The following is a 115,343-nucleotide window of genomic DNA, read 5'->3' on the forward strand; positions in this document are numbered from 1 at the left end:
GATTTTAACATTTTCATAGCAGTTGCTCTGTTATCGTGTTGAGAACGAGAATTAGAACACTGAATTTGTATTCCTGTAGGTTTATGAGTTAACTGAACTTTGGTTTCTACTTTATTAACATTCTGACCTCCGGCTCCACTAGATCTTGCTGTTACAATTTCTATATCAGCTGGGTTAATATCAATTTCAATTGAGTCATCAGCCACAGGAAAAACATACACAGAACCAAATGTAGTATGCCTTTTTGCATTGCTATCAAAAGGTGAAATTCTAACCAATCTATGTACACCATTTTCTCCTTTTAACCATCCAAAAGCATAATCACCATCAATTTCTATAGTTATAGTTTTTATACCAACTACATCACCTGCTTGGTAATTGAGTGTTTTTAACTTAAAACCTTGTTTTTCTGCCCACATTGTGTACATTCTAGAAAGCATTTCTACCCAATCGCAACTTTCTGTTCCTCCTGCACCAGCAGTAATTTGTATAGTAGCAGATAAAGAATCTCCTTCATCTGAGAGCATATTTCTAAACTCAATATCTTCTAAAAAAGTACTTGTTTTTTCAAAATGTGCTTCAATTTCAATTTCATCAATTTCACCTTCTTTGTAAAACTCATAAAGAACAATTAAATCTTCATTTAAAGTGATTGCTTTCTGATAATCTTCTACCCATTTTTTTTGAATACGAAGCTCCTTCAATAATAATTCGGCTTCTTTTGGATTGTTCCAAAAATTAGGATCAACTGTTTTTTCTTCTTCATTTGCAATTTCGATCAGCTTTTTATCAATTTCTAAATAAGTTTTTAGTTTATCAATTCTTGTAGCTATATCTTTTAGTTGGTCTTGTGTTATCATAGTTTCTACAAAAATAAATGAAATTTTAATAAATCTTCTTTTAAAAGCTAATAGATATTTTATAGATTTATAGAAAATAAATAAACCATGAAAAAATTACTACTTATTGTTTTATTAATTTCTTTTTCAGTTGATGGATTTTCTCAATTTTTTAATGATAAATTACAAAAAGATGTTATCAAGTATGATGGATATTTTACTTTTTATTATGATGATTCTAAGGATAAAATATTTTTACAAATTGAAAAGTTAAATGAAGAATTTCTATATGTAAATTCACTTTCAGAAGGAATTGGATCCAACGATATTGGTTTAGACAGAGGGCAATTAGGAGATGGAGTTGTTGTTTATTTTAAAAAAGCTGGTAATAAACTATTATTAATTCAACCAAATCAAACTTATAGAGCAATAACAGATAATGTAGAAGAAAAGCAATCCGTAAAAGAAGCATTTGCAAAATCGGTGTTGCATGGTTTTATTATTGATAAAGAAGAAAATGGTGTTTATTTAGTAGATGCAACTTCTTTTTTTATGAGAGATGCTCATGGTGTTTCTAACTCTTTGGCAAGAAAAAAGCAAGGAAATTACAGTTTAGACAAAAGTAAATCTGCTTTTAATTTAGAACGCACAAAAGCGTTTCCAAAAAATATTGAGTTTGATGTAATGCTTACTTTTAAAGGAAGTCCTAAAGGATATAATATAAGAAGTGTAACTCCAGATGCAAGTTTGGTAACGGTTCATCAGCATCATTCTTTTGTAGAATTACCAGATGATAAATATAAACCTAGAAAATTTGACCCACGTTCTGGTGGCTATCCAATGTCTTATTTAGATTATGCGACACCAGTAAATCAATCTATTACTAAACGATTTGTTTATAGACATCGTTTAGAAAAAAAGAATCCAGAAGCAACAATTTCGGAAGCTAAAGAACCAATTATTTATTATTTAGATAGAGGAACTCCAGAACCAGTTAGAAGTGCTTTATTGGATGGTGGACGTTGGTGGAATCAAGCTTTTGATGCCATAGGCTACAAAGATGCATTTCAAGTAAAAATGTTGCCTGAAGGTGCCGATCCTATGGATATTAGATATAATATGATTCAATGGGTACATAGATCTACAAGAGGTTGGAGTTATGGAGGCAGTATTTCTGATCCTAGAACTGGCGAAATTATCAAAGGTCATGTTAGTTTAGGTAGTTTACGAATTCGTCAAGATTTTTTAATAGCACAAGCTTTACAAGCACCTTATAAAAATAATTTAGTAGACGATGATTTTGCTTTGCAAATGGCTTTGGCAAGAATTAGACAATTGTCTGCACATGAAATTGGGCACACTTTAGGTTTCGCCCATAATTTTGCTGCAAGTACTAATGGTAGAACTTCTGTGATGGATTATCCTCATCCTAAATTTACCTTAAAAAATGGTGAAATTGATTTTTCTGATGCTTATGACACCAAAATTGGGGATTGGGATAAAGTAACAGTAGCTTATTTTTATCAAGATTTTCCGAGCAATAAAAATGAAAATGAAGAGTTGAATATTATTTTAAAAGATGCTGCTTCTAAAGGCTTAAAATACTTGTCAGATTCAGATGCACGTTCTCAAGGAAGTGCAAGTATTTCTGCTCATTTATGGGATAATGGTGGTACTATTTATGATGAATTATACAATATTTTACAAATTAGAAAATTAGCAATTAAGAATTTTTCTACGGATAATATAAAAACAAATGAGCCTTATTCTGTTTTAGAAGACGTGTTTGTGCCCCTTTATTTTTTTCATAGATTTCAAACCGAAGCAGCTGTAAAATTAATTGGTGGATTAGATTATAGCTACGCGGTTAAAGGCGATAACCAAACGATTGTAAAAAGAGTTTCTGGTGTAACAGAACGTATTGCTTTACAGGCTGTTTTAAAAACAATTTCTGTGAATGAAATTGCAATTCCGAAAGAAAAATTATATTTATTTCCGCCAAGAGCAATTGGTTTTGGTAGAACTAGAGAATCTTTTAAAAGTAAATTAGGTGTTGCTTTTGATGCTTTTTCTGCAGTAGAAACTGCATCAGAAATGACTTTAGAATTACTTTTAAATCCGCAAAGATTATCAAGATTAATTGCATATAAAAGTTTAGATAATACGCAATTAGGTCTAGAAGAGTTATTGGATGAATTAATTATAAAATCGATTAAAAAAACGCATAAAGATTTTTATTATCAAGAGTTACAAAATGTAATAAATATGAAGGTTTTAGAACAGTTGTTTTTTGCGTCAACTTTAAAAAATCAATACAAACAAGTAAATGCAATTGTAGATTTTAAATTGAGTGAAATAGCATCTTTTTTAAAAGAAAAAAACTCAAATGGAGTGCAAAAAATCTATGATAAATCTATGATTGAAATGATTGAAGATTTTCAAAAAAATCCAATTTCATTTAAGAAAAACAGTGCGCCTAAAATTCCTGATGGATCTCCAATTGGAAATTAAAAATAAGACATTAACTTTCATTAATTTTTCAAATCAATATTGCTTTTATTCAATTTGTAAAATTTTTGTCATAAAAAAATAAAATGATAATTGATTTAATATCTGATACAGTAACAAAACCAACAAAAGGGATGTTGGATGCAATGATGAATGCAAAGGTAGGAGATGATGTTTTTAAAATGGATCCAACAGTAAATGCATTACAAGAAAAAGCGGCAAAGTTATTTGGAATGGAAGAGGCCTTATTTTTCCCTTCAGGAACAATGGCAAATCAAGCAGCTATCAAATTACACACGCAACCTGGAGATAAATTATTTTGCCATAAATATGCTCATGTGTATAATTATGAAGGAGGTGGTGCAGCATTTAATGCAGGTGTTACTTGTAAATTAATTGATGGAGCTAGAGGTATGTTTACAGCAACTCAGTTGCAAGAAGCAGTTGTTGGTCGTTCAGATATCCATGTTCCATATTCAAAATTAGTTTGTATTGAAAACACAACAAATAAAGGAGGTGGTGCCTGTTGGGATTTTTTTGAATTAAAAAAAATACAGAAAATTTCTAAAGAAAATAACTTGGCTTTTCATTTAGATGGAGCTAGGTTGTTTAATGCTTTAGTAGAAAAGAAAGAATCTCCTAAACACTATGGGCAATTATTTGACACTATTTCTATTTGTTTATCAAAAGGTTTAGGTGCACCAATTGGGTCTATTTTATTGGGCTCAAAAGAAGATATTGAAAAAGCATTAAGAATTAGAAAACTGTTTGGCGGAGCAATGAGGCAAGCTGGTTTTTTAGCTGCCGCCGGAATTTATGCTTTAGATAATCATATAGAAAGATTATCAGAAGATCATCAAAAGGCAAAAGAAATAGGAACTGTTTTAAAATCGGTTTCTTACGTTACCAAAGTAGAACAGATAGAAACGAATATTGTTATTTTTTATGTTGATGATAAAATTGGTGATGAAAATTTTATTAATAAGATGAAAGAAAAAAACATCTTATTAACTCCAATGGGAGAAGGTAAAATACGTATAGTTACACATTTAGATTTTACAGATCAAATGCATGAAGTTTTATTAAAAGATCTGAAAAATTTTTAAAAATAAAAACGAACAATAGGTGAAAATGGTGAAGCATACACACTTTTGTTTTCATCATATAAAACATCATATCTAAAACCAAAAGCAAAACGTCCTCTATTATAAGCTGCACCAAAATATAAAGCAGGAAAATTAGTATTTATGCTTCCAAAACTGTCTGTTTGTTTGGCGTAAGATTGTTCAAATTCACCTGAAAGTTGGACTCCTATATTGGGTATTTGATATAGTGAAACGATACTTCCACCATAAACATTTGTCGTAAAATCTCCAATTTCACTATAAATATAAGTTATACCAGTTCCTAAAGAAAAACCATTATTAAAATCATAAACAGCACTTGGAGAAATACCTACAGTTGTTTGGTTTCCAAAACTTAAAGAGAAACCACCACCATAACGAACATTTTTCCAAAAATCTGATTTTTGAGAAAAGCCAGTTAAAGTAATTGATAAGCAAAAAAATAAAAACATCTTTTTCATAAGAGCAAATTTAATTTAAATCATCTATTTTTTTTAATTCTTTATAATTTCTATTTAATTTTTTTAGCAAAATTCCATAAACTAATTTGTAAAATAACCAAAGTAAAGTTAATATGATAATTAAGGCAATTATTTGGCTTATTAAAGTTATAGTTATAAATTGACTCATATCCATAGATAAGTTTTTTGGATTCATAATTTTCATCAATTTATTTTCATCAGAAAAAATTATAGAATTAAAAACAACACTTATCAAGAAAAAGGTAGCTAAGTTATAAAAAACATAATATTTTACTGTTTTTCTTATTCCTAAAATATTTATAATTAATTTTTTTGTGTTATCAATGATTGATATTTTTTTGTAATTTTTATAAAATAAAAATAAGAATGCTAAAATTATAACATAATGTAGTATCAAAAAAACATTTAGTAAAGACATTAAATTTAAATCTTCATAAATTACATATATGCTATCTGGAACAAAGAAATTTATTCCGGACCAAAAAAGAAGCTCTAAAACACCTACAATAAAGATCCATTTTACAATAGATGATGACTTTGAATGTGCCATTTTGTAGATATCAATAGAAGAAACTTTATTTTTTTCTTCGGGTTGATTATCCCAAGCTTTTTTATATTTTTCTAATAAATCCATAATTATGGGTTTAATATATTTTTTAATTTTTCTTTTGCTCTGTTCATTTTTACTCTTGCATTTACAGAAGAAATTCCTAATGTTTCAGAAATTTCTTTATAAGGCTTGTCTTCCAAATACAAGAAAATCAATGCCTTTTCAATATCATTTAGTTTATGAACTGCTTTATATAATTCATTTAATTGCTTTTCTTCAGTATCATCATAATCAAATGAAGAAATTCTAAACTCAACTTCACTAATGTCTTGAGTTTTTACTTGCCTTGTTGATTTTCTGTATAAAGAAATTGCTGTATTCAAAGCAACTCTATACATCCATGTACTAAATTTAGAATCTCCTCTAAACTTTGGATAGTTTTTCCAAAGCTGAATGGTTATTTCTTGAAATAAATCGTTATGCGCATCTTGATTTGTAGTATAAAGCCTACAAATTTTATGAGCTATATTTTGATTTTGTTCAAAGTCCGATAAAAATTTAGTTTCTAAATCTTTTTGCACACTTAAAGTTGGGTTAGTTATTTATAAGTAGCGTAAAAGTATAAAAAGTTACATTTTTCTTCATTTTAATTTTAAATTAAATTAAAAGTTTAAATTTGTTGAGTGATAAATGATTAATGATGAACAGTATTAAGATTGACTTTACAATTAAGGACCTTGAAAATATTTCTGGAATAAAAGCTCATACTATTCGGATTTGGGAAAAACGATATAGTTTATTAAAGCCCAAAAGAACTGAGACTAATATTCGTTATTATTCTAATGAGCATCTTCAAAAATTATTAAATATTGTTCTTTTAAATAACAATCAGTTTAAAATATCTAAAATTGCTAAAATGTCAAATGAAGAGATTATTCTTCAATCAAGAGAATTGGCATTTAACATTGCAATTAATGATGAAGCAATTAATGCTTTTAAAGTTGCTATGTTTCAATTTGATAAAGTTTTATTTAATAATACTTATCATAAATTATTGCATAAGAAAAGCTTTAGAGAAGTTTTTAAAGATGTTTTTATTCCTTTTTTAGAGCAAATTGGTTTGCTTTGGCAAACTGACACTTTGTTACCTGCACACGAACATTTTATTTCAAATTTAATAGAACAAAAAATTCAATTAAATACTGAGAAGTTACAGTATAACATAGAAAACTTAAATAAAACATATGTGTTGTTTTTACCAGAAAATGAAATTCATGAGCTGGGAATTTTATACCTAAACTACGAACTAGTTTTAAGAGGGTTTCATACTATTTATTTAGGTCAGAGTTTACCATTAAGTAATCTTAATTATTTTTCTGAAAGTGATATGGAAATTTGTTTTATAACCTCGTTAACTATTCAACCATATGATGATAAAATTGAGAGTTATTTTAATGAGATTAAAGATTTAATGGTTGATAGTAAGGATAGTTTTTTTATAACTGGTAAAAAAGTAGATAAAATAAAACATTTACCTTCTAATGATAATATTAAATTATATAATTCAATTTCTGATTTGTTAAAAGCGTTATAAAATATTTTTAATTTTGTTTATTAAATTCGTATATTTGTTAAACAAAATTAAATATGAATAAAAACGTTTATATAATTGGCTCAGGGTTTTCTTCTTTGTCGGCATCTTGTTACTTGGCAAAAGAGGGTTATAATGTAACGGTTTTAGAAAAAAATTCAACATTAGGGGGAAGGGCAAGACAATACAAAAAAGAAGGTTTCACTTTTGATATTGGTCCTTCTTGGTATTGGATGCCTGATGTTTTTGAACGTTTTTTTTCAGATTTTGGAAAAAAACCTTCTGATTATTACACATTGGATAAATTAAATCCTGGTTACGAAGTTTATTTTGGAGAGAATTCATCAGTAAAGATTTCTAGTGAGTTGAATGAGATTTATAATTTGTTTGAATCTGAAGAAAAAGGTAGTGGAAAGCATTTAGCATCTTTTTTAAATTCTGCAAAAGAAAACTACGATACAGCTATAAAAGACTTGGTTTATAAACCAGGGGTTTCTCCATTAGAATTAGTTACCACAACAACAATTGCAAGAGTAACTCAATTTTTTTCTACGATAAGAAAACAAGTTCGTAAAAATATTAAAAGTCAAAAATTAATTCAAATTTTAGAATTTCCTGTATTATTTTTAGGCGCAAAACCCAGTAATACACCAGCTTTTTATAACTTTATGAATTATGCTGATTTTGGGCTTGGAACGTGGCATCCAAGAGGAGGAATGTATAAAGTTATAGAAGGAATAGTATCTTTAGGAGAGAGTTTAGGTGTTGACTTTAAAACGAACTCAAATGTTGAAAAAATATTAACTGACTCTACAAATAAAGTTTCAGGATTAATTGTTAACGGAGAAGAATTGAGGTCTGATTTGGTTTTAAGTGGTGCAGATTATCATCATACAGAAACTTTGTTAAATAAAAATTTGCATCAATATTCAGATTCTTATTGGGATAAGAAAATTTTTGCACCCTCTTCTTTATTATTTTATGTTGGGTTTGATAAAAAAATAAAAAATGTAAGTCATCATACATTGTTTTTTGATTCAGATTTTGATGCACATGCAGAAGAAATTTACGACAATCCAAAATGGCCCACAAATCCATTATTTTATGCTAACTTTACATCAATTACAGATAAAACGTCTGCTCCTGATGGAAAAGAAGCAGGTTTTTTCTTAATTCCTTTAGCGCCAGATTTAGAAGATACAGAAGATTTAAGAGAGCAATATTTTCATAAAATTATTGATAGATTTGAAAAGTTAACAAATCAATCGGTTAAAGAAAACATCATATTTAAAAAATCTTTTTGTGTAAATGATTTTAAAGAAGAATATAATTCTTATAAAGGTAATGCCTACGGAATGGCAAATACATTATTACAAACAGCATTTTTAAGACCTAATATAAAAAGTAGTAAAGTTGAAAATTTATTTTTTACAGGACAATTAACTGTTCCTGGACCTGGAGTTCCGCCTGCATTAATATCAGGAAAAATTGCATCAGAATTAATTATTAAAAATAAAAACAAATAATATGAAAGAATTATTTGATAGTGTTTCTAACAGTTGTAGTAAATTGGTAACAGAAAAGTATAGTACATCTTTTTCTTTAGCGGTTAATATGTTATCCCCAAAAATTAGAACAGATATTTATAATATTTATGGGTTTGTACGTTTTGCTGATGAAATTGTAGATACTTTTCATGATTATGACAAAGAACTATTAATGACAAACTTTGAACGTGATTATTATATGGCAAAAGAACAAGGTATTAGTTTAAACCCTATTTTAAATTCTTTTCAAAAAACAGTTAATAAATACAATATTCCTGATGCAATGATTGATGCTTTTTTAAAGAGTATGAAAGCAGATTTATATAAAACTGAATATGTAACCAAAGAAGAATATGATGAGTATATTTATGGTTCTGCAGATGTTGTGGGTTTAATGTGTTTAAAAGTTTTTGTAAATGGTGATGATAAAAAGTTTGAAGCTCTTAAAAATGCAGCAATGCGTTTAGGTTCTGCTTTCCAGAAAGTAAATTTTTTACGCGATTTAAAAGACGATTATGAAACTTTAAATCGCTCATATTTTCCTAATATAGACTTAGGAAATTTAGATACTGCTTCTAAAAAAGAAATTATAAATGAAATTGAAGAAGATTTTGATTATGCTTATAAAAACGGAATTTTAAAATTACCAGTTGAGGCTAAATTTGGGGTATATATGGCTTTTAGATATTACAAAAGATTATTAAAAAAACTGAATAAAGTTTCCTCAGAAAAAATTAAAGATACAAGAATTCGTATTTCTAATCCGATGAAAATAAACTTGTTAGCAAGAAGTTATGTTAAGTATAAATTGAATATCATATAATGATGTACGTATTAATTACACTAAGTGTTTTTTTATTTATGGAATGCGTAACTTGGTTTACCCACAAGTTTGTTATGCATGGTTTTGGCTGGTATTTACATGAAGATCATCATCAGCCAAAATACAAAGGAGTCTTCGAAAAAAATGATGCTTTCTTTGTTGTTTTTGCTGTGCCAAGTATTTTACTATTTTATTTTGGAACCTATACAGAACATACTTTTTTATTCTTTATTGGCTTAGGAATTTTGTTTTATGGAATTGCTTATTTTTTAGTACATGATGTTTTAATTCATCAGCGTTTTAAATGGTTTAAACACACAAATAATAGATATTTAAAAGGGTTAAGAAAGGCTCATAAAATACATCACAAGCATTTAGAAAAGGAAGATGGTGAGTGTTTTGGAATGTTGTTTGTGCCTTTAAAATATTTTAAAAAAGCTAAAATTTAGTATTTTCAATCTCTAGATTGAAGTATTATATATTGAAAAAGAATTTCTAGAGTATTTCTGCATAGATTTCTTTGATATTAATTGATTTTATAAAACTAATTTGTTTTATGACTAAATTTACCTCATTATAACCATAATGAATTATTACGACTATATAATTGTTGGAGGAGGGGCATCTGGTTTGATGATGGCTTACAGAATGTCAAAAGACACTTTTTTTGATGATAAATCTATTTTGATTTTAGATAAAAAAAAGAAAAAAATAAACGATAGAACTTGGTGTTATTGGCAAGATAAAAATGATGAATGGCAAGATATTGTAACCAAATCCTGGGGTACTATTATTTTTAAAAGTGATATTCATTCTGCAGAAGAAAGTATTGAACCTTACCAATATAAAATGATTCGTAGTGATGATTTTTACTCAAAAATATGGAAGCAATTAGAAACAAAATCAAATATTAATTTTCAAAAAGCTAGTGTACTTAGTTTTCAACAGTTAGAGGAGGGTGCTCTAGTTAAAACTACTGACAAAGTCTATAAAGCAAACATTATTTTAAATAGTATTTTGTTTTTTGACACTTATAAAAATCAATTTAAATATCCTGTTTTACAGCAACATTTTGTAGGTTTTTTTATAAAAACCAAACACGATTCTTTTAATGATTCTGCTGCCACTTTTATGGATTTTACAGTTGATCAAAAAGAAAATACTCGTTTTATGTATATTTTACCTTATTCTAAAAACGAAGCCTTATTTGAATATACCTTATTTTCAAAAACCTTGTTGGCTTATGATGAATACAAATTAGAAATTGAAAAATATTTAGTAAATAAAAACATTACCGATTATGAAATTGTAGAAAAGGAGAAAGGTTCTATACCTATGACTTCTTATAAGTTCTGGAAACACAATTCTAAAAACATAATTAATATTGGTACTGCAGGTGGTTGGAGTAAAGCTAGTACAGGTTTTACATTTAAAAAAACTTCTATAAAAACGGTAAAATTGATAAAACACATCAAACAAAATGAACCATTAACCGAGTTTCATAAAATTGATAAATTCTGGTTTTACGACTTATTGTTGTTAGATATTCTTTCTAAAAAGAACTATTTAGGTGGATCTATTTTTGCTAAAATGTTTCAAAAAAATCGTCCAAATAAAATATTAAAATTTTTAGATGAAGAAACTTCTTTAGTTGAAGATTTACAAATTACATTGAAAATGCCTCCTAAAAATTTTATAAAAGCACTTTTTCAAAGGATTTTCTAGTCGAAAAAAGCTAAATTTGTTAATATCGTATCTATGTCTATTTTGCAATACTATATTTACTTTAAGTGAATAATAATTTCAATTTTATGAATGAACTTTTAGATTATTTCAAAAAGAATGTTTCAATCCCTGCAGAAATAGAAAATAAACTGAATGAAATTATTGTAGAAAAAAAATTAGTAAAAGGAGAAATAATTCTTGCAGATAATTCTCTTAAAAAAGAACATATTTTTGTTGTAAGTGGTTGTTTACGTTCTTTTTACAAGACAGAAGAAGGTAAAGAATATACCATCCAATTTGCAATTAAAAACTGGTGGATTAGTGATTATATTACCTTGTATACAAATGCTAAATCTATTATAACTATTGAAAGTTTAACACATTCTAAAGTATTAATTCTTGATAAAAATAAGACTGATGAGCTTTATAAAGTATATCCTCCTTTTGAAGTTTTTCAACGTAAAAATTTTGAAAAAAGAACAGCTACACTTCAAAAAAGGATTTTAGGTTTATTAACACTTTCCGCAGCAGAAAAATATAATCAATTTATAAATGATTATGCTGATTTCGAAAAAATAATACCTAATTATCAAATAGCTTCATTTTTAGGAATAACTCCGCAAAGTTTAAGTAGAATTCGAAAAGAAAAATTTAAAAAGTAATTTATTACCATAGGTTCAGTTTTAAAATTAATTCATCAATTATTTTTGTTGCCTAAATAAAAATAAAAAATGAGTTTTTTAGATAAATTAAATGAACGTTATGCTACGAAAGCTATGAACGGCAAAGTAGTATCTCAAGAAAAAATTGACAGTATTTTAGAAGCTATTAGATTAGCACCAACATCAAGTGGATTGCAACCTTTTGAAGTTTTTGTGGTTACAAATGATGCAACAAAAGCTAGTATCAAAGAAATTGCATGGAATCAAACAACTGTAACAGATTGTTCTCATTTATTAGTATTTGCTGCTTGGGATACTTATACAGAAGATCGTATCAATCATATGTTCGATTTAACAAATGAGATTCGTGGATTTAAAAATGAGGGTTGGGAAAATTATCGTCAAATGTTATTGTCTTCTTATCCGCAAAAAGATGCAGAAACAAATTTTGAACATGCTGCAAGACAAACTTATATTGCATTTATGGCAGCAATTACACAAGCTGCATTTGAAGGTGTAGATAATACGCCAATGGAAGGTTTTGATCCAGCTGCTTTAGACAAAATTTTAGGTTTGCGTGAAAAAGGATTACGAAGCACATTATTATTACCATTAGGTTATAAGGATGTAGAAAAAGATTGGTTGGTAAATCTTGTAAAAGTTAGAAAACCAATAGCGCAATTAGTAACAGTTATATCATAAATATTAAAAACAAATAAGATGAAAAAAATATTAATAGCATTAGCAAGTATTATAGTATTAGTTATTATCGTTTTATACTTTACAACTAGGCCAAAATTAGAATCAGATGGCTCTTACAGTCCTTCTAAATTAGCGTTAGCATTAGCTACCGTTGACATAAGTGATTTTGAAAATGTTACTTATCAAAAATATCAAGGTAGCAAAAAAAAGATATTAGTAATTTTTACGGAACAGAAAAACATGACAATGCTAAATGGAAAAATGTTTTCTACAGGAAATCATCCTATAGAATCTTTAGTACCAATGTTGCATTTAAAAAATGCTGGTTTTGAGTTTGAAATTGCCACACAAACAGGAAAACCTGTAATCTTTGAAATGTGGGCGTTTCCAAATAAAGATGAAAATGTTAAAGCCATCTATAATGAATACAAATCTAACTTTGAAAATCCAATGAAATTATTAGATTTTATTGACACTTCATTTCATAAAATAGATTCTTATGCTGCCGTTTTTGTACCTGGAGGTCATGGAGCGATGTTAGGTATTCCTGAAGATAAAAATGTTGGAAAAATATTAAATTGGGCGCATCAAAATGATTTATTTACTATAAGTCTTTGTCATGGTCCAGGAGCATTTTTATCGACGACATTAAATAATCAGAAATTTATTTATGAAGGATATAATATGGCAGTTTTTCCAGATTCAGTTGATAAACAAACTCCAATGATTGGTTACTTACCAGGAAATATGCCTACAACTTTAAGTGAAAAGTTAAAAGGTTTGGGTGTTACAATTATGAATACAGAATCTGATAAAACAGTTTGTTTAGATAGAAAATTAATTACAGGTGCAAGTCCTTTAGCATCAAATGAACTTGGTAAATTGGCAGCCAATACTTTATTAAAAGAGTTTAAATAAAAAACGATAAAAGAATTTTTTAAGGTAATAGCGATTTGAAATTTAATTCAAATCGCTATTTTTATATGCTAAATCTATATAGACTAGTATCTGTTTTATTAATTTTATTGAGGGTATTTCTCGCGAATTTTATCTAAACTCAAATTATGAATACTACCAACATGAGAATGTTGTTTTCCTAAATCGGGCTTGTAATTTCCTGCTTGTACTTGTCCGCCAATTTTTTGATAGGCTTCTCTAAATGACATGCCTTCAACAACTAAATTATTGATGCTGTCAACAGTAAATAAATATTGATATTTTTCATCATTTAAATCGATATCTTTTACAATTACTTGTTGAATTGAGTAATTAAAAATATCTAAAATATCTTTTACATCTTCAAAAGCATTGATAATATTTTCTTTTAATAATTGAAAATCTCTATGATAACCTGTTGGTAAATTGTTGGTAATCATAACCATTTCAGTATGTAGTGCTTGAATTTTATTACATTTTCCACGGATTAATTCAAAAACATCTGGGTTTTTTTTGTGTGGCATAATGCTACTTCCGGTTGTTAATTCATCAGGAAAAGAAATAAAACTAAAATTTTGACTCATATACAAACAAACATCCATGGCAAAACGAGACAAGGTATTGCACAATCCACCTAAAGCAGAAGCAATTGAACGTTCACTTTTCCCTCTACTTAATTGAGCAGCAACAACATTGTATTTTAAAGTTGCAAATTCTAACTCTTTGGTGGTTAATTCTCTGTCAATAGGGAAGGAGCTACCATAACCAGCAGCAGAACCTAAAGGGTTTTGGTCTACAACTTTTGAAACTGCATTTAGCATAAATACATCATCAATTAACAATTCTGCATAGGCAGAAAACCATAATCCGAATGAAGATGGCATTGCAACTTGTAAATGTGTATAACCAGGTAAAAGGCTTTCTTTATGTGTTTCTGCTAAACCTAAAAGAGTATCAAAAAGCGTTTTTGTTTTATCATTGATAATGGATAAATTTTCTTTGTAATACAAATGTAAAGCCACTAAAACTTGATCGTTTCTAGAACGAGCTGTATGAATTTTTTTACCAACTTCACCTAACTTATTGGTTAATTCCCATTCGATTTTAGAATGTACATCTTCAAAAGATTCTTCTATAATAAATGTTCCGTTTTCAATATCATTTGCTAATTCTTGCAAACCTCTTTTTAAATCTTTTAATTCAGCAGCAGTAATGATATTTATAGATTTCAACATTATTGCATGGGCTAAAGAAGCCTGAATATCATATTTTGCAATATGCATGTCAATTTCTCTGTCATTCCCTACAGTAAAAAGTTCTATTTGTTTGTCTATTGAAAATCCTTTATCCCAAAGTTTCATAATTTCTATTTTTTGATGTCATTATGAGGTATGAAGCAATCTCTTTATTGATAGTGAGATAATTTTGTCATATTTCCTCGTTATGATGTTATATTATTTTTTAAACAATTACACGATTCAACAATTCGATGTATATCTTAATTCCTTCTTCAATTTCTGCAAGATAAATAAATTCATCAGCTGAATGTGAGCGTATACTGTCTCCAGGGCCTAATTTTAAAGATTGGCAAGTTAAACAAGCTTGATCTGATAATGTTGGAGAACCATAGGTTTTTCTTCCCATTGCTATTCCTGCTTTTACCAAATCGTGATTTGTTGAAATTGCCGAGGAGTTTAATCGTAAACTTCTTGGCGTTATTTTTGTACAAGGCGATTTTTCTTGTAAAATAGCTGCAATTTCTTGATTAGAATAGGCATCATTTACACGAACATCAATTACTAAATTTACATGTGCAGGAACTACATTGTGTTGTGAACCCGCATTTATTTGCGTTACTGTCATTTTTACATCGCCTAAAGCTTCTGAAGTTTTATCAAACTTAAAATCTTTAAACCACTGTAAAACATCAATTGTATTGTAAATTGAATTGTTATTATTTGGGTGTGCAGCATGACTAGGTGTACCTTCTATAACGGCATCAAAAACAACCAAACCTTTTTCTGCAACAGCTAAATTCATTAATGTTGGTTCGCCAACAATTGCCACATCAATATGCGGAATAATTGGTAACATACTATTTAAACCATTTGGGCCACTACTTTCTTCTTCAGCAGAAGCCACAATAACCAAGTTGTATTTTAGGTTTTCTTGTTCATAATAATGTGTAAAAGTTGCTAGTAATGAAACTAAACAACCACCAGCATCATTACTTCCTAAACCGTAAAGTTTTCCATCTTTTACAATGACTTCAAACGGATCGTTTGTGTAAGCAGAATTTGGTTTTACAGTATCATGATGAGAATTTAGCAATAAAGTTTGTTTGCTTTTATCAAAATATTTATTAGTTGCCCAAACATTATTTTTTGTTCTAGTAAACGGTATTTTATATTGATTAAACCATGCTTCAATAAGTACTGCGGTTTGTTCTTCTTCTGATGAAAATGACTGTGTTACAATCAATTTTTTTAAAAGAGAAATAGCGTTTTCTGTTAATTTTTCGATTGTCATTATATGGTTATAGTTGTAAAATTATCGTTTTCTTTTGTTAACATAGATGTATTTCCCATGTTTACTTTTAATACTCCGTTTTTTAAAGCATCAAAACAATTTTCTAATTTGGGAAGCATTCCGTCTGAAATAATTCCGTCTTTTAATAATTTTTTATAAGTTTCTGAATTAATATTTTTAATGACAGATTCTTTATCACTAAAATCTTGTAGAACACCATTTAACTCAAAACAATAATAGATAGATGTTTCGTAAATTTCACTCATTCCAACTGCAACTTGACTCGTAATCGTATCTGCATTTGTATTTAATAATTGCCCATTTCCATCATGAGTAATTGCACAAAAAACAGGTGTAAAATCAGCTTTTATTAATTTATCAATTGCAATATGATTCACTTTTGTTACATCACCTACAAAACCAAAATCAATTTCTTTTACTGGTCTTTTATCAGATTGAATACTGTTAATATCTGCCCCTGTTAAACCAATTGCATTTGTTTGTAATACTTGCAGTTTTGCCACTACATTTTTATTAACTAAACCTCCATAAACCATAGTAATTACCTCTAAAGTTTCAAGATCAGTAATACGCCTTCCATTAATCATTTTAGATTCAATACCTAATTTAGATGCAATATTTGTGGCACGTTTTCCGCCGCCATGCACTAAAATTTTCTTTCCTTCTAAATTTGAAAATAAGGTTAGAAATTCATTCAAAGAATTTTCATCTTCAATAATATTTCCGCCAATTTTTATGATAGATAATTTTTCCATTTGTTTAATATTCGTTATTGCTAGTTTATCAAGCAATCTCTTTGTTAATAGGCAGATTGCTTCGTGTCTCGCAATGACGTTAGTTGTTTTCTAATATTTTCTTTAAAACCAATTGTGCAGCAAAAGTTCTGTTATTTGCTTGTTCAATAACTAAAGAACTATCACTATCTAAAACAGCATCTTCTACCACAACATTTCTTCTTACTGGCAAACAATGCATAAATTTGGCATTTCCTATTTTTTCTTTTGTTATTGTCCAATTAGGATCTGTGTTTAAGATTTTTCCATAATCATCATAAGAACTCCAGTTTTTTGTGTAGACAAAATCGGCATCTTTAAAAGCTTCTTTTTGATTGTGTAAAATAGGTGTGTCTTTGGTAATTTCTTTACTTAAATTATATCCTTCAGGATTTGTAATTACAAATTCTACATCCATTTTTTGCATTGCTTGTACAAAACTATTTCCAACGGCATGTGGTAACGCCTTTATATGAGGTGCCCAACTTAATACTACTTTTGGCTTTTTCTTTGTTGAATTTTCTGAAACAGTAATTGCGTCCGTTAACCCTTGTAACGGATGACCAGTAGCACTTTCCATACTAATAACTGGTACAGAAGCAAATTTTACAAACGAATTTAAAACCTGCTCACTTTGGTCTTTTTCTTTATCTGTTAAAGTAGGGAAAGCTCTTACTGCAATTATATCACAATATTGAGAAACTACTGCCGCAGCTTCTTTAATGTGTTCTGCAGTATTGCCGTTCATCACAGTTCCATCGCCAAATTCAATTCCCCAAGCATCACCAGAAACATTCATCACAATCGGATTCATTCCTAAATTTAAAGCAGCTTTTTGTGTACTTAAACGTGTACGTAAGCTTGAATTAAAAAACAACATTCCTAATGTTTTGTTTTTTCCCAATTCAATATTTTTTAAAGGATTTGCCTTTATTTCTTTAGCTTCTTTAATCCAAGAGTTAATATTGTCAATGTCGTTTATGGATGTGTAATGTTTCATTTTATATTTTATTTTAACAAGAAATTTAAACCTCTTATAATTATTTTATTTTGGTAAACGGTATTTTGTTGCTAAAAGCATTTGTAATAAAATGATCTTCTAGTCCGTTTACAATCCAAGTTTCTATATTGGCTTTTTTTGCTAGTGATGCAGCTTCAATTTTAGATTCCATTCCGCCAGTTCCGTGTGAAGATTTAGAGCTTACAATTTCATGTTTTAAATCTTCAATATTTATAACTTCTTCAATGGTTATAGGTTTATTTTTTTTGATAGATTCTTTGGTGTAAATACCATGTGTATTGGTTGCTATAATTAACAAATCTACATCTAATAATACAGCTGTTAATGCTGCCAATTTATCATTGTCACCAAATTTAATTTCATCAGTAGCAACTGTGTCATTTTCATTGATTATTGGAATATAATTGTTGTTTACCAATACATTAATTGTATTTACAATATTGGTTTTGCTTTCTTGTTTTTCAAAATCTGAATAGGAGAGAAGGCATTGAGAACTTAACAAACCATATTCTCTAAAAATTTCTTGATAAATTCTAATTAAATGCGGCTGACCAATAGATGCTAAAGCTTGTTTTACAAAAACTTCTTCTTGTTTGCTTTCTAATTTTACAAATTGTTTTGCAACTGCAATTGCACCAGAACTAACAATAACAAATTCGTAAGTATCTTTTAGTTTTGCAATTTGATTTGCAATATCTTCAATTTTTCCTCTCGAAATATTATTGGTTTCTTTGGTTAAAGTATTGGATCCAATCTTTAATAAAATTCGTTTCTTTTTTTGCATTAAAATTCTAATTTAACAACTAACTTCTAATTTGCCCATTTCCAAAAACATACCATTTATTTGTAACTAAATGCTGTAAACCAATCGGTCCACGTTGATGTAATTTGTCCGTACTTATTGCCAATTCTCCACCTAAACCTAATTGACCTCCATCTGTAAAACGTGTAGATGCATTATGATACACAGCAGCAGTATCTACATTTTCCATAAACGTTTTTGCAACATCATTATTTGTTGTGATAATTGCAGATGAATGCCCACCAGAAAACTTATTAATCATTTCAATGGCTTTTTCTGTAGACAAAATTTCACCAACAACAATTTTATAATCTAAAAATTCCTCGGACCAAACTGTGTTAGATTCTATTTCTTTGATATTATGGTTTTTAGATGTTTTTTTATCCCCTAAAACTTGAATATTGAAATTGTTTAATTTTGATATTAAAGTTTGTATAAATTCTTCTTTATTCGGTAAATTTTCATCAATTAAAACTTTATCGACAGCATTACAAGCAGATATTTTTGATTTTCCATTTAAAATAACATCAAAAGCAATTTTAATATCAGCTTCTTTTTCAACATAAACAAAGTTGTTTCCACGACCGCTAATTATCACCGGGCAAGTTGCATGTTGTTTTACAAAAGCAATTAATTTTTCGCCACCTCTGGGTACAATTAAATCTACTTTTTGAGTTGGATTTTCTAAAAATGCTTGTGTTTCTATTCTGTTAAACTGTAAATATTCTACCCAATTTGTTGATGAATTATGTTGCTTTAAAGCTTTATGCCAAAGTTCAACAATTTTTAAGTTTGATTTTAAAGACTCTTTTCCGCCTTTTAAAAGTATTTTATTTCCAGATTTAAAAGCAATTCCTGCAGCTTCAACAGTAACATCTGGTCTTGATTCATAAATTATTAAAACAGAACCGAAAGAAGCTGTTTTATTATATACTTGCATACCATTGTCGTGTTTAAAACTAAAACGTTCTACACCAACAGGATCGTTTTGAGAAGCCAAATGTTTTGCAGCAGCAATCATTTCATCAACTTTTGCATCATCAACTTTTAAACGATCAAACATAGAAATATCATCACCTTTATAAGCCTCTAAATCTTCTTTGTTAATATTTATTATTTTGTTTCTTTCTTGATCCAAAAGTTCAGCCATTGTTAATAAAACAGCATTTCTAGTATCTATGGATAGTAAGGTATTCATGTGTTATTTTCTAATTGTGTATGGCATCAACTAATGCTTCAAAAAATTGATTGATATGATCTTTCTTTATGGTTAAAGGAGGTAAAATTCTTAATAATTTTTTATTAGCCGCACCACCAGTAAAAATATGATAATCGTAAATTAGTTTCTTGCGTAAATCGCCAACTTCAAAATCGAATTCTAAACCAAGCATTAAGCCTCTTCCTTTAATATTTTTAATTTCAGGAATCGTTTTTGCTATTTTGATAAAATACTCAGAAATAGTGTGAACATTATCGATTAAGGATTCATCTTGAATAACATTTAAAACTGATAAGCCAGCGGCACAAGCTAAATGATTTCCTCCAAAAGTAGTACCTAACATACCAAATTTTGCTTCTATACTTGGGTGAATTAAAACTCCACCAATTGGAAAACCATTTCCCATTCCTTTAGCAATAGAAATAACATCTGGAGTTACATTATAATGCTGAAAAGCAAAAAACTTACCAGAACGACCATAGCCAGATTGAACTTCATCTGCAATAAAAAATGTATTGTTTGCTTTACAAAGTACATCAACTTGCTCAAAAAACTCTGTAGTTGCTTGGTCTAAGCCACCAACTCCCTGAATAAACTCTACAATAACTGCACAAACATCACCTTTTTCAAGTTCAGTTTTTACGCCATTAATATCGTTTAAATCTAATATAGTAACTTGTTGTTGCGCGTTTATTGGTGCAATTATATTTTTATTATCAGTGGCAGCTACTGCAGCAGAAGTTCTTCCATGAAATCCGTTTTTAAAAGCTACAACTCTAGATTTATTGGTTTTAAAGGAAGCTAATTTTAATGCGTTTTCATTTGCTTCAGCTCCAGAATTACATAAAAATAATTCGTAGTCTTTACAGTCAGAAACAATTTCTAATTTATCTGCAAGTTGCTTTTGTAACGAGTTTTGAACGGCATTTGAATAAAAACCCAATTTTGCAACTTGATCAGAAATTGCTGTTACATATTTAGTGTGTGAGTGTCCAATTGAAATGACTGCATGACCACCATATAAATCTAAATATTCAGTATCATTTTCATCATATACAAATAGACCTTTTCCTGCAACAGGTGTTACATTATAAAGTGGATATACGTTAAATAGTGGCATTTTATGTTGTTTTAATTTGGTTAATTTTTTCAAAAGATGCGTTAATTCCTTTTATTAAGGAAGAACTTAACCCTTGATGTTCCATTTCATTTAATCCTTCAATAGTGCAACCTCCAGGAGTTGTTACTCTGTCTATTTCTGCTTCAGGATGATTGCCAGATTCTTTTAATAAGCTAGCTGCACCAAAACAAGTTTGCATTGCTAATTCATGAGCTTCATCAGCTTCAAAACCTAATTGAATAGCACCTTGTGTTGTTGCACGAATTAAGCGCATCCAAAAAGCAATTCCGCTTGCACAAATTACAGTTGCAGCTTGTAGCTGCTCTTCAGGAATTTCCATTGAACTTCCTAAACTATTAAAAATTGTTTTTGCTAAAGATATTTTTTCTTTTCCTTTTATATTTGGAGAAAGACAAGTCATAGACTGCCCAACAGCAGCAGCTGTATTTGGCATAGAGCGAATTATAAAACGATCAACCCCAACAATATCTTCAATTTTTGCTATAGAAAACCCTGTTATTACTGTGATTATAACATGATTTTCTTTTAAAAGGTGTTTGGTGTCTTTTAAAATTTTCTCTAAATGTCTTGGTTGAACAGCGAATATTAAAATATCAGAATTTTTAATAGCTTTTTCATTATCAGAAGTTAGTAAGACTTCGTCATAAGCATTAAAATCTGCAATTGAATTTATATTTCGTTTTGTTAAGTATAAAGAATTTACAACTTTATTATTCAATAAACCTTTTGCTATCGATTGTCCTAAACTTCCTGCTCCTATAATTGCTGCTTTCATAATTTATTTTCTTTTGAGCGTTAACCTAAAGGTTTCGCTTTACTTCTCTCTTTTTTATTTCTAAAAATAATTTGCTTTTAAATTTAAACCTAACGTTTCTTCAAAACCAAACATTAAATTTAGATTTTGAATTGCTGCTCCAGAAGCACCTTTTAAAAGATTATCAATTGTACTTGTAATTAATAATTTATTACCATGTTTTTCTAAACCAATGATGCATTTATTTGTATTTACTACTTGTTTCATATGTACTTTAGCATCAGAAACGAATGTAAAAGCAGCATCCTTGTAATATTCTTTATACATTTGTGTAGCTTCTTCAATAGAACCATCAAATTTTGTATACGTTGTAGCAAAAATTCCTCTAGAAAAATTCCCTCTATTTGGCATAAAGTTAATTTCAGAATTAAAATTACTTTGTAGTTGATTTACAGACTGGTGTATTTCTCCTAAATGTTGATGGTTAAATGCTTTGTAATGAGAAAAATTATTATCTCTCCATGTAAAATGTGTGGTTGCAGATAAAGAAGTACCAGCACCAGTTGCTCCAGTTACTGCGTTTATATGAACATCATTTTTTAACAATCCATTTGCGGCTAAAGGTAAAATTGCCAATTGCAAAGCAGTAGCAAAACAACCAGGATTTGCAATGTGTTTAGCCGATTTTATAGTTTCTTTTTGTAATTCTGGTAAACCATATACAAATTCTTTTCCGTCTAAATTTTTATCTGCAATTAATCTAAAATCGTTACTTAAATCAATAATTTTTGTGTTCTCAGAAAAACTGTTTGATTTTAGAAATGCCGTTGAATTTCCATGACCTAAACACAAAAAAAGTACATCAACTTCTGAATTAATTTCATTAGAAAAACTAATTTCTGTGCTGCCAATTAAATCTTGATGAACTTTATATAACTTATTGCCAGCATTAGATGTGCTATACACAAAATCGATATTTGTTTCTGGGTGATTTAACAGCAGTCTAATTAATTCTCCAGCTGTATAACCTGCACCCCCAATGATTCCTATTTGTAACATTATTTTATATTGTTTACCTGTTGATAAATTTTATTCTGATTTCCAATAATCTTTATAAACCCTTTTGCATCGTTTGCTGTCCAAGCTTTATTTTCTTCTCCATAGGTGCTAAATTTGCTAGACATTAAATCATGATCAGAAATAATTCCATCCAAAGAAAAATGATATGGTTTTAACGTAACTACAACATTACCAGAAACCATTTTTTGAGAACTTTGTAAAAAAGCTTCCGTGTCTCTCATCACGGGGTCTAAATATTGACCTTCATGTAAATGCATTCCGTAAAAACTAGACAAATATTCTTTGTGTTGTAGTTGCCATTTTGTTAAGGTGTGTTTTTCTAATAAATGATGCGCTTTTATTGTAATTAAAGCCGCAGCTGCTTCAAAACCAACTCTTCCTTTAGTACCAACAATAGTATCACCAACATGAATGTCTCTACCAATTGCAAATTTAGAAGCAGTATTATTTAGTTTTTCAATATTTACTTCAGGTTTATTTGCTTTACCATTTAAAGCAACAAATTCTCCATTTTTAAAAGTTAAGGTTACTTTTTCTTCCTCTTCTTTTTCTAGTTGTGAAGGATAAGCTTCGCTAGGTAAAGGTTTTTCAGATTTTAAAGTTTCTACACCACCAACGCTTGTTCCCCAAAGCCCTTTATTTACTGAGTATTTAGATTTTTCCCAAGGCATATCAACTCCTTCAGATTTTAAATAATCTATTTCTTCTTGTCTTGTTAATTTTTGATCTCTAATTGGCGTAATAATTTTAATACTAGGCGCCAATGTTTGAAAAATCATATCAAAACGAACTTGGTCGTTACCTGCACCAGTGCTACCATGAGCAATATATTCTGCATCAATACTTTTTGCGTATTCAATAATTTCTATAGCTTGTATAATTCTTTCTGCACTAACAGATAGAGGGTAGGTACTATTTTTTAAAACGTTACCAAAAATTAAATACTTTACAACTTTATTATAAAAGGTGGCAACGGCATCAATATTTTTATAAGTTGTAACTCCCATTTTATAGGCGTTACTTTCTATGTTTTTAATTTCTTCTGTATCAAAACCACCTGTATTAACACTTACAGCATGCACTTCATATTCCTTTGATAAACTTACGGCGCAATAAGAAGTATCTAAACCTCCACTATATGCAATTACTAATTTTTTCATTTTTTATCTTTTTTTAGAAACAAGTTCTGTTTTATATTTTTTAATCTTTTAAATACGTTTTCTTTTACTTCAGAAGTTTCTTCTGAGTTTTGCTTTTTAGGATCAAATAACATGCCTGTACACAAACACATTTTTCTTTCTGTTCTTGTTAAAACATCAAAATTTCTACATGTTTTACAACCATCCCAAAAAGATTGGTCATCTGTAAGTTCTGAAAAAGTTACTGGTTTATAACCTAAATCGCTATTTAATTTCATTACAGCTAAGCCTGTTGTAATACTAAATACTTTTGCTTCTGGAAACTTAGTTCTAGAATGCTTAAATATTACTTGTTTAATTTGTTTTGCAAGCCCTATATTTCTATAGTCTGGATGTACAATTAAACCAGAATTTGCAACAAACTTTCCATGTCCCCATTTTTCTATATAACAAAATCCTGCAAATTTATTGCCATCTAAAGCAATTACAGCGTTACCATTTTCCATTTTTTCAGACACATAAGCTGGTTGACGTTTTGCAATACCAGTACCTCTTACTTTTGCAGCTTCTGCTATGGTGTCGCAAATTATATTTGCGTAAACGGTATGTGACTTGTTAGCAATTACAATTTCCATTGCATTGTATTTTAATTTTATAAAGTTGTTATTTGTTTTTCTTTTTGTGTAGAATTGGACTCACCTGAATTCTTTAAATAAAATATTACCCCAAAGGGCGACGTAAAAAATAACGTCGTACATATTTATTGTTATTATTTAAAATAACTAAAGGTTGTGTATAAGTTTTGTAAGAAAGATTCACGATGAAAAAAATAAATGATTAAATACTGTAATAGATTGGTTTGTTGCTAAAGTAGAATATTAGCAACGTCGGTTGCGCAAGCGCAAGCTGGGAACTATTGTAGTACAAAATTTATTTCTTTTTGAAGTAATCATGATGCTAAAATATATATTTTTTAAAAACTATTATTAAAAAAGTATTTCTTTTTTATCAGTTTTATGAATTTTAAACAAAATTAGCATATGAATTAAAAATTAATCAAAATATAAGTAGAATAATCGTTTTTTGATAATTTAGATTGATGTAAAAATTGCTAAAATTTAATTTTTTGTGTAATAAATACAATTCATCCTAAAAAAAATACAGTTGAGAAACTATTAGTTTTTGAAACTGTATTTCTGTTGCAAATTTGTAGTGTAATTATTAATCTATAAAATAAAAAACATGAAATTATTAGTCTCAATTTTAGTAACAGTAGTTATATTTATTTCAAGTACATTAACTGCTCAAGAAAAAACATCTATTAAAGTAACAGTTGTAAATGCAACTTCTGATAAAGGAAAGGTAAGTTTCGCTTTGTATAATAAAGCAGGTTTTTTGCGAAAACCAATTGATGCTAAAAGAGCAGAAATTGTTAATGGAAAAAGCACTGTAACATTTAATAATGTAGTTGCTGGAGAATATTCCGTTGTTTGTTCTCATGATAAAAATGGAAATGGAAAAATGGATTTTCATGAAAACGGAATGCCAATGGAAGATTATGGTTCATCTAATAATGTAATGAGTTATGGACCACCAAATTTTTATGATTCTAAGTTTACTATTTCTGATAAAAATGTATCTTTAGATATCAAATTTTAATTTACCTTATCAATAAAAAAGGATGGATAATAGAAGTAGTTTTTCAAAAAATAGTTTTAGAGAAGGTTTTTTAATAAGTCTTAAGATAACCATAATTTTTGCTGTTGTTTGTGTAGTAATAAATCAAAATTTCTCTATGAGAGCAATTGGTTATACTTTCTTAATATCTTTTATGTATTCTTTTGGATTAGGTTTTGTACAAGGTTTAATTAATGATCTTTTAAGTAAAAAATGGGATTGGATTAATTACACAAACACTAGAGTTTGGTTAGGTATTATAACTACAGTCTTATATACAATACCGGCTGTTTTAGTTATAAATTATGTTACTTATATTATTATTCCTAATAATAACCCCAATAACTTTTTTACAGGAAGTTTTATTTGGATACATCTTTTTTATATAGTTCTATCCTTTGGAGTTTCTGCTTTTTTGCATGCTAGAGGTTTTATGATTGCTTGGAAAAACTCTTTAAAACAAGAAACTACAAAACAAGAAATAGTAGCTAAAACTGAAACAGCAAAGTTTGAATCTTTAAAAAGTCAGATAGATCCACACTTTTTGTTTAATAGCTTAAATGTGTTAACGAGTTTAATTGGCGAAAATCCTGCGCAAGCAGAAAAATTTACCACCAAATTATCTAAAATATATAGGTATGTTTTAGAGCAAAGAAATAAAGATTTAGTGCCCGTTGCTGAAGAATTAAAATTTGCCAAAACCTATATGGAATTGTTAACAATGCGTTTTGAAGATGCAATTAAATTTACAATACCAGAGAAAATAAGTAATGATGAGTTAAAGATTGTACCACTTTCCTTACAACTGTTATTAGAAAATGCTGTAAAACATAATGTGGTTTCATCATCAAAACCATTAATAATTAACATTTATGAAGAAAATAACAATTTAATAATTGAGAACAATATAAATCCAAAAGAAGCAATAGGTAAAAGTACCAAAATTGGTTTGCAAAATATTGCTGATAGGTATGGATTAATTACAGATAAAAATGTTCTTATAGAAAATGACAATAAAACTTTTAAGGTGAGTTTACCTCTCTTAATTAAAATGAATAATATTATGTATAAAGACAATTTAGAAAACAGTAAATATATACGAGCAGTTGAGCGCGTAGAAAAATTAAAAGAATTTTATCAAAATATAGCATCTTATGTTTTAGTAATTCCTTTTTTAATATTTATCAACTTAAAATTTTCATCAAACTTTCATTGGTTTTGGTTTCCAATGATTGGATGGGGAATAGGTGTTATTTTTCACGGATTAGAAGTTTATAATTACAATCCTATTTTAGGCCATGATTGGGAGGAACGTAAGATTAAAGAAATTATGGATAAAGAAAAAAACTATTAATTATGAAAACAAAATATACTGAAGACAAAAGGTATTTAAAAGCTAAAAAAAAGGTAGAAGCTATAAAGGGTTTATATATTCACTTTTTTTTTAACATATTAATATTGCCAGTTCTAATTTATATCAATCTAAAATTTGTACCAGATTTTCATTGGTTTTGGTTTCCTTTGATAGGGATGAATGTAGGGTTATTAATTCATTGGTTTAATGTTATAGGGTTTGAAAAGTTAGAGTTTACTAAAAACTGGGAAGAAAATAAAATTAAAGAATTGATGGATAAATAAGATATGGAAGATAATTATATAAATGAGCAAAAGTATCTAAGAGCTAAAAAAAGAGTAAAAGCAATTAAAGGTTTTTATGGGCACTTAATAAGTTATGTTTTAGTAAACATTTTTATTAGTGCCATAATAATTTTTGGAATTACAAGAGAAGAAAATGTTAGTATTTTAGATGCACTATCAAATTTTGGAGTTTATTCTACTTGGTTTTTTTGGGGTATAGGAATGTTTTTTCATTGGTTGGGTGTTTTTGGTTTTAGTTCTTTAGGATTTACTAAAAATTGGGAAGACAAGAAAATAAAAGAGTTAATGGAGCAAGATAGAAGAAAAAGCACATCACTTTTAAAAAAATAATTAAAGAGATTATGGATAACAAATTAAGTTCAGAAAAATATTTAAGAGCCAAAAAAAGAGTAGAGGAGATAAAACAATTTTACAAGCATTTATCAGTATATTTAGTCATTAATTTTGTTTTTATTGGAAGAAGAATTTATAAAGATATTGTTTATGGAGATTCTGTTATAGAAGCTTTTTTAGATATGGATAATTATCATTTTTTCTTTTGGTGGGGTATTGGTTTAATAATTCATGGAATTTTAGTTTTTGCAAAACCAAACATTTTTAGTAAAAATTGGGAAAAAAGAAAGATTAACGAACTCATGAAAAAAGATTAATTTAAATGAATGTATTAATTATTGAAGACGAAAAACCAGCTGCAAGAAGATTAAGTAGAATGTTGGCAGTATTAAATATTGAAGCACAACAAATGTTACATTCTGTAGAAGAATCTTTAAACTGGCTGCAAAATAATGAACACCCAGATTTAATATTTTTAGACATTCAATTATCAGACGGATTATCGTTTGAAATTTTTGAAGAAATTGAAGTCAAATCTGCTATTATTTTTACTACTGCTTATGATGAATATGCATTAAAAGCCTTTAAATTAAATAGTATCGATTATCTTTTAAAACCTTTGGATGAAGATGAATTAAAAGTTGCAGTAAATAAATTTAAAGAACATCAACCAAAACAATCTAATGTACAGGTAAATATTGATGCAATTAGAAAACTATTGATAAACCCTATTGATAGAAAATTCAAAAAACGTATTACAATTAAGATTGGTCAGCACATAAAAATGATTCCAATAGATGAAATAGAGTGTTTTTTTAGTGAAAATAAATCAACCTATATTCATACAATTGAAAAGCGTAATCATTTATTAGATAATTCTCTAGAATATTGGCAAGAACAATTAAATCCTGAACATTTTTTTAGAGTAAATAGAACTTTTATTGTGCACATTAATGCTATAAAAGATATTATTTCTTACACAAATTCGCGATTAAAATTGATATTACATTCTTATGCCGAACAAGAAATTATTGTAAGTAGAGAGCGTGTAAAAGATTTTAAAAATTGGATTGACTAGTATTTAGTTTTAAAGTTTATTGCTTCAGTTTTTTTCTAAAGTATGTATAATAAAGGAGTCAGAACTTTTTAGCTTTTTTTGAATTAAAAAGTTATAATTTAAAACTGTACTTTTATGTGAAAATGTGTTCAAAAGTTTCTAAATTAATATATCTAATTTATTTCCTAACTCTTAAACTTTGATTATTTTTATCAAAATTTATTTTAATGAGTCAGCAACAAGAATTCTTTGATTATATAAACGAAGGTTATAAAACCAAAGGCGAGTTTATTGAGTTAGGAGCAGCAATGTTAGGTGAGGAAACAGTTACAAATGCCATTGTAAAAGTTCCTTTAAAAACCTTAAACAGGCATGGTTTAATTGCAGGTGCAACAGGTACTGGAAAAACAAAAACGTTACAAGTTTTAGCTGAAAACTTATCAGAAAAAGGAATTCCTGTTTTGTTAATGGACATTAAAGGAGATTTATCTGGTTTGGCGCAACCAAGTCCTGGGCATGCTAAAATTGATGAACGTCATGAAAAAATTGGGTTTCCTTTTGAAGCTAAAAAATTTCCAGTAGAAATTCTTTCAATTTCTGAACAAGATGGAACAAAAATGCGTGCAACAGTGTCAGAATTTGGTCCTGTTTTATTATCAAGAATTTTAGATTTAACAGAAACTCAAAGCGGAATTGTTGCCATCATTTTTAAATATTGTGATGATAATAAATTACCTTTATTAGATATTAAAGATTTTAAAAAAATATTACAATTTGCAACATCAGAAGGTAAAGAAGACTTTCAAGCTGAATATGGTAGAATATCTACAGCAAGTACAGGTGCTATTTTGCGTAAAGTTGTAGAAATAGAGCAACAAGGCGGAGATTTGTTTTTTGGTGAAAAGTCTTTTGAAGTTGAAGATTTAACCAGAATTGATGAAAACGGAAGAGGAATAATATCAGTTTTAAGATTAACCGATATTCAAGATAAACCGAAGCTTTTTTCTACTTTTATGTTGCAATTATTAGCAGAAGTTTATGAAACTTTTCCAGAGCAAGGAGATTCTGGTAGACCAGAATTAATCATCTTTATAGATGAAGCACATTTGGTTTTTGAAGAGGCTTCCAAAGCGTTATTAAATCAAATAGAAAGCATTGTAAAATTAATTCGTTCTAAAGGTATTGGTTTGTATTTTGTAACTCAAAACCCTAAAGATGTGCCAGAAGATATTTTAGCGCAATTAGGTTTAAAAGTACAACATGCATTAAGAGCTTTTACAGCCAAAGATAGAAAAGCCATTAAGTTAGCAGCAGAAAATTATCCTAGTTCAGAATATTATGATACTAAAGAAGTATTAACTCAATTAGGAATTGGAGAAGCATTTGTTTCTGTTTTAAACGAAAAAGGAATTCCAACGCCATTGGCAAGAACCATGCTAAGAGCTCCAATGAGTAGAATGGATATTTTAACAGAAAAAGAACTAAATACAGTTATTGGTAACTCTAGATTAATACATAAGTACAATCAAGAAATTGATAGAGAAAGTGCTTACGAAATGTTAAATAGCAAAATTGAAAAAATAAACGAAGCTGAACAAGAAGCTATAAAAAAGGCTCAAGAAAAGAAAGAAAAAGAAAGATTAGCAAAAGAAAAAGAGAAAAAAGCTGCTTCTAGAAGTTATTCAAGAAGAAGTACCAGACAAAACCCAATTGTAAAGGTTTTAACAAGTGCCACTTTTATAAGAGCCGTTTTTGGAATCTTAAAAAAAGTAATTAAATAAGAAAACAAAATATAACACGTTGTACTAATAAATAACAAAACTATTAAAATGATTAAAAAAAACGCTTTAAACTTAGTTATACTGGCAATTATAGTATTAATGATGAGTTGTAGTAGTAATGATAAATTTACTATAGAAAAAGGAAAAGTAGGTTTATTAACCACCAAAACAACAGTTAAAGATTTCGAAAATATTTTCAAAAACGATTCTATTGTTAAAAATTTAAGCGAAGGTGCTCAAGGTGATAATTATTTTCAAGATGATGATGAGTATTTAGTTTTTGAAAAAGGAGGTAAGCATTTACTAACAATTGTACCAAAAGATCAGTTAGATTCTACTTCAACTATTAAGAGTATAAAAATTCATGATAAACGTTTTAAAACATTAAAAGGTATAAATTTATCTTCAAATTTTTCTGAAATTAATGTAAATAATTCTGTTAGAGTTGAGTCTACTTTGCAATCTGTTACTTTGTTTTTAGACGAGTTAAATGCTACAATTACAATTAATAAAGAAGAATTAGGTTTAAAGGATTTTAGTTCTCAAAAAGTAAGTTTAGAACAAATACCTGATTTAGCAAAAATAAAAACATTTATAGTTTGGTTTAATTAGTGCGTTTTTTGTTTTAATACAAAATCAAGATTTTCACTATATTTTTTGCTTTCCTCAGTTAAGTTATTGATTAAAAGTGTTTATTTTTTTAAAATAAAATTACTGAATCATTTTATTATAAAAAAGGGAGCAGTTTCTTTTGATTACACAAAATATAAATAGTAAAAAATTTATATGTTTTGATTTATCCACAAGTTAACATAAAATGAGTGACAATTGCCTACATATTGTTCCGCTGCATAAAGAAGACTATCCTAATGCAGAATTGAAAGCAAAAGAAATATTGGAATGGTTTCAAAAGAAAGGTATTGTAGAAAAGGAATTGTCAGCTTGTATTCTTTCAAAAGACAAAAAAGGTTATCGCTTTAAACCCAACATTACTTCAATATTTAATGAAGGGGAATTATGGGCGTATAGAGATAAATATTGTATATACGGACTTGAATTAGTTTTTGAAAAAAGAACCGTTTTTCATCCACAAGAAGGTGCGTATTTAGTTATTGATTGCCCCAATTGTAATAAAACAATTGATGAACAATTAGGATATGAATGGATAAGTGATTGGTATGAAAATAAAGGGAAAGATTATCAAAATTGTCCTATTTGTAAAGAGAAAAGACATTTAACGGAATATCACATTGAGCCAACTTGGGCATTTAGCAATATTGGAATTTCTTTGTGGAATACACATTGGGACTTAAAATCAGATTTTTTGAATGAAATGAAGCAGTTATTTGGTACTGAAATTATTATCGTTCCAGTGAGAATTTAAAACCTATGGTTAGAAGATTGTAAATTAATAGAAGAACATTTACAAACGACAGTTTGATTATTTTATTGTTTTGTATATGATTAGTGACTTACTTAAGCATCTAATTTAGCTAACAATTACTGAATAGAATATCTTGTGAGGATTTTCGTAAGTAGGTGAGAACTAGCCATTAATTTTACACGTTATTCTATGTAGTTTTCCTTCCGATTTTTTTGTGTCTCCAAACTTCATACAGATAACAATCCGCGTGATGTTCAGTAGGGTTGTTTATTGGTAATTCCTTTTGAATTTTCTTTGCTTTATCGTAATCAGATATTAACCCGAATACATTCAGATCTGAAGGCGAAAACGTTTCATCAAATCCGCCACAATTTGTCAAAGCACTAATCTCTCCTTGTTTTTCCGTTAAATCATAACCTACAAAATCAAAATCAGTTGCTAATTCCGAATTTTTCTTTTTCGGCTCTTTAATTACAGCTAAAAGGTTAAAGTGTTTTAGTCCTTTAACTTTCTCCAGAACGTAATCCAATGAGTTAAAAAATAGCGTAATGACTTCTCCATCAGTTACAATATAATTCCAGTCATATTTTGAATCAAAATCTGGTTCAAATGCAAGTTTATTTAATATTCCATCTAATGAAACTAATTCATGTACATGTGTTAGTTTTGACCATTCAATATATTTTTTCCAACTGAATTCGTCTCCAGTCTGGGAATCATAAATTTCTAATGCTGTATAATAAATATCGTTGGTCATTCAAATTACATACTATATTATAAAAGGTAAAAAATACACGTGTTCAATATTCAAATCCGTTTGACACTCAATGTGAATATATTGCAATTTGTTTACTCGCTTTTCTATAGATTTGGTAAACAGAGAATAATATCTATTAAAGAATAAATATATTTCTAGTTTTTTAATTTACAGGCTAATAATGTGTTTTTAAGTAACATTGCTATTGTCATTGGTCCAACTCCTCCAGGAACAGGTGTAATAAAATCAGCTTTTTCAGAAACTTCATTAAAAGCAACATCACCAACTAATCTATAACCACTTTTCTTTGAAGGATCTGCCATTCTTGTAATACCAACATCAATTATAGTTACATTATCTTTAACCATATCTCCTTTTAAAAATTCTGGAATACCAATTGCCGCAATAATAATATCTGCTTGTAATGTAATTTCTTTTAAGTTTTTAGTTCTACTATGACACATGGTTACTGTTGCATTACCAACTTTTCTTTTTTGTGATAATAGAATACTCATTGGACTTCCAACAATATGACTTCTACCTAAAACAACTACATGTTTTCCAGAAGTTTCAACCTTATATCTGTCTAATAATTCTAAAATTCCAAAAGGAGTAGCAGAAATAAATGTTGGTAAATTCAATGCCATTTTACCTACATTTGTTGGGTGAAATCCATCTACATCTTTTGATGGATCAACAGCCATTAATATTTTTTGTTCATCAATATGTTTTGGTAATGGAAGTTGCACTATAAAGCCATCAATATCATTATCAACATTTAAAATAGCGATTTCGTTTAATAAATCTTTTTCTGTTGTATCTTCTGGTAACCTTATTAAAGTAGATTCAAAACCAACTCTTTCACAAGCTTTTACTTTTGCGTTAACATAAGTAATACTAGCACCATCGTTACCAACAATAACTGCTGCTAAATGTGGTGTTTTATGACCTTTATCTTTTAACTCTCTAACTTCTAAAGCAATTTCTTCTTTAATATCTGCAGAAGTTTTTTTTCCATCTAATAATATCATGGTAATTGTTTTGTGTTTTTATAAAAAAAAGAGATAAATTTCTTTATCTCTGATGTGTTTTATCTCATTCCTTTCATCATTTGCATCATCTTTTTACCACCGCCGCCTTGCATCATTTTCATCATTTTACTCATTTGAGTAAATTGTTTCATTAATTGATTTACTTCTTGTATGCTAGTACCAGACCCTTTTGCAATTCTCTTTTTTCTGCTAGAATTTATTGTTGTAGGCGTGCTTCTTTCTGTTGGTGTCATTGAGTGTATAATTGCTTCAATACCTTTAAAAGCATCATCATCTATATCTACATCTTTCATTGCTTTACCTGCACCAGGAATCATACCAACTAAATCTTTCATGCTTCCCATCTTTTTGATTTGTTGAATTTGACTTAAAAAGTCGTCAAAACCAAATTGATTTTTAGCAATTTTCTTTTGTAGTTTTCTAGCTTCTTCTTCATCATATTGATCTTGAGCTCTTTCTACAAGTGATATAACATCACCCATACCCAAAATTCTGTCTGCCATTCTATCTGGATGAAATACATCAATAGCATCCATTTTTTCTCCCGTACCAATAAATTTAATTGGCTTATCTACTACAGATTTTATAGATAATGCTGCTCCACCACGTGTATCACCATCTAATTTGGTTAGTACAACACCATCAAAATTTAAAATATCATTAAAGGCTTTTGCAGTATTTACAGCATCTTGCCCAGTCATAGAATCTACAACAAATAAAGTTTCTTGCGGATTTATAGTTTTATGAATTTCAGAAATTTCGTTCATCATTTCCTCATCAACAGCTAAACGACCAGCGGTGTCAATAATAACTACATTTTTACCATTTGCTTTTGCGTGTGCAATTGCATTTTTAGAAATTTCAACAGGGTTTTTATTTTCTACTTCTGCATAAACTTCAACTCCAATTTGTTCTCCAACAACTTGTAATTGATTAATTGCGGCAGGTCTATAAACATCACATCCAACTAGTAAAACTTGTTTAGACTTTTTAGTTTTTAGGTAGTTTGCTAATTTTCCTGAAAAAGTAGTTTTACCAGAACCTTGTAATCCAGACATTAAGATTATAGATAAAGATCCTCCTAAATTTACTCCAACAGTTTCACCACCCATTAATTCAGTTAGTTCGTCTTTAACTAACTTTACCATTAATTGTCCAGGATTTAATGTTGTTAAAACATCTTGTCCTATGGCTTTTGTTTGTACTTTTTTTGTAAATTCTTTGGCTATTTTAAAATTAACATCGGCATCTAGTAATGCTCTTCTAACTTCTTTTAAAGTTTCTGCAACATTTACTTCTGTTATTCTACCATGCCCCTTAAGAGTATGTAAGGCTTTGTCTAGTTTATCACTTAAATTATCAAACATAATTTTTGAATTCTTTTTTGGAAGAACAAATATAAGAATTCACCATTATTTAATGATTGTAAAAAGGGAGTTTTTTAAGCTAACTTCTTCCTAAAAATAAAATAATATAAAAATTGATTAAATGAACAATTATTAAAACAATTATAATATATAGAAAATGAATAATGTTTGATAAAATTATATGTTTTTAAGAAGGTAGATTTGTTTTTGAATTAATTACAAATTACTTAATAAAGTAATTTTAATGTATGAGAATGAAGCTCAGTATGATGTGCTGTCCACATAACAATTTCCCTAATTGTCATTTTACCCATCAAAGGATGTGGTAAAATTAAGGTGTCTAAATTTTTATCGTCTATTTTTCTAATTTTGTATTGTAATTTTTTTTGTTGAATTTGATACTTTGTAATCAATCTTTCTCTTTCGTTTAAAGAAGGGTTTTTTATTTTTTGATTAAAAACTTTTGCCTTTTCTGAATTCTCATGAAGTCTTTGTTGATATTTTTCTACAACAGCATCATAACTTTTAGACGGCCTATTACTTACACCAAATTTATATTTTAATAAAAAACGAGGATAACTTAATGCATTGTTTAATAATTGTAAACTATCTACTAGGTGCAGAATATGTTGACCAGAAGTCCATTTGTTTTTTGGCCCTTTTTCCCAATTTTCTTTAGGTTGATTTTCTAACCAATTAAAAATTTCTGCATGTTTTTGTTCTAGTAATTTAATAATAGTTTCTTTATTCATTCAAAGTAAATGTTAAGGTTTAAATGTAAGAAATTAAATTATAAAATAGTTGACTCTATAAATTTATTTTAGAGTTTATAAGAATACGTTTTAATTTTAATTTACTTAAAATCAGTAATTTATTTGTTTTAAAAAGTGTCGTATTAAGTTTAATTTTGTTTTTTAGTGATAAACTCTAAAGCAGCTCCATTTATGCAATGGCGTACGCCAGTAGTTTCTTTTGGTCCATCATTAAAAGAATGACCTAAATGACCGCCACAAGTATTACATTTTAATTCTGTTCTTGCGTAACCAATTTTATAATCTACATCTAATTCTACATTGTTTTTAATTGCTCTATCAAAAGAAGGCCAACCGGTTCCTGAATCAAATTTATGTTTAGATTTATATAAAGGTGTTTTACACGCCACACAAACAAAAACTCCTTTTTCATAGTTTTTATTTAAAGGACTTGTAAAAGGTCTTTCTGTACCAGCCTCTCGTAAAACATTAAACTGAATAGGAGTAAGAGTTTTTTTCCATTCATTTTCTGTTTTAACAACTTTGTAAACTTTTTTTTCTTTAGATGAAACTTGAGCATTGCCTGCACAACTAATAAATAAAATTAAAATTAATAAGCTTGCTAATTTTTTCATGTATTTTCAATTATAAAATCAACTATTTTATTGGATGTTTTTTGATCTCTTAAAATTTTGGTATGCCCTAATCCATTTGTAATATAGAGTTTACCATGTTTTAAGTTTTGACGAATATTTATTGCACAACTTACATTTACATCGCCATCAATTGCATCATGAACAATTAAAGCAGGAATTTTTATTTTTTTAGCAGCTACATTTGTATTATAATTTACGAGTTTAATTTTCCACTTTTTTTCAAAATGATTTATTAATTTTTTTCCAAACTCAACATCTAGTCCTAAGCTTTTTGAAAAATTAATTAAAATATCAGAAACTTTATCACCAGAACCAACAGTAACAATACAATTAAAAATTTTCTTTTTTGCTTGTGCATTCATAATTGCCATAGACCCGAATGAATGCCCAACTGCAGCTTCAAATGATCCAAATTCTTTATTTATTTCTTTGATGGTTTCTATATATTCAATTAAATTAGTTTCTTTTCCTGGTGATTTTCCATGAGAAGGACCATCAAAAGAAATTACCATAAAACCTTTTTCTAAAAGTTTATTAGCAATCATAAATAATTGGGTTCTTCTACCTGCCCAACCATGCGCTAGTAATACTTTTTTATCTGAAAACCCATAGCTTAAAATATGTATATTTTTATTTATTGATGGCACAAAAAGTGTCTTTTTTTGTGAACTTTCATCCATTGCTTTTTCTCTATTGGGAGTTGAGTAATTAAATGGAGTTACAAAAAGTTTTGCAGTATATAAGATGGCAAGCTTGTTAGAAAAAAAGCGTAAAATTTTTGCAATATATTTTACAAATTTTGGTATTTGTAAACTTGGAGGTAAATTTTTTTCCGAAGAATTTATATTCATCAATAAAAATATTTTTTTGATAAGATTAGAATATGTAATTTTATAAAAATTACAAATACTAAAATGAAGTGACCAAATTACATATTTAGTGTCATAAATAGAGGTTTTAATATTATAAAAATGAAAAAAACAATTATTTTACTACTTACAGTTTTTCTTTTTGTAGAATGTAGTACAGTACCAATTACTGGTAGAAAACGTGTTAATTTTGTAAGTGATGCTCAGGTTTTACCTGCAAGTTTTGCTCAATATAAAGGTTTTTTAGCTGAAAACAAATTATCTACTAATAGAGAAATGAGTAATCAGATAAAAAATGTTGGTAAAAATATTTCTGCTGCAGTAGATCGTTTTATGAGAGCAAATAATATGGTATCTGAAGCAAATTCTTATCAATGGGAGTTTAATTTAGTTGATGATAATACTGTTAACGCTTGGTGTATGCCAGGAGGAAAAGTTGTTTTTTATACAGGTATAATGCCAATTTGTGCAAATGAAAACGGTGTTGCTGCTGTTATGGGACATGAAGTAGCACATGCATTTGCAAAACATGGTCAAGAAAGAATGTCTATTTCACAAGGAACACAAATAGGTGGTCTATTATTAGCATTAGGAACTTCTAATTCAGATCCTCAAAAACAACAATTGTGGAATACATTTTATGGTGTAGGTACTGGTTTAGGTTCGTTAAAATTTAGTAGAGTTCATGAGCAAGAAGCAGACAGGTTAGGTTTGGTTTTTATGTTAATGGCTGGCTATGAGGGTACAGAAGCCGCAGAAGTTTGGGTAAGAATGAGTCAAAAATCTAATGGAAAATCTCAACCAGAAATTTTAAGCACACACCCTTCAAATGAGTCAAGAATTCAAGATTTAAGAAATTACTTACCAACTGCTAAAAAATATGCAGCTCAATATAACGCAAAAGGAATTTAAAATAAAATAGATTACTTATATTTAACCGTTCAAAAATAAAATTTGAACGGTTTTTTTTGTTTTAAATTTTATTTTAAACAAATAATAAACACTTCATTTCAAAAATAGAGTAGATGTTAAAAATTGGAGATAAAAAATTAATTAATGGTTGGGCATTTTATGATTGGGCAAACTCTGTATATTCTTTAGTAATTAGTTCTGCTGTTTTTCCAATTTATTACTCAGGTTTGACTACTTCTGAAGGTTTTGCAAATACAGAAGGACAAATTACATTTTTAGGAACATTATGGAATCCTACAACTTTATATAATTATGCATTAGCTTTCTCATTTTTAATTGTAGCTTTTATTTCTCCAATGCTTTCTGGTATTGCAGATTATGCAGGTAATAAAAAGAAGTTTTTAAAAGGATTTTGCTTATTAGGTTCTATTTCTGTAATGTGTTTATTTTTTTTTACAGGAAAAGAAACACTTTGGGTAGGTATTGTTTTTAGTATTTTAGCGAGTATTGGTTTTTGGGGAAGTATAGTTTTTTATAATGCTTATTTACCAGAAATTGCATTACCAGAACAACAAGACAATGTAAGTGCAAAAGGTTTTATACTTGGATATTGTGGTTCAATTATTTTATTGTTGATTTGTTTAGTTTTAATAGAAACAGAGGTCTTTGGTTTTTATGATAAACAATTTGGATCTCAATTATCTTTTCTTTTAGTTGGTCTATGGTGGTTAGGTTTTGCACAAATAACATATGCAAGGCTTCCAAATGATAAAAAAAAGAAACTAGAAAAAGATAATTACTTTACAAAAGGTTTAAAAGAAATAAAAAAAGTAGGTAAAGAATTATTTAGTTATCCTGAGTTAAAAATATTTTTAATTTCATTCTTTCTGTTAAGTGTTGGTGTACAAACAATTATTTTAATGGCTGGTATTTTTGGTACCGTTCTTGGTTTGCCAACGCTAAATTTAATTGGAACCATTTTGTTAGTTCAAATTGTTGGTATTATAGGTGCTTTTTTATTTTCTAGGTTGTCTAATAAAATTGGAAATATAAAATCATTAAAAATTGCTATATTAATTTGGGGTGTTGTTTGTTTTATAGGTTTTAATTTAACAAAAGAAACACCGAATATAGATATGTACTTTTATATTTTAGGGGCATTAATAGGTTTGGTTTTAGGGGCAATTCAATCTTTAGCAAGGTCTACATATTCTAAATTATTACCAGATACAGATGATACAACATCTTATTTTAGTTTTTTTGATGTTACAGAAAAAATAGCATTAGTTATTGGTATGATTACTTATGGCGCCTTAATTGCAATTACAGGTTCTATGCAATGGAGTATTTTATGTTTAGCAATTTTCTTTTTAGCATCTTTTATTGTGTTAAGTACTATTAATAAAACTAAATATGTAAAATAAAATATTCTATTGGTAAATTATATTTTCAGATAAATAATTTTATTTTTTATTATAATTATCGGATAACATATTTTTAAAATAATTAAGTATAAAAATTAAAAAGCAGCTAATTAATTAGCTGCTTTTTATCAAAAAAATAATAAAGTCTTATTCAACAGTAATGTCAAAAGTAACTGATACATCTGTACTTCCACCAGCATCTTCAGCATTATTTTCATTTGGTTTTGTTGGTTCATGTTTTAAAACGATAGTTAAACTACCAGTACCAGCACTACTAGTTGTTAAAGTAGTTTCAATTCCTAAAGAGTCTCCGTTTTCATCAGTATCAGTTTTTTCGATACTTAAACCAGAAATATCAGTAGTATAGAAAAATTCATGTTCATCACCTTCTGCTTCTACTTCTTCAGTTATATCTTCTGCTGGAGATTCTGTTTCATTTAACAACTCTACAACGCCAGTATAAGTTGTATTAGCAGTTAAAGCTCCTGAAACTGTATAAACACCATCATTTCCACCTTCACCATCAATATCTTTAAAAGTCAAAGTAACTACGTCTGTACCATTTGTTAAAGTATAATTTACAGTTGTAATTAACTCTTCTTCATGATCATGGTCATCATCATCATGGTCATCAGAACAAGCTGTAAAGGTTAGAGCTGAGATAAAAAATATAGCTAATAATTTTGTGATTTTTGTTGTGTTTGTAATTGTCATAATTTTTAATTTAATAATTTATTTTAATTTTTAGGTTATAGTTTCTTCCTAAATCATCAGTAAAATATCGTAATCTATTTAAATGCTCTCTGTAAGATACATTGAACATATTTTCTATATTGAATTCTAATTTTAAACTCCCTTTGTTAAATGTTTTAAATACTGCTGATGTATTTAAACTAAATAACGAATAACTAGGTGGTGTTGAACTTATATCTACAAAAACATCTTCTTGTAATGTAGCATTGTATGTATAAAAGTTGTAATCTGGAAATCGGTTTTGTTGCAATATGGTTTTATGGCTTAAACTAATTGTTAATTGATTTAAGCTTTCGTTTACATAAGACAAGCGATTGCTAAAATTTGTAGCAGGCATGTGTATTAAAGGAATATTATCTGTAAGATTATCTCCTTGTAACAAGCTTAAACTACCAACATAATTTAGAGTATTGGTGATTTTTTTATTGACATCAATATCAACTCCAAAAATTTGCGCATCTACTTGATTGTATTGCCATATAGGAAAAGCACCTCTAATCGTGGTTGTAATTCCTACAGGAATTAACTGAATAAAACCTTTAATATGTTTATAATAAGGGCTAATTACAAAACCAAAATCAGTATTGCTTTTCTCTAAAGAAACGATAAAATTATTAGCAATTTCTTTATCTATAGTTAATAAACCAGTTTCTATTCTTGCAGCACTATGATGTAAACCATCACTAAATAATTCAGATGGATTTGGAACTCTAGACGCTAATCCATAATTGGCTAATAAAAAAATATTATTATTAAATTTCTTAGACAATCCTAAACTTGCAGATATGTTATGATAACTAAATTTGGGATTGGTAGGTATATCTGTACCATCTACTTCACCATTTTCAAATTCAGCAAATAACTCATCATAATTATAAGTTTCATTCCAATCTGTAATATTGTACTCTTTTGTGGCATTTATATGAGAAAAATCATAACGAATACCAGTACTTATTTTAGAGGTTTCATTCAAATTATAATTTCCAATTGCATAGAAACCTGTATCAAATTTATCAAAATCAGGAATTAAAGGACTTGTACCTGTTCCAGAAATTGCATCATTTTGCTGATAACGAACCAATAAACCTGTATTTATTTTTAGATTATCAAAATAATCTATTTGTAAATCAGATTGTAAGCTGTTTGTAAATAAACGCAAATCAATAACTGGTGTATTCTTTAAATCTCCTCTTCTTAAATCAAATTCTTTACGTCTGTTAATTTGAAAATCATATTGAGCAGTTAGCTTACCAAAACCTTTATAACGCTTATAAGCTTCAATTTTTCCAAGATGATGTACAATAGCTTGTTTAGGCACATTAATATCGTAAGAAAAATCTTCAACAACTCTTGGTTCGTTGCTGTTTATTGCATTTACCAAATCGTTAACATTACCTATGTGCGAAGACTGTAAAATACCAAACTCGTTATTTACATAACTGTAATAAGCATCAAAACCTTTTTCGAAACTATTGTAACCTAAACGTAATGAACCATTTAAACTTTTAATGCCACTATTGGTTAAGTTGTAATTTGCGGCTTCAAAATCTCCAAATTGTCTATAATTGGCTTGAAGTTTTGTATAAAATCCTGATTTATATGTTTTAATAATTTCAGAATTTATATTACCACCAAACCCATTTGAATTAAAAGAAGTTAAAGTATTACCAAACAAACTATCTTTTATCGCATATTTTTTTGGCTTTAAAAGAATTAGACCTCCAATAGCATCACTACCATATTTTAAAGTGTTTGCTCCTTTTATTACATCAATTCTATCGCTAGCATTAATATCAATATTAGGTGCATGTTCATCTCCCCATTCTTGGTCAAACATTCTTACATTATTATTAATAATTAAAAGTCTGCTACTATGTAAGCCATGAATCATTGGTTTTACAATAGAATTACCTGTATTTAAGGAAGATACACCGCTAATTGTGTTTAAAGCATTTCCTAAAGATTTATCGGAAAATTGCTCAATAACACCTTTTTTAATGGATTGTTCAACACTTGATTGCTCTGTTTTTGTGTTTGTTTTTACAACAACTTCGTTTAGTTTTTCTAAATGATGCTCTAAAAAGATTTCTTTCTCAATGTTTTTATCTAGGTCGATTGTAACTTGCTTTGTTTCGCAAGAAATATGTTTAATTTCTACAATTATCTGTCCTTCGCATAAATTATCAATTTCAAAAATTCCATCTATATTAGATGATGTAAATCTGTTTAAATTTATGATAGCTACAGATGCACCAATAATTGGTGTTTTGTCGTGAAAATCGATAATTTTACCCTTAAAAATAAGGTTACAATCTTGTGCTCTTGTGTTTGTATATATACAACACAAAAACATACTGAAAAGAAATAGTCTTCGCATTTTAGTTTTCTATGTTCAAAAAAAAAGAATTTTAACTTTGAATATAAAGAGGTGGACCTCTTAGAGAAAACGATAATCGATAATGATTTTTTAAGAAACTATATTTTATACTATCACTGTTTAAAATGATAGTTTTAGTTAAAATGTTAAAAGAATCTGTTGCTAGAAAAGAACTACTTTGTTTATAAAGATGTAAGTTACAATCTAAATCTTTTTGATGAATATGTTGTTCTACTTTTGAAATACATACAGCATGTTCATGATTTAAAATATCATGAACTGAATTAATAACAATTGGCAGAAAGAAAACTGCCAATAGAAAAATACCAATATGTTTTTTAAAAGTTTTAATATTATTTTTTCTTTATAATTCTTAAATCAAAACACTTTTACACTTAATCAGTAAAACGATTGTAAAAATACAAATAACCTTTATGAATATCATAATAGATGTTAAAAATTATTGTATTATTTAAATAAAAAGTTTCTGTAATCTCCTTAATCTAATAAAAAATTAAAATTTAGAGTGGAACAACATTTCCATTTATTTTACTTTGTAAATTGTGCCTTTTTGTTTGAATTTAGAAAAACCAATTTTAACAGTAAAATCATAAGAATCTTTATAAATCTTATTGATTTGAACATACATCGGTTCTTTTTGTAACTCCGTTTTTGGATTGATAAATTTTAAGGTGTAAAAGAAATTATTTTTCCATTTAATAGATAAAGTATCAACATGATTTCCATGTTTACTTATTTGTATAGAGTCTTTTCTGATAATTGTTTCTTTATCAAAACTTTTACCAGCAGGTATTTCAAAAACTCCAACTTTAAAACGATCAGAATTGTCTTTAAATTCAGATTTACAAGATGTTAAATTTATACTTATAAGAAGTAAGAAACAAGAAATAATAAATAATCTTGATTGATTTAGTTTTTTTAATTCTTGTTTCTTGTTTCTCATAATTCTTTGATTCTAAAAAAAAATTAAATTCCTGTATAATTTGCAGGCGTAATTGCTTTTAATTCTTCTTTTATTGCTGATGAAACTTCTAAAGTATCAATAAAATTGGCTATTGAATTCTGATTGATTTTTTCATTAGTTCTTGTCAAACCTTTTAAAGCTTCATAAGGATTAGGGTATGCTTCACGTCTTAAAATTGTTTGAATAGCCTCAGCAACAACAGCCCAATTATTTTCTAAATCATCTTCAAATTTTTGTTTGTTCAACAACAATTTATTCAATCCTTTTAAGGTTGATGTAAAACCAATTATTGTATGTCCAAAAGGAACACCAACATTTCTTAAAACTGTACTATCTGTTAAATCACGTTGTAATCTAGAGATTGGTAATTTTGCAGAAAGGTGTTCAAAAATTGCGTTTGCAATTCCTAAATTCCCTTCAGAGTTTTCAAAATCAATAGGGTTTACTTTGTGTGGCATTGCAGAAGATCCAACTTCACCAGCTTTAATTTTTTGTTTAAAATAATCCATAGAAACGTAGGTCCAAAAATCTCTATCTAAATCTATGATAATTGTGTTGATACGTTTTAAAGTATCAAATAAAGCAGCCATATGATCGTAATGCTCAATTTGAGTTGTTGGAAAAGAGTGGTGTAAACCTAACTTTTCTTGTACAAAAGTACTTCCAAATTCTTTCCAATTTATTGTTGGATAAGCAACTTTATGTGCATTATAATTACCAGTTGCACCACCAAATTTGGCAGCACTTGGTATGTCATTTAATAAATTAAATTGTTCTTTTAAACGAACTACAAAAACATCAATTTCTTTTCCTAATCTTGTAGGAGATGCAGGCTGTCCATGTGTTCTTGCCAACATAGAAATATCTTTCCATTCAATTACAAGCTCTTGTAATTTTTCTAAAACTTCAAAATATTGAGGCACAAAAACATCATTCATTGCTTCTTTAATAGAAAGCGGAATTGCTGTATTGTTAATGTCTTGAGAAGTCAGTCCAAAATGAATAAACTCCTTGTGTTTTTGTAAACCAAGAATATCAAATTTTTCTTTGATAAAATACTCAACAGCTTTTACATCATGATTTGTAATTTTCTCAATATCTTTTATTTTTTGAGCATCATCCGCAGAAAAATCTTTATAAATAGTACGTAAATCTTCAAATAAATCAGTATTAAAATCCCTTAATTGTGGCAAAGGAATTTCGCATAAAGCAATAAAGTATTCGATTTCTACTAAAACTCTATATTTTATAAGTGCTTCTTCAGAAAAATAATTAGATAATTTTTCTATTTTACCTCTGTAACGTCCGTCAATAGGAGAGATTGCGTTTAGTTGTGTTAAGTTCATTTTTGTTGTGTTGTTAATTGCAAAAATAGTGAATTCATCAGATTTATAATGTAGTTTTTCTATGTTTTTCAATCAAATCTAAAATGTATTTTCCACGTGCTTTTGTGCCTTTACTTTCAAAGATTATTTTAGTTTCGATTAAATGTTTTAATTCTGGATGAACCCAATCTTTTTCCAATCCAAAAAAGTACAAAGCATTCATGGTATAAGCTCTTACGGCTATTTTTTGTGGTGTAATTAACCAATCAAAACCAGTTTCTATAATTGTATCTATATGATGAGTTGTAAGGTGTTTTTTAACTTCATTATTAGTTTTAGCATAATATGCATTTGCCAAATGTTCGCAAATTTTAGCACAAGGTCTAATTGCGCTATCAAACTGTAAAGTATTTATTTTTGACGTAAACTCATCTAAATGAGGAATTATCCATTCTAAGTTATGGTGCGTGCAAATCCACTCTAAAATCCAAGCTGCTTTTATAGAAACTTTATTTTCTACATCAAAAGTAATGGTTACCAAATGTTTGAAAAAAATGTTGTTTTCAAGAACAATATTTGCCACCCTTTGCCTGTTTTCTCTTTTAGGGTTTTCCATATTATTTAACTGTTCTATTACATAAAGAAGGCTCATTTTGGTTTGTTTAATGTATATTTACTTTGAAATTTATAAGAAATGATAAATATAAAAAGACTGTTTTTTGTTTTTGCTTTTATGGCATATTTTTTTTCTGTAGATGAAATAATTGCTCAGAAAATCAATCAATTTGATGTAAATAAAAAAAGAACTGGGGTTTGGAAAAAATATTATCCAAATAAAAGAATACGTTATTCAGGGCAATTTAAAGACGGAAAAGAAATTGGTATTTTTAAATTTTATGATATTTCAACATCTAAAAATCCAACAATAATAAAAAAATTTAATATTGATAATGATTCTGTTTTTGTTCAATTTTTCAAATCAAAGGCTATATTGGAATCAGAAGGATATATGATAGGAAAAAATAGAGTTGGTAAATGGAAATACTTTTTTGCGGATGGAAAAATTTTATCCGAAGAAAATTATAAAAATGGTTTATTAGATGGTAAATTTATTAATTTTTATCCTAATGGAAAAACTGTAGAAAAATCATTTTATAAAAACGGATTGAAAAATGGAGTTTCTGAAAAATATTCAAGTGCTGGAGTTTTAATTGAGTCTGTAGAATATATAAATGATAAAGAAAATGGTAAAGCTAAGTATTTTGATTTAAAAGGAAACTTAAAAGAATCTGGTATTTATAAAGATGGAAAAAGAGTAGGTAAGTGGGAGTATTATTTAGATGGTGAAATTATTGACGAAAAAAAAGCCACTAAAAAGAAAATTTTTATAAATAAAAACTAGACTTTTATAAAGTTCTGTTTAGTATTTTTCTAAATAACGAAGATAAAAATATTAAGGATATTTTAATTTTTTCAAATAGAACAATTCAATCTACTTATCAATTCTTTCAATCTATATTTTACTTTCAAATTTGTAACTTTACCGCCTTAAAAATAAAACATGAAACGAGTAGTTGTTGGTCTTTCTGGCGGAGTAGATTCTAGTGTAACAGCACATATATTAAAAGAACAAGGCTTTGAAGTTATTGGACTTTTTATGAAAAATTGGCATGATGATTCTGTTACTATTTCAAATGAATGTCCTTGGTTAGAAGATAGTAATGATGCAATGATTGTTGCAGATAAATTAGGAATTCCGTTTCAAGTAGTAGATTTAAGCGAGCAATATAAAGACAGAATTGTAGATTATATGTTTGCTGAATATGAAAAAGGACGAACACCGAATCCTGATGTTCTTTGTAACAGAGAAATTAAATTTGATGTTTTTATGGATATTGCTCTAAAACTTGGAGCAGATTATGTTGCAACTGGTCATTATTGTAGAAAAGGCGAAGAAATTATTGATGGAAAACCCGTTTATAAATTATTGGCTGGTAAAGATGTAAATAAAGATCAATCTTATTTTTTATGTCAATTATCTCAACAGCAATTAACCAAAGCTTTATTTCCAATCGGTGAATTAACAAAACCAGAAGTAAGAGAAATTGCAAAAAAAGCAGATTTAATTACTGCAGAAAAGAAAGATTCTCAAGGTTTATGTTTTATTGGTAAAGTGAGATTACCAGAATTTTTACAGCAGAAATTACAACCAAAAGAAGGGGTTATTGTAAATATTCCTTCAAATTTTTCTGATTACACAAAATCAGTACCAAAATTTGAAAATAAACAAGCTGAATTAGAATATTTTTCAACTAAATATACGTATCAAAAAGAAGATGGGAAAACGGTTGGTAAACATCAAGGAGCTCATTATTTTACTAAAGGTCAGCGAAAAGGGTTAAATGTAGGTGGTACAAAAGAAGCTTTATATGTAATTGAAACTGATGTAGTAGAAAATGTAATTTATACAGGTGAAGGTAAACAACATAAAGGTTTATATAGAAATGTATTGTTTGTAACAAATGAAGAAATCCATTGGATACGAGAAGATTTAACTTTAAAAGTTGGAGAAACTATGGACGTTGAAGCAAGAATTAGATATAGACAAATATTAGAAAAAGCAACGTTATATAAAGTGGAAAACGGTTTGTATGTAGAATTTCAGAATAAACAATCTGCAATTCAAGAAGGACAATTTGTTGCTTGGTATAAAAATGAAGAATTGCTGGGTTCTGGTGTTATTTCTTAAATTTGATTCATGACAAATAAAATTACAAAACTTTTTAAAATACAATATCCTATCATTCAGGGAGGAATGGTTTGGATTTCTGGTTATAAATTGGCATCTGCTGTTTCAAACGCAGGAGGTTTAGGTTTAATTGGAGCTGGGTCTATGTATCCAGAAGTTTTAAGAGAACATATTCAAAAATGTAAAAAAGCTACTGATAGACCTTTTGGTGTAAATGTACCTATGTTATATCCTGATATTCAAAAAATCTTGGATATTATAGTTGAAGAAGGTGTAAAGATTGTTTTTACATCTGCTGGTAACCCAAAAACTTGGACAGCTTTTTTAAAAGAAAAAGGAATTACTGTTGTACACGTTGTTAGTTCTGTAAAGTTTGCATTAAAAGCTGAGGCTGCTGGAGTTGATGCAGTTGTTTGTGAGGGTTTTGAAGCTGGCGGACATAATGGTAGAGAAGAAACTACTACTTTTACTTTAATACCAATGGTAAAAGAACAGGTAAAAATACCTGTAATTGCTGCTGGTGGAATTGCAACAGGAAAAGGAATGTTAGCAGCTATGGTTTTAGGCGCTGATGGAGTACAAATTGGAAGTAGATTTGCTGCTACTAAAGAATCTTCTGCTCATATTAATTTTAAAAATACAATTGTTGGTGTTAAAGATGGGGATACACAATTAACCCTCAAAGAATTAGCACCGGTTCGTTTGGTAAAAAATAAATTTTATAACCAAGTTCAAGAATTATATCAAAAGAACCCATCTGTAGATGAGATAAAAGAGTTATTAGGTAGAGCTAGAGCAAAAAAAGGAATGTTTGAAGGTGATCTAGAGAATGGAGAATTAGAAATTGGTCAAATAGCAGGAATTATTCATCAAATTAAACCAGTTAAAGAGGTTATAAAGGAGATAATATATGAATATAATTATGTTAAATCACTGGTTGTCAGTATTTAAATTATTTTTTTATAAATAAAACTAATTATTTTGCTCTATTAAAACTAATGGCATTATATTTGTAATTCAATAAAAGGTTGTTAGTAATTAAATTAACAACACTATAATTTTTTTAAAATGAGTAAAGGTACCGTAAAATTTTTCAATGAATCTAAAGGATTTGGATTTATCACTGAAGAAGGATCAAACAAAGAACATTTTGTACATGTGTCAGGATTAATCGATGAAATTCGTGAAAACGATGAAGTTGAATTTGACTTACAAGATGGAAGAAAAGGATTAAACGCAGTAAACGTAAGAGTATTATAATATATATATTATTACACTAGTTAATTTTTTATCTAAAAGCCTATCAAATTTGATAGGCTTTTTTTATTGTTAAAAAATATTTTTATGAATAACGGAAATAATAGAATAAATATTAAGATTGGTTTAAAAGTAGAAATTGTTCAAAAACCACATCAAAGATCTGGGCAATTAACTATAGGTATTGTATCTAGAATATTAACAAATTCAGCAACTCATCCTCACGGAATTAAGGTACAACTAGAATCTGGATTAATAGGAAGAGTTAAAAATATTCTTTAAAATTAATTTGCAGGTATTTTAATTTCGTATACTTTTCTACTTTTATTATTCAATTTGTTTTCTCTTAACCAAGGGTTAAGAATTTTAAATTCTTTATAATTTAAATTGAATTTTTTAGCAAAAGAAGCAATATTGGTTATTGCAGTATCCACTTTGATAGTTCTAGTTTTTTGTGCAGTGTATAAATCTTCTTGATCAAAAATAAAACCATATTTTTTAGGATTGCTAATAATTTCTTTAAGAGCTAAAATTCTAAAAATATAACGTTCAGTTTCATCAGGTAATAGTGCATCATAATAATTTGAAACACCTTGTTCATTAAGTCTTTTAGAAACACCATAATTTCCGGCATTATATGAAGCAGCAGCTAATGTCCAAGAATTAAATTTCTTATAAGATCTTTTTAAATATTCGGCAGCAACTTTAGTAGATTTTTCAATATGATATCTTTCATCTACATTTTTATTAATTTCTAAACCATATTCTTTACCAGTAGTTTTCATAAAGTGCCACATACCAGCTGCACCAGCTGTAGAAGTTTCATCAATAAAACCACTTTCTGCTAAAGCTAAAAACTTAAAATCATCTGGTAAACCATGTTTTTTTAATAAAGGTTCTAAAATTGGAAAGTATTTATTAGCTCTTTTAATTAATAATAAACCATTTGATTGCCAGTATGTATTTGCTAATAACTCTCTATCCATTCTTTCTTTAACATCAGGTATTTCAAGCGGAACTATTTCACCTGCAAGATTTAAATTATTAGGTACTTTTAATGCTTTTATTTTGTAATCTTTATGAGTATTTGTTGTAGGGTCAACATCAGATTTATTAACAGCATTTATAAATAAAAGTGTAATAATAGTAACAATTAATAAAGATAAAAAGCGGATCGTTTTATTCATAGTCAATAGAAATTTTAAATATTAAAAGTAAGTAAAATGGATAGTTTTAACAAGTTAAAGTTTTGTCAATAATTTTTGATATTTCTTTTGCTTTTATCAAAATCATAGAATGGTTTCCATTTTTAATTTCAATAAAATTTTTTATATTTTTTATAGGAAAAATGTTGTCATTTGTACCATGAATGTGTACAACATTTTTTGATGCTTTTTCCTGATTCCAATTAACAACATTATGTATAGACCATTTTAAATAGCTTTTACCTCTTACTGATAAGTATTTTTTGTAAGTTTTAGCTTTCTTTTCTAAAGATTTTCCAACAAAAAATTTTGCATAATCTTCAAAATTTGTAATAATTTTAGTTGGAAATAATTTATAAATTTTACTCTTACTAGCTATTTTAAAATGCTTTGGAAGTTCATTTTTAGATTTTACACTAGAAATAATAATATTTTTTTCAGTATCAATAAATTTACTCATTTCTTGTACCATTATTCCTCCAAAAGAAACACCAATTAAGACAGGTTTTTCATGTTTGATGTCTTCTGTCATTCTCATTGCATAATTAGAAATAGATTCTTCTAGTGCTAAAGGTGTTTTCCATTTTAAATAATGTAATTCATATACATCTTTTGATAATTCTAAGTTTTCAAATATTTCTGGACCAGCAGCTAAACCTGGCATTAAATAAATATGTGTTTTCTCCATTAAAAATGTCAATTTTAAAAGAATTATTAATTTAAAACAGTTTTAGAAACAAGTTAAAATTTATGTCAAATTATGCGTTTGTGTAACTGTTTAAAAAATTAAAACGAACAATACCATCTTCATCAATCTCAGTTAGTTTTATGGGGTGTAATGTGTTTACCAAACTTGGGTTCCATGGTGTTTTTACTTTTACATAATTTTCTGTAAAACCATGAATGTAACCTTCTTTATTTTCACTTTCAAATAAAACAGTTAAATTATTACCAAGCTGAGTTTCATAAAATGACCTTCTTTTTTTTGCTGATAAACCTCGTAACATTTTACTACGTTTTGCACGTGTTTTTTTAGGTATAACTCCTTTCATAGTTACAGCTTCTGTATTGGGTCTTTCAGAATATGTAAAAACATGAAGATAAGAAATGTCAAGTTCGTTTAAATAGTTGTAAGTTTCTAAAAAAAGTTCGTCAGTTTCTCCAGGAAAACCGACTATTACGTCAACACCAATACAAGCATTTGGCATTACTTCTTTAATTTTAGAAACTCTATTGGTGTACGTTTGTTTTAAATACCTACGCTTCATTTTTTTTAATAACTCATCACTTCCGGATTGTAATGGGATGTGAAAATGAGGTACGAAAGAAGTAGATTTTGAAACAAAATCAATAGTCTCATCTTTTAGTAAATTTGGTTCTATTGATGAAATTCGCAAACGATGAATGCCATCAACTTTATCTAATTCTTTTACCAGTTCTAAAAAAGTATGTTCGTGTTTTTTATTACCGAATTCCCCTTTTCCATAATCACCAATATTAACACCCGTTAACACAATTTCTTTAATTCCCTTTGATGATATTTCCTTGGCATTATCTAATACATTTTGCAAAGTATCACTTCTAGAAATACCTCTAGCTAAAGGAATTGTACAATAAGTACATTTATAATCACAACCATCTTGTACTTTTAAAAAAGCACGAGTTCTATCTCCAATAGAATAAGATCCAACATAAAAATCTGCATCAGAAATTTCGCAAGAATGGACTTCACCAACATTGTTTTTTGTTAAATCGTTAATATAGCTTGTTACATTAAATTTTTCTGTGGCTCCTAAAACCAAATCTACACCATCAACAGCAGCTAATTCTTCTGGTTTTAACTGCGCATAGCAACCAACAGCAATTAAAAAAGCATCCTCATTTTTCTTTAAGGCATTTTTTACAATTGTTTTAAAACGTTTGTCGGCATTATCAGTTACAGAACAAGTATTAATAACATATACATCTGCTTCTTGTTCAAAATCTACACGTTTAAAACCTTCACTCACAAAATTACGAGCAATAGTAGACGTTTCAGAGAAGTTTAATTTGCATCCTAATGTATAAAAAGCAACTTTTTTATCTGCAATCATTCATGTATATTTAAAGACTACAAATTTACAATATTATTCATGATATTTGAAACGGAAAGATTAATTGTTAGAAAACTCGTTTTTGATGATTTACTAGCTTTTCATGAAATGCAAAGTAATCCAAAAGTAATGCAATTTGCTGATGGAGATATAAAGTCTTTTGATGAGCATGAAATTGAAATAAAAGAACTGATTAATAAATATAATTTACCAAATAATGATTTTTGGATTTATGCAGTTGAAAGAAAAACAGATCATCAGTTTGTAGGAACTGTGGCTTTGGTAAAAGATAAAAGAGAGGATGAAATTGGTTATCGGTTTTTAGAAAAATATTGGGCAAATGGTTATGCATCTGAAATTTGTAAAGGCCTAATTTTATATTGTAAAAAATTAAAAATGAATAAATTAATAGCATATGCTATCGATAAAAATATTGCTTCTGTAAAAATTTTAGAAAGATTAAATTTTAAAATTGTACATAGATTTATTAGTGATGATATTAAATTACCAGAAACTAAATACGAATTAATTTTATGATTATAGATAATTTAAAACCACCTTATTACGCTGTTATTTTTACTACAATTGTTGAAGATAATTTAGAAGGATATCTTGAAGCTGCCAAAAGAATGGAAGAACTTGCTAAACTTCAAAAAGGGTATTTAGGTATTGAATCTGCAAGAAATGAAATTGGAATTACCGTTTCTTATTGGGAAACTTTAGAGGCAATTATTGCTTGGAAAAACAATGTTGAACATACAGAAGTTAGAAACTTAGGAAGAGAAAAATGGTATCAACAATATCAACTTAGAATCTGTAAAGTTGAACGAGAATATGGTTTTAAAAAATAATTAAATGTACGCAACAATATCAAAAGTATTAGAAAAATTTATGAGTAAAGCCAGTATTTATAAATATGGTTTTAACTTATCTCCAATGTATAGAAGATCTACTGGAAGAATCTATGAGGTTTCTGATGATTTACTTTCAGTAAAAGTTCGTATTAAATTAACTTATAAAAATAGCAATTATGTAGGGTCTATTTTTGGCGGTAGTCTTTTTTCAGCAACAGATCCTATTTTTATGATTCAGTTATTAAATATTTTAGATAGTAATTATGTTGTTTGGGATAAAGCTGCAACTATCAAATTTAAAAGGCCTGCAAGAGAAAATTGCTATGTAGATTTTATTTTTACTTGGGATGAAATAGAGCAAATAAAAAAAGATGTTGCTACAAAAAATGAAATAGACCTTATTAAAAATATTGCAATTACAAATAAAGATAAAAGTGTTGTTTTTGCACAGGTTTCAAAAACCATTTATATAGCTAATAAGGAGTATTACAAACAAAAAAGAAGAACAAAATAAAGCTTAAAAAAATTTCTTTTTAATCATTTTTTTTAATTTTTCAGAAACATTAGTAGGGAAATCTCTATCTCCATGCAAAATATCTACCATAATATCATTAAAAATCTGCCCATATTTATTAAGTAAATATTTTCTTACAGGGTTGTTATGATAAAAGAATTTAGATAAAAAAGCACCTGATTTTAATTCTGGTAATAATTTAATATCGAGTTTTTCTAAGTAAATTTTTTTAGCTGTTTTTACATGTAATTTACTTTCAATAATAGATTCAGCAACATATTTTCCACTTAAAATAGCATTAGATATTCCTTCTGCAGTAATAGGTTCTGCAAAACCAGCAGCGTCACCAATTAAAAAAACATTATTTTTTACAAAACCGTCTGTTCTTGGAGATAAAGGAATTTGAAAACCATGCGCATCTTCTTTTAAAACTTCTTGTATACCAAGCGTTTTTAGATATTTTTTATAATATTCTTTTAAATTTATTTTCCCTTTTTTAGTAGTTAAAACACCTAATGATAAATGATTTTTTTTAGGAAAACACCAGGCATAACCATTGGGTACAGCATCAATATCAAAACGAGCATTTTTTGAAAGCCTATTAAAATCTTCAGTAGGTACTTCAACTTCATATTCTAAAGCAGGAATTAAATTTCGAGTATCAGTTTTCCAACCCGCTATTTTTGCAGTTGGACTTAAAACACCATCAGCAGCAATAACAAAATCGGCAGAAATATTTTCTTTAGAAGTTTTTAAAATTGATTTATCATCTAAAAAATCAATATTCAATAATTTATTGTTTTCTAGTAAAGTAACTCCATGCTCTTTTGCTTTATTAACAATTAAATTGTCAAAAGCATCACGCATAATCATTGTAATAATTGGTTCTTTTTTTATAGAATGATAACATTTTTCGTGATTATTAAAATAAGAATCTACTTGATAAAATTCTCGTTCTACAACTTCAGAAATATCAAAAGGCATATTTTTTTTACCTCTGTTAACAAAACCACCACCACAAGTTTTATATCTAGGTAAAGTTTCTTTTTCAATTATAACAGTGGAGATTCCTTGTTTTCCCAAATAAAATGCGGTTGAAGCTCCAGATGGGCCACTTCCAATAATTGCAACTGTAAAATGTTTCATGGTAAATATAGCTTTGTGCGAATATAAAAATTCTTACCAATTTATTTTAGCTAGAATAGGGTAGTGGTCAGAATAATTTTCTGAAAAAGTTAAATGTTGATTTATAATTGCATTTTCATCCGTTAAAATAAAATCTATTCTCATTGGAAACCAATAATTAAAAGTTTTTCCAAACCCTTTTCCAGCTTCAAGATAAGAGTCTATTTTGTTACTTGCTATTTGATTATATACCCAAGAATAGGCTGTGTTATTAAAATCTCCAGCTATAATTTTTTTGCCTTTCCATTCTGTTTCATGTGCTAAAAAAACTTCCGTTTGTTCTGCTTGTTTTTTAAATCGTTCTTTTAATCTTACAATCAATTTTTCAGAGTTTTCTTGACCAAAGTTCTCTTTTTGGGTATTCAATTGTAAAGATTGTAGATGCAAATTGTAAATTCTAATAGTATCTTTATTTTTAACGATATCTGCAAAAATAATATTGTTAGAAGTGTTTTTTAAATTTAAAGAACCACTATTTACTATTGGAAATCTAGAGTAAATAGCCAAACCAATTTTCGACTTTTTATTTTTAGTTTTTATAAATTGATATGGGTAAGAATATTCTTGTTTTTTTAATGTATAATACTCTTGAAATAATAAAACATCAGGAGATTTATCATCAATTAAAGTTTTAATTTTTTGATCAATATTGTCATCTTCAATCCATTTCCAATGGTTAAACATTCTTACATTATAACTCATAACTTTTATATCATCGTTAAAAGAAGAGTTGTTTTCAGTAAGTTTATAAAATTGAGTAGATGTAAAAAAACCAATGGTTAAAATTATTGCTGATAGTAGAAATTGCTTTTTTAAATTAATTAGCCAATAAATAACAAATATGATGTTTATAATAATTAGTGCAGGTACCAATAAACTTAAAATAGCAAAAACAGGCATTGTTTTAGGCGAAATAAATTGCAGTAAGTACGACAGTAAAAGCAACAAAGCTAAAACTGAGTTGATAATATATATAAGTTTATTTATAAATGTTAAGTTTTTCAATTGGGGATGTTTAAGTTTATTTTTTACCCTGTTTAAACAAAAACTCTTTTTCTGTTTTGGTTAAGGTATCGTAACCAGATTTGCTAATTTTATCTAGTATAGCATCTATTTGTTGCTGTGTTAAACTTGTGTTTGTATTTGAACTAGTTTTCTTTTTAGGAGACTTATAAGCTGTTCTTAATGGTTTTTCCTTCTTTTTAAACATAGATAATAAACTGTCAAATAATTTAATATCTTTATTACTTGCTTGGTTCACATATAAAAAGCCAAACAAAGCACCGCCTAAATGTGCAAAATGGCCACCGGCATTATTACCAGTTAAAGCTATAATATCTAAACCAATCCAAATGGCAACTAAGTGCCATAATTTTACAAAACCTATAAAACGTATTTTTAATTGATAATTAGGAATATAAGTTGCAATACCAGTAAATATTGCAGAAATACCTGCCGATGCACCAACTAAAGTTGATGATTCTCCTTCAAACAAAGGAAAATAGTTATGACTTAAAATAAAAAGAATTCCACCAAAGAAAGTTCCAATTAAATAAAAACTTAGTAATTGTTTTTGAGTAAAATATTCAAGAAATAAATTACCAATAAAATATAGCGCAATTAAGTTAAATAAAATATGCAATAAATCTGCATGTAAAAAACCATAGGTTATAATTGACCAAGGTTTTGATAAAAGTGACGAAAAATCATATTCTAAAGCAAACCATTTTAAAACAAAATCTCCATTATTTTTGTATAACCCAAAAATTACAGGAAGTAAAAGCGATAAAATAAATACACCAATATTAATGTAAATAATTTTTTCTATTATATTACCTTGTTTATAACGTAATTTTAAGTCATTTATAATACTCATTATCGTATTTTAAATTGATTTTTTTTCCAATACCACGCTATAATAAACCCTATTATGGCACCGCCAACGTGTGCAAAATGAGCAATATTACCAACAGAATATTTTGTCATTCCAAAAAATAAATCACCTAAAATCATAATTGGAATAAAGTATTTTGCAGCAATAGGAACTGGTAAAAATATCAATGCCATCTTTGCATCTTTAAAATACAAACCAAAAGCAACTAAAACACCATAAACTGCACCAGAAGCTCCAACAGCTGGTGTATTATATAGTGATGTTATTTTGTTAAACTGTTCTTGCGTTATTGAATTGACAACTCTAGCGTCATTAGTACTACCAGAATTTAAAATAGAAAGAACTTCAGAATCATTTAAACCAGCGTTTATAAAAAGCTCATAAATACCATTAAACTGATAATAATTAACTAAAGTATAAATTGCAGCAGCTCCTAAACCTGCAGAAAAATAGAAAAAGATAAATTTTTTCTTTCCCCACATTTGCTCTAAAGGCGTTCCAAAAGCCCATAAACCATACATATTAAACAATATATGTGGAAAACTACCATGCATAAACATATGGGTTACATACTGCCAAAAACCAAAATGGTCATTTTTAGGAAAATGTAGTGCCAAAATATTACTAAAATCTAATTGTAAAAGCTGCGGAGCAATAAATACAATTGCATTTATTATAATTAGATGTTTTATAGCTTCAGTAAGTTTACCCATTTTTAACGGTTAAATAGATTATCAATTTCATTTAAAGTAAGTGTTTTAAAAGTAGCTTTTCCAAAAGGAGAAATTGTTGGTTCTTTACAAGAAAACAAATTATTAACTAAGCTTTCTTGCTCTTTTTCAGATAGATGTGTGCCAGTTTTAATAGATAATGTTTTAGAAAATGATTTTGCCATTACATCAAAATGACTAAAACTTGCATCTGGCACTTCTAAATTTATATCATTTAAAAGTTCTTCTAAAATGATTGTAATTTTACTTTCTGTAACAGAAGTTGGAATTCCTTTGATGGTAACACTGTCTTTTGTAAATTCATCAAAAGAAAAACCTGCATTTTCTAATTCAGATTTTATAGTATAAATCATTTCAATTTCTTGTGAAGAAAATGAAATTTTTACAGGAAATAATAATTGCTGACTGTTGGCTTCTTTAACGGTAATACTTTCTAAAAAATCTTCATACAAAATACGTTGATGCGCCAAAGATTGATTAATTAACACCACACCAGATTTTATAGAACTTAATAAATATTTTTTTTGTATTTGAAACGATTTTCCTGTTTTGGTTTCTTCTTCTTGATGAAAGAAATTACCTTGTTTTTCCTCATCAGTAATTGCAACATCAGTATATAAAGATTCCCAACTTTGCGTTTGTTTTTCTCTTTTATAAGAAGGATGATGCACTTCTTTCTGACTAGCTTCTTTAAAAGGATTAAAATCAGGATCAACTGTTATTTTTGGTACAGTAGCACTTGTTGCTTTTTGTTGATATTTATAAGGTGTATCTAAGTTAGAATCTCTATTAAAATCTAATAATGGAGCAACATTGTATTGTCCTAAACTATGTTTTACAGCAGCTCTTAACATGGCATATAAAGCCTTTTCGTTATCAAACTTTATTTCTGTTTTTGTTGGATGAATATTAATATCTATGGTACTTGTAGGTACTTTTAAATATAAAAAATAGGAGGGATGCGAACCCTGTTCTAGCAAACCATCAAAAGCATTTACAACAGCATGATTTAAATACGAACTTTTTATAAAACGGTCATTTACAAAAAAGAATTGTTCGCCTCTTTTTCTTTTAGAAAATTCTGGCTTTGCAACAAAACCTTCAATATTTAAAATATCGGTTTGCTCGTTTATAGGCACCAGTTTTTCATTCATTTTAGCACCAAAAACAGCAACGATTCTTTGTCTTAAATTACTGCTTTTTAAATGAAAAATTTCATTATTATTATGATGCATTAGAAATGCAATAGTAGGATGTACTAACGCAACTCTTTGAAATTCATCAATAATATGACGAGTTTCTACAGTATCTGACTTTAAAAAATTTCTTCTTGCCGGAATATTGTAAAACAAGTTTTTTACAGCTAAGCTTGTCCCTTTTCCTGTAGAAACAAAATCTTGAGAAATTATTTTGCTCCCTTCAATTTTTATAGAAGAGCCTAATTCTTCGTTTTCTTCTTTTGTTTTTAATTCTACATGTGCAATTGCGGCAATAGATGCTAAAGCTTCGCCTCTAAAACCTTTTGTACATAAATTAAATAAATCTTCTGCCTTTTTAATTTTTGATGTAGCATGTCTTTCAAAGCACATTCTAGCATCGGTTGCACTCATGCCTTTACCATCATCAATTACTTGAATTAATGTTTTACCAGCATCTTTTAAAAGTAATTTGATACTGGTTGCACCAGCATCAATAGCATTTTCTAACAATTCTTTTACTACAGAAGCAGGTCTTTGAACTACTTCTCCTGCAGCAATTTGGTTAGCAACATGATCTGGTAAAAGCTGAATAATATCTGACATTATTTTGTAAAGAATATTGATAAATCAAAATCAATGATAAATAAAAAGATGAGCACTAAAAATATAATAATATATAAAATAGTTTTATTTACGCCTTTATCAACGTTTTTTAAATCGTTAATAGCTTCATTAAATTTAGATTTTAACCCCTTATTATTACCAGTTGTAGTTCTAAATTTATCTAATTTGTGTTCAATTTTAAAAGGATTTCCTTCTCCTTTGTAATAACGAGGCTGATACTCAAATTTCTTGTTTTTTCTTTTTAAAAATCCCATAATTTAAAAAATAATTGATGAATATTAATTTATAGAAAAATCAATTATTGTACCAATTTTTAATCAATTCAAATTTACAGAATTAAAAGGAATACATCAAAGAATGATGGTAAAAGTATTCTTAAAATTTTATAATGGGTTTTCTTAAAAACCGATACTTTCAGAAGTTTTATCAATGTTTTTAATTGCAGCCATTTTAATTGCAGCTACCGCACATTCGATACCTTTATTTCCAAATTTCCCGCCAGATCTATCTAAAGATTGTTGTTTTGTGTTATCCGTTAATACACAGAAAATTACAGGAACATCGTATTTCATGTTTAAATCTATAATACCTTGTGTAACACCATCACAAACAAAATCGAAATGTTTTGTTTCACCTTGAATTACGTTTCCAATAGCAATAATTGCGTCTACTTTTTGAGATTGAATCATTTTTTTACAACCAAAAACTAATTCGAAACTTCCAGGAACTTCCCAAGAAGTAATGTTATCTTTTGTTGCTCCACAATCTAGTAACGTTTCAATTGCGCCTTTTTCTAAATTTTTTGTGATTTCAGGATTCCATTCTGAAACAACAATCCCAAATCGAAAATTCTTCGCATTTGGGATTGTAGCTTTATCGTAATAAGATAAATTGGTTGTAGCCATATTTATTTAGTTGTAAGTTTTTAGTTTTTAGGTTTTTTACTAATCCCTAACACTAATTCCTAAATACTAATTAGCGTATTTAGCAGCATTTATAAATTTTTCAATATCTTTTCCTTGGTCAGATTTTGAATATTTAGTTTTAATTTGTGTAAATAACTTTTCAGCCGTACTATATTCTTTTAAAGATAATGCTGTTTGGCCCGCTTTAAATAAAAATAATGGTGTTGTAAATTCATTATCCTTTTTGTTTGCTGCTTTTGTGTAATACTCTAAAGCATCTTCAGCTTGGTTAATATCAGAAAAAGCATCACCAATAGCTCCTAGAGCAACAGGTCCTAACATTTCATCATCAGAATTAAATTTACTTAAAAATTCTATTGCCTTATCATATTGTTTCATCTGTAAATAAGATACACCAGCATAATAATTTGCTAAATTTCCTGCATCGGTTCCGCTATAAGAACTAGCAATGTCTAAGAAACCATATTTACCATCAGCTCCTTCTAAACCTAAGTTTAATAAAGAGTCTATTCCAGAACCTGCCGTTGCAGCTTCATCAAAATATTTTCTTGGAAAAGCTAATTCATTAGAAGCTTCTAACTCATTAGGTTCAACTACATATTTGTTATAAGCTAAAAAAGCTAAAAATATTACAACGATACCTACTAAAGAGTAAAATAAAGGTTTGCTGTTTTTTTCAATCCATTGTTCAGACTTAGAAGCAGTCTCATCTAAAGTGTTTAATACTCCTGCTGTTTCAAATTCTGATTCATCAATTTGATTTGCTTCTTTTTTACCTTCTGGTTTATATTTTTTCTTGTATGTTGCCATATTTGCTTAAAAATTAGTGGCGCAAAAATAGTTTTTTTAATTGGATTTTAAAAGCGGTTATTTCGCAAAATTTTCAATAATTTGCATTTCTTTTATAAAGTTATTTTTTATTGATGTATTTACAGCAAATTTCAATCGTTAATTTTAAGAATATAGAATCGCAATCATTTGATTTTCAAGAGAAAATAAATTGCTTTGTAGGTAATAATGGTGTGGGTAAAACAAATGTTTTAGATGCAATTTATTATCTTTCTTTTGCAAAAAGTTACTTTAATTCGGTTGCAGGTCAGAATATAAAACATGGTGAAGCTTTTTTTATGGTGGAAGGTGATTATATTTTAAATGATAGAAATGAGAAAATTGTATGCAGTTTAAAAAGGGGGCAAAAAAAAGTATTGAAAAGAAATGGTAAGAACTACGAAAAGTTTTCTGAACATTTTGGGCAATTTCCTTTGGTAATTATTTCTCCTAGTGATAGAGATTTGGTTATGGAAGGTAGTGATGTAAGAAGAAAGTTTATTGATGGAGTAATTTCTCAGCAAAATAAAAATTATTTACAAAATTTAATTGCTTACAATAAAGTGTTAACTCAAAGAAATGCTTTATTAAAATATTTTGCAGCAAATAGAACTTTTGATGCCTTAAATTTAAAAATTTATGACGAGCAATTAACTGATTTTGGAACTAAAATTTATGAGGTTCGAAAAGAGTTTTTAGAAGTTTTTATTCCAATATTTAATAAAAAATATCAAATAATTTCTGGAGATAACGAAAGGGTTAACCTAAAGTATAAGAGCCAGTTAAATGATTTTAGTGTAACAGATTTATTACAGAAATCATTAGAGAAAGATAAGGTTTTGCAATACACAACTTCAGGGATTCATAAAGATGACTTGAGTTTTGATATTGAAGATTATCCTATCAAAAAATTTGGTTCTCAGGGGCAACAAAAATCATATTTAATTGCTTTAAAATTAGCTCAGTTTGAATTTATTAAGCAACAAACTAAAGTAATACCAATTTTGTTGTTAGATGATATTTTTGATAAGTTAGATGAAAATAGAGTTTCGCATATTATAGATTTGGTTAATAATGATGAATTTGGTCAAATTTTTATTACTGATACTCATTCTGATAGAACAGAAAATATATTAAAACAAGGTAATAAACCTTATCAAATATTTAAGTTGTAATGGCAAAAAGAGAAAATGATTCTTTTTCAATTCAAGATTTAATGCAAAATTTTATCAAGGAAAATAACTTGAGTAATGGAATGCAAAAAATTAAAGTTGAAGAAACTTGGGTTGACATGATGGGGCCAGGTGTAGCAACACACACTAGATCTGTAAAACTTCGAAATAAAACACTTATTATTGAGCTTACTTCTTCAGTTTTAAGAGAGGAATTAAGTTACGGAAAAGATAAAATAATTAAAATGATGAATGAGGAAATGGGGACTGACTTAATTTCTAAAATAATGTTGGTTTAATTTTTACTTTTTAGATATTTTAATTTTATAAAACTGATTTTAACTCAATAAAATCATTAATAATAGCATTTGCATTTTCTAAAGTTTGACCTTCAGAAAGTGGGTTGTTATAACCAAAAACAAAAACATTAGCTTTGTTTGCAGCTGTAATTCCATTATCAGAATCTTCAATTATAATACAGTTTTCTTTTGCTGTTTTCCCTAAAAATGCAGCTTTATTAAAAATTTCAGGATGCGGCTTTGAAGCAGTTAAATCTGCGCCAGATATTTTTGCACTAAAGTATTGATGTAAATTAAAGCGTGTAAAAACTCTATCAATATTAACCATTGCAGAAGAGGAAGCTAAAACTAATGTGATTCCTTTATTATAAGAGTATTTTATAATTTCTTCCACTCCTTTTACCAAATGTAAATTAGGATCATTTTCAAAAAAAGAAACATATCTTTTTCTTTTATCTAATACCAAATCTTTAGGGTTTACATCTAAATTAAAATGTTTAACTAATTTTTGAAATGCATTTATGGTAGAAGAACCTGTGAAAGATTTGTACAAATCTGCAGAAACTTTTAAGCCTAATGAAGCAAAAGTTTCATAATATGCTTTTTTATGGATTTCTTCAGAATCAATAATAACACCATCCATATCAAAAATGATACATTTTATATTTTTTGGTAACATCATTGATTTATCGTTTTTATAGTGTTCATGTTTTAAGTTAAAGAGTATTTGAGAATTAAATTTAGTTTAAAAATTTTGATTTTAATTTGCTAGTTGGAATCATACAACTTTCTTTTTTTCCAAACCATTTATATCTATTTTTTGATATATAATCATAAAAAAAATTTCTAAAGGACTCTGGAAAAACCCAAAATAAATAAGAAAGTTTCCAAATTCCAGAAAAATCATTCATAATTTTTATTGCTGCAGTTGATTTTATATCATAAGAAATACCAGGTTCATATAAAATAATAGAATCTACCTTTGTAATATCAATTTTTAAAAAATTAACAATTTCCTGACCAACTTTAGACTGTAAGGAAGCGAACATAAAAGTATTTTGTTTGTCATTGTTAATTACTTTTAAAACAGAATTGTTACACAAGTTACAAATCCCATCAAATAAAATAATTTTTTTAGGTTTATTTAAATCTTTTATAAAATTCATTATAGCTAAATTATAGAAAATAATTATATTTATGCTTAATTAAAATTAAATGCTTCCCTATGAAATCAAAAATTACAATTTTATTATTACTATTTATAAGTATATCTTTTTCTCAGACTAAAGAAAAATTAGATTATAAATCTGAATCTCAAAAAAGTAATTCTAATTATTTTGATATTTTAAATAAAAAGCGAGCAGAAATTAAAACCTATGATTTAAGCAAATTATCAGATAAAAAGGAAATTAAACAATTTTATAGGTGGGCTTCATTTTGGAAAGATAGAGTAGATGCATCTGGTCAATTTCCAACTTCAAATTTAGGCTATTTTAATGCGGGTATTTTAAATGAAAAAGGTAAAATTGCTGTAACAAAATTATCACAAAAAAAATCTACTGAAAACTGGGTAAATATAGGTCCACAAGATTTACCAGATGAAAATGGTTATTCTAACCCTCCACAAATGGGAAGATTAAACTGTTTTTTAAGAATAAAGCACCCAACTAACAGAGCTTTAGATATATTATTTGTTGGAGCCCCAAGTGGTGGAATTTGGAAATCTATTGATGGGGGAACAACTTGGCTACCTAAATTAGAAACAGTTTCTGGAATTGGAGTTACAGATATTAAAACAACTTCTGATGCTACTTTTGAAAATTATACAACAAAACCAATTTATGTTTCTACTGGAGATTATTATGGTAAATATGTAAACTCTATTGGAGTTTTAAAATCTACAGATGGTGGAGAAACATTTAATTCTACCGGTTTATCATTTACAGTAAATCAAGATGAAATACTTGGTAGTTTAATTGTTGCTGATGCAAATAAGGTGCTTGTTGGAACTAAAAGTGTAATAAAAATTACAACTAATGGAGGTACAACATGGACAGATAATTTTGATCCAGGATATGAAGCTGGTTTTGGAAGAGTAGCAGTAAATGGAACAAAAGCAATGTATGCTGGAGATTTTGACGTTTTTTATACAAATGATTTTAATACTGGTAATTGGATTGCTGTTATAGAAAGTAATAATAGTAATAAGCATGCTGTAACTGTTGGAGAAGATGGTGAGTTTTACGTTCAAAATTTAACTGGACAAATAAAAAAATTCAATACTACTACACAAGTTTTTGCAAATCATGGAACTTCAACGACAGATTATAACCCTCAAGGTGGATACAATCAAGCATTAGTAGTTAAAAACAACCTTATAATTTCTGGAAGTGTAGATGGAGTTTCATCTACTAATAATGGAGCCTCTTGGTATAAATCTTTAAATGGTTATTGGGAAGATAATGAGTCGGATGGTTTATATGTTCATTCAGATCATCATGGTTTAGGTACGTTAGATGGTACAAATGAATTTTGGACTGTAAATGATGGTGGTTTAAGTTATATAGATTATGGAACAAATGCAACAAATCAAAAGCCAACTATAACTTATAAATCTGAAAAAGTAATTGTAAATCAATCTTATACCGTAGCTATTAATCCAAATGCTGATGACGGGTCTTATATAATTGCAAATCAAGATAATGATGCTTTTAGTAAAAGAAATGGAACTTGGTTTTCTGTTGCGCAAGGCGATGGAATACAATCTGCAGTTAATTATAACAATCCGGATATTCGTTATGCAGGAAATCAAAACGGAAATATTATTCAAACAAGCACAGGTTTTGAAGGTGAATTAAATGGTAATGGAGAATCTGTTGATATTTCTGGTGTAGAATTTGAGTTTCCATTGGAAATGCATAAAACCAATCCAAATATCTTATTTGCTGGAGGAGATGAAGTATATAAAATTACCGATAACTCTGGTTTGTCTGTTTTAAATTTAAATTCGGGTGTTGGTAAAGTAAATAGTATTGCAACTCATGGTAATTCAGTATTAGTAGCTGGTGATAATGGTATAAAGTTTTCTACAAATAGCGGTACAAGTTGGATAGCAAAAACATCTCCAGCAGGAACAGTAAACTCTGTAGATTTTAGTGCAATAAATAATGATATTATTTATGTAACAGTTTCTGGTTATACAAGCGGAAGTAAAGTTTTTAAATCTATTGATGGAGGTGTAAATTATAATAATATTTCAGGCGATTTACCAAACATTGTAATGAAAGAAGTATTATTAAAACAAGGTCAACCTTCAGAGTATCTTTTTGTTGCAACTGAATTAGGGGTTTATTTTACAACTAATGAAGGAGTAAATTGGGAAAAATTAGGAGCAGGTTTACCCAATGTAATTGTTTCAGATATTGAAATTCATTATACAAATGATAAACTAGTAGCTGCAACTTTTGGAAGGGGTTTATGGGAAGTAAACATAGCAAATGCAACATTATCTAATGCTGACAACTTAGTAAAAGAAAATATTTTATCAGTTTATCCAAATCCTACTATTAATGATGAATTAAATATATCTATTAAAAATAATAATTATAAATATCTGATTTACAATGTTGTTGGTGGTATTGTAAAAGAAGGAGATGTGCCTTTAAGTAATAAGATTAATGTTTCTAATTTAGCAAAAAACGTATATATAATTAAAGTATTTAATGATAGTGAGGTTTTTACAACTAAGTTCTTAAAAGGAAATAACTAATGAGGTATATGTTTCTATTAATGATGTTAGGATTTTTAGGATGTAAATCAATTAGAATTGATAATGCTCAAAAAAAGTATTTTAAAAAAGGTATAAAGCAAGGGAAAGATTATATTAATTATTCTTTTAAAATAACCTCAGATAAGGAATTTATTGTGAAAAATATATCATTAGAAAATAACCCTGAAAAGTTAGAGTATTTTTATAAGAACGAAAAAGGAGAATCTTCCTTTCAAATGATGAACCCTTTTCCAAAAGGTACGTATATTTTTAAATTTAAAACTTATACTTTAGGAAATTTTTCTAAAAATGAGTTTTTAATATTTGATTATATTATTAATGGAAAAAAACTTCAAAAAAAAACCACTATAATAAGTGATGAAATTAAACATATAAATAAATAAGATTTAGCTTTTTAAACGATGCTTAAAAGCATAATTTTTTTATATATTTTTTGATTTTATAAATATTTAAAAATTTTATAAAAACCTTGTAACATTATTTTATTTGAAGCGTCTTATATTAGTATTTAAGTTTTAAAATAAAATTAATAAAACTGTAACTTACTTAAGTCATTTTTGCTTAAAATTAACTAACCAATGATTAAAATAGAAAAACTCCATAAATCCTATCCAATAGGAAAAGATTCTTTACATGTTTTAAAAGGGATAGATCTTCATATAAAAGAAGGAGAGTTTGTTTCAATTATGGGATCTTCAGGTTCTGGTAAATCTACATTGTTAAATATTGTTGGTCTATTAGATGGTCATGATGAAGGAAATTATTTTTTAAATGGACAGTTAATTAAAGACTTAAATGAAAAAAAAGCAGCAATTCTTAGAAACAAATTTTTAGGTTTTGTTTTTCAATCATTTAATTTAATCTCATATAAAACAGCTTTAGAAAACGTTGCACTTCCTTTGTATTATAAAGGGATGAAAAGAAAAGAACGTTTGGTTATTGCTTTAGAATATTTAGAAAAAGTAGGTTTAAAAGATTGGGCAAACCATTTACCAAATGAACTCTCTGGTGGTCAAAAACAACGTGTTGCAATAGCAAGAGCCTTGGTAACAAAGCCAAAAGTAGTTTTGGCAGATGAGCCAACAGGAGCATTAGATTCTACAACTACAGATAACGTTATGGACTTGTTAAGAGATATTAATAATGAAGGAATGACTGTTTTTGTAATTACACACGAAGAAGAAGTTGCAGAGCAAACAAAAAGAATTGTTCGTTTAAAAGACGGTGTAATTATAAGCGATGAATATACAAAAGCCAATAAAACAGTTTAATTATGTTTGATTTAGACAGGTGGAGAGAAATATTTCAAAGTATTAATAAAAACAAATTACGTTCTGTAATGTCTGGTTTTACGGTAGCTTTTGCAATTTTACTTTTTACATTGTTATTTGGTGTTGCTAATGGTCTTGGTAATTTTTTTAAAGGCGCATTTGCAGATGACGCTCAGAATTCTATGTTTGTTCGTGTCTGGAAAACATCTAAACCATATAAAGGGTTACAAACTGGAAGAAGAGTACAATTAAAAAATGCAGATTATGACTTTGTTGCAGATGAATATGAAAGTAAAATTGAATATCAATCTGCTAGAATTTATAAGAATTTTTCAATAAAATATAAAAGCGAAGCAAGTAATTATAATATTAGAGCAGTAAATCCAGACCATCAATTTTTAGAAAAAACAATTATTGATGAAGGTAGATATTTAAATGAGAGAGATTTAAAAGAAAAGTCTAAAGTTATTGTTATAGGTCGTTTAGTAAAAAAAGATTTATTTGGAGAAAAGCCTGCTTTAGGAAAAAGAGTAAATGTGAATGGGAGTTCTTTTTTAATTATAGGTGTTTTTTCTGATGAAGGAGGTGACAATGAAGAACGTATGGCATATATGCCAGTTACTACAGCTCAAATGATGTATGGTAATAACGATTACATTAGTCAGATAAATTTAGGTTATAATCCAAATTTAAGTACAGATGCAGCAATTGCTTTTGGTAATAAAATGGAGCGTGATTTACGTAAAAGAATGGATATTCATCCAGATGATCAAAGTGCATTATCAGTAAGGAATATGGCAGAAGCAAATAAGTTTATTAGTACTGTAATGCTTGCCTTATTTTTTATAATAACTTTTATTGGTTCCGGTACTTTAATAGCTGGTATTATAGGTATTTCTAATATTATGATTTTTGTAATTAAAGAAAGAACCAAAGAGTTTGGAATTAGAAAAGCACTTGGTGCAAAACCAGGATCAATAGTTGCAATGGTTGTACAAGAGTCTGTATTAATCACCACCATTGCAGGTTATATTGGCTTATCATTAGGAACTTATATTTTAAGCTTAATAGGTAATAGTTTAGAAGAAGATTATTTTATAAAAGACCCAAGTGTAAGTCCAGGAATTGTAATAGGAGCAACAGTTGTGTTAATTTTTTCAGGATTAATTGCAGGTTATTTACCCGCAAAAAGAGCAGCAAATATTAAACCAATTGTAGCATTAAGAGCAGACTAATTATGAAGTTTTTATTCGATTCAGATACTTGGCAAGAAATTTACGGAAGCATTCGTAAAAATAAAATTAGAACTGCAATTACAATAATTGGTGTTTTATGGGGTATTTTCTTATTGGTAGTTTTATTAGGATCTGCAAGGGGTTTAGAGAACAGTTTTAATAAATTATTTGGAAACTTTGCAACCAACAGCGTTTTTGTTTGGACCCAATCTACAGATACACCTTTTAAAGGTTTTCAAAAAGGTAGAAGATTTAGTTTAACAATGAATGATATTAAAGTTTTAAAATCTGAATATTCTGACGAGATTAAATTACTAGCGCCAAGAAATCAAACCAATAATCTAATTATAAAAGATTTTAAGTCAGGCAATTTTAGAGTTAGTGGAGACTATCCTGTTTTAGATCAAATTCAGAAAAAACAACTGATATATGGTCGTTTTTTAAACTCAAATGATATTGAAAATACAGCAAAAGTTACTGCAATATCAGAAGATATGTACAAACAGTTGTTTGATAAAGATGAAATGCCAATAGGTCAATTTATAAAAATTAATAGTATTAGTTTTCAGGTAATTGGAGTTTACAAACCATCTAATACAATAGATTTTGATGGAGATTGTGCATATATACCATTTACAACTTTCAAAAAAGTATACAACACAGCCAATAAAGTAGATTGGATGATGATTACTGCTAACGAAGGTACCAATATTGAGCAGATGGAAAGTGATGTTTTGCTTACTTTAAAAGGACTTCATAAAGTACATCCAGAAGATGAAAGAGCTTTTGGTAGTGCTAATCTTGGTAAAGAAATAGGAAAAGTAACAGGTTTTTTAACAGGAATGCAATTTTTAACATGGTTTGTGGGTATTGCCACATTAATTGCAGGAGTTTTTGCAATTGGTAATATTCTTTTAATTACTGTAAAAGAGCGTACTAAGGAAATAGGAATACGAAGAGCATTAGGAGCAACACCTAAAAGTATTCGTCAGCAAATAATTTTAGAATCAGTTTTCTTAACAACAATTGCAGGAATGCTGGGTATTATTTTTGGAGGTCTTGTTTTGTTTGGAATTGATTCAGCAATTGGACAAGGAGATGAAGCTGTTTTAATAAATCCAACAGTAAATATTCCAATTATTTTAATAGCATTTGTCACGTTAATAATATTAGGAACTTTAATAGGATTAATTCCTGCACACATGGCAACAATAGTCAAACCAATAGAAGCATTAAGAGAAGAATAAAACAATCAACAAATCATGAGTAAAAAAGCAAAAATTATTTTAATTATTATCGGAATATTATTCGTAGCTGCATTAATTTGGTTCGGTAAAAAGAACAAAAAGAGTATTGTAGAATACGAAACTGAAACACCTTTTAAAACAACTATTGTTAAGAAAACTGTTGCTACAGGTAAAGTTACACCTTTAGAAGAAATAGATATTAAACCTCAGATTACTGGTATAATAGATAAAATTATGTTACTAGAAGGAGCTACAGTTAAAAAGGGAGATTTAATTGCTACAGTTAGAGTTGTACCTAATGAGCAATCTTTAATTAGTGCAAAAGGTAGAGTAGATAATATTTTAATTCGTTTAAATAACTCAAAAGTTTCTTATGAAAGAAATAAAAATCTTTTTGAAAAAGGTGTTATTTCTAGAGCAGAATTTGAGGCCGTAGAACTTACTTACAATCAATCTAAGCAAGAGTTGAGAAATGCTCAAAATGATTATCAAATCATTAAAAAAGGTTCTTCAGGTTCTGGGGCGTCTGCTAACACAAATATTGTTGCACAAATGTCTGGTACAATTTTAGAAATACCTGTTAAAGAAGGAGACCAAGTAATACAATCAAATAACTTTAATGCAGGTACTACAATTGCTTCAATTGCAGATATGAGTAAAATGATTTTTGAAGGAAAAGTTGATGAGTCTGAAGTTGGAAAATTAAAGAATGGTAGTAATATTGACATTTCCATTGGTGCAATTGAAAATGTGAAATTTCCAGCAAAATTAAACTTCATTGCTCCAAAAGGAACTGAAGAAGGTGGAGCTGTACAATTTAAAATTAAAGCTGATGTTTCTTTAGATGATAAATATTTTATTAGAGCTGGTTACAGTGCAAATGCTGATATCGTTTTAGAAAAAAAAGATAGTGTTTTATCTATAAAAGAGGCGTTATTAAAGTTTGATAAGAAAACAGAAGAACCTTATGTAGAAGTTAAAAATACAGAAGGTAAGTTTGATAAAAAAACTCTAAAATTAGGAATTTCTGATGGTGTAAATGTTGAAGTTTTAGAAGGTGTCACTACAGAAGATGAAATTAAAATTTGGAATAAAGTTTCTAAAGATAAAGATAACTAAAAGTGAAAAGTTAAATAAAAAAAGGAACTCAAATTGAGTTCCTTTTTTTTGTGCTATTATTTTGATTAATTATGATTTTTGTAAACTTTATTAAGAAAGAATACGGATTCTAAATACTTGCCTACAGTTTCTAATCTGTAAATTAACCCCATAATCAATTATGATAGTTTTGAAGTATAAATACTTTAAAATTATAAATTATGGAAAAACAACCACCAAACAAATTTTTGCATTGGATTAAAACATCAACAACATCTAGAATGATAATGATAGGCTTTTTAAGCTTTATCTTAATGATTCCTTTGATGTTTATAGAGAGTTTGATTCGAGAACGTTCTTACCATCAAAAAGATGTAGTAAATGAAATTAGTAAACAATGGGGTAATGAAGTAGCCGTTTATGGGCCAGTCTTAGAGGTACCATACAAGGTTTTTAGAAAAAAAACAATTACAAATAAAAAAACAAAAGAGGTTTCTACAGAAATAATTGAAGAAATTAAATATGGTTATTTTTTTCCTGATAAGTTAAATGTTAATTCAAATATAAATCCAGAGCAGAAGAAAAGAGGTATATACTCTGCAGCAGTTTTTAATAGTGATATATTAATTAATGGAGAATTTAAAAATTTAAATTTTGGGAAAGTTGAAGTTGAAAAGGAAAATGTTTTATGGAATAAATCTAAAATTATATTTAAAACTACAAACGTAAAAGGGATAAATACGAACCTTTCAATTAAAATGGATGATAAAGAATATGGTTTATCATCAGTAGCTTCAAATAAATCTAGAGAATATGGTTTTTATACCTTAGAGAGTAATTATATACCAATTAATAAGCTTCAAAAAATAGATAAAATGATGTCTTTTTCTTTAGCCTTTAAAGTTAGAGGGAGCAAAGAGGTTCGTTTTATTCCTATTGGTAAAGAAACAAATGCACAAATAACTTCTAGTTGGAAAACAGCTAATTTTATGGGAGATTTTTTACCCTATAATCCAGATAAAATTAAAGAAAACGGATTTGATGCTAAGTGGAAAATTTTAGATATAAATAGACCATTTGCTCAAGAACATTTTGATGGATTACCACAATTAAGAGAGTTTAATTTTGGAGTAAATTTTAAAATTCCTGTAGATGAATATCAAAAGAGTTTACGATCTGCAAAATATGGTTTTTTAGTAATCAGTTTAACGTTTTTAATCTTCTTTTTAATACAAACAATTAGTAAAATACACATGCATCCATTTCAATATTTAATGATTGGTTTGGCACTTTTAATGTTTTACACTTTATTAGTTTCAATTTCGGAGCATAGTAACTTTTTAAAAGCGTACACAATAGCAACTTTATCGGTTATTAGTTTGATTACATTTTATTCTAAAAGCATTTTAAAAAGCATCAAATTTATGTTATTTGTCTTTCTATCATTATCAATTTTGTATGCTTTTATATTTGTTATTATTCAATTAGAAAGTTATGCGTTATTAGTTGGAAGTATTGGTTTATTTATAATATTAGCAATAATTATGTTAGTTTCTAGAAAAATAGACTGGTCTAAGAGTTAGTTATTTTTAAAAAAGAGAGTACAAGAATTAGTCTTATTCTTGTACTTTTTTTACCACCAAACTAAAAAGAATTTTTCAATTTCTCCATTTTCTTTTTTAAGCCAACAAAGGGGAGAAAATTGTCTGTTTAAAAATTCATTTATTGTTTCTTTAAAATTATTAAAAGTTAGCCAATTTACATTTTGATGCGGAACTAATAACCAATCTTTTTTAATAGGAATATAAAATTTACAATTATTAAAATTTAACAGTTGTTTGATGTTTATATAAAAACCAGTTATAGCATCAGAATTAAGCTGTTTTAATTCAATATTTCTATTTAAAAAAGGAAGAAATAATTGCGCTTTAAAATAGACTTGTTGCTCAATATTTTCTGATTTTAAATTGATAGATTCTAAATATTTCCTACAAGAAGAAGAGTAGAGAAGAGGTAATTGTTTTTCTTTAAGCTTATCTAATTTTTTAGTCAAACTATCTTTTCTATTTGGCCCTATAAAATGTGAAATTTCATCATTCCCAACAGAGGCATCAAACAAATAAAACTTATAAATAACTTCTAAATGTACTGGTTTTGTATCATTCAAAATAAGGAAATCTAATTCTCCCAGCGTTATTTTATTTTTTTGAATTTGTATATTTTCTGATAAAATTTTAATTGACTTTTGTTTTTGCAATTGATAAGAAACAAAGCGTTCTATATACTTACCAAGTCTTAACTTGTCATTTATATCTATATCAATTTTTGTATCGTAGGCTTCAATTTTAAAGTAATTTAAATTATATACAGCATTGTTTTTCCACAAACAATTTGTTTGTAAAAAACCTTCATATCTTTTTTGAATTTCTTTTGTTTTTTGATGCATAATAAACTCAAAAGTAACCATCTTTTTTTTAATAAGAATTACAAGTTTTTTATTTAAATCTGTCTCAAAGTTAAAATCTATTTTGTAAATTGAACGTTTAAAATTTATCAAATGCAATTTGAAAAAACGAGTTTACAGTATTTAAAAGATTTAAAGGAGAATAATAATAGAGATTGGTTTGCAGAAACTAAACCAACATTTAAAATTGCGCAAGATAATGCTAAAGAATTGTTTGCTGTGATCAGAGAAAATTTAGAAAAGAAAGATGAAATAGATAAATTTAAACTTTTTAGAATTTATAGAGATGTGCGTTTTTCTAAAGATAAAACACCTTATCAGCCACATTTTGCAGGATCTTTTTCTAGATTAGGAAAAGAATTAAGAGGTGGTTATTATTTAAGAATTAGACCAGGAGAATCTTTTTTAGCAGGTGGTTTTTGGGAACCCAACAAAGAAGATTTGTTTAGAATTAGAAAAGAGATTGAACAAGATGCTTCAGAAATTAGAACCATTTTAAAAGATAAAAACTTTATTAAATATTTTGGAGAAAAGTTTGAAGGAGAGGAATTAAAATCTGCTCCACGAGGTTTTGATAAAGAACATAAAGATATTGATTTATTACGTAAAAAAGGATTTATAGCTGTTAGAAAATTAACTGATACAGAAGTTTTATCTCCTAACTTTTTAAATGAGATAGACAATAGTTTTAAAGCTTTACGTCCGTTTTTTAATTTATTTAGTGATATTTTAACCACTAATTTAAATGGAGAATCAATAATATAAAAAAGAGCTGAAAATCACTTCAGCTCTTCTTATTAAATGTTTAAACCTGACTTAAACCACCGTCAACTTCAATTTCAATTCCGTTGATAAAAGATGCATCATCTGAAGCTAAAAATAAAGCTGTTTTTGCAATTTCTTCTGGTTTACCAAATCTTCCCAAAGGTATTAAACTGGCAAAACTAGTACCCATTTCTTTTACAGCTTTTTCAGGTAATCCCATTTTTTCATAAATAGGAGTTTCAATTGGCCCTGGCGCAATTGTATTTACTCTAATTCTTCTAGACTTTAATTCAGATGTTAATACTCTTGCATATGATCTTATAGCACCTTTACTTGCAGAGTAAACCCCTAAGTTTTCAAAACCTTTTTGACTTACAATTGAGCTTGTAAATAAGATTGTACCTCCATCATTTAAATGTGGGATAGCTTCTTTTACAGCTAACATTGGCCCTTTTACGTTAATATCAAAAACTTGATTATAATGTTCGGCAGAAATATTTGCTGTTGGTGTTGGAAATGCAACACCTGCGTTTAAATATAGAATATCAATTTTGCCATATGTATTAACAGCTTTTTTAATTAATGTTTTATTATCATTATAAACCGAAACATCTGCAACAACTGTTATAAAATCGCCTTCTAATTCTTTAGCTACTTCATCAAGTGCTTCTTTTCTTCTGCCAGATAATACTACTTTTGCACCTTCTTTTAAGAATAGTTTAGCTGTAGATAAACCAATTCCGCTATTTGCACCTGTAATTACTGCTACTTTGTTTTTTAATTTACTCATTTTAAATTTGTTTGTTTGAAACGTTCGTTTCAAATTAGATTAAAAAATTATTTTAATATTGATAATGTTGTATTAACATTATTTTCTAGTTCATTTTTGTCATTCATAATAATACCACTTATTCTTAAACCTTGAAATGAGGTTAATAAATAGAAACCATATTCTCTTGCAGATTTTTTTGTATTGATTTGTTTTTTTAATTGACCTTTTTCAATAATACCAGAAAAAAGTGCAATCATATATTCTTGATTATTTAAAAGAATCTTATTTATAGAAGCTTCTTGATTGGCCATTTCAGAAATACAACTATTAAATAAACATCCTTTTTTTAAAAATTCTTTATTAGAAGTAATTACTAAACTAAAAATAGATTTTAAACTAGAAATAGCACAATTAGAAGCCTCTATATTTTCATTAATTTTATTTCTAGAGCTTTCTTGATAAGATTTTAAACACAATTTATATAATTCTAATTTACTACCAAACGAATTGTATATACTAGATCTATTTAAACCAGTTGCATTAACTAAATCTTGCATAGATGTTAGGTTATAACCTTTTAAATGAAAAACATTTAGAGATTTATTTATAACTATTTCTTTATCAAAGGTTTCTACTTTTGGCATTTTATTTGGAATGATCGTTTCAAATTTATAACAACTTTATATTTAATTAAATTTAAAAATGTTAAATTTTAAAAGATCAAGAATTTAAATTTTTATCAATTTCACGTTTTAAAAACAAAAGAGTAATTATTGTAGATAAAACATCTGCAATAGGAAAAGACCACCAAACTCCATTTACTCCATAAAATTTAGGAAGTATATACGCTAAAGGTATTAAGAAGACCCCTTGCTTTAATAATGTTAATAATAAGGCAGGCATTGCTTTTCCTGCAGCCTGAAAATATGCGGAACCAATTAACTGCATTGTAATAATTGGAGTTGCTAAAAATACAATTAGCATTGCATTTGGTGTTGTTTTTAGTAAAGTATTATCATTTGTAAAAATCCAAATTACTTCTTCTTTAAAAATGATTATAGCTAAGAAAACGATGGTTCCTAACACTGAACCAAACAAAATAGATTTTTTAATAGTTTCAATAACCCTTTGATTCTTTTTTGCACCAATATTAAAACCTGCAACAGGTAAAAAGCCTTGAGAAACTCCCATAACTGGGGATAAAGAAAACATCATAACTCTATTTATTATTCCAAAAACTGAAATTGAAATTTCTCCTCCATAAGTATATAATGAATAATTTAAAACAATCATTAAAACACTAATAGCCCCTTGTCTAACTACAGAAACAATACCTAATTCAACAATTTCTTTAACAATAGAAAAGTCTAGTTTAAAGTTTTTTGGAATAATTTTTAATTCACTTTTAGAAGATAAAAAAAAGTATAAAATAAATAATCCAATACTTGCAAACGAAATTGAAGTTGCCAAACCAGCACCAGTCATTCCCCAATCAAAAACCTTAATAAATATGATATCTAATACAACATTTAGTATAGCAGGAATAATCATTGCATACATAGCAAATTTAGGTTTTCCTTCAGCTCTAATTACTGGGTTTCCCATCATTGCAAAAGCTAAAAAAGGTACTCCATAAATAATTACCGCAAAATAATCTGAAGCAATTGGTAAAATAGCGCCTTTTGCGCCAAATAAATCTAAAATTTGTACACTAAAGAAGTTGCTTAATAAAACAAAAAAGATTGCTAAAATTAAAGTTAAAGAAATTTGGTTTCCGAATGTTAAAAAAGCTTTTTTAGAATCGTTTGCCCCTAAAGCTCTTGATATTATTGAGCTTCCTCCAATACCAATTCCCATACCTAAAGAAGCAATTAAAAAAGCAATAGGTAAAACTACAGTAATAGCTGCAATTGCTAAAACGCCTATCCATTGTCCAACAAAAATGGTGTCAATAATCATGTTTATTGACATTACCAAAATTCCTATTGTTGCCGGAACAGCTTGTTTAATCAATAATTTACTAATTTTATCTGTACCTAAATTGCTTGCTAGTTGTGCCATAGTTGAGTACAAATATCCAAATAATATAATTATGAAAAGTAAAAGAGACATGAATAATTATTGTGAGATTATTAAATTAATTAAGTTTGTGAAAAATGTTGAGTATGAGCAAATGTTTTAAAATGTCAATCACTATAAAATCTTCTGATATTGATGATTTACAACATGTAAATAATGCTGTTTTTGTAAAATGGATGGATGATGTTGCAAGTACTCATTGGAAGTTTTTAACAAAAAATAATCCATTACCAGAGTATATATGGGTGGTTAATAAACATGAAATAGAATATAAAAAAGAAGCAATATTTGGCGATAAAATTATTGCTAAAACATGGGTGGGAGATACAATAGGAGTAACCTCTGAACGTTTTATAGAGTTTTATATAAAAGATGTTTTGATTGTCAAAGCCAAAACAATTTGGGTTATGTTAAATGCAAAAACTTATAAACCAACCAGAATAAGAGAAAACGTTTTAAAAGTATTAGAACCTTTTAAATAAAAGTATCTTTGCATAAATTTTAGATATAATGTCAACATTTTCTGCTTTAGGAATTCAAAAAGAATTTATACAATCAATTAAAGAGATAGGAATTACCAAACCTACAGAAATTCAAGAAAAGACAATACCAATTTTATTGAAATCAGAAACTGATTTTATTGGTTTAGCGCAAACAGGTACAGGAAAAACTGCAGCTTTTGGTTTGCCAGTTTTACATCAAGTAGATACAAAAAATAATCACATTCAAGCTTTAATTTTATCGCCAACAAGAGAATTGGTACAACAAATTAAAAAGCAACTTTTTAAATTTACTAAATATTCTAATGATAAAATATTTTTAGAAGCTGTTTTTGGAGGTGAAAAAATTGATAAACAGATTAATAACCTAAAAAGAACAACACATATTGTTATAGCAACTCCAGGTAGATTGATCGATTTAATTGAACGTGGAAGCATAGATATTAGCCATGTAAAAACGATTATTTTAGATGAAGCTGATGAAATGCTAAGTATGGGTTTTAAACAAGATTTAAATAGAATTTTAAAGTTTACAACCAAACTAAATAGAAAAACTTGGTTATTTTCTGCAACAATGCCAGAAGAAATAAAAAGAATTGTAAAAACATATATGGATGCAAATGCTCCAAAAGTAGAAATAAACCCTACATCTTTGGTAAATTCAAATATTAGACATCAATATGTTAAAACGACGATTAAAGAAAAAGTTAATAATATTATTACTTTTATTGAAAAAAGAGACGATCAAAGAGGCATAATTTTTTGCAGAACGAAAGCTGGCGCACAAAATTTAGCTTTTCAATTAAGTGAAGAGGGGTTTTCTGCAGCAGCTTTAGAAGGAGATATGCAACAAAAAGAACGTGATAAAGTTATGCGTGCTTTTAAAAATGAAAGTTTACAATATTTGGTTTCTACCGATGTTTCTGCCCGTGGTATTGATGTTAGAGCGTTGGAGTTTGTAATTCATCATCAATTACCAGAACAATTAGAGTATTATACGCATAGAAGCGGGAGAACTGCTAGAGCTGGTAATACAGGAATTTCACTTGCTTTAATTTTACCTTATGAACTTGAAAGAATTCATGAAATTCAAAAAGAATTAAATATTAAATTTACGGAAGTAACTGTGTAAAATGAATCTTATTTATATAATAGATATACTAGGAACATTTGCTTTTGCAATAAGTGGTGCTTTAGTAGCTTCTGATAAAAAATTCGATTTGTTTGGTGTTATTATAATTGCATTTGTTACAGCAGTTGGTGGCGGAATGCTAAGGGATGTTTTAATTAATGCTCATCCAATAAATTGGATTGGAGATTTAAATTATTTATACACCATTTTTACAGCCGTTCTTTTTACATTTTTATTTAAAAGTAAAATTGCTCATTTAAGTAAGACAATGTTTTTGTTTGATACTATTGGTATAAGTGTTTTTACATTATTAGGTTTAAAAAAAGGGTTAACATTTAATTTACATCCAATTGTAGCATTAATAATGGGTATGATTTCTGCTGTTTTTGGTGGAGTTTTAAGAGATGTTTTAACTAATAAAATTCCATTAATTTTTGAAAAAGAAATATATGCATCTGCTTGTTTAGCTGGAGGAATTGCATATTTAATTCTTAATAGTTTAAATATGTCAGAAAATATAATTTTTGTACTTTCAGCATTAGTAATTGTATTTATTAGAATAATTGCTGTAAAATTTAAATTACAATTGCCAAAAATAAAAGACGATTTATTTACTAAAAATTAAGTATATGAAAAAGCCATTAGAATTTGTAAATTTTGAAGAGTTCAGATTACAGTTAGGTAAAGAATTCCCTACAGGTAGTTGGTATACAATTAATCAACAGATGATTAACGATTTTGCGAATGCTACTTTAGATAAACAATGGATTCATGTAGATGAAAAGAGAGCAGAGAAAGAGAGTCCATTTAAAAGTACAGTAGCTCATGGTTTTATGTCTGTTGCTATGATTTCTAGGTTATTAGAAGAAGCTTTTTCTATAAAAAGTGTAAAAATGGGATTAAATTACGGAATGAATAAAGTTCGATTCCCTAATCCAGTTCCTGTAAATAGTGAGTTAAGAATGCACTCATCAGTTAAAGAAATTGAAAATTTAGGAGAAACTGGTATTAAAGTTACTTTTTCATGTGTTATAGAAATTAAAGGGCAAGAAAAACCTGCCTGTGTTGCTGAGTTTATAGCTGCATTATTTGAATAAAAAAAGGTGTTGAAATACTTTTTTTAAGATATTTTTTTGATTTTCTAAAATTATATAAAGTTTTAACTAATGATTATTATATTATAAAATAAATTTGTATAATCACTAAATGTAAAGTATACTTGTCATTATGTAAAGTAAATTTATCTAATTGTAAAATATATAAATATGTCAAAACAATCATTATGTGAAAGAGAAAGAAGTCATTTAGAAAAAATGAACAAATTTCAATTGGAAAATAAATATAAAAAAATAGGGTCTTTCATTGCAATAGGAGTTTTTACGGTTATGATTGGTAGAAAATATATTGATAATTCCGAATGGTTAAAGCCTATTTTACATGGAGTATTATTGGTTGGTTTATTGTTAATCTCTTTATCTAAAGAAAAATTAGAAGATGAATTTATTGATAGTTTACGTTCTCAATCATATAGACTAGCATTTATTATGGTAATCATTTACTCATTAGTTCAACCTTTAATAAACTTTGTTGTTGGTTATCTACTAGATAAAAATGAAAAGATTGAAGGTTTTAGTTATTTTCAAGTTTTATTTTTTATGTTAATTGTTCAGCTTATGTTTTTCTGGCAATTAAAAAGAATGAATAAATAATATGAAAAATACGATTAAAGTTCAACGTGCAATTTTAGATATAACACAAGAAGATTTAGCGAAATCAATAGGTGTTTCTAGACAGACTATTAATTCTATTGAAAAGAATAGGTATGTGCCATCCACTGTTTTAGCTTTAAAATTATCAACAATTTTTAAAACTCCAGTAAACGATTTTTTTACTTTAGAAGAGGATGATTAAAATTTTACTTTTGTTAATCATCTTTATTACTAATTTAATATTTACAGCAATTAATTTATTAAGTTAATTACTGCAGTTTTAAATAAGTTAGCTTTAGATTCAAAGAAATTATTTTCTAATTTAATTGCTTTTAATTTTGTTTCAATATATTTAGACTCTCTATAATTAACTAAAAATAAAGAGCTTTCTCCAAGAAAAAATTTTCGTTCTTCAGCTTTTAATAGCACATCATAATCTCTAACAATATTAGTAATATAATCATTTTGAATAGTAAATGATTCTAATTCTTGTTGAATTGCATTTACTTTGTTTTTGATGTTTACTTTAGCTATTTCATTTTCAAATTTAGTTTGATTTAGTTTTACTTTTGCTAATTTAAAATCACCTCTTTCTTTTCTTAAAAATAATGGTAGTTTAAAAGAAATACCAGCTTTATAATTATCAATATTTAAAGAGCTAGATTGCTTTGGAGTTTGGGTTAAAAAAATATATTGAACATCTAATTTAGGAAGTAAATTATTCATTTTTAAGTTTTTAATTATATTTAAGCTTTTGATTTTATATTCTAATGATTTAATTTTTGGATGATTATTAATGTCAAAATTAGCATTATTAAACAACGCAATATTAAAGGTTGCATCTATATTTTTTAATGTATTTGTATCTGGTATAATATGGTTTTGTAATTCTATTGGAGTGTTATCATTCAGCCATAAAAAGGTTGAGATTTCTAATGAAGATTTTACCAATTTAATTCTAGCTTTTTCTAGATTTAACTTTCTGTTGTTTAAAGTAATTGCAGCTTCTAAAGTGTCTATTGCAGGCTTTTCACCTTCATAAAAGGCTTTTTTTGTACCTTTAAAACGCGTAATAGCATTTTCTAAAAAATCTTCATAAACTTTTTTTTCGTTAAATGTTTTTAACCAATTAAAGTATGAAATTGATGCATTATATAGTATTTCATTTACAAATATTTGTTGATCTTCTTTTGCTTGGTTTATATAATATTTAGCCTGTTTTAATGCTGCTATTCTTTTATTAATCAATAACCCTTTTAGTAGCGATGCAGAAACACCAGCAGCATATAAACCATCAGATGGTACATTTGCTTCAGTGTTTAAAAACAAACCGTCATTTTTTTCAAAATTAGCTTTAAACTCAAGGCCATAATAAGTTGGAATTTTAAAAGCACCATTTAATTTGTTGTAATATTCTTTGTCTTTAAACTGTTTTTTATCAAAATCAATTTCAATTTTTGGGTCAAATGCACCTCTTGCTTTTAATAATTTAGCTTCGCTTTTATTGATGACTAAGTTTGCTTGCTTAACTATTGGATGATAAGATTTTACGTATCCTAAATATTCAGAAAGTGTCATAACAGATTCCACTTTTTTTTGTGAAAAACTAACAAAATATATCAATAAAAATGTAATAAATAAACAATTTTTCATATAACTATTTTTTAGGCTTAGCATCTGATTTTGTTTTATTTGTTGGCTGATAATAGTTAGGAGGGAAGCTGTTTAATTGTCTCCATAATTCAAACCAAATTGGTACATCTTCTAATAGTGCAATTGTTTTTGCGCCAGAACCAACTCTAATTGCTTCTGGCCACATATGATCATTTTTATCAGGAGCTAGTAAAACTCTATATTTTCCGTTTTTACTAATAAACCTTTCTATAGCTACAACTTTTGCCCCATAAGTACCATAAGAAACATTGGGCCAACCACTAAATACAATTGCTGGCCAACCATCAAATTGTATACGTACTTTTTCTCCTATATGTAATAGGGGTAAATCTCTAGGTTTTATATACGTTTCTACTGCCAAATCATAATTTGCTGGCATTATACCAACTAAATCTTCACCTTCTTTAAATGTACCACCAATTCCCCCTTTTATTGCTTTATTAATGTAGCCATTTTGTGGTGCAGTTATAAATAATAAACTGTTTCTAACTCTATAATTACTATTACTATTTTCTAATTTTGATACTTGTGCTTTTGCATCAAAACCGCTAGACTCTGCAGTAAATTTATCACTCTCTGATTTTGAAATTTTGTCATCGTAAGTAGCATTAATTCTAGAAATTTCCATTCTAGAATTTAAAATTTCATTTTTTGCAGCTAACAATTTATTTTCTTGTGATAATAATTTTGCTTGTGTTTCTTGTAATTTTAAACGCTTTTCTTCTACATCTTTTAGGGCTTTTAAACCTTCATTTTGTAGTGTTTTTGTTCTTTTATATTGTCTTTCAGCAATAGAGATGTTAGTTTTAGCTGCTTCAAAACCAATACTATCACTTTGTGCTTTTAGTTTAGATTGTAATAATTTGTTTTTAGCTTGTTCTAATTTTAATTTTCTTTCTTTTTTTAATGCCAAAACTTGTCTGTTTAAAGCATCTACCTTAGATTGATAAGCATTTACTGATGATGTTTTTGCACTAATCTGTTCATTAGTTCTTTCAATTAATTTATCATCAAAATAGTCGCTTTTTATTTCAGATATTCTAAGAATTGTATCTCCCTTTTTCACATAATCTCCTTCTTTTACAAACCATTCTTCAATTCTTCCAGGTATTTGAGATTGTATATTTTGTGGCCTGTTATCTGGAGTTAAAGTTGTTACTAAACCATTACCAGAAATATTTTGTGTCCATGGTAAAAAAAGTGCAATTATACCTAACAAAGCAAATACAATTAAAAATTTATTAAAAGCTTTGTAATATTTTTTATTAAAAATGTGCTTTCCAGATTTAAAATCTTTTAAATCTATTTTTTTATACAACTGATTGTTAGAAATGTTTAACATAGCTTAGTTTTTTATAGATTTAATTTCTCCTTTATCTAATGTTATTATTGAGTTGCATTGGTTTTTCCAGCTTTTCTTACTGCTTACAACTATTAATGCCCATGGTCTTTTTTCATCAGTTAAATAACTAATAATTTTTACAGTTTCCTCTAAATTAAATTGATCTAAAGGGTCTTCTAAAATCATAATTTTTGGTTGTTTGATGATAGCTCTTGCCAAAATTATTTTTTTAGCAATTGTAAATGAAATTTGTTTGCCTTCTGGGTTAATAATTGTTGATAATCCTTTTGGTTGTTCTTTTAAAAATTGGGTTAAGCCTACAATATTTAAAACATCAAAAATTACATCATCTTTAATCGCCGTACTTCCAAAAACTAAATTTTCTTTTATGCTTCCCTCAAAAGGTGTTTCTTCCGACATAGATAATCCTAATTGAGAACGATAATGATTTAGTTGTAAGCTTTTTAGAGATAAGTTATTTACAAATATATGACCAGATGTTGGCTCTATTACGCCAGATAATAAACGTAATAAACTAGATTTACCAGAGCCGCTTTCTCCATGAATTAAAATTCTACTGTTTGGATTTATGTTTAATGATAAATCTTTTAAAATATGCATTTCTCTATTTTCTACGGTATAAGAAACACTGTCAAACTCTATATTTAAACCATCTTTAAAAATTGGTCTTTCTCCTTCTTGAGATTCTAATTCTTTATCAACAACTTGCCCTAATTTTTCTATAGAAGTTAATACATCATAAAAAGATTCTAAACCAATAATTAGTTTTTCTACAGAAGCTATAACCAAAAGAATTATAATTTCTGCAGCTACAAATTGTCCAATATTCATTTCTTGATTTAACACTAGAGCCCCACCAATTAATAACAAGCTAGCTGTAACAATTACCTTAAAACCAATCATTTGCATAAATTGAAGAATTAAAATTTTAAAATGATTTTCTCTAGCTTCTAAATATTTACTAACCAAATTATCGTTTTTGGTAATAGCTAAATTGGTATTCCCAGAAAGTTTAAAACTAACTACAGTTCTTGCTATTTCTTGAATCCAGTGGGCAACTTTGTATTTTAATTTAGATTCTTCTAAACTTGTTTGTAAACCTTTTTGTGCAGTAAATTTAAATACGATGTAAATTAAAAACAACAACAAAACTCCAAAAATGATGAAAAACGGATGATAAAAAGAAAGTAATATTAAAGCAAAAATAATTTGTAAAACTGCTGTGGGTATATCAATCAAAATTTTTGACAACCCTTTTTGAATCGTTAATGTATCAAAAAAACGATTTGCCAATTCAGGTGGATAATAGTTTCTTAATTCATTCATTTTTATTTTTGGAAATCTGTAGCTCAATTCAAAAGAGGCTCTTGTAAAAATTCTTTGTTGTATAGTTTCAATAATTCTTAGTTGCATTAATTGTAATGCACCAGAAAATATAACACCAAACGTTACTACAATAACTAAGATAACCCATGAAGTAGAAATTTGTGCACCCTGAATTAAGTTAATAATAGCTTGAATTCCTAAAGGAAGTGAAAGTGCTACAAAACCACCAAAAATTGCATAATAAAATATTTGAAAGATATCTTTTTTCTCTAGTTTTAATAACCCAACAAAACGTTGCCAAGGAGATAGTTGATTTTTTTCCATATTATTTAAGATTAGAGTTCACTAAATGAATAAAAAAGTTTGTTGGTGTTTTTCCTTTTTTACAACTTGTAATTGTTGGAAAATGTTCATTTAAAAAATGTTGATGTAAAGCGCCTTCAATTATAGTACTTGCTAAACTTAAACTATACTCATAATTTGGTTTTACTTCAGTAATCATTACTTCTAATCTTGATACTAATCTCTTATAAACCTCAAAATATCCTTCTTTGTTTTCTGCGTCAACTTCTTTAGTGAAAAATGATTTTGAACTTTCGTTTACAATAATCTTATATAAAACAGTTTCATTAATATGTGAAAAATTATTATCTTCTTTTACAGTTCTAGTAACCACTTTTATTGCTTTTTCTAATTTTTCTTGTTTATTAGAAATACTAAAAGTTTCTATTACTAATTGATACTCTAACCAAGCCCAATACCAAGAAGATAAGTAGAGTAGTAGTTTGTGTTTACTTTCAAAATACCTATAAATAGAACTTTCATTTGAGCCAATTTTGGAACCTAATTTTTTAAAAGTGAAACTTTCAAAACCAATTTCATCAATTAAAATAATACTATGTTCTATAATTCTCTTCCCTAAATCAGAGGTTTCTGGGTCTTTAATAAATATTTTTTCCGGTACAGATATTTTTAATACTGATAATAAATTTTTCATTTCATGATAATTTGATTGCAAATATAATAGTATTACTATCATAATTCGAAAGTAATACTGATAATTTAATATTTATTTAACATCAACTTTAAAAAGTAGATTGTATTAAAATTAGAAATACTATCTTTGTTACTTTAAGACAGAATACACTTCGTATATTATACAAGATAGCAATAGCTTGATTTTCAATTTCCGTAAAGTATTTTATCTTTATAGAAATAATAATTAAACCTTATAAATATTAATGGCAAAATCGCAACAAACCTTTAGTAAAAGTGAAAAAGAGAAAAAACGTTTAAAGAAACGTTTGGACAAGCAAAAGAAAATGGAAGCTAGAAAAGCAGAAAAAGAAGAAAATGGATCAACAGGAATTCAGTTTGCGTATGTAGATCATAATGGAAATTTAACTGATACTCCACCAGATCCAGATTTAAAAATTGAATATGAATTAGAAGATATTCAAATTTCTGTAACAAAAAAAGAAGATTTGCCTGAAGAAGACCCTGTTAGAAAAGGGAAAGTTTCATTTTTTGACTCTTCTAAAGGTTTTGGTTTTATTATTGATTTAGATAATAATGAAAAATATTTTACGCACGTAAGTGGTTTAATAGATGAAATATCAGAAAACGATAAAGTTTCTTTTGAATTAGAAAAAGGAATGCGTGGTATGAATGCTGTAAAAGTGAAAAAAATATAGTATACTATTATTTTCAAGCATAAAAAAAATTCTTCTACTAAGAAGGATTTTTTTATGCTTTATAAGATTTTATTTTTAAAGTAATTTATCAAGATTTAAATAAATTAAACATTGTAATATTCCATACTTTCAACAAGTAATATTTCAGGTACTTTACAATCTATTTTAAAATCTTCAAAATCATTTAAAAGTACAAAATTAACTTGACCATTAGAGTTTTTCTTATCGTGTTTTAGCAAGTCTAAAATTGCCGAAAAATCTTTTTGAAGAAGATTTGTTTTAGGATAAATACTTAAAATAGTTTCTTTAACTTCACTTAATTTTTCTTCAGTTAAACTTAAAAGTTTAGTTGATAAATAACTTTCACAAACCATTCCTATCGCAATTGCTTCTCCGTGAGTTAGGTTTTCTTTATCTTCAGATTCTAAGTAAAAAGACTCAATTGCATGCCCTAAAGTATGACCAAAATTTAAAATTTTACGTAAGTAATTTTCCTTAGGATCTTGTAAAACAACTTCGTTTTTAATTTCAATAGATCTAAAAATTAAACTATTGATATTGTTTTCTTTATGCTCTTTTATTTCATTAAAAAGTTTAACATCATATGTAAGCCCGTATTTAATAATTTCTGCCATTCCAGAAGTTACTTCTCTTTCAGAAAGTGTGCTTAAATATGCATCATCTACAATAACCATTTCAGGATTGGCAAACAAACCAATTTGATTTTTTAGTACACCTAAATCTACACCTGTTTTTCCTCCAACAGAAGCATCCACCATAGAAAGTAGAGTAGTAGGAATGTTCACAAAATCAATTCCTCTTTTAAAAGTTGAAGCTACAAACCCCCCTAGATCAGTAATTACACCACCGCCTAATGTAATTAGTAAACTTTTTCTATCTCCACCTAAATCTGTAATTGCATTCCAAACGCCCATACAAGTTTCTAAGTTTTTATGGATTTCACCAGCATCAATCTCAATAATTTCAATGGTTTTATCAGTTTCTAATAAAGGGATAAATTTAGGATAACAACATTCAATAGTGTTTTCATCAACTAAAATAAAAATTTTAGAATAGTTTTTTTCTTTAATTAATGTTGAAAGAGCTTTATATCCTTTCTCTTTAAAATGCACAAAATAACTAACAGCTTGTATAGATTTCATAGTGTAAAAATTACGAGTGCAAATTAAAAATAAATTATTGAATTATTTATCCTCTTAGTCTATCTTTGTTTTACTAAAACGATATAGTATGAAACTTTTTGATAATACCGAAATAGCATTTTCTTTAAAATCAGACTCACAACTAGAGCGCGCTTATTTTTTGTTTAGAATGATACAAAATCAACCAATGGTAAGAATTGGTAGTGCTGTAACTAATTTTGCTTTAAAAGCACATTTACCTATTGAGGGTTTAATTCGCTCAACCGTTTTTGATCACTTTTGTGGTGGAGTAACAGAAGAAGATTGTTTGCCTATTATAGACAATATGTATAATAAAGGAAAAGTACATAGTGTTTTAGATTACTCTGTAGAGGGTAAAGATGAAGAAATTAGTTTTGATGGAGCTTTAGACAAAATATTAAGAATTATTGATTTTTGTGAAGAAAAACAATCTATTCCTTATGCTGTTTTTAAACCATCGGGTTTTGGAAGGTTCGGATTGTATCAAAAAATATCTGAAGGAAAAAAACTTACATCAGAAGAGAAAGAAGAATGGAGTAGAATAGAGGCACGTTTTCATAAAGTATGTAAAATAGCACATCAAAAAGATGTTCCTTTGTTAATTGATGGAGAAGAAAGCTGGATGCAAAAAGCTGCAGATGATTTAATTGAAGGTTTAATGGAAACCTATAATAAAGATAAAGCTATCGTATTTAATACATTGCAAATGTATAGACATGATAGAATGAATTACTTAAAAGGGTTACATGAAAGAGCAAAAGAGAAAGGTTTTCATATTGGTATGAAAGTAGTTAGAGGTGCCTACATGGAAAAAGAACGAGAAAGAGCTGAAGAAAAAGGGTATCCTTCACCAATTTGTAAAGATAAAAAAGCAACAGATGTTAATTATGACACTGCAATAGCTTACATGATGGAACATCCAAAAATGGCTTTATTTGTAGGAACACATAATGAAGAAAGTTCTTATTTAGCAATGGATTTAGCAAAAAAAAGAGGCATAGAAAAGAATGATAATCGTCTTTGGTTTGGTCAATTATTTGGCATGAGTGATCATATTAGTTATAATTTAGCTAATCAAGGCTATAATGTTGCTAAATACCTTCCTTTTGGTCCTGTAAGAGATGTAATGCCATATTTAATTAGAAGAGCTGAAGAAAATACTTCTGTTGCCGGACAAACAAGTAGAGAATTAAACCTTTTAAAAACTGAACGTAATCGAAGAAAATTGTAGTGAAAACTGTAGAAGAAAAAAGTTATTGCTTAAAAACAACTTATATTTCTTTAATTAAATTTGGAAAAGGAAAAAAAATAAAATTCAATTATTAGGTGTTTGTATATTTATACCTACAATGACGGTTTTTATTAAAGTTAGTTCCAGATATTTTATCTTATACTTTTTAATATAAAAAAGAAAAATTTTAATATCTTGTTAAAGATTTTAGAGGTTAAAACCATGTTTTCTCAATAAAAAAATGAAGCTATAGTTAACTTTTAAAATTATAAAATAAAAAGATATTGAGTAAGTTATACATTGCTTATAAAAATAATTAATAAGAAAACGTATAAATAGCATAGAAACAACTACTTTTGCACGAAATTTAAGAATTTAAGCATGCAAATCAGAAACATTGCTATTATAGCACACGTTGATCACGGTAAAACAACTTTAGTAGATAAAATTATAGATCAAGCAAAAATCTTAGACGATCGTAAAGAGCGTACAGATTTATTGTTAGATAACAATGATTTAGAACGTGAAAGAGGTATTACAATTCTTTCGAAGAACGTTTCCGTTCAATATAAAGGCACAAAAATTAATGTAATTGATACTCCTGGTCACGCCGATTTTGGTGGAGAAGTAGAGCGTGTATTAAAAATGGCTGATGGTGTTTTATTATTAGTTGATGCTTTTGAGGGGCCAATGCCACAAACACGTTTTGTACTAGGTAAAGCTCTGGAGTTAGGTTTAACACCAATTGTGGTTGTAAATAAAGTAGATAAAGAAAACTGTACACCTGATTTAGTTCACGAAAAAGTTTTTGATTTAATGTTCGCTTTAGAAGCAACAGAAGAACAATTAGATTTTACAACAATATACGGTTCTGCAAAGAACAACTGGATGAGTACTGATTGGCAAAATGAAACGACAGATATTGTTCCGTTATTAGATGCTGTGTTAGAATCAATACCAGAAACTAAGTATAATGAAGGTACTCCACAAATGCAAATTACTTCGTTAGATTTTTCTTCTTTTAAAGGAAGAATTGCTATCGGACGTATTTTCCGTGGAGATTTAGAAGTTGGTAAAGATTACATGCTATGTAAAGCTGATGGTTCTACTAAAAAAGTTAGAATTAAAGAATTACATGTATTCGAAGGAATGGGTAAAGCTGAAGTAGCTAAAGTACCTTGTGGAGATATTTGTGCAATTACTGGTATTGATGATTTTGAAATTGGAGATACTATAGCAGATTTAGAAAACCCAGAAGCGTTACCAAGAACAGAAATTGATCAGCCTACAATGAGTATGTTGTTTACAATTAATAACTCACCTTTCTTTGGTAAAGAAGGTAAATATGTAACATCTCGTCACTTAAGAGATCGTTTATTTAAAGAATTAGAGAAAAACTTAGCTATGAAAGTTGAGACTACTGATTCTGAAGATAAATTTAATGTTTACGGTCGTGGAGTTTTACATTTATCGGTATTAATTGAAACAATGCGAAGAGAAGGATACGAATTACAAGTAGGTCGTCCTCAAGTAATTTTAAAAGATATTGATGGAGTTAAATGTGAACCAATGGAAACATTATCTATTGATTTACCAGAAGAAGTATCTTCTAAAGCTGTAAACTTAGTTTCTTTACGTAAAGGAGATTTAATGATTATGGAACCAAAAGGAGATTTACAACACTTAGAGTTTACAATTCCTTCTAGAGGTTTAATAGGTTTAAGAAATAAGATTTTAACAGCTACCTCTGGTCAAGCAATTATAAACCACCGTTTTTCAGAATACGGGCCTTATAAAGGAGATTTTGCAGAGGATTTAAAAGGAGCTATTGTTGCAGCAGCAGCAGGTAAAGCAACTGCTTATGCAATTGATCGTTTACAAGATAGAGGAAAGTTTTTTATTGATCCAAACCAAGAGATTTATGTTGGTCAAGTAGTTGGTGAAAATGCAAAAGCTGATGATATGGCTGTGAACTTAATTAAAGGAAAGAAATTAACAAACGTTCGTTCTTCAGGAACTGATGATAGTGTTAAAATTGCTCCTAAGATTGATTTTTCTTTAGAAGAATGTATGGAGTATATTAGAGCGGATGAGTATTTAGAAGTTACACCAGAGAGCTTACGTATGCGTAAGATTAATTTTAAAGCTTAATTTTTCTAGGTTACTATAACTTTAGAATTTTTAATAAAGTCAAAAGCTCAAGTTTAAAATTTGAGCTTTTTTTTATATTTGTATTATGAACAATTTTAATATACTTTTTGAAACTTTAGAGCAAAGCCTTATCAATAATGAGTTTGTAAAACTAACATTAAGCAAACCTATTAGAAAAAGTGAAGCATTGGTAAATGTATATATGCGCTTATTTGTTGTTGATGATAAAAAAGTTTTTCAACTAAAATATCGTTTTACATCAGAAGAAAAATACGAGCAGTTTTCTTTAGATGAAGTAGTTTTAGAATTGGAAAGGTTATTGCTACAATCTTTTAGAGCAGCAACTTTATTCACATTAAAAGAAGATTTACTGGTTATGGTATCAAAAAAGAAACTTGTGTCATATAGAGATAATGCACCTAGTTTTAAAAATAAATTGCCAGAAATTTCATTAGGTTCATAAAAATATAAAAGGTCAATATTACTTTCACTATGATTAATGTTGATTAATGTTGATTGATGGTTTTCCTCTATTTCTTCTCTTAATTAATAATAAGTTATAAAAAACATTAAGTAAAAAATAAAAGATTTTATACGTTTTTTGCCCAAAATTAGTTAATTATAGCATAAAAAGACTGATTTTTATTATATTGTCATTATTAAAAATAGATGAAATTAATTCAATTTTTAAATAAATTTTATAAGTTTGATTTATAATTATAAATAATAAAAAAACAATAAATTATTTTAAATTCTAACGAAATCATAAAAGAAACAAAACAATCGGTAAAGTATTTAATATCAGAACTATTAGAGGCGGAAATCTCAAATTTTAATCGCATAATTCGTTCAGCAAATTTTTCAGTTAATGATTTTGAAAAATATTTGTCATGGTCCGAAGATTGTTATACAAGAAACTGTATAATTGAAAATGAAAATTTTGAATTGATTTTAATTTGTTGGTGTAAAGGTCATAAAACAGGAATTCATGATCATGGAGGAGAGGAGTGTTGGGTAAAAGTTATTGAAGGTGAGTTTAAGGAAACGATTTACAAAAAAGATAATTCAGGAGAACTTAATGTTGTAAAATCTATCGTTTCAAAGCAAAATGAAGTAACCTATATGAAAGACTTTATGGGGTTTCATAAACTAGAAAACTTATCAAACAAAAGAAGTGTATCACTTCATTTATATGCAAAACCGATACGCAAATGTAATATGTTTGACGAGGCTTCAAATACGTTTATAAGTAAGGATTTATCTTATGATACTACAAAATAAAAATACATAAATTAAAAGTTTACAATAGTATGTCTAATATCAATAAAGATTTAACTTTATTTAATGAACTGGTAGAAGCTTTAATTAACGAAGAAGCAAAAAATCCAGTAGCAGAAAGAATAGAAGCAAGTGAATTGTATGACACTATTGATCTTTCGTTAAATCAATCTGCAATGATTGATGATGATTTTAAAACCACGCTTCAAAATGTTTTAGTTGCTACGCCAAAAACAGCTACAAATTTATTTTTTAATCAGCTTTTTGGAGGTAGACAAAGTAAGGCGGTAATAGGAGATTTATTAGCAGTTTTACTTAACAATAGCATGTATACTTATAAAGTTGCTGGTCCTCAAGTTGGTATTGAACAAGAAATTATAAGGCAATCTTGTAAACTTGTTGGTTATGGTTCTAATAGTAATGGTACTTTTCCAACTGGTGGTTCTATGAGTAATTATATGGGGTTAATTATGGGACGTGATGCAAAAGATCCAAATTGTAGGTTAGATGGAATGACAAAACAGTTAATTATTTATACATCTAAAGAATCTCATTACTCAAATGCTAAAAACGCCAGTTTTGCAGGAATTGGAAGAAACAATATACGTTATATAAAAGCAGATTCTAAGGGAAGAATGATTCCTGATTTGTTAGAGGATCAGATTAAACAAGATATAAAAAATGGAGGAATTCCAACTTATGTAAATGCAACTGCAGGAACAACTGTTTTAGGGGCTTTTGATCCTATTGATAAAATTGCTGATATTACAGAAAAGTATAAAATTTGGCTTCATGTTGATGGTGCTTATTGTGGAAGTTTAATTTTTAGTACCAAATATAAACACCTTTTAAAAGGTGTAGAAAGGTCTAATTCTTTTAGTTACAATGCACATAAAATGTTAGGAACACCTTTAAGTTGCTCAATTATTTTAGTAAATGATAAAAAGCAATTGTATGATTCTTTTAGTAATGATGCATCATATTTGTATCAAACTGATGGAGATGATTTTAACTTAGGAAAAACTTCTTTTCAATGTGGTAGAAGAAACGATGCTTTAAAGTTTTGGACTCTTTGGAAATCAGTAGGTACAAATGGCTTAGAGAAAATTGTAGATAAGCAGTTTGATTTAGCAAACTTTGCGTTAGAATATATTAGAAGCAATTCTGATTATAAACTATATAGTTTTGATAATTCAATTTCTGTATGCTTTAATTATAAAAATATTGATCCAACAGCGCTTTGTACAGCCTTATATGAAGAGCAAATTACGGTTGTAGGTTTTGGTTCGTTTGAAAATGATACTTTTATAAGATTAGTAACAATCAATGCAAATAATGAAAAACAAGATATTTTAAATTTCTTTAAAGTATTAGAAGATTTTGTAGCTAAAACGCCAAATTTACTTAAGTTAAAAAGTTAGAAGAAGTAAAATTTACAATTATAGATTCTAAAAGCTCAAGTTTAAAACTTGAGCTTTTTATATTTGTATAATAGTATTTATAAAGAATTAATGGATAAAGAAAAGTCATCAAAAAAAATAAAAAAACCTTGGAAAACTAAAGATGCTATGAATCAGGTTTATGAAATGAAACTTTGGGGTTCAAATTCAGCTAAGTTTTATTCTGGTGATGGATCTCATAATCAAGAAATTGTAAAACCATATATTGATGTAGTTTCTTTATTTTTAACTTCTTTTGAAAAACCAATAGTTGTTTGCGATTTAGGTTGTGGAGATTTTAACATTGGTAAGCAATTAGTACAGCACACAAAAAAATATATTGCTGTAGATATTGTAAATGAACTTATAGAATACAATAAATCAACTTTTGTTGATGACAAACTCGAATTTAAGTGTTTAGATATTTCAAAAGACGAGTTACCAATTTCAGATTGTGTAATTATTAGGCAAGTTTTACAACATTTATCAAATTCGGAAGTACAAAATATTGTAAATAAATTAGCAAATTATAAATATGTTATTCTTACTGAACATATACCTTTTAAGGATTTTACACCAAATATTGATATAATTTCAGGGCAAGGAATTCGGTTAAAAAAACAAAGTGGAATAAATTTATTAAAACCACCTTTTAATTTTAAAGTTAAATCAGAAAAACAAGTTTTATCCAATATTTTAGACAAAGGTAAAGGGGTAATTGTAACTACAATTTATGAAGTATTTTAATAAATTATATAAATATATTGTCAGCAACTTTACTTTTTAAATTATCAAAATCATATAAGTCTTTATCTAATAAATGAGAAGGAAAAACATTTTGTAAAGCATTCATCATAATTGAGTTTCTATTTGGGAATTCAGTTTCCCAATTTTTAATCATTTGTTTTACATTTTGTCTTTGTAAGTTTTCTTGAGATCCACAAAGATTACAAGGTATAATAGGAAATTTTTTATAATTAGAGTACTCTTCAATATCTTCTTCTTTACAAAAAGCCAAAGGTCTTAGAACAACTAAATCTCCAGCATCATTTTTAAATTTAGGTGGCATAGTTTCCATTTTTCCGGCAAAAAAGAAGTTTAAGAAAAAGGTTTCTAAAATATCATTTCTATGATGACCTAAACTAATTTTATTACAACCTAAATCTTTTGCTGCTTCATATAAAGTTCCTCTTCTTAAACGAGAGCATAAACTACAAGTAGTTTTACCTTCAGGAGTTTTATCCATTACTATTTTATAAGTGTTTTTCTCAATAATTTTGTAACTTACCTTTAAGTTACTTAAATAAGTTGGTAAAACTTCTACAGGAAAACCAGGTTGCTTTTGATCTAAATTTACTGCAATAATATCAAAAGTAATAGGCGCCACTTTTTGAAAATACAATAACATATTAAGCATAGTATAACTATCTTTTCCACCAGAAAGACACACCATTATTTTATCCCCTTCATTAATCATAGTGTATTGCTGAATTGCTTCAGCAACAGCTTTTTGCAATTTTTTAGTTACTTGTTGTTGTTTCATATTTGCAAAAATAATATTTAACTTATATTTTGATGTATCTAATTAATAAATAATAACATTTTCTTTTTTGTTAGAAAATTCAACAATTATTAAGAATTTGATAAATATTTGATTTTTAGTTTATTTTTATAAACTTCGTTTGGTGAATTAAAAATAAAATTAAGATATTTGCATCAAAGAAATTAGAAACATGAATTTTATTCAAATACATCATCATCATTTTTACAATTGCAATCAAGCGATTTAAAGATGTATTGAATAAAATCAAGATATTTATAAACCTGTTTGAGCAAATCAAACAGGTTTTTTTAATTTAAAATCGTATTTGCTCAAAATATTTAATAAAAACAAAAAATGAGTAATTTAAGAATTGCAGTACAAAAATCAGGAAGGTTAAACGAAGATTCAATGAGAATCTTAAAAGACATTGGTATTTCTATAGATAATGGAAAAGATCAATTAAAAGCATCAGCAAGAAATTTTCCTTTAGAAGTTTTCTATTTAAGAAATGGAGATATTCCACAATATTTAAGAGATGGAGTAGTAGATGCTGCTATTATTGGCGAAAATGTTTTAATAGAAAAAGGAAGCGATTTAAGTTTTGTTGAACGCTTAGGGTTTTCTAAATGTAAGGTGTCAATTGCTGTACCAAAAGATTCTAAAGCAAATTCTTTAAAGGATTTAGATGGAAAACGAATAGCAACTTCATATCCAGAAACAGTTAAAAAGTTTTTAAAGGAACAAAGTTTAGAAGCACAATTGCACATTATAAATGGGTCTGTAGAAATTGCGCCCAATATTGGTTTAGCAGATGGTATTTGTGATATTGTTTCAAGTGGAAGTACTTTATTTAAAAACGGATTAAAAGAAATTGAAGTTTTATTAAAGTCAGAAGCTGTTTTAGCAGTTTCTCCACAAATTTCTAATGAAAGAAAAGCAATTTTAAATAAAATTCAATTTAGAATTCAATCTGTTTTAAAAGGAAGAGAATCTAAATATGTGTTGTTAAATGCACCTAATGAAAAATTAGATGATATTTTAAAACTATTACCTGGTATGAAAAGTCCAACAGTTTTACCACTAGCAGAAAAAGGTTGGAGTTCTGTACACACTGTAATTCCAAAAAATCAATTTTGGGAAATAATTGATGCTTTAAAAGATAAAGGGGCTGAAGGTATTTTAGTTTGTCCTATTGAAAAAATGGTTTTATAACATGAAAACAATTATAAATCCACAAAAAAAAGATTGGGTTCAAATATTAGAAAGACCTACAAAAACGGTTGATGATATTGAAAACACTGTAACTCAAATTTTTGATGATGTTCAAAAAAATGGAGATATAGCGGTACAAAAATATACCCAATTATTTGATGGTGTAACCTTAGAGAACACATTGGTTTCTGAAGAAGAGATACAAGATGCTATTTTTTTAATTTCTGATGAATTAAAAGCTGCAATAAATCTAGCAAAAGAAAATATAACAAAATTTCACACAGCTCAGAAAACAGAAAAAGTTTTTGTAGAAACTCAATCTGGTGTTGAGTGTTGGCAAGAAAAAAGACCAATTCAAAAAGTTGGTTTATACATTCCTGGGGGAACAGCACCATTATTTTCTACAGTTTTAATGTTAGCAATACCCGCACAAATTGCTGGTTGTAAGGAAATTGTTTTGTGTTCGCCTCCAAATAAAGAAGGCAAAATTCATCCCGCAATTTTGTACGCAGCAAACTTGTGTGGTGTTACAAAAATTATAAAATCTGGAGGAATACAAGCTATTGCTGGTTTTACTTTCGGAACTACAATAATTCCAAAAGTGTATAAAATATTTGGCCCTGGAAATCAATTTGTAACTGTAGCAAAACAATTAGCAACAAAATATGGGGTTGCTATAGATATGCCTGCTGGACCAAGTGAATTGTTAGTAGTTGCTGATGATTTTGCTAATGCAAGTTTTGTGGCTTCAGATTTATTGAGTCAAGCAGAACATGGTGTTGATAGTCAGGTTATTTTAGTATCAACTTCTCAAAAGTTAATAGATAAAGTTGATAAAGAAATAAAAAAACAACTTTTAGAATTACCAAGATTAGAAATTGCCCAGAAAGCAATTGATAATTCTAAATCTATTTTTGTTGATAATGATGAAATTGCCTTAGATTTAATCAATAAATATGGGCCTGAGCATTTAATTGTTTGTACAAAAAATAATGATTTTTATATTGATAATATAGAAAATGCAGGTTCTGTTTTTATAGGAAATTATTCACCAGAAAGTGCAGGAGATTATGCTTCAGGAACCAATCATACTCTTCCAACAAACGGATTTAGCAAAGCCTATTCTGGCGTAAATTTAGATAGTTTTACAAAAAGTATTACGTTTCAAAAAATATCAAAGAAAGGAATAGAAGTTATTGGGAAATCTATAGAATTAATGGCTGAAGCAGAGGGTTTACAAGCACATAAAAACGCAGTTACTTTAAGATTAAAAAGTTTAAAATCATGAAAATTTTAGATTTAGTTAGAGATAATATAAAAGATTTACAACCATACTCTTCCGCCAGGGATGAATATAAGGATGCAACATCTAAAGAAATGATTTTTTTGGATGCAAATGAAAACCCATTTGAAAATGGTGTAAATAGATATCCAGATCCACAACAGAATAATCTTAAAGATTTACTTTCTGAGATTAAAAACATAGATAAAAAAAACATTTTATTAGGAAATGGAAGTGATGAAGTTTTAGATTTAATTTTTAGAGTGTTTTGCGAACCTAATAAAGACAATATAATTACATTACCACCAACTTATGGAATGTATTCGGTTTTAGCAAACATCAACGCAGTTGAAAATAAAAAAGTGCTATTAAATAAAGATTTTCAACCTAGAGTAAGTCAAATTTTAGATAGCGCTGATAAAAATAGTAAAATTTTATTTTTATGTTCACCAAACAACCCTACTGGAAATAGTTTTACAGTAAATGCAGTTGAAGAATTATTGATAAAATTTAAAGGAATAGTTGTTTTAGACGAAGCATATATAGATTTTTCTGATAAAAAAAGTTGGTTAGAAAGGTTAGAAGAATTTCCAAATTTAATAATTATACAAACTTTATCAAAAGCTTTTGGTTTGGCAGGTGTACGTCTAGGAGTTTGTTATGCATCCAAAGAAATTATTAATGTTTTAAACAAGATAAAACCTCCTTATAACGTTAACGAGTTAACTCAACAAAGAGCAATTGTTAGATTGCAAAAAACAGATGAGATTTATAATGAAGTTGGGCAATTAGTTAGTGAAAGAAAACGATTAAAGAAAGAACTAGAAAGTTGTGTAGGTTATATTGAAGAAGTATTTCCATCTGATGGTAATTTTTTATTATTAAAGGTAGATGATGCAACAAAAAGATATAATCAATTAATTGAATATGGAGTTGTAATAAGAAATAGAACCACACAACCTTTGTGCGAAAATTGTTTACGTATAAGTGTTGGTATTTGTGAAGAAAATCAAAAATTATTAAGAGCTTTAAAAGCAATACAATAAAAATTAAACAATTTTAAAAAAGTTTAAGGTTGAGTAACAAGTTAATGATGAAAAAAGTATTATTTATAGATAGAGATGGAACTTTAGTATTAGAACCACCGGTTGATTATCAATTAGATAGTTTAGAAAAACTAGAATTTTATCCTAAAGTGTTTCAATATATGGCTAAAATTGCCTCAGAATTGGATTACGAACTGGTAATGATTACCAATCAAGACGGTTTAGGTACAGATTCTTTTCCAGAAGATACGTTTTGGCCAGCCCAAAATAAAATAATCGATGCTTTTGTTAAAGAAGGAGTTGTGTTTTCTGAAATTTTGATTGATAAAACTTTTCCTCATGAAAATGCAGAAACTAGAAAACCTAGAACAGGTTTGTTAACTAAGTATTTTTCTGAAGAATATGATTTAGAAAATTCTTTTGTTTTAGGAGATAGAATTACAGATATGGAATTAGCTAAAAACCTAGGTTGTAAAGGAATATTTTTATCTGAAAACCATGAATTAGGAGCAGATGAAATTGAAACCTCTAAACAAGAAATTTTAAATTCTATTGCTTTAACAAGTACAGATTGGTTAGAAATTTATGAATTTTTAAAGTTAAAAGATAGAGTTGCAGAAATTACCAGAAATACCAATGAAACTAAGATTTATATAAAACTAAATTTAGATGGTTCTGGTAAAAATGATATTTCTACAGGTTTGTCTTTTTTCGATCATATGTTAGACCAAATTGGACGACATGGAAATATGGATTTAACCATAAAAGTTAATGGTGATTTAGAGGTTGATGAACATCACACAATTGAAGATACTATGATTGCTTTTGGAGAATTATTCAACAAAGCATTAGGAAATAAACTAGGTATAGAAAGATATGGTTTTTGTTTACCAATGGATGATTGTTTAGCGCAAGTTGCTGTTGATCTTGGGGGTAGAAATTGGTTAGAATGGGATGCAGATTTTAAACGAGAAAAAATTGGTGATATGCCAACTGAAATGTTTTTTCACTTATTTAAATCTTTTACAGATGGCGCAAAATGTAATTTAAATATTAAGGCTGAAGGAATAAACGAACACCATAAAATTGAAGGAATTTTTAAAGCTTTTGCAAAGGCTATGAAAATGGCAGTAAAAAGAGATTCTAATAAGATGTTTTTACCATCAACAAAAGGAATGCTATAAATGAAATTAGTAATAATTGATTATGGCGCTGGAAATATAAAAAGTATTCAGTTCGCCTTTAAAAGATTAGGTTTTGATGCTGTTTTATCAAACAATATTGATGAAATAAAAGCAGCAGAAAAAGTGATTTTCCCAGGAGTTGGTGAAGCAAGTTCTGCAATGAAAATGTTAAAAGAAAGTGGATTAGAGAAATTAATACCAACTTTAAAACAACCAGTTTTGGGTATTTGTTTAGGAATGCAGTTAATGTGTAACTCATCCGAAGAAGGGAATACAAAAGGGTTAGGGATTTTTAATGTGGATGTAAAGAAATTTTCAAACTCAGTAAAAGTTCCGCAAATGGGGTGGAATGTAATTTCTGATTTAAAATCTGATTTATTTAAAGGTATTAAAAACAAAGAGTTTATGTATTTGGTGCATAGTTTTTATGCTGAAAACTGTAAAGAATCAATAGCAACAACAGATTATGAGATTCAATATGCTTCCGCTTTGCAAAAAAATAATTTTTATGGAGTGCAGTTTCACCCTGAAAAGAGCGGTGTTGAAGGAGCAAAAATTTTACAAAACTTTTTAAATTTATAAAATGAGAATCATACCAGCTATTGATATTATTGACGGAAAATGTGTTCGTTTAACAAAAGGCGATTACAATACCAAGAAAATATATAACGAGAATCCGATAGAAGTAGCCAAAGAATTTGAAGCTGCCGGAATTGAATATTTACACGTTGTGGATTTAGATGGGGCAAAAGCAAGTCAAATAATTAATTATAAAGTTTTAGAACAAATTGCATTAAAAACAAATTTAAAAATTGATTTTGGTGGTGGATTAAAATCTGATAAAGATTTAGAAATTGCTTTTAATTCTGGGGCAAATCAGATTACTGGAGGAAGCATTGCAGTAAAAAATTCAACTATTTTTGAGAGTTGGATTGAAAAATACGGTTCAGAAAAAATAATTTTAGGAGCTGATTTTTATCCTGATAATTCTGGAGGAAAAATTGCTACAAATGGTTGGCAAGAAGAAAGTAGTTTAGAGTTGATTCCTTTTATTAATGGATATCAAAAAAAAGGAATTCAATATATAATTTGTACTGACATCTCTAAAGATGGAATGTTACAAGGACCAAGTTTTGATATTTATCAACAGATATTATCCGAAGTTAATAATATAAAGTTAATTGCATCTGGAGGAATTTCAACTTTTGATGAGCTGCCAAAGTTGGCAGAAAATGGTTGTGAAGGTGTAATTATCGGAAAAGCTATTTATGAGAATAAGATTAGTTTAAAACAATTAGAACAATTTATATTAACAAAATAAATATCATTGTAAAGTACCGAACAATCTCTTAATTAATAGTCTGATTACTTGGTTACTAGTAATGACACCAATTAGAATAAAATGCTCACAAAAAGAATAATTCCTTGTTTAGATATTAAAAACGGAAGAACTGTAAAAGGGGTGAATTTCGTAAATTTAATTGACGCAGGAGATCCTGTAGTTTTAGCAAAACAATATGCAGAGTTAGGTGCAGATGAATTAGTTTTTCTTGATATTTCTGCTACTTTAGAAGGTAGAAAAACGATGAGAGAAATGGTTTTAAAAGTAGCTGAACAAGTAAATATCCCGTTTACTGTTGGTGGTGGAATTTCTTCAATAGAAGATGTGGATATTTTGTTAAAATGTGGTGCTGATAAAGTTTCTATTAATTCATCCGCAGTAAAAAGACCAGAATTGGTAAATGAATTGGCAGATAAATTTGGAAGTCAATGTGTAGTGGTTGCAATAGATGCAAAACAAATTGGTAAAGAATGGATTGTACATTTAGCAGGTGGAACAGTTGCCACGGAACTTAATCTTTTTGATTGGGCAAAAGAAGTTGAAAAACGCGGTGCTGGAGAAATTTTGTTTACTTCAATGAATAATGACGGAACAAAAGCTGGTTTTGCTAATAAAGCATTGGCAAAATTATCAACGGAGTTAAATATTCCTATTATTGCCTCTGGAGGAGCAGGAACAGTACAGCATTTTATAGATACATTTGTAGAAGGAAAATCGGATGCAGCATTAGCAGCAAGTGTGTTTCATTTTGGAGAAATACCAATTTTAGAGTTAAAAGCTGCGTTAAAAAAGAATAATATTCCTGTACGTTTATAACGTTATTAGTATAAATAATAATGAAGTAATCTTTCGATAATAAAACAAATTATGTAGGCAAATTATTATTTGCTTTGCAATGACAGACAAAATATAAAATGATGAATATCGATTTTAATAAAAATAATGATGGTTTAGTGCCAGCAATCATTCAAGATGCAACTACAAAAAATGTATTGATGTTGGGGTATATGAATGAAGAAGCTTTTGCTAAAACCCAACAAACTAAATTAGTAACTTTTTATTCAAGAACTAAAAAACGTTTATGGACAAAAGGTGAAGAAAGTGGTCATGTTTTAAATTTGGTTGATATTAAATTAGATTGTGATAATGATGCCTTATTAATTTCTGTAAATCCAAACGGACCAACTTGTCATAAAGGATCTGATACTTGTTGGAATGAAAAAAATACATCAAACTATGGATTCTTTTCAACTTTAGAAAATGTAATTACAGAAAGAGTAGCTAATAAAGACACTCAAAAATCTTATGTAGCTAGTTTATTTGCTAAAGGAATTAATAAAGTTGCACAGAAAGTAGGAGAGGAGGCAGTTGAAACTGTTATTGAAGCTATGGATAATAATGATGAATTATTTTTGTATGAATCTGCAGATTTAATGTTTCACTATTTAATGTTACTACAAGCAAAAGGATTTACTTTAAAAGATATTGAAGCAGAATTGATTAAAAGACAGAAATAATTTATTAAACTGTACATTTGGTTTTAGAATTTAAAACTAAATAATTGAAAAACTCAAAAGTACTTATTGTCTTAGCCTTTATAGTAATTTATGTTATTTGGGGATCTACTTATTTGTTTAATAAAATAGCAGTTACAGAGTTATCTCCTTTTTTTATAGCTGCTATTCGTTTTATAACAGCTGGAATCTTAATAATTATAATTGCTAAATTTCTTAAAGCTTCTTTAACAATCACAAAAAAGCAATTTTTAAATACAATCATTTCTGGTTTTTTATTTTTGGTTTATGGAAATGGTGTTTTTGTTTGGGCTTTAAAATATGTAGATTCAGGATTTGCAGCTTTATTAGCATCTACACAACCATTATTTGTACTTTTTTTATTGAGATTAATTGACCGTAAACCCCTACAAAAAAAATCTATTATTGGTGTTATATTAGGACTTGTGGGGATGTACTTATTAGTTAGTCAACAAGAGATAACTACTTCTAAAGAAAGTTTATTGGGTATTTTTATGATTTTCACATGTGTTTTTAGCTGGAGTTATGGTAGCGTTTTTGTTTCAAAAGCAGATTTACCTAAAAATTTACTTGTAAGTACAGGTTATCAAATGTTAACGGCTGGAATAATGCTAGCAATTGCTAGTTTGAGTTTTAATGAAATTTGGTTATCACCTTTAAATTGGAGTTTTAAAATTTGTGTAAGCATGTTTATACTCATTGTTTTTGGTGGTGTTATTGCATTTACTTCATTTAATTATTTATTAAAAGTTGTATCACCTGAAAAGGTATCAACATCTGCTTATGTGAATCCAGTAGTAGCTTTATTTTTGGGTTGGTATATTTTAGAAGAAGAATTAACAGCACAATCTATTATTGCTTCAATAATTATTTTAACAGGTGTTTATTTTATTACATCTAGAAAAAAGTATAGTTAAATCTTTAATTTTAAAAAAATACATTTTAAATATTTCTTTGTTTAAATTAAAAACGGTATATTTAAATATTATTAATTTTTTAAAACTCCCCCAAATGAAAAAATTAGACTTCTCATTAGCTGAACAATCTGTTCTAAATGTAATTCAAAAAGAACCACTTACAAGTTTTCAAATTTTAAAAAGAGTAGAAACTATTCCTGTAATTCTAACGTTATATAATGTTATGGATAGATTAAAAAGTAATGGTCTATTAAAAAGTTTTGTAAATAATAATGTAAAATATTATTACGCTGCGTAATATTAATTGATTAAAGACTTAATATTTCTAATCCATATAATTTAATAACTAATTCAAGTTATTACCAATAAAAGTGTGGTTATCTTTGCTGAAAATATTTTTTATGTCAAAAACATTTTCTGATTTAGGTATTCATCAATCTATTCAAAATAACTTAAAAGATTTAAAAATTTCTGTTCCAACAGATATTCAACAAAAAGTTATTCCTGTAATTTTAAGTCAAAAAGAAGATGTGGTTGCTTTGGCAAAAACCGGAACTGGTAAAACAGCTGCTTTTGGCTTACCTTTATTACAATTAATTGATGTAAATAACAATGGAATTCAAGCTATAATTTTAGCTCCAACAAGAGAACTTGGACAGCAAATTTTATCAAATTTAGAATTGTTTAAGCCCAATGATTTTACTGTTTCTATAGCAGGAATTTTTGGAGGAATACCTATTAAACCACAAATTGAGCGTTTAAAAAATACAACTCACATTATAGTTGCTACTCCTGGGCGTTTGGCTGATTTGGTAGAACGTGAAGCTATAAACATAAAAAATATTTCTTTCTTTATTTTAGATGAAGCAGATGAAATGGTTACTGCACTTAAAACAGATTTAGATAGTATTGTAAAAGATATTCCAAAAAAGAGAAGAACTTTATTGTTTACTGCAACTATGTCTGGTGCAATAAAGCAGTTGGTTAATAATTATATGTCTAAAGATGTAGTTCATCTTGAAGCAGATATGTCAACTCTCGGTCATCAAGGTATTGAGCATCAATATGTAATTGTAGAACCTATAGAAAAATTAGAAGTATTACTTCATTTTTTAAGTACTAAAGAAAATCAAAGAGGAATTATTTTTTGCAAAACTAAAGCAGCAGTAAATAAATTAGCTAAAAACTTAGCAATTAATAAATTTTCATCTGGAGCAATTCACGGAAGTTTAACCCAAGGTATTCGTGATAGAATTATGGGTCAATTTAGAGATGGCTATATTGATATTTTAGTAGCTACAGATTTAGCTGCTAGAGGAATTGATGTAAAAGAGATTTCTTATGTGATAAATTATCATTTGCCAGACACGTATGAGGCTTATGTTCACAGAAGTGGAAGAACTGCTAGAGCAGGAGCAAAGGGGTTTTCGTTAACTATTTTACAGCAAGATGAGGTAGTAGATATTGCTGATTTTGAAAAAGAATTAGGCATTAACTATTCTAGATATAAAAAAGCAGATGCACAAAGTATTGAAGAAAATAATACGTTGTTATGGGCAAAAAAAATATTTAAAACAAAACCCAATAAAACTGTTTCCGAAGATTTAAAAAGAAAAATAAGAACTGTTTTTCATCATTTAACCAAAGAAGAAATGATTGAAAAAGTTTTGGCAAATTATTTAGCACAAAACACTTCTAATATTACTAAAAAAGAAGTTGTTAAGAAACGAAAATAATAATTCAAATTAATGTATTTATGAACTAATTTTAAAGGAACTGAATTATTTATCTTTTAATTGATGCTATTAATTTAGGAAAACATTGGTGTGGCAAATTTTTAAAAGACTATTTTCCTATTGATTGATAGTTATAAAGTATGTTAATTTTTAACTGTGTAAAAACATAATAAATAAATGTAAATTATCATTTTTACAAAACAACTCTAACTATCTTTGTGCTTTATTAATATTGAACAAAAGCAATGGCAAATCATATTAAAGGACAAACAGAAATTTTACAAAAACTGAACATTGTTCAGTTAAATCCTATGCAAGAAGAGGCTATTGCAACTATTAATAAAAATGATAGTACAATCCTTTTATCCCCAACAGGAACTGGAAAAACAATTGCTTTTTGTTTGCCTTTATTAAAAAGGTTAGATCCAAATATTAACGAAGTTCAAGCCTTAATTTTAGTACCATCAAGAGAATTAGCAATTCAAATAGAACAAGTAATTCGCTCTATGGGTTCTGGTTACAAAGTAAACGCTGTTTATGGTGGTAGACCAATGTCTAAAGATAAAATAGAATTAAAACATATTCCTGCAATTTTAATAGGAACTCCTGGTAGAGTTTCTGATCATTTTGCGAATGAACGATTTTCTAAAAATCATATAAAAACATTAATTTTAGACGAGTTTGATAAGTCTCTTGAAGTTGGTTTTGAATATGAAATGAGAGGAATTGTAAATCAATTAATCTCTTTAGATAAGAGAATATTAACATCTGCAACACAAGGGGTTAGTATTCCTGATTTTGTAGGATTAACAAAACCAAATACTGTTAATTATTTAAAAGCAACAACATCAAAATTAGTTGTAAAAACGGTAATTTCTCCTTCAAAAAATAAGCTAAATACTTTATTACATTTATTAAATCATTTAGGAAATCAACAAGGAATTATTTTTTGTAATTTAAAAGATAGCATTAATAATGTAAGTGCTTTTTTAGAAAGTAAAAATATTAGACATGGTTGTTTTAGTGGTGGAATGGAACAAAAAGACAGAGAACGCTCTTTGATTAAATTTAGAAATGGGACCAATCAAATTTTAATTGCAACAGATTTAGCTGCCAGAGGAATTGATGTACCAGAAATGAAATATATTATTCATTATGAATTACCAATTGCTGTAGAAGAATTTACGCACAGAAATGGACGTACAGCAAGGGTTTCTGCTAAAGGAACTGCCTTTGTAATTAAATGGAAAGATCAATCTTTACCAGATTTTATAAAAAATGCAGATGTACAAGATATTTCTAATCAAGCAGAAAGAAAACCCATTTATTGGGAAACTTTATTTATTTCTGGAGGTAGAAAAGATAAAATTTCTAAAGGAGATATTGCTGGTTTGTTTATCAAACAAGGAAATCTAACAAAGGATCAATTAGGAGATATTGAACTTAAACAAGATTGTGCTTTTGTTGCTGTACCATTATTGCTTGCTAATAGTTTAGTAGAAAAACTAAATAATACTCGCTTAAAAAAGAAAAAAGTAAGAATTACTTTTTTAGATTAAGAAAATTATACATTTTAAGAGTATAAAATTAAAAATACACCTATTAAAATACCTGCTAAAGGTACTAATTTTTTACGCTTATTTTTTTCTTTAAAAACAATCCCTCCAATAACAACAGCTATTATTAATTGACTTCTTTTTATGGCAGATAATAACATAATTAATGCATCTGGGTCTTGTAAAGCTTTAAAATAAAAGTAATCTGCAGCTACTAGTAAAAATCCAACAGCAGCTATAGTCCACCTCCATTCAAATGCTTTTCTTTTTTGAGGAAATGGAAACCAGGTAATAGAAAGTATTATTAATAAAATTAATAAAGTATACCAACTGAACCAAAATTGTAATGTTTGTGGATTTAATGCTAAGTTTTGGATTAGAAACTTATCATATAAACCACTAGACGCTCCTAAAAAAGTTGCACCAATAATGGCAAAAATCCATTTATTTCTTTTAAAGTTGATGCCTTCTTTTTTTCCAATTTTAGAATAAAGAATTACTGATAAAATAATAAGAAAAAAACCAATCCATTGTAAAATGTTAGGCTTTTCGTGATAAATTAAAATAGCTCCAATAAATGTAAAAAAGGGGCCTGCGGAACGAATAGGGGTTACAATAGTAATTGGTAGGTGTTTTAAGGCTTGATATGCTAATACCCAAGAAGCCGCCATTATCATTGATTTTATAAAGATAAAACCATGTGTTTTCCAAGGAATTTGAGTAATATAAAACCCAAGGTTTTTAAATTCATCAGGATAAAAAAATGAGCCAATAAAAAAAGGAAGTAATAACAAAAAACCAGCACCAATTGTTCCAAATAATACTGGGAAAACTTCATTACCTTGAAGAGCATGTTTTTTGCATAAGTTGTGTAAACCCAGAAAAAGTGCCGCTAATAAACCTAAATACATCCACATAATGCCCGCGAAGATAGTTTTTTGAGAGCATTTAGATAAAAAATAATGTTTAAAAAAACTTAATTAATTATCTTTTGAGATTGTACCAATTCAAAGAAAATTCAAACCTTTACAGTATTATATTTTTTTAAATAAAATTACCTTCTTTATGGTTAAAAAATGAAAAAACAATCTCATTTCTTCTATTAATAATTACGATGTTTTTATGGGCTGCAAATTTTTATTTTGTTAATTAATAAAATAGTTTTTTTAGATCAAGTTTATGAACGATTAGAAATTTGTTTTTTTAGACTATTTGGTAACATCCATATTTATTTAAAGTTTATGTTTTAAATTAGCAATACACATTGCTGTTTGTAGTTAATTATTCGTTATACTATTATACTTTTTCAAAATATTATAATATTTACTCAAAGTTAATCCTCCAATAATTATATCGTAAGGAAGTTCTTTATCTTCTTTGCTAACTGATAGGAACAAAACTTCTTTAGTGCCTTTCCAAGCTACAAAATTTCCTTCAAACTCGTGCATAAAAGGATTAGCTTTTATAAAATTCCAATAAATAGTATCTAAATCTTCGTTAGCATGTAATTTTGTATAGTCTAATTTGGGTTGTAGTGTTTTATCAGGTTGCTGATTTATTAATTCAGAAATTTCGACCTTGTATTGGTTAAATTTTTTGTTCACAAATTCTTCTTGTTCTTCATAAGACAAATTACCACCATCTCCGTTAAAACCATAAAATGTAGTAGAACTAGCTAATGGAAACCGTGGGTAAATAAAATCATCTATTTCAATGACGTCATTGTCTTCTTCTATTTTTTTATATTCTGCTTCATTAGTTTCCGTCGGAATAGACCACATCTTTTCAAAGTTTTGAAGTATTTCTTCGGATTTTTCTTTTGAGTATTCTCCTATAATTTTCTTTAAACGAATAGATTGTCTTATTGCTTCTTTGTCACTTTCAATAATATGAGATTCATTGAGGTTCTTTAACTGATCTTCCAGTTTATTTATAAGATTATTTACGGTACTTTGCTTCAATTTTAAAGGAAGAATGTAGTTTTTAGCAATGTTCTTGGCAATTTCTTTGAATTTTGAATATAAATCTTCAGTATACTGGTCTTCTTCTGGCAATGTATACTCTTCAATTGCGTCTATTAGTAATTCTATCTCCTTTCGATTAAGCTTGATTTTAGCAAAATGTTTTTGAATAATTTTATTGACTATTTTGTCTTGCTTTCTCAACCATTCTTCATCCAAATCAGCAGGTTCTGTACTTGAATAATCGGGATCATAGCTCTTAAAAATATTCCAAAAATTAGCTTTTGGGTTTTCAGATAATATAAACTCCTTAAAAAATAGTTTTGGGCTTTTTTCTTCTATCCAAAATTTATTTTTCATTTTTTTTTATTATTAACGTGTTTGTATAAGCAAAGTTGCGTTGATTTAGCAGTAAATTCAGTAAATAATTACGAACCAAGAAAGTCCGTGAGGACTTTCGCAAGTGAGCTAAAGCCAGCAATTTTGTTTATTCGGTGTTGTTTGTAGGCTTTTACCAATCTTTTTCAAATATAATAATATTTTCATTTTTTATAACTCCCAAAATATAACCTTGTTTTGTGTAATAGATAGAATCTAATAAAGTCGTTTTTTCAGATGCAAATTTAGAAGAGAATCCGAAACCATATTTCCCTCTAATTCTTCTAATCATTATTTTTTTTTGTTCTAAACTATTCAATAAATTCTCAAATTCAATTGTGTCACTAATTTTAATAATTCCAGTTTCCCATCCATCGTTTATTCCGCTTAAATAGTCTTTATCAATTATTTGACCTGATTTTGGGAATTCAGATTTAGTATAAAATTCAAACAGTTTTTTAAGTCTTTTGTCACTTGGTTCATTGACACTAAATATTAAATTAAGCCAAATCAGATAAATTAGACCAACGATAATAGGAATCGAAATTATTACTAGAATAATTTTCCCAATATTTCTTTTTAAAATGTTCATTTCAGACGTGGCTTTTTATAGCTTACATACAACATATAATAAACTGAACTCAAAAAAAATAATATTTTATTTTTTTCATTACCCTTTGAGTTTTTTATTTTTCCTATAAATCCTTAACTAAAAATAGGGTGTTTTTATTTTGCAATTGGTGCTTCTAAACAATGTTCAGGAATTCCAAACCCATCAACTAAAACACCAATGTGAGGTCTTAATTCTGTTGAGAGTCTTTCTACACGTTGACGTATAGCTTTAGATTTTTTTCCGCTAATATAACCTTGTTCTAAAAACCAAGAAGCGTCTTTTCTTAATTCATGTAATGCATATAAAGTTCCTACTTTTTTAAATAACAATCTATTTTTTTCATCTTCAATAGTTTCTGTAAAGTCTACATAAGTATTGTAAGCCACGCCAACACTATATGCTTTTCCTAAAGTTAACAAATGTGTTTGCACCTTTAAAAAAGCTTGATAAGAAGGTATTCCTTTTTTTACATAATCACGAATTCGCATAGCAATAGTATATGTAAGTCTTCTTGTACGGTAGTCAAAAGCATGTTTATGAAATTTAGAACTGTATAAATGGTCTTTGTCTACATTATTTGTATAAGCAGGATTAATTTTACTTAAAGTGTCTCCAATTCTTGAACTTAATAATTTTAAAACTGCTGTAAAACCAGCACTATTAAATTCAGATTTAAAATCAGATAAAACTCCTTTAGCTGCTAATTGTAGTAATACATGATTATCACCTTCAAAAGTTGTAAATATATCAACATCTCCTTTTAAATCTGAAATTTGATTTTCCATCAAATAACCTTTTCCACCACAGGCTTCTCTACATTCTTGTATCGTATCATTAGCAAACCAGGTAATCATTGCTTTAAGTCCAGCCGCTTGTGTTTCTATTTTTCGTTTGTCTAATAATTTGGTATCACTATATGTTTTCATCATATGTGTAAGTACAATATCGTACACATAACAACTTGCTATTGCTGGTGTTAAACGTAATTGATGGCTAGGATAATCCATTAATAAATCTTCTTGTACTTTTATACTATCATTAAATTGCCTTCTTCTTAAAGCATGTTTTACAGCTATATTTAACGCTTTTTTGGCACCACCAAGTCCAGCTCTTGCAACACAAATTCTACCTCCAACTAAAGTGCCCAACATGGTGAAAAAACGTTTACTTGGGTTTTCTATGGCAGAATGATAGTATCCATCTGAATTAATATCACCATATTTATTTAATAAATTCCCTCTAGGAACCCGTACTTGATGAAACCAAATTTTACCATTATCTACACCATTTAGTCCTAATTTATATCCATTATCTTCTATAGTAATACCAGGCAATAGTTCATGCTTATCATTACGTAAGGGAACTAAAATAGCATGTACACCATGGTTTTTTCCGGCAACAATTAATTGTGCAAAAACGGATGCCATTGTAGAATGTAAAGCATTTCCTATATATTCTTTATTGTCATTTTTTCCGGGAGTATGAACAATAATACTATCCGTTTCTTGGTCATAAGTAGCAGTAGTTTTAACACCTCTTACATTAGATCCATGCCCAGTTTCTGTCATAGCAAAACAACCTAAAAGTTTTGCTTTTCCTGTATCTGATAAATACGCATCATGGTGTTTTTTAGTACCTAGTTTTTGAATACTTCCTCCAAAAAGACCAAACTGAACCCCAAATTTTACAGCCATACTACCATCTACATACATCATGTTTTCAAAAATTGCAGCATATCCAGGCATATTATCTGTTCCGCCATAAAGTGAAGGATAAGCCATTGCACCATATCCTTTTTGAGCCAAAAATTCAATTTGTTTAAATACATGTGCTCTAAAAGTTTCCTTATCTCTTTTAATATCCCATTTAAAAACAGGTGCTTTTAAAACACTTCTAAAATTATCTATAACATCAGCATGCTCACCTTTTAGTAGATTGTCTATTTCTATAGCATTGTAATAATTAGAAGTAATTGTTTTTACAACTTCTATTTCAAACAAATGATTATAGTGGTTTGGTTGAATACCAAGGTTAATTTCAATATCTTTTAAATGCGTATTAAATGGGCATTCATTAAAATGAAGACAAATTATTTTTTGACTAAATGTAGATAGGGGATAAGTGTCACTTTCTACTAACTTTATTTTTGAGTTAGAAATTACTTTTTTCCAACTCTTTAATTCTTCATAAGTTGGTGGATCATTTCTATTTAAATATTTAATAAGATAATCATGATCATCTTTATTAAGTGTTTTATCGTTTTGAAGTGCTTTTTTTACCACAGATACTTCTGAGTATGATAATAAGTCATCAGACCATATCACATAAAAAAAAGGAATATATTGTAAAATACCAGGTGCATATTTTTTTGTTTCCATAAAATGAATTTACAAAAAACTGCTTAAAAGTTCTATGAAAAATGAAAAAAAATAAAACAATTACTATGGCATCAAAAATATTAGAATAAACAATAGAATTATAAGTAATACTTAAGGGTGATTTTAATCCAAAAGATAACAGTTACTCTGTTATTTATGTTTCGCATGCCAAAAACGTAACAATATGGTAAAAGCTGTAACTAAGTCAAAAAAAATATTATATGTTTTATATATTAAAACTTGATTTAATTTATTTTAATAACTTATATTTTCCAAGAAAAAGAAATAGTTAATCCTTTATTTTTTTCTGAAGAAACATTAATAACACCATTATTATTAGATATAATTTTTTTCACAATCGCAAGTCCAACACCTGTGCTATTATCAATAGTATCTAATTGGTTAAAAATTTTAAAAATTTTGTCATGATATTCTTTATCTACACCAGGACCATTATCGCTTATAGAAAATAGATATTCATTATCATTTTTTACAACTGAAATATCGATAATTGCTTTTTCTTTATCATTATATTTTAGAGAGTTTTCAATTAAATTTTGAAAAACATGTTCTAATTCTATTTGACTGGTATATATATTTATATCATTCTTTGGTAAATTTATAATACAATTATTGTTAGGATTTATTAGCCCAACAATTTCTTTAAGTGTTTTATTAATACTAAATGTTTCTTTACTTTTATTTCCTTTAGCTATTTTAGAATATTCTAATAGACCATTTATAGAATCCTCCATTTTAGAAACAACATCTTTAATCATTATAATATGACTTTTAATGTTATTGTCCATTTTTTCTTTTAAATCTTCTTCAATAAAGGAAGTTAAAGTATAAACTGAAATTAAAGGTGTTTTTAAATCATGAGAAACAATATGATTAAAATCATCAAGTTCTTCATTATTATTTTTTAAAAGTTTAAGGTTTTCTGTTAGCTTTAAATTTACCTCGCTTAATTCTTTTGTTTGAGCAATAATTTCTTGTCTTTGCTTTACACCTTTAAAATTTGCTTTTTCTAATCTATGAAAGGATATGGAAAACCTTTGTAATAATAACATAGATATTAATAAAAATACTAAAATATACCCTAATTTTATATATATTAATGCAATCTCATTTTTATCTAAATAAAATATAATATTACCTAAAAAAATAAAAATTGCTAATACAATATTAATTAACAATAATTTAGAAATTTTACTTTTCTTAATGATAGATTTTATTGTTATAATAAACATATAACCAATATTTAAAAGCATAAAAATTAAGAAAGGAGAAATTAATTGTGTAAAATATGGTGCTGGCAATACTATTTGAAATAAGGTAAATACTATTAAAATATATAAAATAGATTTTGCATACCATTTATGTACAAAGTTTTTTAATATTAAATCAAAAAATAAACTAGCTGTTAAACCAATAACATAAGTAGAAATATATTCTGATTTTGCTAAAAATACCCAATTAATATCTTCAAAAATTTTTGAAAGTGGAGCGTATCTTTGATTTAAGGTATGATATGACAAAGCAATGCACATTAATGAAAAATAAAGTATAGCTTGATCTTTATTCCAAAGAAATAAATAAAACACTAAAAATAAAAGACCAACAAAAGAAAAGCTACCAATAAAAAACATGTCTACCATATTTTGAATTGATTTTTTCTCAGAAATAAGGTCATCTTCACCCAAAATAATAGGTTTTGTAATTCCTCCTTTTCTATGATAGAAATTAGCTACTTGAATTACAATTTCAAAATGCGTTTCATTAGTTTCTAATGGAATTATTTTTGTAAATTTTCTATGTAAAGTAGTAGTCTTAGATGTTCCAACGCGTCCAATTTCCGTAATAAAAACTCCATTAATCCATATTTTTGATGAAGCATTAATTCTGGGAAGATATAAAGAAGTTCTGGGTCTTTTTTTGGGGATAGAAAAGTTTAATCTATACGTTGCATACCCTAAAGAAGGTAAATGTTCTGAATTATTATCTAAGTAATTTGTCCAAGAAGTTAAGTTTACAGTATCTAAAGGTATTTTTTCTTGAATATCTTTAGGTGAAACAAGCTGTTTCCAATAAAATTGCCAATTATTATTGAGTTTAATACCACTTTTTTGTGATAATTGATTTGAAGAGAAATTTAAAGAGGCTTTGTTTTCTTCTACGGCATTTAAGCTAAAAACTGTATTTACTGAAATTATAAATAACAGTAAAAAAAAAATATGTTTCAAAAAATTTTAAATTTTATATTGGGAATACTCTAAAATAAAAAATTAAAATTAGACAAATTTATGATATTCACAAAAAAATATGGTATTATAATTTTGTAAGTTCTTTTTTTTAAACATGTTATTAAACTTAATCATATTAAAAAGCCATAATTAAGTATAATTACGGCTTTTTATTTGAGAAAATAAAGTTATAATATTATCTTAAATCAAGGCTATTTACTGCATCTGAAATTTCGTACCCTAAACGTAAACCTTCTATTGCATCTTGTTCTACATGAACTCCTAAAGGTACTCTTGAATATGCATTTTCGTATGCCATTTCTGAAAAAGAAGTAAAACTTCTTGGCGTACTATTAAATGTTGTATTAGAAAACCCACTATAAGTTCTATCTGT

The 115,343-nt window shown here is 27.7% G+C and carries 120 protein-coding genes (2 of these 120 cut by a window edge); 64 read left to right on the plus strand and 56 right to left on the minus strand.

Annotated features, from left to right (window positions below):
• On the minus strand, nucleotides 1-860 hold the 5' portion of the coding sequence (gene prfB / locus Q0733_RS08965; RefSeq protein ID WP_298781539.1) for a peptide chain release factor 2. 241 nt of this gene lie to the left of the window's left edge; only the first 860 of its 1,101 coding nucleotides appear in the window; the start codon lies at nucleotides 858-860; its stop codon lies beyond the left edge, outside the window.
• 87 nt (nucleotides 861-947) lie between these two features.
• Between prfB and Q0733_RS08970 the strand changes: the two genes are divergently transcribed.
• Together Q0733_RS08970 and Q0733_RS08975 are read left to right on the plus strand one after the other, a co-directional pair.
• Entirely contained in the window at nucleotides 948-3,350 is a 2,403-nt protein-coding gene (locus Q0733_RS08970) for a zinc-dependent metalloprotease (RefSeq protein ID WP_298781542.1), read from the plus strand.
• Nucleotides 3,351-3,433: 83 nt separating this feature from the next.
• On the plus strand, nucleotides 3,434-4,453 hold the full coding sequence (locus Q0733_RS08975; RefSeq protein WP_298781545.1) for a low specificity L-threonine aldolase: 1,020 nt from the start codon (nucleotides 3,434-3,436) through the stop codon (nucleotides 4,451-4,453).
• Here the strand turns inward: Q0733_RS08975 and Q0733_RS08980 are convergent.
• Genes Q0733_RS08980 through Q0733_RS08990 form a run of 3 tightly spaced genes read right to left on the minus strand, consistent with a single transcriptional unit; the run spans nucleotide 4,450 to nucleotide 6,084 of the window.
• Nucleotides 4,450-4,932 (minus strand): hypothetical protein, encoded by a 483-nt coding sequence (locus tag Q0733_RS08980; RefSeq protein ID WP_298781547.1) that lies wholly within the window; start codon nucleotides 4,930-4,932, stop codon nucleotides 4,450-4,452. The two genes, Q0733_RS08975 and Q0733_RS08980, sit on opposite strands and share 4 nt — an antisense overlap.
• Before the next feature lie 10 nt (nucleotides 4,933-4,942).
• On the minus strand, nucleotides 4,943-5,587 hold the full coding sequence (locus tag Q0733_RS08985) for a hypothetical protein (RefSeq protein ID WP_298781549.1): 645 nt from the start codon (nucleotides 5,585-5,587) through the stop codon (nucleotides 4,943-4,945).
• 2 nt (nucleotides 5,588-5,589) lie between these two features.
• Nucleotides 5,590-6,084, minus strand: a complete 495-nt coding sequence (locus Q0733_RS08990) for an RNA polymerase sigma factor (RefSeq protein ID WP_298781552.1) — start codon at nucleotides 6,082-6,084, stop codon at nucleotides 5,590-5,592.
• A gap of 119 nt (nucleotides 6,085-6,203) precedes the next feature.
• Between Q0733_RS08990 and Q0733_RS08995 the strand changes: the two genes are divergently transcribed.
• The 8 genes from Q0733_RS08995 (at nucleotide 6,204) to hchA (ending at nucleotide 13,471) form a co-directional block, all read left to right on the plus strand.
• The gene (locus Q0733_RS08995; protein WP_298781554.1) at nucleotides 6,204-7,097 is read left to right on the plus strand and encodes a MerR family transcriptional regulator; all 894 of its coding nucleotides are present in this window, start codon (nucleotides 6,204-6,206) and stop codon (nucleotides 7,095-7,097) included.
• Between the two features lie 53 nt (nucleotides 7,098-7,150).
• Nucleotides 7,151-8,620 (plus strand): NAD(P)/FAD-dependent oxidoreductase, encoded by a 1,470-nt coding sequence (locus Q0733_RS09000; protein WP_298781557.1) that lies wholly within the window; start codon nucleotides 7,151-7,153, stop codon nucleotides 8,618-8,620.
• Between the two features lies 1 nt (nucleotide 8,621).
• A complete protein-coding gene (locus tag Q0733_RS09005; protein ID WP_298781559.1) occupies nucleotides 8,622-9,464 on the plus strand; it encodes a phytoene/squalene synthase family protein in 843 nt (280 codons plus the stop codon).
• On the plus strand, nucleotides 9,464-9,913 hold the full coding sequence (locus Q0733_RS09010; RefSeq protein ID WP_298781561.1) for a sterol desaturase family protein: 450 nt from the start codon (nucleotides 9,464-9,466) through the stop codon (nucleotides 9,911-9,913). The genes Q0733_RS09005 and Q0733_RS09010 overlap by 1 nt, the downstream gene beginning before the upstream one ends.
• A 136-nt stretch (nucleotides 9,914-10,049) precedes the next feature.
• Nucleotides 10,050-11,189, plus strand: a complete 1,140-nt coding sequence (locus tag Q0733_RS09015) for a lycopene cyclase family protein (protein WP_298781563.1) — start codon at nucleotides 10,050-10,052, stop codon at nucleotides 11,187-11,189.
• Between the two features lie 86 nt (nucleotides 11,190-11,275).
• Nucleotides 11,276-11,851, plus strand: coding sequence for a Crp/Fnr family transcriptional regulator (locus Q0733_RS09020; RefSeq protein WP_298781566.1), 576 nt, complete (start codon nucleotides 11,276-11,278; stop codon nucleotides 11,849-11,851).
• Between the two features lie 69 nt (nucleotides 11,852-11,920).
• Nucleotides 11,921-12,553: a nitroreductase family protein gene (locus Q0733_RS09025; RefSeq protein ID WP_298781569.1), complete on the plus strand. Its 633-nt coding sequence runs from the start codon at nucleotides 11,921-11,923 to the stop codon at nucleotides 12,551-12,553.
• Between the two features lie 18 nt (nucleotides 12,554-12,571).
• The gene (gene hchA / locus Q0733_RS09030; RefSeq protein WP_298781572.1) at nucleotides 12,572-13,471 is read left to right on the plus strand and encodes a glyoxalase III HchA; all 900 of its coding nucleotides are present in this window, start codon (nucleotides 12,572-12,574) and stop codon (nucleotides 13,469-13,471) included.
• Nucleotides 13,472-13,575: 104 nt separating this feature from the next.
• Here hchA and argH read toward each other — a convergent pair whose 3' ends face one another.
• The 11 genes from argH to Q0733_RS09085 form a co-directional block, all read right to left on the minus strand.
• On the minus strand, nucleotides 13,576-14,850 hold the full coding sequence (gene argH / locus Q0733_RS09035) for an argininosuccinate lyase (RefSeq protein ID WP_298781575.1): 1,275 nt from the start codon (nucleotides 14,848-14,850) through the stop codon (nucleotides 13,576-13,578).
• A 100-nt stretch (nucleotides 14,851-14,950) separates the two neighbouring features.
• Nucleotides 14,951-16,018 carry a M20 family metallo-hydrolase gene (locus Q0733_RS09040; protein WP_298781578.1) on the minus strand — a complete coding sequence of 356 codons (1,068 nt, stop codon included), beginning with the start codon at nucleotides 16,016-16,018 and terminating at the stop codon, nucleotides 14,951-14,953.
• The gene (argB, locus tag Q0733_RS09045) at nucleotides 16,018-16,794 is read right to left on the minus strand and encodes an acetylglutamate kinase (RefSeq protein ID WP_298781580.1); all 777 of its coding nucleotides are present in this window, start codon (nucleotides 16,792-16,794) and stop codon (nucleotides 16,018-16,020) included. The genes Q0733_RS09040 and argB overlap by 1 nt, the downstream gene beginning before the upstream one ends.
• 79 nt (nucleotides 16,795-16,873) lie before the next feature.
• Complete coding sequence (locus Q0733_RS09050; RefSeq protein WP_298781583.1) at nucleotides 16,874-17,812, minus strand: N-acetylornithine carbamoyltransferase; 939 nt, start codon at nucleotides 17,810-17,812, stop codon at nucleotides 16,874-16,876.
• A gap of 40 nt (nucleotides 17,813-17,852) precedes the next feature.
• Nucleotides 17,853-18,617, minus strand: coding sequence for a glutamate 5-kinase (gene proB, locus Q0733_RS09055; RefSeq protein WP_298781586.1), 765 nt, complete (start codon nucleotides 18,615-18,617; stop codon nucleotides 17,853-17,855).
• Between the two features lie 19 nt (nucleotides 18,618-18,636).
• Nucleotides 18,637-19,833 carry a glutamate-5-semialdehyde dehydrogenase gene (locus Q0733_RS09060; protein WP_298781589.1) on the minus strand — a complete coding sequence of 399 codons (1,197 nt, stop codon included), beginning with the start codon at nucleotides 19,831-19,833 and terminating at the stop codon, nucleotides 18,637-18,639.
• Nucleotides 19,834-19,843: 10 nt separating this feature from the next.
• A complete protein-coding gene (locus tag Q0733_RS09065) occupies nucleotides 19,844-20,974 on the minus strand; it encodes an aminotransferase class III-fold pyridoxal phosphate-dependent enzyme (protein WP_298781591.1) in 1,131 nt (376 codons plus the stop codon).
• 1 nt (nucleotide 20,975) lies between these two features.
• A complete protein-coding gene (proC, locus tag Q0733_RS09070; protein ID WP_298781594.1) occupies nucleotides 20,976-21,770 on the minus strand; it encodes a pyrroline-5-carboxylate reductase in 795 nt (264 codons plus the stop codon).
• Nucleotides 21,771-21,830: 60 nt separating this feature from the next.
• Complete coding sequence (argC, locus tag Q0733_RS09075) at nucleotides 21,831-22,808, minus strand: N-acetyl-gamma-glutamyl-phosphate reductase (RefSeq protein WP_298781596.1); 978 nt, start codon at nucleotides 22,806-22,808, stop codon at nucleotides 21,831-21,833.
• Nucleotides 22,808-23,989 carry an argininosuccinate synthase domain-containing protein gene (locus Q0733_RS09080; RefSeq protein WP_298781598.1) on the minus strand — a complete coding sequence of 394 codons (1,182 nt, stop codon included), beginning with the start codon at nucleotides 23,987-23,989 and terminating at the stop codon, nucleotides 22,808-22,810. The genes argC and Q0733_RS09080 overlap by 1 nt, the downstream gene beginning before the upstream one ends.
• On the minus strand, nucleotides 23,986-24,603 hold the full coding sequence (locus tag Q0733_RS09085) for a GNAT family N-acetyltransferase (RefSeq protein ID WP_298781600.1): 618 nt from the start codon (nucleotides 24,601-24,603) through the stop codon (nucleotides 23,986-23,988). Before Q0733_RS09085 ends, Q0733_RS09080 begins: the two co-directional genes overlap by 4 nt.
• Nucleotides 24,604-25,210: 607 nt before the next feature.
• Here Q0733_RS09085 and Q0733_RS09090 point away from each other — a divergent pair.
• The 9 genes from Q0733_RS09090 (at nucleotide 25,211) to Q0733_RS09130 (ending at nucleotide 31,859) form a co-directional block, all read left to right on the plus strand.
• The gene (locus Q0733_RS09090; RefSeq protein ID WP_298781602.1) at nucleotides 25,211-25,627 is read left to right on the plus strand and encodes a DUF2141 domain-containing protein; all 417 of its coding nucleotides are present in this window, start codon (nucleotides 25,211-25,213) and stop codon (nucleotides 25,625-25,627) included.
• Between the two features lie 22 nt (nucleotides 25,628-25,649).
• The gene (locus tag Q0733_RS09095; RefSeq protein ID WP_298781605.1) at nucleotides 25,650-26,999 is read left to right on the plus strand and encodes a 2TM domain-containing protein; all 1,350 of its coding nucleotides are present in this window, start codon (nucleotides 25,650-25,652) and stop codon (nucleotides 26,997-26,999) included.
• A gap of 2 nt (nucleotides 27,000-27,001) precedes the next feature.
• Nucleotides 27,002-27,283 (plus strand): 2TM domain-containing protein, encoded by a 282-nt coding sequence (locus tag Q0733_RS09100; RefSeq protein ID WP_298781607.1) that lies wholly within the window; start codon nucleotides 27,002-27,004, stop codon nucleotides 27,281-27,283.
• A 3-nt stretch (nucleotides 27,284-27,286) separates the two neighbouring features.
• Complete coding sequence (locus Q0733_RS09105; protein ID WP_298781609.1) at nucleotides 27,287-27,634, plus strand: 2TM domain-containing protein; 348 nt, start codon at nucleotides 27,287-27,289, stop codon at nucleotides 27,632-27,634.
• An 11-nt stretch (nucleotides 27,635-27,645) separates the two neighbouring features.
• A complete protein-coding gene (locus tag Q0733_RS09110) occupies nucleotides 27,646-27,954 on the plus strand; it encodes a 2TM domain-containing protein (protein ID WP_298781611.1) in 309 nt (102 codons plus the stop codon).
• A gap of 5 nt (nucleotides 27,955-27,959) precedes the next feature.
• Nucleotides 27,960-28,715: a LytTR family DNA-binding domain-containing protein gene (locus Q0733_RS09115; RefSeq protein WP_298781614.1), complete on the plus strand. Its 756-nt coding sequence runs from the start codon at nucleotides 27,960-27,962 to the stop codon at nucleotides 28,713-28,715.
• Between the two features lie 206 nt (nucleotides 28,716-28,921).
• Nucleotides 28,922-30,475 (plus strand): helicase HerA-like domain-containing protein, encoded by a 1,554-nt coding sequence (locus tag Q0733_RS09120; protein WP_298781617.1) that lies wholly within the window; start codon nucleotides 28,922-28,924, stop codon nucleotides 30,473-30,475.
• A gap of 48 nt (nucleotides 30,476-30,523) precedes the next feature.
• A complete protein-coding gene (locus Q0733_RS09125; RefSeq protein ID WP_298781620.1) occupies nucleotides 30,524-31,087 on the plus strand; it encodes a hypothetical protein in 564 nt (187 codons plus the stop codon).
• Nucleotides 31,088-31,292: 205 nt separating this feature from the next.
• Nucleotides 31,293-31,859 (plus strand): hypothetical protein, encoded by a 567-nt coding sequence (locus Q0733_RS09130; RefSeq protein WP_298781622.1) that lies wholly within the window; start codon nucleotides 31,293-31,295, stop codon nucleotides 31,857-31,859.
• A gap of 187 nt (nucleotides 31,860-32,046) precedes the next feature.
• Here the strand turns inward: Q0733_RS09130 and Q0733_RS09135 are convergent, their stop codons facing one another.
• From Q0733_RS09135 to Q0733_RS09160, 6 genes are all read right to left on the minus strand, one after another.
• On the minus strand, nucleotides 32,047-32,616 hold the full coding sequence (locus Q0733_RS09135) for a hypothetical protein (protein WP_298781624.1): 570 nt from the start codon (nucleotides 32,614-32,616) through the stop codon (nucleotides 32,047-32,049).
• Nucleotides 32,617-32,771: 155 nt separating this feature from the next.
• Complete coding sequence (locus tag Q0733_RS09140) at nucleotides 32,772-33,647, minus strand: bifunctional 5,10-methylenetetrahydrofolate dehydrogenase/5,10-methenyltetrahydrofolate cyclohydrolase (protein ID WP_298781626.1); 876 nt, start codon at nucleotides 33,645-33,647, stop codon at nucleotides 32,772-32,774.
• Nucleotides 33,648-33,706: 59 nt separating this feature from the next.
• Complete coding sequence (gene ffh / locus Q0733_RS09145) at nucleotides 33,707-35,035, minus strand: signal recognition particle protein (RefSeq protein ID WP_298781628.1); 1,329 nt, start codon at nucleotides 35,033-35,035, stop codon at nucleotides 33,707-33,709.
• 227 nt (nucleotides 35,036-35,262) lie between these two features.
• Nucleotides 35,263-35,787 carry a DinB family protein gene (locus tag Q0733_RS09150; RefSeq protein WP_298781630.1) on the minus strand — a complete coding sequence of 175 codons (525 nt, stop codon included), beginning with the start codon at nucleotides 35,785-35,787 and terminating at the stop codon, nucleotides 35,263-35,265.
• Nucleotides 35,788-35,936: 149 nt separating this feature from the next.
• Nucleotides 35,937-36,422: a peptide-methionine (R)-S-oxide reductase MsrB gene (gene msrB, locus Q0733_RS09155; RefSeq protein ID WP_298781632.1), complete on the minus strand. Its 486-nt coding sequence runs from the start codon at nucleotides 36,420-36,422 to the stop codon at nucleotides 35,937-35,939.
• Nucleotides 36,419-37,294: an alpha/beta hydrolase gene (locus Q0733_RS09160; RefSeq protein ID WP_298781634.1), complete on the minus strand. Its 876-nt coding sequence runs from the start codon at nucleotides 37,292-37,294 to the stop codon at nucleotides 36,419-36,421. The genes msrB and Q0733_RS09160 overlap by 4 nt, the downstream gene beginning before the upstream one ends.
• A gap of 120 nt (nucleotides 37,295-37,414) precedes the next feature.
• On the opposite strand from Q0733_RS09160, the gene Q0733_RS09165 reads away from it, so the two are divergent.
• Both Q0733_RS09165 and Q0733_RS09170 read left to right on the plus strand, forming a co-directional pair.
• Nucleotides 37,415-38,224 (plus strand): M48 family metallopeptidase, encoded by an 810-nt coding sequence (locus tag Q0733_RS09165; RefSeq protein ID WP_298781636.1) that lies wholly within the window; start codon nucleotides 37,415-37,417, stop codon nucleotides 38,222-38,224.
• 113 nt (nucleotides 38,225-38,337) lie between these two features.
• Complete coding sequence (locus Q0733_RS09170) at nucleotides 38,338-39,648, plus strand: MFS transporter (protein ID WP_298781638.1); 1,311 nt, start codon at nucleotides 38,338-38,340, stop codon at nucleotides 39,646-39,648.
• Nucleotides 39,649-39,795: 147 nt separating this feature from the next.
• Here the strand turns inward: Q0733_RS09170 and Q0733_RS09175 are convergent, their stop codons facing one another.
• The 6 genes from Q0733_RS09175 to Q0733_RS09200 all read right to left on the minus strand — a co-directional run bounded on the left by Q0733_RS09175 (nucleotide 39,796) and on the right by Q0733_RS09200 (nucleotide 45,740).
• Nucleotides 39,796-40,362, minus strand: a complete 567-nt coding sequence (locus Q0733_RS09175; RefSeq protein ID WP_298781641.1) for a type 1 periplasmic binding fold superfamily protein — start codon at nucleotides 40,360-40,362, stop codon at nucleotides 39,796-39,798.
• Between the two features lie 10 nt (nucleotides 40,363-40,372).
• Entirely contained in the window at nucleotides 40,373-42,778 is a 2,406-nt protein-coding gene (locus Q0733_RS09180) for a TonB-dependent receptor (protein ID WP_298781643.1), read from the minus strand.
• Nucleotides 42,779-42,809: 31 nt separating this feature from the next.
• A complete protein-coding gene (locus Q0733_RS09185; RefSeq protein ID WP_298781646.1) occupies nucleotides 42,810-43,094 on the minus strand; it encodes a hypothetical protein in 285 nt (94 codons plus the stop codon).
• Nucleotides 43,095-43,322: 228 nt separating this feature from the next.
• Nucleotides 43,323-43,742 carry a hypothetical protein gene (locus Q0733_RS09190; protein ID WP_298781648.1) on the minus strand — a complete coding sequence of 140 codons (420 nt, stop codon included), beginning with the start codon at nucleotides 43,740-43,742 and terminating at the stop codon, nucleotides 43,323-43,325.
• 23 nt (nucleotides 43,743-43,765) lie between these two features.
• A complete protein-coding gene (gene purB / locus Q0733_RS09195; RefSeq protein ID WP_298781896.1) occupies nucleotides 43,766-45,109 on the minus strand; it encodes an adenylosuccinate lyase in 1,344 nt (447 codons plus the stop codon).
• 43 nt (nucleotides 45,110-45,152) lie between these two features.
• On the minus strand, nucleotides 45,153-45,740 hold the full coding sequence (locus Q0733_RS09200) for an adenylosuccinate lyase (protein WP_298781650.1): 588 nt from the start codon (nucleotides 45,738-45,740) through the stop codon (nucleotides 45,153-45,155).
• Between the two features lie 42 nt (nucleotides 45,741-45,782).
• Here Q0733_RS09200 and Q0733_RS09205 point away from each other — a divergent pair, with 42 nt between their 5' ends.
• The 5 genes from Q0733_RS09205 (at nucleotide 45,783) to Q0733_RS09225 (ending at nucleotide 49,376) form a co-directional block, all read left to right on the plus strand.
• The gene (locus Q0733_RS09205) at nucleotides 45,783-46,490 is read left to right on the plus strand and encodes a toxin-antitoxin system YwqK family antitoxin (protein ID WP_298781652.1); all 708 of its coding nucleotides are present in this window, start codon (nucleotides 45,783-45,785) and stop codon (nucleotides 46,488-46,490) included.
• Between the two features lie 159 nt (nucleotides 46,491-46,649).
• Entirely contained in the window at nucleotides 46,650-47,837 is a 1,188-nt protein-coding gene (mnmA, locus tag Q0733_RS09210; RefSeq protein ID WP_298781654.1) for a tRNA 2-thiouridine(34) synthase MnmA, read from the plus strand.
• A 9-nt stretch (nucleotides 47,838-47,846) separates the two neighbouring features.
• Nucleotides 47,847-48,788: a nitronate monooxygenase gene (locus Q0733_RS09215; protein WP_298781657.1), complete on the plus strand. Its 942-nt coding sequence runs from the start codon at nucleotides 47,847-47,849 to the stop codon at nucleotides 48,786-48,788.
• A 117-nt stretch (nucleotides 48,789-48,905) separates the two neighbouring features.
• On the plus strand, nucleotides 48,906-49,097 hold the full coding sequence (locus tag Q0733_RS09220; protein ID WP_298781660.1) for a cold shock domain-containing protein: 192 nt from the start codon (nucleotides 48,906-48,908) through the stop codon (nucleotides 49,095-49,097).
• A gap of 84 nt (nucleotides 49,098-49,181) precedes the next feature.
• A complete protein-coding gene (locus Q0733_RS09225; protein ID WP_298781663.1) occupies nucleotides 49,182-49,376 on the plus strand; it encodes a YwbE family protein in 195 nt (64 codons plus the stop codon).
• A 2-nt stretch (nucleotides 49,377-49,378) separates the two neighbouring features.
• Here the strand turns inward: Q0733_RS09225 and Q0733_RS09230 are convergent, their stop codons facing one another.
• The 3 genes from Q0733_RS09230 to mtaB all read right to left on the minus strand — a co-directional run bounded on the left by Q0733_RS09230 (nucleotide 49,379) and on the right by mtaB (nucleotide 52,392).
• A complete protein-coding gene (locus Q0733_RS09230; protein ID WP_298781666.1) occupies nucleotides 49,379-50,281 on the minus strand; it encodes a lytic transglycosylase domain-containing protein in 903 nt (300 codons plus the stop codon).
• 46 nt (nucleotides 50,282-50,327) lie between these two features.
• The gene (locus Q0733_RS09235; RefSeq protein WP_298781668.1) at nucleotides 50,328-50,987 is read right to left on the minus strand and encodes an alpha/beta hydrolase; all 660 of its coding nucleotides are present in this window, start codon (nucleotides 50,985-50,987) and stop codon (nucleotides 50,328-50,330) included.
• Nucleotides 50,988-51,057: 70 nt separating this feature from the next.
• Nucleotides 51,058-52,392 carry a tRNA (N(6)-L-threonylcarbamoyladenosine(37)-C(2))-methylthiotransferase MtaB gene (mtaB, locus tag Q0733_RS09240; protein ID WP_298781671.1) on the minus strand — a complete coding sequence of 445 codons (1,335 nt, stop codon included), beginning with the start codon at nucleotides 52,390-52,392 and terminating at the stop codon, nucleotides 51,058-51,060.
• A gap of 39 nt (nucleotides 52,393-52,431) precedes the next feature.
• Between mtaB and Q0733_RS09245 the strand changes: the two genes are divergently transcribed.
• The 3 genes from Q0733_RS09245 to Q0733_RS09255 are packed head-to-tail and all read left to right on the plus strand — an operon-like array spanning nucleotide 52,432 to nucleotide 53,760.
• Nucleotides 52,432-52,929: a GNAT family N-acetyltransferase gene (locus Q0733_RS09245; RefSeq protein WP_298781673.1), complete on the plus strand. Its 498-nt coding sequence runs from the start codon at nucleotides 52,432-52,434 to the stop codon at nucleotides 52,927-52,929.
• Nucleotides 52,926-53,243, plus strand: coding sequence for an antibiotic biosynthesis monooxygenase (locus Q0733_RS09250; RefSeq protein ID WP_298781676.1), 318 nt, complete (start codon nucleotides 52,926-52,928; stop codon nucleotides 53,241-53,243). Before Q0733_RS09245 ends, Q0733_RS09250 begins: the two co-directional genes overlap by 4 nt.
• Before the next feature lie 4 nt (nucleotides 53,244-53,247).
• Nucleotides 53,248-53,760 carry a PaaI family thioesterase gene (locus Q0733_RS09255; RefSeq protein ID WP_298781679.1) on the plus strand — a complete coding sequence of 171 codons (513 nt, stop codon included), beginning with the start codon at nucleotides 53,248-53,250 and terminating at the stop codon, nucleotides 53,758-53,760.
• A 3-nt stretch (nucleotides 53,761-53,763) separates the two neighbouring features.
• On the opposite strand, the gene Q0733_RS09260 is transcribed toward Q0733_RS09255, so the two are convergent.
• The 8 genes from Q0733_RS09260 to Q0733_RS09295 all read right to left on the minus strand — a co-directional run bounded on the left by Q0733_RS09260 (nucleotide 53,764) and on the right by Q0733_RS09295 (nucleotide 61,129).
• The gene (locus Q0733_RS09260) at nucleotides 53,764-54,906 is read right to left on the minus strand and encodes a geranylgeranyl reductase family protein (RefSeq protein ID WP_298781682.1); all 1,143 of its coding nucleotides are present in this window, start codon (nucleotides 54,904-54,906) and stop codon (nucleotides 53,764-53,766) included.
• A gap of 33 nt (nucleotides 54,907-54,939) precedes the next feature.
• Nucleotides 54,940-55,845 (minus strand): endonuclease/exonuclease/phosphatase family protein, encoded by a 906-nt coding sequence (locus tag Q0733_RS09265; protein ID WP_298781685.1) that lies wholly within the window; start codon nucleotides 55,843-55,845, stop codon nucleotides 54,940-54,942.
• A gap of 121 nt (nucleotides 55,846-55,966) precedes the next feature.
• Nucleotides 55,967-56,821 carry a rhomboid family intramembrane serine protease gene (locus Q0733_RS09270; protein WP_298781688.1) on the minus strand — a complete coding sequence of 285 codons (855 nt, stop codon included), beginning with the start codon at nucleotides 56,819-56,821 and terminating at the stop codon, nucleotides 55,967-55,969.
• Nucleotides 56,821-57,552, minus strand: coding sequence for a rhomboid family intramembrane serine protease (locus Q0733_RS09275; RefSeq protein WP_298781690.1), 732 nt, complete (start codon nucleotides 57,550-57,552; stop codon nucleotides 56,821-56,823). Before Q0733_RS09275 ends, Q0733_RS09270 begins: the two co-directional genes overlap by 1 nt.
• 2 nt (nucleotides 57,553-57,554) lie before the next feature.
• Entirely contained in the window at nucleotides 57,555-59,372 is a 1,818-nt protein-coding gene (mutL, locus tag Q0733_RS09280; RefSeq protein ID WP_298781691.1) for a DNA mismatch repair endonuclease MutL, read from the minus strand.
• Complete coding sequence (locus tag Q0733_RS09285) at nucleotides 59,372-59,647, minus strand: riboflavin synthase subunit beta (protein WP_298781693.1); 276 nt, start codon at nucleotides 59,645-59,647, stop codon at nucleotides 59,372-59,374. Before Q0733_RS09285 ends, mutL begins: the two co-directional genes overlap by 1 nt.
• 144 nt (nucleotides 59,648-59,791) lie before the next feature.
• Nucleotides 59,792-60,298 carry a 6,7-dimethyl-8-ribityllumazine synthase gene (ribH, locus tag Q0733_RS09290; protein WP_298781696.1) on the minus strand — a complete coding sequence of 169 codons (507 nt, stop codon included), beginning with the start codon at nucleotides 60,296-60,298 and terminating at the stop codon, nucleotides 59,792-59,794.
• A 66-nt stretch (nucleotides 60,299-60,364) separates the two neighbouring features.
• Complete coding sequence (locus Q0733_RS09295) at nucleotides 60,365-61,129, minus strand: tetratricopeptide repeat protein (RefSeq protein ID WP_298781699.1); 765 nt, start codon at nucleotides 61,127-61,129, stop codon at nucleotides 60,365-60,367.
• A gap of 113 nt (nucleotides 61,130-61,242) precedes the next feature.
• Between Q0733_RS09295 and Q0733_RS09300 the strand changes: the two genes are divergently transcribed.
• A complete protein-coding gene (locus Q0733_RS09300; RefSeq protein ID WP_298781701.1) occupies nucleotides 61,243-62,322 on the plus strand; it encodes a DNA replication/repair protein RecF in 1,080 nt (359 codons plus the stop codon).
• Nucleotides 62,322-62,618, plus strand: coding sequence for a DUF721 domain-containing protein (locus tag Q0733_RS09305; protein ID WP_298781703.1), 297 nt, complete (start codon nucleotides 62,322-62,324; stop codon nucleotides 62,616-62,618). Before Q0733_RS09300 ends, Q0733_RS09305 begins: the two co-directional genes overlap by 1 nt.
• Nucleotides 62,619-62,643: 25 nt before the next feature.
• Here Q0733_RS09305 and Q0733_RS09310 read toward each other — a convergent pair whose 3' ends face one another.
• Both Q0733_RS09310 and Q0733_RS09315 read right to left on the minus strand, forming a co-directional pair.
• The gene (locus Q0733_RS09310; RefSeq protein WP_298781706.1) at nucleotides 62,644-63,300 is read right to left on the minus strand and encodes an HAD family phosphatase; all 657 of its coding nucleotides are present in this window, start codon (nucleotides 63,298-63,300) and stop codon (nucleotides 62,644-62,646) included.
• 58 nt (nucleotides 63,301-63,358) lie between these two features.
• Complete coding sequence (locus Q0733_RS09315; RefSeq protein ID WP_298781709.1) at nucleotides 63,359-63,784, minus strand: thiol-disulfide oxidoreductase DCC family protein; 426 nt, start codon at nucleotides 63,782-63,784, stop codon at nucleotides 63,359-63,361.
• A 59-nt stretch (nucleotides 63,785-63,843) separates the two neighbouring features.
• On the opposite strand from Q0733_RS09315, the gene Q0733_RS09320 reads away from it, so the two are divergent.
• The 7 genes from Q0733_RS09320 to creD all read left to right on the plus strand — a co-directional run bounded on the left by Q0733_RS09320 (nucleotide 63,844) and on the right by creD (nucleotide 72,842).
• Complete coding sequence (locus tag Q0733_RS09320; protein ID WP_298781711.1) at nucleotides 63,844-66,387, plus strand: T9SS type A sorting domain-containing protein; 2,544 nt, start codon at nucleotides 63,844-63,846, stop codon at nucleotides 66,385-66,387.
• Nucleotides 66,387-66,791 (plus strand): hypothetical protein, encoded by a 405-nt coding sequence (locus Q0733_RS09325; RefSeq protein WP_298781714.1) that lies wholly within the window; start codon nucleotides 66,387-66,389, stop codon nucleotides 66,789-66,791. The genes Q0733_RS09320 and Q0733_RS09325 overlap by 1 nt, the downstream gene beginning before the upstream one ends.
• A gap of 195 nt (nucleotides 66,792-66,986) precedes the next feature.
• Nucleotides 66,987-67,679, plus strand: coding sequence for an ABC transporter ATP-binding protein (locus Q0733_RS09330; protein WP_298781717.1), 693 nt, complete (start codon nucleotides 66,987-66,989; stop codon nucleotides 67,677-67,679).
• Between the two features lie 2 nt (nucleotides 67,680-67,681).
• Entirely contained in the window at nucleotides 67,682-68,914 is a 1,233-nt protein-coding gene (locus tag Q0733_RS09335; protein ID WP_298781719.1) for an ABC transporter permease, read from the plus strand.
• A gap of 2 nt (nucleotides 68,915-68,916) precedes the next feature.
• Entirely contained in the window at nucleotides 68,917-70,161 is a 1,245-nt protein-coding gene (locus Q0733_RS09340) for an ABC transporter permease (RefSeq protein WP_298781722.1), read from the plus strand.
• Between the two features lie 15 nt (nucleotides 70,162-70,176).
• Nucleotides 70,177-71,280 (plus strand): efflux RND transporter periplasmic adaptor subunit, encoded by a 1,104-nt coding sequence (locus Q0733_RS09345; RefSeq protein ID WP_298781724.1) that lies wholly within the window; start codon nucleotides 70,177-70,179, stop codon nucleotides 71,278-71,280.
• 200 nt (nucleotides 71,281-71,480) lie between these two features.
• Nucleotides 71,481-72,842: a cell envelope integrity protein CreD gene (gene creD / locus Q0733_RS09350; protein WP_298781726.1), complete on the plus strand. Its 1,362-nt coding sequence runs from the start codon at nucleotides 71,481-71,483 to the stop codon at nucleotides 72,840-72,842.
• A gap of 50 nt (nucleotides 72,843-72,892) precedes the next feature.
• Here the strand turns inward: creD and Q0733_RS09355 are convergent, their stop codons facing one another.
• Nucleotides 72,893-73,726 (minus strand): DUF1853 family protein, encoded by an 834-nt coding sequence (locus Q0733_RS09355; RefSeq protein WP_298781728.1) that lies wholly within the window; start codon nucleotides 73,724-73,726, stop codon nucleotides 72,893-72,895.
• Between the two features lie 90 nt (nucleotides 73,727-73,816).
• Here Q0733_RS09355 and Q0733_RS09360 point away from each other — a divergent pair, with 90 nt between their 5' ends.
• Nucleotides 73,817-74,488, plus strand: coding sequence for a DUF2461 domain-containing protein (locus Q0733_RS09360; RefSeq protein WP_298781731.1), 672 nt, complete (start codon nucleotides 73,817-73,819; stop codon nucleotides 74,486-74,488).
• A 40-nt stretch (nucleotides 74,489-74,528) separates the two neighbouring features.
• On the opposite strand, the gene Q0733_RS09365 is transcribed toward Q0733_RS09360, so the two are convergent.
• The 3 genes from Q0733_RS09365 to Q0733_RS09375 form a co-directional block, all read right to left on the minus strand.
• Nucleotides 74,529-75,278, minus strand: coding sequence for an SDR family NAD(P)-dependent oxidoreductase (locus Q0733_RS09365; protein WP_298781734.1), 750 nt, complete (start codon nucleotides 75,276-75,278; stop codon nucleotides 74,529-74,531).
• Nucleotides 75,279-75,325: 47 nt separating this feature from the next.
• Nucleotides 75,326-75,904 (minus strand): TetR/AcrR family transcriptional regulator, encoded by a 579-nt coding sequence (locus Q0733_RS09370; protein ID WP_298781737.1) that lies wholly within the window; start codon nucleotides 75,902-75,904, stop codon nucleotides 75,326-75,328.
• Nucleotides 75,905-75,980: 76 nt separating this feature from the next.
• Nucleotides 75,981-77,321 (minus strand): MATE family efflux transporter, encoded by a 1,341-nt coding sequence (locus tag Q0733_RS09375; protein WP_298781738.1) that lies wholly within the window; start codon nucleotides 77,319-77,321, stop codon nucleotides 75,981-75,983.
• Nucleotides 77,322-77,443: 122 nt separating this feature from the next.
• Between Q0733_RS09375 and Q0733_RS09380 the strand changes: the two genes are divergently transcribed.
• From Q0733_RS09380 to Q0733_RS09405, 6 genes are all read left to right on the plus strand, one after another.
• Nucleotides 77,444-77,821, plus strand: coding sequence for a thioesterase family protein (locus Q0733_RS09380; RefSeq protein WP_298781740.1), 378 nt, complete (start codon nucleotides 77,444-77,446; stop codon nucleotides 77,819-77,821).
• Nucleotides 77,822-77,849: 28 nt separating this feature from the next.
• Nucleotides 77,850-78,971 carry a DEAD/DEAH box helicase gene (locus tag Q0733_RS09385; RefSeq protein ID WP_298781742.1) on the plus strand — a complete coding sequence of 374 codons (1,122 nt, stop codon included), beginning with the start codon at nucleotides 77,850-77,852 and terminating at the stop codon, nucleotides 78,969-78,971.
• A gap of 1 nt (nucleotide 78,972) precedes the next feature.
• Nucleotides 78,973-79,596 (plus strand): trimeric intracellular cation channel family protein, encoded by a 624-nt coding sequence (locus Q0733_RS09390; protein ID WP_298781744.1) that lies wholly within the window; start codon nucleotides 78,973-78,975, stop codon nucleotides 79,594-79,596.
• Nucleotides 79,597-79,600: 4 nt separating this feature from the next.
• Nucleotides 79,601-80,068 carry a MaoC family dehydratase gene (locus tag Q0733_RS09395; protein ID WP_298781746.1) on the plus strand — a complete coding sequence of 156 codons (468 nt, stop codon included), beginning with the start codon at nucleotides 79,601-79,603 and terminating at the stop codon, nucleotides 80,066-80,068.
• Nucleotides 80,069-80,236: 168 nt separating this feature from the next.
• A complete protein-coding gene (locus Q0733_RS09400; protein ID WP_298781749.1) occupies nucleotides 80,237-80,680 on the plus strand; it encodes a hypothetical protein in 444 nt (147 codons plus the stop codon).
• 1 nt (nucleotide 80,681) lies between these two features.
• The gene (locus tag Q0733_RS09405; protein ID WP_298781751.1) at nucleotides 80,682-80,882 is read left to right on the plus strand and encodes a helix-turn-helix transcriptional regulator; all 201 of its coding nucleotides are present in this window, start codon (nucleotides 80,682-80,684) and stop codon (nucleotides 80,880-80,882) included.
• A 50-nt stretch (nucleotides 80,883-80,932) separates the two neighbouring features.
• Here the strand turns inward: Q0733_RS09405 and Q0733_RS09410 are convergent, their stop codons facing one another.
• From Q0733_RS09410 to Q0733_RS09425, 4 genes are read right to left on the minus strand one after another with little or no spacing between them, the layout of a single operon-like run.
• Complete coding sequence (locus Q0733_RS09410; RefSeq protein ID WP_298781753.1) at nucleotides 80,933-82,333, minus strand: TolC family protein; 1,401 nt, start codon at nucleotides 82,331-82,333, stop codon at nucleotides 80,933-80,935.
• 4 nt (nucleotides 82,334-82,337) lie between these two features.
• Complete coding sequence (locus tag Q0733_RS09415; protein WP_298781756.1) at nucleotides 82,338-83,696, minus strand: HlyD family secretion protein; 1,359 nt, start codon at nucleotides 83,694-83,696, stop codon at nucleotides 82,338-82,340.
• A gap of 3 nt (nucleotides 83,697-83,699) precedes the next feature.
• Nucleotides 83,700-85,367 carry a peptidase domain-containing ABC transporter gene (locus tag Q0733_RS09420; protein ID WP_298781759.1) on the minus strand — a complete coding sequence of 556 codons (1,668 nt, stop codon included), beginning with the start codon at nucleotides 85,365-85,367 and terminating at the stop codon, nucleotides 83,700-83,702.
• Nucleotide 85,368: 1 nt separating this feature from the next.
• Nucleotides 85,369-86,040, minus strand: a complete 672-nt coding sequence (locus Q0733_RS09425) for a TetR/AcrR family transcriptional regulator (protein ID WP_298781762.1) — start codon at nucleotides 86,038-86,040, stop codon at nucleotides 85,369-85,371.
• Between the two features lie 244 nt (nucleotides 86,041-86,284).
• Between Q0733_RS09425 and Q0733_RS09430 the strand changes: the two genes are divergently transcribed.
• The gene (locus Q0733_RS09430; protein ID WP_298781763.1) at nucleotides 86,285-86,737 is read left to right on the plus strand and encodes a cold-shock protein; all 453 of its coding nucleotides are present in this window, start codon (nucleotides 86,285-86,287) and stop codon (nucleotides 86,735-86,737) included.
• A gap of 104 nt (nucleotides 86,738-86,841) precedes the next feature.
• Here the strand turns inward: Q0733_RS09430 and aroB are convergent, their stop codons facing one another.
• Nucleotides 86,842-87,900 carry a 3-dehydroquinate synthase gene (aroB, locus tag Q0733_RS09435; RefSeq protein WP_298781766.1) on the minus strand — a complete coding sequence of 353 codons (1,059 nt, stop codon included), beginning with the start codon at nucleotides 87,898-87,900 and terminating at the stop codon, nucleotides 86,842-86,844.
• 88 nt (nucleotides 87,901-87,988) lie between these two features.
• Here aroB and Q0733_RS09440 point away from each other — a divergent pair, with 88 nt between their 5' ends.
• The 6 genes from Q0733_RS09440 to Q0733_RS09465 all read left to right on the plus strand — a co-directional run bounded on the left by Q0733_RS09440 (nucleotide 87,989) and on the right by Q0733_RS09465 (nucleotide 94,767).
• On the plus strand, nucleotides 87,989-89,152 hold the full coding sequence (locus Q0733_RS09440; RefSeq protein WP_298781769.1) for a proline dehydrogenase family protein: 1,164 nt from the start codon (nucleotides 87,989-87,991) through the stop codon (nucleotides 89,150-89,152).
• Nucleotides 89,153-89,533: 381 nt separating this feature from the next.
• On the plus strand, nucleotides 89,534-91,303 hold the full coding sequence (gene typA, locus Q0733_RS09445) for a translational GTPase TypA (RefSeq protein WP_298781772.1): 1,770 nt from the start codon (nucleotides 89,534-89,536) through the stop codon (nucleotides 91,301-91,303).
• An 85-nt stretch (nucleotides 91,304-91,388) separates the two neighbouring features.
• Nucleotides 91,389-91,766, plus strand: coding sequence for a hypothetical protein (locus tag Q0733_RS09450; RefSeq protein WP_298781774.1), 378 nt, complete (start codon nucleotides 91,389-91,391; stop codon nucleotides 91,764-91,766).
• 359 nt (nucleotides 91,767-92,125) lie between these two features.
• Nucleotides 92,126-92,584, plus strand: a complete 459-nt coding sequence (locus tag Q0733_RS09455) for a cysteine dioxygenase family protein (protein ID WP_298781898.1) — start codon at nucleotides 92,126-92,128, stop codon at nucleotides 92,582-92,584.
• Between the two features lie 29 nt (nucleotides 92,585-92,613).
• Nucleotides 92,614-94,002 (plus strand): aminotransferase class V-fold PLP-dependent enzyme, encoded by a 1,389-nt coding sequence (locus Q0733_RS09460; protein ID WP_298781777.1) that lies wholly within the window; start codon nucleotides 92,614-92,616, stop codon nucleotides 94,000-94,002.
• Nucleotides 94,003-94,092: 90 nt separating this feature from the next.
• Complete coding sequence (locus tag Q0733_RS09465; protein ID WP_298781780.1) at nucleotides 94,093-94,767, plus strand: methyltransferase domain-containing protein; 675 nt, start codon at nucleotides 94,093-94,095, stop codon at nucleotides 94,765-94,767.
• Between the two features lie 4 nt (nucleotides 94,768-94,771).
• Here Q0733_RS09465 and ttcA read toward each other — a convergent pair whose 3' ends face one another.
• The gene (gene ttcA / locus Q0733_RS09470) at nucleotides 94,772-95,563 is read right to left on the minus strand and encodes a tRNA 2-thiocytidine(32) synthetase TtcA (protein WP_298781782.1); all 792 of its coding nucleotides are present in this window, start codon (nucleotides 95,561-95,563) and stop codon (nucleotides 94,772-94,774) included.
• A 354-nt stretch (nucleotides 95,564-95,917) separates the two neighbouring features.
• On the opposite strand from ttcA, the gene hisG reads away from it, so the two are divergent.
• The 12 genes from hisG to Q0733_RS09530 all read left to right on the plus strand — a co-directional run bounded on the left by hisG (nucleotide 95,918) and on the right by Q0733_RS09530 (nucleotide 107,376).
• Nucleotides 95,918-96,775 (plus strand): ATP phosphoribosyltransferase, encoded by an 858-nt coding sequence (gene hisG / locus Q0733_RS09475; RefSeq protein WP_298781783.1) that lies wholly within the window; start codon nucleotides 95,918-95,920, stop codon nucleotides 96,773-96,775.
• A gap of 1 nt (nucleotide 96,776) precedes the next feature.
• Nucleotides 96,777-98,063 carry a histidinol dehydrogenase gene (gene hisD / locus Q0733_RS09480; protein WP_298781785.1) on the plus strand — a complete coding sequence of 429 codons (1,287 nt, stop codon included), beginning with the start codon at nucleotides 96,777-96,779 and terminating at the stop codon, nucleotides 98,061-98,063.
• Entirely contained in the window at nucleotides 98,060-99,103 is a 1,044-nt protein-coding gene (gene hisC, locus Q0733_RS09485) for a histidinol-phosphate transaminase (protein ID WP_298781786.1), read from the plus strand. The genes hisD and hisC overlap by 4 nt, the downstream gene beginning before the upstream one ends.
• 47 nt (nucleotides 99,104-99,150) lie before the next feature.
• Nucleotides 99,151-100,287 (plus strand): bifunctional histidinol-phosphatase/imidazoleglycerol-phosphate dehydratase HisB, encoded by a 1,137-nt coding sequence (gene hisB, locus Q0733_RS09490; RefSeq protein WP_298781901.1) that lies wholly within the window; start codon nucleotides 99,151-99,153, stop codon nucleotides 100,285-100,287.
• Nucleotides 100,288-100,869, plus strand: coding sequence for an imidazole glycerol phosphate synthase subunit HisH (gene hisH, locus Q0733_RS09495; RefSeq protein WP_298781789.1), 582 nt, complete (start codon nucleotides 100,288-100,290; stop codon nucleotides 100,867-100,869).
• Between the two features lies 1 nt (nucleotide 100,870).
• A complete protein-coding gene (hisA, locus tag Q0733_RS09500; protein ID WP_298781792.1) occupies nucleotides 100,871-101,608 on the plus strand; it encodes a 1-(5-phosphoribosyl)-5-[(5-phosphoribosylamino)methylideneamino]imidazole-4-carboxamide isomerase in 738 nt (245 codons plus the stop codon).
• Between the two features lie 81 nt (nucleotides 101,609-101,689).
• A complete protein-coding gene (gene hisF / locus Q0733_RS09505) occupies nucleotides 101,690-102,445 on the plus strand; it encodes an imidazole glycerol phosphate synthase subunit HisF (protein ID WP_298781795.1) in 756 nt (251 codons plus the stop codon).
• A gap of 101 nt (nucleotides 102,446-102,546) precedes the next feature.
• The gene (hisIE, locus tag Q0733_RS09510) at nucleotides 102,547-103,146 is read left to right on the plus strand and encodes a bifunctional phosphoribosyl-AMP cyclohydrolase/phosphoribosyl-ATP diphosphatase HisIE (RefSeq protein ID WP_298781904.1); all 600 of its coding nucleotides are present in this window, start codon (nucleotides 102,547-102,549) and stop codon (nucleotides 103,144-103,146) included.
• A gap of 44 nt (nucleotides 103,147-103,190) precedes the next feature.
• Complete coding sequence (locus tag Q0733_RS09515) at nucleotides 103,191-104,081, plus strand: EamA family transporter (RefSeq protein ID WP_298781797.1); 891 nt, start codon at nucleotides 103,191-103,193, stop codon at nucleotides 104,079-104,081.
• A gap of 94 nt (nucleotides 104,082-104,175) precedes the next feature.
• Nucleotides 104,176-104,379, plus strand: coding sequence for a hypothetical protein (locus tag Q0733_RS09520; protein ID WP_298781800.1), 204 nt, complete (start codon nucleotides 104,176-104,178; stop codon nucleotides 104,377-104,379).
• A gap of 103 nt (nucleotides 104,380-104,482) precedes the next feature.
• Nucleotides 104,483-105,817, plus strand: coding sequence for a DEAD/DEAH box helicase (locus Q0733_RS09525; protein WP_298781802.1), 1,335 nt, complete (start codon nucleotides 104,483-104,485; stop codon nucleotides 105,815-105,817).
• A gap of 245 nt (nucleotides 105,818-106,062) precedes the next feature.
• Nucleotides 106,063-107,376: a DEAD/DEAH box helicase gene (locus Q0733_RS09530; protein WP_298781805.1), complete on the plus strand. Its 1,314-nt coding sequence runs from the start codon at nucleotides 106,063-106,065 to the stop codon at nucleotides 107,374-107,376.
• Between the two features lie 14 nt (nucleotides 107,377-107,390).
• On the opposite strand, the gene Q0733_RS09535 is transcribed toward Q0733_RS09530, so the two are convergent.
• From Q0733_RS09535 to Q0733_RS09560, 6 genes are all read right to left on the minus strand, one after another.
• Complete coding sequence (locus tag Q0733_RS09535; RefSeq protein WP_298781808.1) at nucleotides 107,391-108,290, minus strand: EamA family transporter; 900 nt, start codon at nucleotides 108,288-108,290, stop codon at nucleotides 107,391-107,393.
• 360 nt (nucleotides 108,291-108,650) lie between these two features.
• Nucleotides 108,651-109,694, minus strand: a complete 1,044-nt coding sequence (locus Q0733_RS09540; RefSeq protein WP_298781810.1) for a hypothetical protein — start codon at nucleotides 109,692-109,694, stop codon at nucleotides 108,651-108,653.
• A gap of 151 nt (nucleotides 109,695-109,845) precedes the next feature.
• Nucleotides 109,846-110,304: a hypothetical protein gene (locus tag Q0733_RS09545; RefSeq protein WP_298781813.1), complete on the minus strand. Its 459-nt coding sequence runs from the start codon at nucleotides 110,302-110,304 to the stop codon at nucleotides 109,846-109,848.
• 134 nt (nucleotides 110,305-110,438) lie between these two features.
• On the minus strand, nucleotides 110,439-112,703 hold the full coding sequence (locus Q0733_RS09550; protein ID WP_298781815.1) for an acyl-CoA dehydrogenase: 2,265 nt from the start codon (nucleotides 112,701-112,703) through the stop codon (nucleotides 110,439-110,441).
• A 263-nt stretch (nucleotides 112,704-112,966) separates the two neighbouring features.
• Nucleotides 112,967-114,949 carry an ATP-binding protein gene (locus Q0733_RS09555; RefSeq protein WP_298781817.1) on the minus strand — a complete coding sequence of 661 codons (1,983 nt, stop codon included), beginning with the start codon at nucleotides 114,947-114,949 and terminating at the stop codon, nucleotides 112,967-112,969.
• Between the two features lie 196 nt (nucleotides 114,950-115,145).
• On the minus strand, nucleotides 115,146-115,343 hold the final stretch of the coding sequence (locus tag Q0733_RS09560) for a vanadium-dependent haloperoxidase (RefSeq protein ID WP_298781819.1). It continues 1,209 nt past the right edge of the window; 198 of the gene's 1,407 nt are visible here — the last part of the coding sequence; its start codon lies beyond the right edge, outside the window — the gene reads right to left on this strand; the stop codon is at nucleotides 115,146-115,148.

This window comes from uncultured Polaribacter sp., assembly GCF_947500975.1.
Taxonomy (GTDB): Bacteria; Bacteroidota; Bacteroidia; order Flavobacteriales; family Flavobacteriaceae; genus Polaribacter.

What these genes read in the sequence shown, in the direction of transcription:
- Q0733_RS08970 (WP_298781542.1), top strand. Translation starts at nt 948, where the DNA reads ATGAAAAAATTACTACTTATTGTTTTATTAATTTCTTTTTCAGTTGAT.
- Q0733_RS08975 (WP_298781545.1), top strand. Translation starts at nt 3,434, where the DNA reads ATGATAATTGATTTAATATCTGATACAGTAACAAAACCAACAAAAGGG.
- Q0733_RS08980 (WP_298781547.1), bottom strand. Translation starts at nt 4,932, where the DNA reads ATGAAAAAGATGTTTTTATTTTTTTGCTTATCAATTACTTTAACTGGC.
- Q0733_RS08985 (WP_298781549.1), bottom strand. Translation starts at nt 5,587, where the DNA reads ATGGATTTATTAGAAAAATATAAAAAAGCTTGGGATAATCAACCCGAA.
- Q0733_RS08995 (WP_298781554.1), top strand. Translation starts at nt 6,204, where the DNA reads ATGAACAGTATTAAGATTGACTTTACAATTAAGGACCTTGAAAATATT.
- Q0733_RS09000 (WP_298781557.1), top strand. Translation starts at nt 7,151, where the DNA reads ATGAATAAAAACGTTTATATAATTGGCTCAGGGTTTTCTTCTTTGTCG.
- Q0733_RS09005 (WP_298781559.1), top strand. Translation starts at nt 8,622, where the DNA reads ATGAAAGAATTATTTGATAGTGTTTCTAACAGTTGTAGTAAATTGGTA.
- Q0733_RS09010 (WP_298781561.1), top strand. Translation starts at nt 9,464, where the DNA reads ATGATGTACGTATTAATTACACTAAGTGTTTTTTTATTTATGGAATGC.
- Q0733_RS09015 (WP_298781563.1), top strand. Translation starts at nt 10,050, where the DNA reads ATGAATTATTACGACTATATAATTGTTGGAGGAGGGGCATCTGGTTTG.
- Q0733_RS09020 (WP_298781566.1), top strand. Translation starts at nt 11,276, where the DNA reads ATGAATGAACTTTTAGATTATTTCAAAAAGAATGTTTCAATCCCTGCA.
- Q0733_RS09025 (WP_298781569.1), top strand. Translation starts at nt 11,921, where the DNA reads ATGAGTTTTTTAGATAAATTAAATGAACGTTATGCTACGAAAGCTATG.
- hchA (WP_298781572.1), top strand. Translation starts at nt 12,572, where the DNA reads ATGAAAAAAATATTAATAGCATTAGCAAGTATTATAGTATTAGTTATT.
- argH (WP_298781575.1), bottom strand. Translation starts at nt 14,850, where the DNA reads ATGAAACTTTGGGATAAAGGATTTTCAATAGACAAACAAATAGAACTT.
- Q0733_RS09040 (WP_298781578.1), bottom strand. Translation starts at nt 16,018, where the DNA reads ATGACAATCGAAAAATTAACAGAAAACGCTATTTCTCTTTTAAAAAAA.
- argB (WP_298781580.1), bottom strand. Translation starts at nt 16,794, where the DNA reads ATGGAAAAATTATCTATCATAAAAATTGGCGGAAATATTATTGAAGAT.
- Q0733_RS09050 (WP_298781583.1), bottom strand. Translation starts at nt 17,812, where the DNA reads ATGAAACATTACACATCCATAAACGACATTGACAATATTAACTCTTGG.
- proB (WP_298781586.1), bottom strand. Translation starts at nt 18,617, where the DNA reads ATGCAAAAAAAGAAACGAATTTTATTAAAGATTGGATCCAATACTTTA.
- Q0733_RS09060 (WP_298781589.1), bottom strand. Translation starts at nt 19,833, where the DNA reads ATGAATACCTTACTATCCATAGATACTAGAAATGCTGTTTTATTAACA.
- Q0733_RS09065 (WP_298781591.1), bottom strand. Translation starts at nt 20,974, where the DNA reads ATGCCACTATTTAACGTATATCCACTTTATAATGTAACACCTGTTGCA.
- proC (WP_298781594.1), bottom strand. Translation starts at nt 21,770, where the DNA reads ATGAAAGCAGCAATTATAGGAGCAGGAAGTTTAGGACAATCGATAGCA.
- argC (WP_298781596.1), bottom strand. Translation starts at nt 22,808, where the DNA reads ATGTTACAAATAGGAATCATTGGGGGTGCAGGTTATACAGCTGGAGAA.
- Q0733_RS09080 (WP_298781598.1), bottom strand. Translation starts at nt 23,989, where the DNA reads ATGAAAAAATTAGTAATTGCATATAGTGGAGGTTTAGATACTTCTTAT.
- Q0733_RS09085 (WP_298781600.1), bottom strand. Translation starts at nt 24,603, where the DNA reads ATGGAAATTGTAATTGCTAACAAGTCACATACCGTTTACGCAAATATA.
- Q0733_RS09090 (WP_298781602.1), top strand. Translation starts at nt 25,211, where the DNA reads ATGAAATTATTAGTCTCAATTTTAGTAACAGTAGTTATATTTATTTCA.
- Q0733_RS09095 (WP_298781605.1), top strand. Translation starts at nt 25,650, where the DNA reads ATGGATAATAGAAGTAGTTTTTCAAAAAATAGTTTTAGAGAAGGTTTT.
- Q0733_RS09100 (WP_298781607.1), top strand. Translation starts at nt 27,002, where the DNA reads ATGAAAACAAAATATACTGAAGACAAAAGGTATTTAAAAGCTAAAAAA.
- Q0733_RS09105 (WP_298781609.1), top strand. Translation starts at nt 27,287, where the DNA reads ATGGAAGATAATTATATAAATGAGCAAAAGTATCTAAGAGCTAAAAAA.
- Q0733_RS09110 (WP_298781611.1), top strand. Translation starts at nt 27,646, where the DNA reads ATGGATAACAAATTAAGTTCAGAAAAATATTTAAGAGCCAAAAAAAGA.
- Q0733_RS09115 (WP_298781614.1), top strand. Translation starts at nt 27,960, where the DNA reads ATGAATGTATTAATTATTGAAGACGAAAAACCAGCTGCAAGAAGATTA.
- Q0733_RS09120 (WP_298781617.1), top strand. Translation starts at nt 28,922, where the DNA reads ATGAGTCAGCAACAAGAATTCTTTGATTATATAAACGAAGGTTATAAA.
- Q0733_RS09125 (WP_298781620.1), top strand. Translation starts at nt 30,524, where the DNA reads ATGATTAAAAAAAACGCTTTAAACTTAGTTATACTGGCAATTATAGTA.
- Q0733_RS09130 (WP_298781622.1), top strand. Translation starts at nt 31,293, where the DNA reads ATGAGTGACAATTGCCTACATATTGTTCCGCTGCATAAAGAAGACTAT.
- Q0733_RS09135 (WP_298781624.1), bottom strand. Translation starts at nt 32,616, where the DNA reads ATGACCAACGATATTTATTATACAGCATTAGAAATTTATGATTCCCAG.
- Q0733_RS09140 (WP_298781626.1), bottom strand. Translation starts at nt 33,647, where the DNA reads ATGATATTATTAGATGGAAAAAAAACTTCTGCAGATATTAAAGAAGAA.
- ffh (WP_298781628.1), bottom strand. Translation starts at nt 35,035, where the DNA reads ATGTTTGATAATTTAAGTGATAAACTAGACAAAGCCTTACATACTCTT.
- Q0733_RS09150 (WP_298781630.1), bottom strand. Translation starts at nt 35,787, where the DNA reads ATGAATAAAGAAACTATTATTAAATTACTAGAACAAAAACATGCAGAA.
- msrB (WP_298781632.1), bottom strand. Translation starts at nt 36,422, where the DNA reads ATGAAAAAATTAGCAAGCTTATTAATTTTAATTTTATTTATTAGTTGT.
- Q0733_RS09160 (WP_298781634.1), bottom strand. Translation starts at nt 37,294, where the DNA reads ATGAATATAAATTCTTCGGAAAAAAATTTACCTCCAAGTTTACAAATA.
- Q0733_RS09165 (WP_298781636.1), top strand. Translation starts at nt 37,415, where the DNA reads ATGAAAAAAACAATTATTTTACTACTTACAGTTTTTCTTTTTGTAGAA.
- Q0733_RS09170 (WP_298781638.1), top strand. Translation starts at nt 38,338, where the DNA reads ATGTTAAAAATTGGAGATAAAAAATTAATTAATGGTTGGGCATTTTAT.
- Q0733_RS09175 (WP_298781641.1), bottom strand. Translation starts at nt 40,362, where the DNA reads ATGACAATTACAAACACAACAAAAATCACAAAATTATTAGCTATATTT.
- Q0733_RS09180 (WP_298781643.1), bottom strand. Translation starts at nt 42,778, where the DNA reads ATGCGAAGACTATTTCTTTTCAGTATGTTTTTGTGTTGTATATATACA.
- Q0733_RS09190 (WP_298781648.1), bottom strand. Translation starts at nt 43,742, where the DNA reads ATGAGAAACAAGAAACAAGAATTAAAAAAACTAAATCAATCAAGATTA.
- purB (WP_298781896.1), bottom strand. Translation starts at nt 45,109, where the DNA reads ATGAACTTAACACAACTAAACGCAATCTCTCCTATTGACGGACGTTAC.
- Q0733_RS09200 (WP_298781650.1), bottom strand. Translation starts at nt 45,740, where the DNA reads ATGAGCCTTCTTTATGTAATAGAACAGTTAAATAATATGGAAAACCCT.
- Q0733_RS09205 (WP_298781652.1), top strand. Translation starts at nt 45,783, where the DNA reads ATGATAAATATAAAAAGACTGTTTTTTGTTTTTGCTTTTATGGCATAT.
- mnmA (WP_298781654.1), top strand. Translation starts at nt 46,650, where the DNA reads ATGAAACGAGTAGTTGTTGGTCTTTCTGGCGGAGTAGATTCTAGTGTA.
- Q0733_RS09215 (WP_298781657.1), top strand. Translation starts at nt 47,847, where the DNA reads ATGACAAATAAAATTACAAAACTTTTTAAAATACAATATCCTATCATT.
- Q0733_RS09220 (WP_298781660.1), top strand. Translation starts at nt 48,906, where the DNA reads ATGAGTAAAGGTACCGTAAAATTTTTCAATGAATCTAAAGGATTTGGA.
- Q0733_RS09225 (WP_298781663.1), top strand. Translation starts at nt 49,182, where the DNA reads ATGAATAACGGAAATAATAGAATAAATATTAAGATTGGTTTAAAAGTA.
- Q0733_RS09230 (WP_298781666.1), bottom strand. Translation starts at nt 50,281, where the DNA reads ATGAATAAAACGATCCGCTTTTTATCTTTATTAATTGTTACTATTATT.
- Q0733_RS09235 (WP_298781668.1), bottom strand. Translation starts at nt 50,987, where the DNA reads ATGGAGAAAACACATATTTATTTAATGCCAGGTTTAGCTGCTGGTCCA.
- mtaB (WP_298781671.1), bottom strand. Translation starts at nt 52,392, where the DNA reads ATGATTGCAGATAAAAAAGTTGCTTTTTATACATTAGGATGCAAATTA.
- Q0733_RS09245 (WP_298781673.1), top strand. Translation starts at nt 52,432, where the DNA reads ATGATATTTGAAACGGAAAGATTAATTGTTAGAAAACTCGTTTTTGAT.
- Q0733_RS09250 (WP_298781676.1), top strand. Translation starts at nt 52,926, where the DNA reads ATGATTATAGATAATTTAAAACCACCTTATTACGCTGTTATTTTTACT.
- Q0733_RS09255 (WP_298781679.1), top strand. Translation starts at nt 53,248, where the DNA reads ATGTACGCAACAATATCAAAAGTATTAGAAAAATTTATGAGTAAAGCC.
- Q0733_RS09260 (WP_298781682.1), bottom strand. Translation starts at nt 54,906, where the DNA reads ATGAAACATTTTACAGTTGCAATTATTGGAAGTGGCCCATCTGGAGCT.
- Q0733_RS09265 (WP_298781685.1), bottom strand. Translation starts at nt 55,845, where the DNA reads ATGCCTGTTTTTGCTATTTTAAGTTTATTGGTACCTGCACTAATTATT.
- Q0733_RS09270 (WP_298781688.1), bottom strand. Translation starts at nt 56,821, where the DNA reads ATGAGTATTATAAATGACTTAAAATTACGTTATAAACAAGGTAATATA.
- Q0733_RS09275 (WP_298781690.1), bottom strand. Translation starts at nt 57,552, where the DNA reads ATGGGTAAACTTACTGAAGCTATAAAACATCTAATTATAATAAATGCA.
- mutL (WP_298781691.1), bottom strand. Translation starts at nt 59,372, where the DNA reads ATGTCAGATATTATTCAGCTTTTACCAGATCATGTTGCTAACCAAATT.
- Q0733_RS09285 (WP_298781693.1), bottom strand. Translation starts at nt 59,647, where the DNA reads ATGGGATTTTTAAAAAGAAAAAACAAGAAATTTGAGTATCAGCCTCGT.
- ribH (WP_298781696.1), bottom strand. Translation starts at nt 60,298, where the DNA reads ATGGCTACAACCAATTTATCTTATTACGATAAAGCTACAATCCCAAAT.
- Q0733_RS09295 (WP_298781699.1), bottom strand. Translation starts at nt 61,129, where the DNA reads ATGGCAACATACAAGAAAAAATATAAACCAGAAGGTAAAAAAGAAGCA.
- Q0733_RS09300 (WP_298781701.1), top strand. Translation starts at nt 61,243, where the DNA reads ATGTATTTACAGCAAATTTCAATCGTTAATTTTAAGAATATAGAATCG.
- Q0733_RS09305 (WP_298781703.1), top strand. Translation starts at nt 62,322, where the DNA reads ATGGCAAAAAGAGAAAATGATTCTTTTTCAATTCAAGATTTAATGCAA.
- Q0733_RS09310 (WP_298781706.1), bottom strand. Translation starts at nt 63,300, where the DNA reads ATGATGTTACCAAAAAATATAAAATGTATCATTTTTGATATGGATGGT.
- Q0733_RS09315 (WP_298781709.1), bottom strand. Translation starts at nt 63,784, where the DNA reads ATGAATTTTATAAAAGATTTAAATAAACCTAAAAAAATTATTTTATTT.
- Q0733_RS09320 (WP_298781711.1), top strand. Translation starts at nt 63,844, where the DNA reads ATGAAATCAAAAATTACAATTTTATTATTACTATTTATAAGTATATCT.
- Q0733_RS09325 (WP_298781714.1), top strand. Translation starts at nt 66,387, where the DNA reads ATGAGGTATATGTTTCTATTAATGATGTTAGGATTTTTAGGATGTAAA.
- Q0733_RS09330 (WP_298781717.1), top strand. Translation starts at nt 66,987, where the DNA reads ATGATTAAAATAGAAAAACTCCATAAATCCTATCCAATAGGAAAAGAT.
- Q0733_RS09335 (WP_298781719.1), top strand. Translation starts at nt 67,682, where the DNA reads ATGTTTGATTTAGACAGGTGGAGAGAAATATTTCAAAGTATTAATAAA.
- Q0733_RS09340 (WP_298781722.1), top strand. Translation starts at nt 68,917, where the DNA reads ATGAAGTTTTTATTCGATTCAGATACTTGGCAAGAAATTTACGGAAGC.
- Q0733_RS09345 (WP_298781724.1), top strand. Translation starts at nt 70,177, where the DNA reads ATGAGTAAAAAAGCAAAAATTATTTTAATTATTATCGGAATATTATTC.
- creD (WP_298781726.1), top strand. Translation starts at nt 71,481, where the DNA reads ATGGAAAAACAACCACCAAACAAATTTTTGCATTGGATTAAAACATCA.
- Q0733_RS09355 (WP_298781728.1), bottom strand. Translation starts at nt 73,726, where the DNA reads ATGGTTACTTTTGAGTTTATTATGCATCAAAAAACAAAAGAAATTCAA.
- Q0733_RS09360 (WP_298781731.1), top strand. Translation starts at nt 73,817, where the DNA reads ATGCAATTTGAAAAAACGAGTTTACAGTATTTAAAAGATTTAAAGGAG.
- Q0733_RS09365 (WP_298781734.1), bottom strand. Translation starts at nt 75,278, where the DNA reads ATGAGTAAATTAAAAAACAAAGTAGCAGTAATTACAGGTGCAAATAGC.
- Q0733_RS09370 (WP_298781737.1), bottom strand. Translation starts at nt 75,904, where the DNA reads ATGCCAAAAGTAGAAACCTTTGATAAAGAAATAGTTATAAATAAATCT.
- Q0733_RS09375 (WP_298781738.1), bottom strand. Translation starts at nt 77,321, where the DNA reads ATGGCACAACTAGCAAGCAATTTAGGTACAGATAAAATTAGTAAATTA.
- Q0733_RS09380 (WP_298781740.1), top strand. Translation starts at nt 77,444, where the DNA reads ATGTCAATCACTATAAAATCTTCTGATATTGATGATTTACAACATGTA.
- Q0733_RS09385 (WP_298781742.1), top strand. Translation starts at nt 77,850, where the DNA reads ATGTCAACATTTTCTGCTTTAGGAATTCAAAAAGAATTTATACAATCA.
- Q0733_RS09390 (WP_298781744.1), top strand. Translation starts at nt 78,973, where the DNA reads ATGAATCTTATTTATATAATAGATATACTAGGAACATTTGCTTTTGCA.
- Q0733_RS09395 (WP_298781746.1), top strand. Translation starts at nt 79,601, where the DNA reads ATGAAAAAGCCATTAGAATTTGTAAATTTTGAAGAGTTCAGATTACAG.
- Q0733_RS09400 (WP_298781749.1), top strand. Translation starts at nt 80,237, where the DNA reads ATGTCAAAACAATCATTATGTGAAAGAGAAAGAAGTCATTTAGAAAAA.
- Q0733_RS09405 (WP_298781751.1), top strand. Translation starts at nt 80,682, where the DNA reads ATGAAAAATACGATTAAAGTTCAACGTGCAATTTTAGATATAACACAA.
- Q0733_RS09410 (WP_298781753.1), bottom strand. Translation starts at nt 82,333, where the DNA reads ATGAAAAATTGTTTATTTATTACATTTTTATTGATATATTTTGTTAGT.
- Q0733_RS09415 (WP_298781756.1), bottom strand. Translation starts at nt 83,696, where the DNA reads ATGTTAAACATTTCTAACAATCAGTTGTATAAAAAAATAGATTTAAAA.
- Q0733_RS09420 (WP_298781759.1), bottom strand. Translation starts at nt 85,367, where the DNA reads ATGGAAAAAAATCAACTATCTCCTTGGCAACGTTTTGTTGGGTTATTA.
- Q0733_RS09425 (WP_298781762.1), bottom strand. Translation starts at nt 86,040, where the DNA reads ATGAAAAATTTATTATCAGTATTAAAAATATCTGTACCGGAAAAAATA.
- Q0733_RS09430 (WP_298781763.1), top strand. Translation starts at nt 86,285, where the DNA reads ATGGCAAAATCGCAACAAACCTTTAGTAAAAGTGAAAAAGAGAAAAAA.
- aroB (WP_298781766.1), bottom strand. Translation starts at nt 87,900, where the DNA reads ATGAAATCTATACAAGCTGTTAGTTATTTTGTGCATTTTAAAGAGAAA.
- Q0733_RS09440 (WP_298781769.1), top strand. Translation starts at nt 87,989, where the DNA reads ATGAAACTTTTTGATAATACCGAAATAGCATTTTCTTTAAAATCAGAC.
- typA (WP_298781772.1), top strand. Translation starts at nt 89,534, where the DNA reads ATGCAAATCAGAAACATTGCTATTATAGCACACGTTGATCACGGTAAA.
- Q0733_RS09450 (WP_298781774.1), top strand. Translation starts at nt 91,389, where the DNA reads ATGAACAATTTTAATATACTTTTTGAAACTTTAGAGCAAAGCCTTATC.
- Q0733_RS09460 (WP_298781777.1), top strand. Translation starts at nt 92,614, where the DNA reads ATGTCTAATATCAATAAAGATTTAACTTTATTTAATGAACTGGTAGAA.
- Q0733_RS09465 (WP_298781780.1), top strand. Translation starts at nt 94,093, where the DNA reads ATGGATAAAGAAAAGTCATCAAAAAAAATAAAAAAACCTTGGAAAACT.
- ttcA (WP_298781782.1), bottom strand. Translation starts at nt 95,563, where the DNA reads ATGAAACAACAACAAGTAACTAAAAAATTGCAAAAAGCTGTTGCTGAA.
- hisG (WP_298781783.1), top strand. Translation starts at nt 95,918, where the DNA reads ATGAGTAATTTAAGAATTGCAGTACAAAAATCAGGAAGGTTAAACGAA.
- hisD (WP_298781785.1), top strand. Translation starts at nt 96,777, where the DNA reads ATGAAAACAATTATAAATCCACAAAAAAAAGATTGGGTTCAAATATTA.
- hisC (WP_298781786.1), top strand. Translation starts at nt 98,060, where the DNA reads ATGAAAATTTTAGATTTAGTTAGAGATAATATAAAAGATTTACAACCA.
- hisB (WP_298781901.1), top strand. Translation starts at nt 99,151, where the DNA reads ATGAAAAAAGTATTATTTATAGATAGAGATGGAACTTTAGTATTAGAA.
- hisH (WP_298781789.1), top strand. Translation starts at nt 100,288, where the DNA reads ATGAAATTAGTAATAATTGATTATGGCGCTGGAAATATAAAAAGTATT.
- hisA (WP_298781792.1), top strand. Translation starts at nt 100,871, where the DNA reads ATGAGAATCATACCAGCTATTGATATTATTGACGGAAAATGTGTTCGT.
- hisF (WP_298781795.1), top strand. Translation starts at nt 101,690, where the DNA reads ATGCTCACAAAAAGAATAATTCCTTGTTTAGATATTAAAAACGGAAGA.
- hisIE (WP_298781904.1), top strand. Translation starts at nt 102,547, where the DNA reads ATGAATATCGATTTTAATAAAAATAATGATGGTTTAGTGCCAGCAATC.
- Q0733_RS09520 (WP_298781800.1), top strand. Translation starts at nt 104,176, where the DNA reads ATGAAAAAATTAGACTTCTCATTAGCTGAACAATCTGTTCTAAATGTA.
- Q0733_RS09525 (WP_298781802.1), top strand. Translation starts at nt 104,483, where the DNA reads ATGTCAAAAACATTTTCTGATTTAGGTATTCATCAATCTATTCAAAAT.
- Q0733_RS09530 (WP_298781805.1), top strand. Translation starts at nt 106,063, where the DNA reads ATGGCAAATCATATTAAAGGACAAACAGAAATTTTACAAAAACTGAAC.
- Q0733_RS09535 (WP_298781808.1), bottom strand. Translation starts at nt 108,290, where the DNA reads ATGTGGATGTATTTAGGTTTATTAGCGGCACTTTTTCTGGGTTTACAC.
- Q0733_RS09540 (WP_298781810.1), bottom strand. Translation starts at nt 109,694, where the DNA reads ATGAAAAATAAATTTTGGATAGAAGAAAAAAGCCCAAAACTATTTTTT.
- Q0733_RS09545 (WP_298781813.1), bottom strand. Translation starts at nt 110,304, where the DNA reads ATGAACATTTTAAAAAGAAATATTGGGAAAATTATTCTAGTAATAATT.
- Q0733_RS09550 (WP_298781815.1), bottom strand. Translation starts at nt 112,703, where the DNA reads ATGGAAACAAAAAAATATGCACCTGGTATTTTACAATATATTCCTTTT.